Raw genomic sequence first — 114,711 nt, 5'->3', positions numbered from 1 at the left:
TGGCCGCGGTTGAAAATCCCGGTCTACGCGACGCCGTTCACCGCGGCGATGATCGCCGCGAAAAAGGCCGGCGAGCCGGGTGCGCCCGAGATTCCCGTCACCGTCATTCCGCTCGGCGGCCGTTTCAAGGCGGGTCCGTTCGACATCGAACTCGTGTCGATGACGCATTCGATCCCTGAGTCGAACGCGCTCATCATCCGCACGCCGCTCGGCAATGTGCTGCATACCGGCGACTGGAAGATCGACCCGACGCCGATCCTCAACGACCCGACCGACGAAAAGAAACTGCGCGCGCTGGGGCAGGAGGGCTGCCTCGCGCTCATCGCGGATTCGACCAATGCGGTGCGCGACGGCCGCTCGCCGTCCGAGGCCGACGTCGCCAAGACCATCACGCAGCTCATCAAGGATGCGCGCGGGCGCGTGGCGGTGACGACCTTCGCCTCCAATGTCGGACGGCTGAAGACGGTCGCGGAAGCCGCGCGCGCCGCCGACCGTGAGGTGGTGCTGGTCGGCCGCGCGATGGACCGCGTGACGCAGGTCGCGCGCGAGTGCGGCTATCTCGACGGCGTGCCGGCGTTCCGCAGCGCCGACGCTTACGGCTACCTGCCGCCCAACAAGGTGGTGGCGCTGTGCACCGGCAGCCAGGGCGAGCCGCGGGCGGCGCTGGCGCGCATCGCGTCGGACCAGCACCCCGACGTCACGCTCAATCGCGGCGACACCGTGATCTTTTCCGCGCGCGACATTCCCGGCAACGAGAAGGCGATCGGCCGCGTCATCAACGGCCTGATCGAGCAGGGCATCGAGGTCATCACCGACCGCACGCACCTCGTGCATGTTTCGGGCCATCCGCGCCGCGCCGAGGTCGAGGAACTGATCGGCTGGGTCAAGCCGCAGATCCTGGTGCCGGTTCATGGCGAGGCGCTGCATCTCGCCGAGCATGGCAAGATCGGCCGCAAGGCGGGCGTGAAGACCATCATCCAGTGCCGCAACGGCGACCTGATCCGGCTCGCGCCGAACCCCGAGATCATCGACGAACTGCCGGCCGGCCGGCTCTACAAGGACGGCCGGCTGCTGATCGACGCGCAGGCGCGTACGGTCGCGGATCGACGCCGGCTGTCTTTTGCCGGCATCATTTCGGTGGCGCTCGCCCTGACCGAGGCCGGTGAGCTGGCCGCCGATCCGGAGATCGACATGGTCGGTATTCCGGAGCGGGGACGGGACGGCGACGCGATGGCGGAGATCGTCCATGACGCCGCGCTTCAGACGTTCGAATCCCTGCCGCGCGCCCGGCGGCGCGACCCGGATTCGGTGGCGGAATCCGTGCGGCGCGGCGTGCGCAGCGCGGTGGCCGAGCAGTGGGGCAAGAAACCGATGTGCCATGTCCACGTCCTGGCGGTATAAGAGCCGCAGTCTGAACGGAGCGCAGAGATGATCGGCCGCCTCAATCACGTTGCCATTGCGGTCAGGGACATCGCCAAGGCGAGCGAGGTCTACAAGGGCACGCTGGGCGCCGAGGTTTCGGCCAAGGTGCCGCAGCCGGACCACGGCGTCAGCACCGTTTTCATCACGCTGCCGAACACCAAGATCGAATTGCTGGAGCCGCTCGGCGACGGCTCGCCGATCGCCAAGTTCCTCGAGCGCAATCCGGACGGCGGCATCCATCACATCTGCTATGAGGTGGACGATATTCGCGCTGCGCGCGACCAGCTGAAGGCGAACGGCGCGCGCGTGCTCGGCGATGGCGAGCCGAAGATCGGCGCGCATGGCAAGCCGGTGCTGTTCCTGCACCCGAAGGACTTCTGCGGCACACTGGTTGAACTCGAGCAGGCTTAGCGCATGATCCCGAAAAGTGGGAACCGGTTTTCGGACAAGATCATGCGCAAACTAAGAGAAATGTCATGGCGTGGACCACGGCGGTCGCCATATACTTCCTGATCTGGTGGATCACGCTGTTCGCCGTGCTGCCGTTCGGCGTGCGCAGCCAGCATGAGGGAGAGGCCTTCGAACAGGGGACCGATCCCGGCGCTCCCATCGCGGCGCGGATCTGGGCCAAGCTGATATGGACGACGATCGTCACGTCGGTGATTTTCGCGGCGCTGGCGGCGGTCTATCACTACCGGCTGGTGACGATGGACGATCTGTTCCGACTGTTCGGCGCCGACCGGCTGATGCGCTAGCGGGGCGCTCGCGGACAATCGCCGCCGATACCGCCGAAAACCGGACTTTGAAGAAAAAAGAGCAGGGCGTTAGCCCTGCTCCTGAAATCAGTCGCCTTGTCCATTAGCCCGCGATACGCAGCCCGTTACCGGGCGTTTCGGGGCGGCAGCGGTTCGACGCGCCGAGGACTTCCTCCCAAGACTTGGACCGCACGCTGCGGGGCCGGTTCTGGTTGCCGACATTCCGCCGTCACGGGTGGCAAACTCTAGCCACTCGATGCCTGCTTGTCACCCCTGATTTGCTCCCGCGAGCGGCGCGAATGGCAGAAAGTTCCCTGCCGTGGGATTAAATTCCGCCGCGGCGGGGCTTGCCGCCTTGTCTTTTGCCGGGGGTTCCGCTTTCACTCGCGGTGACCCGACCTCAGACGATTCCGGACCCCGACATGCGCCTGTCCCGTTATTTCCTGCCGATCCTCCGCGACAATCCCAAGGAAGCGGAAATCGTCTCGCACCGGCTGATGCTGCGGGCCGGCATGATGCGACAGGAGGCGGCCGGCATCTACGCCTTTCTGCCGCTCGGCCTGCGGGTGTTGCGGAAGATCGAGCAGATCGTGCGCGAGGAGCAGAACCGTTCCGGCGCAATCGAACTCCTGATGCCGACGCTGCAATCGGCGGACCTGTGGCGGGAGAGCGGACGCTACGACGCCTATGGCAAGGAGATGCTGCGCATCAAGGATCGCCACGAGCGCGAGATGCTCTATGGACCCACAAACGAGGAGATGATCACCGACATCTTCCGCGCCTATGTGAAATCCTACAAGGACGTGCCGCTCAACCTCTATCACATTCAGTGGAAGTTCCGTGACGAGGTGCGGCCGCGTTTCGGTTTGATGCGCGGGCGCGAGTTCCTGATGAAGGATGCTTACTCGTTCGATCTCGACCAGGCCGGTGCACGGCACTCCTACAACAAGATGTTCGTCGCCTATCTGCGCACCTTCGCGCGGCTCGGGCTGCAGTCGATTCCGATGCGCGCCGACACCGGACCGATCGGCGGCGATCTGTCCCACGAGTTCATCATCCTCGCCTCGACCGGCGAATCCGAGGTGTTCTGCCACAAGGACTACCTCGACATGGCGGTGCCCGCATCCGATGTGAATTTCGACGACGTCGCGGGTTTACAGAGTATCGTTGACCAGTGGACCTCGCACTATGCCGCGACCTCCGAGATGCATGACGCGGCCGCCTTCGCCAAGGTGCCGGGTGATGCGCAGGTCTCCGCGCGCGGCATCGAGGTTGGCCATATTTTCTATTTCGGCACGAAATATTCCGCGCCGATGAAGGCGGTGGTGCAGACCGCCGACGGCAAGGAGGTGCCCGTTCACATGGGCTCCTACGGAATCGGTCCGTCGCGGCTGGTCGCGGCCATCATCGAAGCCTCGCACGACGATGCCGGCATCATCTGGCCGGAGGCGGTGGCGCCGTACCGCGTCGCGCTGCTCAATCTGAAGCAGGGCGCCGCCGACACCGACGCGGCCTGCGAGAAGCTCTATGCGGGCCTCACTGCCAAGGGCGTCGAAGTGCTCTATCACGACCTCGACGAGCGGCCCGGGGCGAAATTCGCGACCGCCGACCTGATCGGCATCCCGTTCCAGGTGATGGTGGGGCCGCGCGGGCTCGCGGAAGGCAAGGTCGAGGTCAAGACGCGCGCGGGCGGCAGTCGCGAACTGATGTCGCCGGAAGCCGCGCTCGACCTCCTGTCGCGCGCTCCGTCGGCGTGAAAACTGCGGCCATGAACCTGTGCGTGGCGGGGTTTATTCATCCCCGGCGATGGCACGAATCCGCCAGAATCGTGTGAAAACTCCGACTCGGAGACCTTATGACCGAGCCAAGCGGCACCCGGCCGTTTTCCCCTTTTGAATGGATGCTGTCGCTGCGCTACCTGCGGGCGCGGCGCAAGGAAGGCTTTATCTCGGTGATTGCCGGGTTTTCCTTCCTTGGCATCGTGCTGGGGGTTGCGACCCTCATCATCGTCATGGCGGTCATGAACGGCTTCCGCAAGGAGCTGCTCGACAAGATTCTCGGCCTCAACGGCCACCTGCTGATCCAGCCGCTCGAGAAGCCGCTGTCGGACTGGGAGGAGGTCGCCGCTCGCATCAACAAGGTGAAGGGCATCCGGCTTGCCTCGCCGATTGTCGAGGGACAGGCGCTTGCATCCTCGCCATTCAATGCCGGCGGCGTGCTCGTGCGCGGCATCCGGCTGATGGATCTGCAAAAGCTTCCCTCGATTTCCAAGAACATCAAGCAGGGCACGCTTGAGGGCTTTGACGAGGGGCAGGGCGTCGCCATCGGGCGGCGGCTCGCCGATCAACTGTCGCTGCGCGCAGGCGATAACATCTCGCTGGTCGCGCCACGCGGCGCGGTGACGCCGATGGGCACGACGCCGCGCATCAAGGTCTACAAGGTCGCGGCGGTGTTCGAGATCGGCATGTCGGAATATGACGGCGCCATCGTCTTCATGCCGCTGAAGGAAGCGCAGGCCTACTTCAATCGCGCCGGAGATGTCACCGCCATCGAGGTCTATACCGACGATCCCGATCATATCGACCACTACCGCAAGCTCGTTACCGAGGCGGCGCAACGCCCGATCTTCATGATCGACTGGCGGCAGCGCAACGCGACGTTCTTCAACGCGCTGCAGGTCGAGCGCAACGTGATGTTTCTGATCCTGACGCTGATCGTGCTGGTCGCCGCGCTCAACATCGTCTCGGGTCTCATCATGCTGGTGAAGGACAAGGGGCAGGACATCGCGATTCTGCGGACCATGGGCGCGACGCAAGGGTCGATCATGCGTGTGTTCCTGATCACCGGCGCTTCGATCGGCGTGGTCGGCACCATCGTCGGTTTCCTGCTCGGCGTGGTGGTGTGCCTGAACATCGAGTCGATCCGGCAGTTCCTGTCCTGGCTGACCAACACCGAACTGTTCTCGCCGGAGCTTTATTTCCTGTCCAAGCTGCCAGCCGACATGGATACCGGCGAAACCGCCGCCGTCGTGGTCATGGCGCTGACGCTGTCGCTGCTCGCGACGCTCTATCCGTCGTACCGCGCGGCCCGGCTCGATCCGGTCGAGGCGCTGCGTTATGAGTGAGGTCGCCGACCACACGGCGACGCAAGCCTCCGCGCCGTCCGAGGATGTGCCGCTGATCTTCCTGCATCAGGTCGAGCGGCATTACCGGCAGGGCGAAGACACGCTGCACATTCTCAAGGGCGCCGAACTTGCGGTATGGCCGGGTGAATCGGTCGCGCTGGTCGCGCCGTCGGGCGCCGGCAAGTCGACGCTCTTGCACATCGCGGGCCTGCTGGAGCATCCCGACCGCGGCGACGTCTATATCGACAGCCGCTCGACCGCGCTCTTGTCGGACGCCGAACGCACCGCGATCCGCCGCAGCGATATCGGTTTCGTCTATCAGTCGCACCGGCTGTTGCCGGAGTTCTCCGCGCTGGAGAATGTCATGCTGCCGCAGATGATCCGCGGCCTGTCTCGGAACGAGGCCAAGGCGAGGGCGTCCGAACTGCTCGGCTATCTGGGCTTGGCCGAGCGCGTCACCCATCGGCCGGCGGAACTGTCCGGTGGCGAGCAGCAGCGGGTGGCGATTGCCCGGGCGGTCGCCAACGCGCCGCGCGTGCTGCTTGCCGACGAGCCGACCGGAAACCTCGATCCGGGAACCGCCGACCGGGTGTTCAACGCGCTGACCCAGTTGGTGCGGGCCTCTGGCCTCGCCACCATCATCGCCACTCACAACATGGACCTGGCGGCCCGGATGGACCGGCGCGTGACCTTGCGCAACGGCATCATCGAGGAAATGCCCTAACTCATTGAATTTGAAGGGGATAGCGCCTCCCACAGACTCCGGTTGACATGAGAACAAACAACGAACTATGTTCTCTCTCCGTTCTAGTCGAGTCCATACAGTCCGTATCGATGGGGAGGTCGTTATGTTCCGTGCACTGGTTCAGGAAGCCGCCGCGCTTGCCTCGCTGACGCTGTTTCTGGGCATGATTGCGATCTGGTCGCAGGTTCTGACGACCATCTAGGTTGCGCCCGGCGGGCTTGCCGGATGGCCGGGCCCGCCACGCTGGGGATATCCGGCAAAGTCCGGCTTAGGCTGGCCGCCGCGGTGGATAGGCGGTGGACAGTGCGGCCCCGAGGCCGCACGGTCTCAGGCAGCGGGAATCGCTCCCCGTCTGATCTTGCCGGACATCCCTGAGGTTTTTCGTGGCCAAATCTGAGGTCAGCAGCCCCGATTTCGTGCATCTGCACGTCCATTCGTCCTATTCGCTGCTCGAGGGCGCGCTGACCATCGGCCGGCTCGCCGAGCTTGCCAAGGCGGACCGGCAGCCGGCGCTGGCGCTGACCGACACCGACAACATGTTCGGTGTGCTGGAATTCTCCGAAAAGATGGCGGGCTCCGGCATCCAGCCGATCGTCGGCTGCGCGCTGGCGGTCGACTTCGGCGACTTCGACAAGAACGGCCACAACGGTGGACGCAACGGCGCGCCGACCCATGCGCCGGACCACGGCCGCATCGTCCTGCTGGCGGCGCGCGAGGCCGGTTACCGCAGCCTGATGCGGCTCAACTCGCGCGCCTTCCTCGAAACGCCGTCCAACGAGCGGCCGCACATCAAGCTCGTCTGGCTCGACGGCGAAAGCGACGGGCTGATTGCGCTGACCGGAGGCTTAAGCGGCCCGCTCAACGCCGCCATCGCCGCCGGCCAGCCGCAGCTTGCCGCGCAACGCCTCGCGGCGTTGCAGGCGCTGTTCGGCGATCGGCTTTATGTCGAGTTGCAGCGCCACAACATGGAGGCCGAGCGCGCCGCGGAAGCTGCGTTGATCGAACTCGCCTACGCCAACGGCATTCCGCTCGTCGCCACCAACGAGCCGTTCTTCGCCAAGCAGAGCGATTACGAGGCGCATGACGCGCTGATCTGCATCGCGCAGGGGCGCATGGTCGCAGAAACCGACCGGCGTCAGCTCACGCCGGAATACCGTTTCAAGACCCGTGCGGAGATGGTCGCGCTGTTCGCGGATCTGCCGGAAGCGATCGAGTCGACGGTCGAGATCGCGCGGCGCTGCGCGTTCCGTCCGAAGACGCACAAGCCGATCCTGCCGCGATTTGCGACCGGCGAGGGGGATGCCGCCGACGAGGCGTCCGAGTTGCGCAAGCGCGCCGAGGACGGCCTTGCAAAGCGCATCGCGGCGCACGGGCTTGCGCCGGGGGAGACCGAGCAGAGTTACCGCGAGCGGCTCGACTTCGAGATCGCCGTCATCGAGCGGATGAAATATCCCGGCTACTTCCTGATCGTCGCCGACTTCATCCAGTGGGCGAAAGCGCAAGGCATTCCGGTCGGGCCGGGCCGTGGCTCGGGCGCCGGCTCGCTCGTCGCCTATGCGCTCACCATCACCGATCTCGATCCAATCCGCTTCGGTCTGCTGTTCGAGCGCTTCCTCAATCCCGAGCGCGTCTCGATGCCGGACTTCGACGTCGACTTCTGCCAGGACCGCCGCGACGAGGTGATCCGCTACGTGCAGGAGCGTTACGGGCGCGATCAGGTCGCGCAGATCATTACCTTCGGCACGCTGCAGGCGCGTGGCGTGCTGCGCGACGTCGGCCGCGTGCTGCAGATGCCCTACGGGCAGGTCGACAAGCTCTGCAAGCTGGTGCCGCAGAACCCGGCAGCGCCGATCTCGCTCAAGCAGGCGATCGAGAGCGAGCCGAAGCTGCAGGCCGAGCGCGACGCCGAGCCGGTGGTGAAGCGCGCCTTCGACATCGCGACCAAGCTCGAGGGCTTGAACCGCCACGCCTCGACGCATGCCGCCGGCATCGTCATCGCCGACCGGCCACTGGCCGAGCTTGTGCCGCTCTATCGCGATCCGAAGTCGGACATGCCGGTCACCCAGTTCAACATGAAGTGGGTCGAGCAGGCGGGACTGGTGAAGTTCGACTTCCTCGGCCTCAAGACACTCACTGTCCTGCAAACGGCGGTGAAACTCGTCAAGCGTCGCGGCATCGACATCGATCTCGCCGCCATCCCGCTCGATGACGCGAAGACCTACGAGTTGCTGGCCAAGGCCGAAGCGGTCGGCGTGTTCCAGCTGGAAAGCGCGGGTATGCGCCGCGCGTTGCTCGACATGCGGCCGGACCGTTTCGAGGACATCATCGCGCTCGTCGCGCTCTACCGGCCGGGTCCGATGGCGAACATTCCGACCTATTGCGCACGCAAGCATAATCTCGAAAAGCCGGATTACATCCACCCGAAACTGGAAACGGTGCTGCGCGAGACCTTCGGCGTCATCGTCTATCAGGAACAGGTGATGCAGGCCGCGCAAATCCTTGCCGGCTATTCGCTCGGACAGGCGGACCTGCTTCGCCGCGCGATGGGCAAGAAGATCCGCTCCGAGATGCAGGCGCAGCGCAAGGATTTCGTCGAGGGTTGCGTTGCGCGCAGCATCGACCGCTCGCAGGCCGACGCGATTTTCGATCTGCTCGAGCGCTTCGCCGAATACGGCTTCAACAAGAGCCACGCCGCAGCCTACGCGCTGGTCGCCTATCAGACCGCCTATATGAAGGCGAATTATCCGGTCGAGTTCATCGCGGCGTCGATGACGCTCGACATGGGCAACACCGACAAACTGTCCGAATTCCGTGCAGAAGCGGAACGGCTCGGCATTACGGTCGCCCCGCCCTCGGTCAACCGCTCCGACGTGACGTTCGAGGTCGAGGGCAACACGATCATCTATGCGCTCGCGGCGCTCAAGGGCGTCGGCACGCAGGCCGTCGAGGCGGTCGTCGCCGCGCGGCAACAGGGACCGTTCAAGGATCTCGCCGACTTTGTGTCGCGCATCAATCCGCGCGCGGTGAACAAGCGCGTGCTGGAAAGTCTCGCGGCGGCGGGCGCGTTCGATACGCTCGAGGACAACCGCGCGCGTGTCTTCGGCGCCGTCGACATGCTGCTGTCGCGGGCGCAGCGCGCGCACGAGACGGCGGCGGTCGGACAGAGCGAATTGTTCGGCGGCAGCGGAGGGGCCAGCGAAGGCTTGCCGCTCCCCTCGGTCGAGCCGTGGCTGCCGGCGGAGCGTCTGCGCCGTGAATACGAAGCGATCGGCTTCTTCCTCTCCGGCCACCCGCTCGATGACTATGTCGAAGTGCTTAAGCGCATGCGCGTGCAATCCTGGGCAGAGTTCTCCAAGGCCGTGAAGGCCGGCGCGACCGCGGGCCGCGTCGCCGCCACGGTCGTCTCGCGCGTGGAGCGGCGCACGCGGATGGGCACCAAGATGGGCATCATCGGCCTGTCGGACCCGACCGGCCATTTCGAGGCAGTGGTGTTTTCCGAAGGCCTCGCCGAATACCGCGAGCGGCTGGAGCCGGGTTCGGCGGTGCTGCTGTTCCTGTCGGCGGAAGTGCAGGGCGACGAGGTGCGCGCCCGCATCCAGTCGGTCGAGCCGCTCGATGCGGCGGCCGCCAACATCCAGAAGAGCCTGCGGGTCTTCCTGAAGGACGAGAAACCGCTCGACGCGGTGGCCAAGCGCCTCGAGCCGGCGCGCAACGGCCGCGCGGCGGCCAACGGCGACGGCGAAGTCACCATGATCCTGATGATCGACCAGATGACCGAGGTCGAGGTGCGCCTGCCAGGCCGCTTCAAGGTCTCGCCGCAGATCGCCGGCGCGATCAAGGCGGTGCCGGGCGTCGTTCAGGTCGAGGCGGTTTGACATCGCGCCGTCGTAACGGTTCGCTTGTCACCGGAGCCGTTCGCTTTGCGGACGGCCGTCCCATGCAGGCAAAGGAAGACGAAGGCGCGTGACCGAGATCATGGCAAACCACTGGCTTGACCGGCCGGTCGATTCCGAGCGCGATCACACGCTCGGCGTTGCCAATGCGCCGATCACGCTGGTCGAATACGGCAGCTATGCTTGTCCCTATTGCCGGGCCGCCAACGCGCGCATCGAGCAGGTGCGCGACGATCTCGGCGACCGGCTGCGCTATGTCTTTCGCCACCGCCCGATTACCGGCAGCGAGCTGGCGCGCCGCGCCGCCGAGCTCGTCGAGCGCACCGACAATGCCGAGCAGTTCTGGACCGCGCATATCACGCTGATGACACGCTCGGAGACGCTGACCGAGGACGACCTCATCGTCGCCGCGCGCGAGGCCGGGCTTCCGCTGACGACGGACAGCGACGTTGCGGAACGCGCCGCCGCGCGTGTCGATGCCGACATCAAAAGTTCACGGGCAAGCGGTGTGGCCATCACGCCGACTTTCTTCATCAACAGCCGTCGTTATGACGGCCCGTGGGACGAGGCGTCGTTCTCCGATGCGATCCTCGGCACGCTCGGCCATCGCGTGCGCGCGGCGGCGCTCGATTTCGCGACCTGGGCGCCGTCGGCCGGCGTCCTGCTGATGGTCACTACGCTCCTGGCGATTGCGCTGATGAATTCGCCGATGGCGGCAGGGTTCGAGGAGTTCTGGAAACAGTATCTCGGTATCAGCGTCGGCGATGCCGCGTTCCGCCTGTCGCTGCTTCACTGGATCAATGACGGGTTGCTGACGATTTTCTTTCTTGTCGTCGGCCTCGAGATCAAACGCGAATTCACGGTCGGTCATCTTGCCGGCCTGCGCCCGGCGGCGTTGCCGATCGCAGCGGCGATCGGCGGCATGGTCGTGCCGGCTGCGCTTTATATCCAACTGATCCCGGCCGGCGTCTGGTCGCACGGCTGGGGTATTCCGATGGCGACCGATACGGCCTTCGCTATCGCGCTGATCGCGATGCTGGGCCGCCGCGTACCCGTGGGACTGCGCATCTTTTTAACTGCCGCGGCGATTGTCGACGATATCGGGGCGATCGGCGTGGTCGCGGTGTTCTATTCGGGCGAATTGCACCTCGGCTATCTCGGCGGTGCGGCCCTCTGCCTCGTCCTGCTCGCATCGCTCAACCGGGGACGGGTCTACAACGTCACGCCCTATATCCTGGTCGGCGTCATGCTGTGGGCTTGTGTCCACGCCAGCGGTCTGCACGCAACGCTCGCGGGTGTTCTGCTGGCCTTGTTCATTCCGACGCGGCCGCCCGCCAATCTCGACGCGCTGATGATCCAGGCGAACACCATCGTCGCGGCGGAGGCCAAACGCGCCGGTGAGGTGCTGCGCAGCGGTCCCTCGACGCCGGCGCTGCGCGCGCTCGATGCGATCCACGATCGTATCGAATCTCCCGCCGCGCGGCTGCTGCGCCATGCCGGCGCCCGTTCGAGCTACCTGGTGCTGCCGTTGTTCGCCTTCGCCAATGCCGGTGTGTCGATCCGCACCGACGTCATGGCGGGACACGAGCCGTTGATGCTTGCCATCATCGCCGGTCTCCTGGTCGGCAAGCCGGTCGGCTTCATCTGCTTCTCCGCACTGGCGGTGTGGCTGCGGCTTGCGACCAAACCGGAGGATTATTCGTGGTGGCAGCTTGCCGGGGCGGGCGCGCTCGCCGGCATCGGCTTTACGATGTCGCTGTTCATCGCAGGGCAGGCGTTCCCGACGGCGGCGGACTTCGCCTCGGCCAAGATCGCGGTCTTTGCCGCCTCGATCCTGTCGGCGATCCTCGGCTGTGTGATCCTCTGGAAGGCCGGGGCGCCGGCCGATTCCCCGGCGGAAGCCGCCGCGAGGCCGGCCTGACGAGCCTTAAGCTCCTCGGATTCCTTAAAAAATCCTCCCGGCCTGCGCCTTGCGCCGGCCGGGTCCGCCCTCTATAAGACCGCCCATCACTCACGCGGGTTTTGGCTGCCGCCCCGACAATGGGCGATCCAGCCGTCCGGTGGCCTCTTCATCCCGAACAGGCCCACAGACCCGCGGCGGACCAACCGGAGAAGACGAATGGCGCTTCCTGACTACTCGATGCGTCAGCTTTTGGAAGCTGGCGTGCACTTTGGCCATCAGGCCCACCGCTGGAACCCGAAGATGGGCGATTACATCTTTGGCGTCCGCAACAACATTCACATCATCGACCTCGCGCAGACCGTGCCGATGCTGCATCAGGCGCTGCAGGCCGTGAGCGACACCGTCGCCAAGGGCGGCCGCATCCTGTTCGTCGGCACCAAGCGCCAGGCGCAGGACGTCGTCGCCGATGCCGCCAAGCGCTGTGCGCAGTATTACGTCAACTCGCGCTGGCTCGGCGGCACGCTGACCAACTGGAAGACGATCTCCGGTTCGATCGCACGGCTGCGTAAGCTCGAGGAAATGCTCGGCTCGAACGAAGCCGGCGGCTACACCAAGAAAGAGCGCCTGACCATGCAGCGCGAGCGCGACAAGCTCGACCGCGCGCTCGGCGGCATCAAGGACATGGGCGGCGTTCCCGATCTCCTGTTCGTGATCGACACCAATAAGGAAGACATCGCGATCAAGGAGGCCAAGCGCCTCAACATCCCGGTTGCCGCGATCGTCGACACCAATTGCGATCCGGCCAACATCAACTTTATCGTTCCGGGCAATGACGACGCGAGCCGTGCGCTCGCGCTCTATTGCGATCTGATCGCCAAGGCGGCGATCGACGGCATCTCGCGCGCTCAGGGCGAAGCCGGCGTCGATCTCGGCGCGGCCGAAAAGCCGGTCGAGGAAGCCGTTCCTGCCAAGAGCGAGGACGCCGCCGGCTACGAGCCGCTGCCGGGTCCGCGCGGTGTGGCCGACGATCTCAAGAAGCTGCCGGGCGTTTCGCCGGCGGTCGAGAAGAAGCTCAACGACCTCGGCATCTTCCACTTCACGCAGGTCGCCGAGTTCAACGATACCGCGAAGCATTATGTCGGCGAGCAGGTCGGCTTGCCCGGTCGTGTCGATGGCTGGGTCAACAAGGCGAAAGAGCTGACCGCGGAGTGATCCGCGGCCGACGCACTCGAGTTTGAGGAAAGACTGATGGCCAATATCACCGCTCAGATGGTCAAGGATCTGCGTGATTCCACCGGCGCCGGCATGATGGACTGCAAGGCGGCGCTGACCGAGACCAATGGCGACATGGAGGCGGCGCAGGACTGGCTGCGCAAGAAGGGGCTGTCGAAGGCCGCGAAGAAGGCCGGCCGCGTCGCGGCCGAGGGCCTGATCGGCATTTCGGTGCGCGGACCCAAGGGCACGATGGTGGAGGTGAACTCCGAAACCGACTTCGTGTCGCGCAACGACATGTTCCAGGGTCTCGTCAAGATGATCGCCGACGTCGCGCAGTCGGCCGGCACCGATGTCGAGACAATCAGGCAGGCGAAAGCCGGCAGCGTCACCGTCGAGACGGCGATTGCCGATTCGATCGCCAAGATCGGCGAGAACATGACGTTGCGCCGCGCCGCCGAGCTATCGGTGAGCAAGGGTGCGATCGGCTCCTATGTTCACAACTCGGTCTCGGACGGCCTCGGCAAGATCGGCGTGATGGTCGGTCTGGAATCGACCGGCGATGCCGGCGAGCTGACCGCGCTCGGCCGCATGATCGCGATGCACATCGCCGCGGCGAACCCGCAGGCGCTCGACGCCTCCGGGCTCGATCCGGCGGTGGTCGCGCGCGAGAAGGACGTGCTGGCCGACAAGTTCCGCCAGCAGGGCAAGCCGGCCAACGTGATCGAGAAGATCGTCGAGTCGGGCCTCAAGACCTTCTACAAGGAGGTCACGCTGATCGAGCAGGCTTTCGTGCACGATCCGGGCAAGACGGTCGCCCAGGCCGTGAAAGAAGCGGAGGGCAAGGTCGGCGCCCCGGTCAAAATCACCGGCTTTGTGCGCTATGCTCTCGGCGAGGGAATCGAGAAGCAGCAGAGCGATTTCGCCGCCGAAGTCGCGGCCGCGGCGGGGCAGGGCTAAGGCTTTCCGGGCCGGACACTCACGCTCCGCGCGGCGGGTTTGCCCGCCGCGACGCAGCCGAACGCGAGCGGCAATGCCGTTGGCCGGGAGGGCCGCACGCGATGACAGGTTCGGGGACCAAGAGCCCGCTATACCGGCGCGCCATCGTCAAGATTTCCGGCGAGGCGCTCAGTGCCAACGGCGTCAGCATCGATCAGCCGACCGTCGATCGTATCGCCAGGGATCTGGTGGCCGCGACCAAGACCGGCGTCGAGATCGGCGTCGTGGTCGGCGGCGGCAATATTTTTCGGGGCGTCGAGGTTTCTGCGCGCGGCGTGTCGCGTCCTGTCGGCGACACCATGGGCATGCTCGCCACCGTGATGAACTGCCTCGCGCTGGAAGCTGCGATCGAGAAGGCCGGCTGCGAAGCGCGCACGCTGTCGGCGCTCGCGATGACGGCGGTATGCGAAACCTACAATCGCAAGCGCGCGATCAAGAATCTGAGCAAGGGCCGCGTCGTTCTGCTCGCCGCCGGCACGGGCAATCCCTATTTCACCACCGACACCACTGCCGTCCTGCGCGCGGCGGAACTCGACGCCGACGTCGTTCTCAAGGCCACCAATGTCGATGGCGTCTACACCGCGGACCCCAAAAAAGACGCGAAAGCCACCCGCTACGATCGGATCAGCCATCAGGAGGCTTTGGAGAAGGGCCTGCGGGTCATGGATGCCACGGCCTTCGCGCTTGCTCGCGAAAACGGGACGCCTATCATCGTGTTTTCCATCGGTGAGGTGGGTGCGATCGAGGCGGTTTTGCGCGGGAAGGGGCGAGCGACCACCGTCAGCTAGCGCACGAGACTGGATACCACACGGGCTCCGCGTTGCCCGACGCCGCCAAGCCGCAGGCTTGCAACACGGGTTGCACGCGATTTCGGAGAAAAGACATGGCCAACGCCACCCATAATCTTGAGGACATCAAGCGCCGCATGCAGGGCGCTATTGCATCGCTGAAGACGGAACTGTCGGGTCTTCGCACCGGGCGCGCCTCGCCGCACATGCTCGATCCGGTGCAGGTCGATGCCTACGGTTCGCCGATGCCGCTCAATCAGGTGTCGACGGTGACGGTTCCGGAACCTCGCATGATGGCGGTCAATGTGTGGGACAAATCGCTGGTGCATGCGGTCGAGAAGGCGATCGTCGCCGCCAATCTCGGCCTCACCCCGGCGACCGAGGGGCAGGTGATCCGCTTGCGCATTCCCGAATTGAACGAGGAACGGCGCAAGGAGCTTGTGAAGCTCGCGCATAAATACGCCGAAGCCGCGCGCGTCGCGGTCCGGCACGTCCGGCGCGACGGCATGGACGTCGTCAAGAAGCTGGAAAAGGATCACGCCATCGGCAAGGACGAGCACGACAAGTTCTCGGCCGACATCCAGAAGGCGACGGACCAGATGATCGCGGAAGTCGATACCGTCCTCGCCGGCAAAGAGAAGGAGATCCTCACGGTTTGAGGATCACGCCGATGCCTGACGCCGGTGCACCGCAGCTCTCCACGCCGAAAGGTCCGGCGCCGCGTCACGTCGCCATCATCATGGACGGCAACGGCCGTTGGGCGGCCGCGCGCGGACTGCCGCGGGCGGAAGGCCATCGCCGCGGCGTCGAGGCGATCCGGCGCGCGGTGCGCGCGGCGGGCGAACTCGGCATTCGATATCTCACCGTTTTTTCCTTCAGTTCGGAGAACTGGACTCGGCCCGCCGCGGAGATCAGCGAATTGATGGGGCTGCTTCGCCGTTTCGTGCGCAACGATCTCGCCGATCTTCATGCCAACAATGTGCGCGTTCGCATCGTCGGCGAGCGCGAAGGCTTGACGGCCGACATCGCGCGCCTGCTGGTCGAGGCCGAGGATCTGACGCGCGGCAACACCGGCCTGACGCTGGTGGTTGCCTTCAACTACGGCGCCCGCCAGGAAATCGTGCGTGCCGCGCAGCGTGCCGCGCAGGCCGTCGCGCGTGGTGAAATGGCGGCGGAAGACATCGATCTTGAGTCCTTCGCCGCGCTGCTCGACATGCCCGATCTGCCGGACCCCGATCTCATCATCCGCACCAGTGGCGAACAACGGCTGTCGAATTTTCTGTTGTGGCAATCGGCCTACAGCGAGTTGGTGTTCATTCCGACCTACTGGCCGGATTTCGATCGCGCCGCGCTTGAGCAGGCAATCGATGAGTTTCACCGTCGCGAGCGCCGCTTCGGCGGCCTCGTCGCGCAGACCGGCTCCTGAGCCCGTGGGACCGTCCGATCCCGCATCGAATGCCGGGGCATCGGGTTTGCCGCGCGCGGGCCGGCGCTCCAATCTTATTCTGCGTATCTTATCCGCTGCCGTGCTGGCGCCGATTGCGCTGGCTGCCGCTTATTTCGGCGGCTGGCCGTTTGCGGCGTTCTGGTTTGCCGCCGCAGCACTCGTGCTGTGGGAGTGGTTGTCGCTCACCGACGCGCGGTCGAGCAAGTTTTTGTTTCCATCCGTGGCGGCGGGCCTCGCAGTCGCCGCCGTGATCGCGGAGTGGCACCGGCCGATCACCGCGAGTCTCGTCGTCTTGCTCGGCGTCTTCGCCGTGGCGGTCTTCGCGCCGTCCGCGCGCCGGCGTTGGATGATGGCGGGCGTTGCCTATGCCGGTGCGCTGCTGGTTGCGCCGATCATGTTACGCAGCGATCCGGCGCTTGGAGTGTTCGCGATTGCTTTTCTGTTCGGTGTTGTTTGGGCGACCGACATTCTGGGTTATTTTGCCGGCCGTGCTATCGGCGGGCCGAAGCTCGCGCCGGCGATCAGTCCGGGCAAGACCTGGGCCGGCGCCTTCGGGGGCACCTGCGGCGCGGTCGTGGTTGCCTATGTCGGCAGCCGCTACGCGGGCATCGATACCGATCCCGGCGCGCTGATGATGGTGGCGATTGTGCTCTCCGTCATCGCGCAGGGCGGCGATCTGCTGGAATCGTGGATCAAGCGGCAGTTCGACGCGAAGGATGCAGGGACCACCATTCCCGGTCATGGCGGCGTGATGGATCGCCTCGACGGCTTCTGGGCCGCCGCTCTCGTCGCGATGCTGATCGGAATTCTTCGCGGCGGCATCGACGCGCCGGCACAGGGGCTCCTGCTGTGGTGAGATCGGGAGCGCATCGATCATGAATGTCGCGAATCTTGCGCGCGCAAAAAGTGAGCCGGCGAAGGGGACACGGTCGATCACCATTCTCGGCGCCACCGGATCGATCGGCGCCAGCACCGTCGATCTGTTGCGAGCCAACCGCGAACGCTTCCGGGTCGAAGCCGTCAGCGCAGGCCGCAACGCGGCGCAGCTCGCCCGGCTGGCGCGCGATCTCGGCGCCCGCTTTGCGGCGATCGCGGAGCCGGCGCTTTACAAGGAGCTGAAGGACGAACTCGGCGCATCCGGCATCGAGGCCGCCGCCGGCGCCGATGCGCAGGTTGAGGCCGCGCAGCGCCCGGCGGACTGGGTGATGGCGGCGATCAGCGGCGCGATGGGCTTGCGCCCGACGCTCGCGGCGATCGAGCGCGGCGCGACGGTTGCCCTGGCCAACAAGGAGTCGCTCGTTTGTGCCGGCGGCCTGTTCATGCGGCGCGCGCAGGCAACGCGCGCGACGGTGCTTCCGGTCGATTCCGAGCACAATGCGATTTTTCAGTCGCTGTCCTCCGGCACGCATGCGGAGGTGAGGCGCATCGTCCTCACCGCGTCGGGCGGGCCGTTTCGCGGCTGGACCGCGGAGGCCATTCGCGCGGCGACGCCTGAACAGGCGCTCCAGCACCCCAACTGGTCGATGGGCCCGAAAGTGACGATCGATTCCGCGAGCCTGATGAACAAAGGTCTCGAACTGATCGAGGCGCATCACCTGTTCGGCCTGCCGTCCGCGAAGATCGACGTGCTGGTGCATCCGCAGTCGGCGGTGCACGGGCTTGTGGAATTTCAGGACGGCTCGGTGGTCGCACAGCTGGGCGCGCCCGATATGCGCATTCCGATCGCCCATTGCCTGTCCTGGCCGCAGCGCATGGAGACATCGGCGCCGCGGCTCGATCTTGCGCAGCTCGGCGCGTTAACCTTCGAAGCACCTGATCTCGCGCGCTTTCCGGCGCTCGCTCTGGCGCGCGGCGCGCTCGAGGCCGGCGGCGGCGCGCCGACGGTGCTGAATGCGGCCGATGAGGTTGCCGTTGCGGCGTTTCTTGACCGCCGGATTGGTTTTCCCGGTATTTCCGCGCTGGTCGGCGCCGTTCTTGAGGCCGCAGCCCGGAAAGGGGCAATGGCAGAACCCGACAGCGTCGAGGCCGCTATCGCCGTTGACCATAATGCAAGATTAATGGCCGCCGACCTCTTGCCCGAAATCGCCGCAAAGGCATCCTAGTGGTATTAACGGTTTGGAAACCACGCGGCGGCGGGCGGGAGTAGTGTCATGAGTATCGATCTGTTGGGCGGCATTTCCGCCCTTGGGGGTGGAATCGTGAGCTACATCGTTCCGTTCCTGTTTGTCCTGACGATTGTCGTCTTTTTCCATGAGCTGGGTCATTTCCTGGTCGCGCGCTGGTGCGGGATCAAGGTGCTGGCTTTCTCGATCGGCTTCGGACCGGAGCTGATCGGCTTCAACGACCGTCACGGCACCCGCTGGAAGATCGCCGCCATTCCGCTCGGCGGCTATGTGAAGTTCCTCGGCGATGACAACGCGGCGAGCGCGCCGGATCAGGAAGCGCTGGCGACGATGTCGGAGCAGGACCGCAAGGTAAGCTTTGCCGCCCAGCCGGTCGCCTCGCGCGCGGCGGTCGTCGCGGCAGGTCCGATCGCGAATTTCCTGCTGGCGATTGCGATTTTCGGCGGCGTTTTCATGGTGTTCGGCAAGCAGACGACGACCGCGCGGGTCGACACCGTTGTGGCCGGCAGCGCGGCGGAGACGGCCGGGTTCAAGCCGGGCGACCTCGTCGTCTCGATCAACGGCAGCAAGATCGACAGCTTCAACGACATGCAGCGGATCGTCAGCGTCAGCGCCGGTGAGTCTCTGAACATCGGCATCGAGCGGGACGGCGCGCTGACCACGTTGAAGGCGACCCCGGCGCTCAAGGAAATGAAAGACAGCTTCGGCAACGTCCACCGTCTGGGCGTGCTCGGCATCAGCCGGTCGATGGCTCCGGGCGATATCCGCACCGAATCGGTCGGTCCGATCCGTGCGCTGGGCCTCGGGGTCAGCGAAACCTGGTTCGTGATCGACCGCACCATGACCTACATCGCCGGGATTTTCGCCGGCCGGGAGGCGGCCGATCAGCTCGGCGGCCCGATTCGCATTGCTCAGGTCTCAGGGCAGGTTGCGACCGCCGGCTTCGGGGCGCTGATCCATCTGGCTGCGGTTCTGTCGGTCTCGATCGGTCTTCTGAACCTGTTCCCGATTCCCTTGCTCGATGGTGGGCACCTTTTGTTCTACGGAATCGAGGCTGCGCGCGGCCGCCCGCTGTCCGAACGGGCCCAGGAAATGGGCTTTCGCATCGGTCTGGCCGTGGTCGTGATGTTGATGATTTTTGCAACCTTTAATGACATCGTTCATCTGGCGACGTCTTGAGCGCTGGCTTGAACGGCGTTCGGAGCGTTGCCGAACGGACACTTTGAAGGGGGAAACTCAGTTTTCCCCGACGAAAAGTTGCCGTTATGGCGGGAAGATCGGTTGCACTGCCTTGAAAACGCTGTAAAAAGTGTCGAAAGCTTGCCCAGAATTCAGCAGAATCCGCGGCAGGGGTCGGCGGCCGTAAGGGTCAATAGGGCGCGTTTCGCATGGGACTTCTAGTGCGGGTGGTACGAGGGCTGGCCATTTTCTGCGTGGTCCTCGGGGGGCTTCTTGTCGGTCTCGTCAGCATTGGCGTGACCGCATCCGGCGAAGCCGCCGCCCAGACTCCGAGCTCGATCGTCGTAGTGGGGAATCGGCGCGTCGAAGCCGAGACCATCCGCTCGTATTTTCATGCCGGCCCGGATGGCCGGCTCAGCGCCGTTGAGATCGACGAAGGCCTCAAAGGTCTGGTCGCGACCGGCCTGTTCCAGGACGTGCGCATCGATCGTTCGAGCGGCCTGAAGGTGGTTGTCACCGAAAATCCGGTCATCAACCGCATCGCCTTTGAAGGCAACAAGAAGGCCAAGGACGACCAGCTCAAGACGGAAGTCCAGTCGAAGCCGCGCGGGACGCTGTCGCGTCCGATGGTGCAGGCCGACGTGCAACGCATCGTCGAGGTCTATCACCGCAGCGGCCGCTACGACGTCAAGGTCGTGCCGAAGGTCATCGAGCTGCCGAACAACCGCGTCGATCTCGTGTTCGAGATCAACGAGGGCGACAAGACCACGGTTCAGGAAATCCGCTTCGTCGGCAACAAGTATTACAGCTCCTACCGGCTCAAGGACGTCATCAAGACGGCCCAGTCGAACTGGCTGAGCTTCCTGCAGACCACCAATATCTACGATCCCGATCGCCTCGAGGCCGATCGCGACGCGCTGCGCCGCTTCTACCTGAAGCACGGCTTCGCGGACGTCCGGATCATCTCGGCGGTCGGCGAGTACGATCCCTCCAAGAAGGGCTTCGTCATCACCTTCACGATCGACGAGGGCGGCCGTTATCACGTGTCCAGCGTCGACGTCGTGTCGAACGTTCGCGCCATCGATCCCAAGTCGTTGCGCTCGCAGCTGCGTCTCGACAAGGGCGACATCTATAACGCCGAGGCGGTCGAGAAGACCGTCGAGAACATGACCATCGAAGCGTCGAAGCGCGGCTATGCCTTCGCGACGGTGCGTCCGAGCGGCGATCGCAACTTCGACAAGAAGACGATCAACCTCGTCTTCGTGATCGACGAAGGCCCGCGGGTCTACATCGAGCGCATCAATATCCGCGGCAACACCCGCACGCGCGACTACGTCATCCGCCGCGAATTCGACGTTGGCGAGGGCGATGCCTACAACCGCGCGCTGATCGATCGCGCCGAGCGGCGTCTCAAGAACCTGAACTTCTTCAAGTCGGTGAAGATCACCAACGAGCCGGGCTCGGCGCCGGACCGTGTGATCATCAACGTGCAGGTCGAGGAGCAGTCGACCGGTCAATTCACGGTCGGCGGCGGCTATTCGACGACCGACGGCTGGCTCGCCGAAGTCGGCGTGTCGGAGCGCAACCTGCTTGGCCGCGGCCAGCTGGCGCGCGCCAGCGTGCAGTACGGCCAGCACACGCGCGGCTTCGAGCTGGGCTTCGTCGAGCCGTACTTCCTCGGCTATCGCCTCGGCGCCGGCGTCGACGTGTTCGTCAAGAACACCACGGCCTCGTCCTACGTGTCCTATGACACCAAGAGCTACGGCGCCAATTTCAAGCTCGGCTTCGCGCTGACCGAAGAAGTCACGCTGCAGCCGCGCTACTCGATCTACCAGCGCGAGCTGGGGCTGCCAGAATACCTGAACAATTGTAAAAATCCGACGACAGCCCCGGCTTCGATGTTTGTTGGCGGTACGCCCGCTGGCTACGTTCCGCACCAAATTCCCGTGGTCCGCGGTTTGAATCCTGATGAGTGTTACGCCGACAACGAAGCGAGCCTTGCGGTCCGCAAGGAGCTTTCGCAGGGCGCGGTCCTGACCTCGCTGCTCGGCTACACCCTCAGCTACAACACGCTCGACAACAACAAGAACCCGACCAGCGGCACCTTCATGTCGTTGAGCCAGGATTTCGCCGGCGTCGGTGGCGACGTGAACTTCATCCGCACCCAGGCGGACCTCCGCAACTACCGCGAGATCATGCCCGACGTGATCGGTTTCGTCCGGTTGCGCGGCGGTCATATCGCGAGCTGGGGCGGCAAAGATCTGCGCATGCTCGACCACTTCCAGATGGGCCCGAACCTGGTCCGCGGCTTCGAACCGTCCGGATTTGGTCCGCGCGACACCTCGCAGCCAAACAGCAGCCAACAGGATTCGCTGGGCGGCAGCATGTACTGGGGCGCGACCGCAGAAGTTCAGGTGCCGGTGTTCTGGTTCCCGAAGGAGATCGGCATCAAGCTCGCCGGCTTCGTCGATGCCGGTTCGCTGTGGAACTACAAGGGACCGACCTCCTGGGATGTGACCGGCGAAACCCTGAGCGTGGCCGACTCCTCGTCGATCCGCGCTTCGGCGGGTGTCGGTCTGCTCTGGGACTCGCCGCTCGGCCCGCTCCGGTTCGATCTCGCCTTCCCCTTCATGAAGGAGAGCTACGACAAGACGCAGGTCTTCCGGTTCAGCGGCGGCACGACGTTCTGATCGCAGCTTCCGGCCGGCTCGCGCGGCCGTACAACGCATGACCGCTTGTGTCTTCTTCAGGCGAGGCCCGGGCCTCTCGGTTGCCGATATCGCCGCGCTGACGGGAGCCGAGCCGCGCGGCGCGGTGGCCTTGGAGGACCGCATCGACGGCATCGCGCCGCTCGAAACCGCCGGTCCTCGCGATCTCGCCTTCATCGACCAGCCGAAATTCGAGCGGCATCTGGCGTCGACACAGGCCGGCGTTTGTCTTGCGACCGAACGCTTCGCCGGCGGGGTGCCGGCCGGCGTCAATGTGCTGGTCGCGAAGAATCCCTATTCCGGTTTCGTCGCCGTCGCGCATGCGCTGTTTCCGCAGGCCTTGCGCCCGTCCTCGCTGTTCGAGGCGGAGGGCATTGCGAGCGATGCGACGATCCATCCGACCGCGCGGCTCGAAAGCGGCGTCACCGTCGAGGCCGGTGCCGTCATCGGCCCGCGTGTCGAGATCGGGGCCGGCAGCATTGTCGGTCCGCTCGCCGTCATCGGGCCGGACAGCCGGATCGGCCGGGATTGCACGGTCGGCGCCGGGGCGGTGATCACCCATGCGCTGATCGGCGACCGGGTCATCCTTCATTCGGGCTGCCGGATCGGCCAGGACGGTTACGGCTATCATCCCGGCCCGAAGGGACTCCAGAAAGTTCCACAGGTCGGCCGCGTCATCGTTCAGGACGATGTCGAGATCGGCGCGAATTCCACAGTGGACCGCGGCAGCATGCGCGACACCGTGATCGGCGAGGGCACCAAGATCGACAATCTGGTGCAGATCGCCCATAACGTCGTGATCGGTCGCCACTGCATCATCGTTTCGCAGACCGGAGTTTCCGGCAGCGTGACGGTCGGCGACCGGGCCATGTTGGGGGGGCAGGTCGGTCTTGCCGACAATCTGACCATTGGCGAAGGCGCGCAAATCGCCGCCAAGGCCGGCGTCATGACCGACGTGCCCGACGGCGGCCGCTGGGGCGGTGCGCCGGCGCAGCCGCTGCGGGAATTCTTCCGCCTTCAGGTGGCGCTGCAGAAGCTGATCGAGAAGAAACCCGCCGCGCGCGACAAGGACAAGGCCGAATGAGCGATACGATCGACGCCGTTGGAATTCAGGGCATTCTCAAGGCGCTGCCGCATCGTTATCCGTTCCTGATGGTCGACAAGGTCATCAACATCAACGGCGAGCAGAGCGCGATTGGGATCAAGAACTGCACCTACAACGAGCCGCATTTTCAGGGGCACTTTCCGGACAATCCGATCATGCCGGGCGTGCTGCTGCTGGAAGGCATGGCGCAGACGGCGGGCGTGCTTTGCGTGCTCGCCTCGCAGCACCAGAACTTCAAATACGTGTTCTTCATGACGATCGATCAGGCGAAGTTCCGCCGGCCGGTCGTCCCCGGCGATGTCGTCGAATTCCACATGGACATGCAGAAGAAGCGCAAGAACATGTGGTGGTATCGCGGCGAAGCCCGGGTTGGCGGCGAAGTCGCGGCCGAGGCGATCCTCGGCGCGATGATGCGCGAAGGTTGATGCCGTCATGACAACGATCGATCCGACCGCGCGGGTCGCCTCCGGTGCGGTGATCGGCAAGGACGTTTCGATCGGTCCCTATGCGATCGTCGGACCGAATGTGGTCATCGGAGACGGCTGCGAAATTCACGGCCATGTCAATCTCGCCGGCCACACCGAGCTTGGACCGCGCAACCAGGTGTTTTCCTTCGCGTCGATCGGCAGCCCGCCGCAGTCGGTGCACCACAAGGGTGAGCCGACCCGGCTGATCGTCGGCTCGGACGGCGTGTTTCGTGAAGGCGTGACGATCAATACCGGCACCGCCGGCGGCAAGGGCATCACCGTCATCGGCAACAACTGCTTCATGATGACGGGTGCGCACGTCGCGCATGATTGCGTGGTGGGCGATCACGTCACGTTTGCCAACAATGCGACGCTCGGCGGCTTTGCCGAAATCGGCGACAATGTGTTTCTCGGCGGGCTCTGCGCCGTGCATCAGTTCACCCGCGTCGGCGAACTGGCGATGATCGGCGGGCTGGTCGGCGTCACCTCCGACATCATTCCCTATGCGATCGTCATCGGCCACCGCAGCAATCTTGCCGGTATCAATCGCGTCGGCTTGCGCCGCCGCGGCCTCTCCGGCGAGGCGATCCGCAATGTCTATCGCGGCTACCGCGCGATCTTCGAGGGCACGGGTCCGCTGAAACAGCGCACCGACAAGGTCGCGGCCGACTTCGCCGGCGATGCCTATGTCATGCGCATGGTCGAGTTCATCCGCGCCGGCAACGCGCGCCGGATCGCCGGGCCGCGCAGCGCCGGCGCGTCGGACGAAGACTGACGCGGCCATGCCCGCCTCCGCGCCCATCGCCGCTTCGGCCGCCCGGACGCAGGCGCTTGGGACGCCGGAGATCGGCCCGCTCGGCATCATCTGCGGCGGCGGCGTTGCCCCGGCGGCGGTCGCCGATGTCGTGGTCAAGAGCGGCCGGCCGGTGATGCTGTTTCCGTTCCGGGGCTTCGCCAGCGCGGCGGACGTCGAACGGTTTCCTCACGAGTGGATCGCGCTCGGCCAGTTCGGCCGTTTCAAGCGGCTCGCCCGGCGCCACGGTTGCCGCGATTTCATCTGGATCGGCGGCCTGACGCGGCCACGGATCGGTCAGCTCCGCTTCGATCTCGGCACGATGCTGATGCTGCCGGACATTATTCGGGCGTTTCGCGGCGGCGACAATCATATGCTGACGACGCTCGGCGCGTTTTTCGAGCGCCACGGCTTTCGTATTCTCGCCGTTGCGGACGTCGCGCCGGAGATGTTGGCGCCGGAAGGTGTGATGACCGCGCGCGCACCGACGCCCGAAGACCGGGCGGACATCGAGAAAGGGCTCGATCTGATTGCAACCATCAGCCGGTTCGACGTCGGCCAGGGCGCGATTGTCGCGCGCAATCATGTGCTCGCCATCGAGGGCATTGAAGGCACCGATGGCATGCTTCGCCACGCTGCCGCGCTCCGGGATGCCGGCCGCATTCGCAGCGGCGAGCGCACCGGCGTGCTGGTGAAGATGCCGAAACGAGGGCAGGACCTGCGTTTCGATCTGCCGGCCGTCGGACCGGACACCGTCGCGGGCGTCGCCGCCGCCGGATTCGGCGGCATTGCTGTCGCTGCCGGACGAACCATTGTGGTCGATATCGCCCGCGTCGTCGCCGATGCGGATCGCGCCGGTCTGTTCGTGATCGGGGTCAAGGCGCGGGAGGCTTGAGCGTGCCGCGTCCGCTGAGGGTCTTTCTCGTCGCGGCCGAGGAATCCGGCGACCGGCTCGGCGCGCCGCTGATGCGGGCGCTGCGCAGCATGCGGCCGGAGGTCGAATTTACCGGCGTCGGCGGCGCGCAAATGACGGCGCAGGGCATTACGCCGCCGTTCCCGATCGACGAATTGTCGATCATGGGCTTCACGTCGATCCCCGCAAAACTCCCGAACATTCTGCGCCGCATCCGGCAGACCGCGGCAGCGGTCGCCGCCGCAAAGCCGGACGTGCTGGTCATCATCGACAGTCCCGATTTCACCCACCGTGTCGCGCGCCGCGTCCGCACGGCGATGCCGGACCTGCCGATTGTCGATTACGTCTCGCCGAGCGTGTGGGCCTGGCGGCCCGGTCGCGCCAAAGCGATGCGCGCTTATGTTGACCATGTGCTGGCGCTTCTGCCATTCGAGCCGGAGGCGCATCGGCGGCTTGGCGGACCGGCCTGCACTTATGTCGGCCATCCGATGATCGAGCGGATCGCTGAACTGCGGCCGAACACGGACGAAGCCCGCCGACGCGAGGCCTCACCGCCGGTGCTGCTGGTGATGCCCGGCAGCCGTCGCGGCGAGTTGAAATACATGCTGCCGATCTTCGAGCAGACGGTCGCGCAAGTCGCGGCGACAGTGGGGCCTCTTGAGGTTGTGATCGCGGCGGTGCCGCGTCTTGCCGCCGGCATCGAAAGCGTCGTTGCATCGTGGCGTGTGCGTCCGCGCCTCGCGGTGACGCAGGAGGATCGGGACGCCGCATTTCGCGCCGCCCGCGCAGCGCTGGTCAAATCCGGGACCGGCACGCTGGAACTGGCGCTCGCCGGGGTGCCGATGGTGGCGTCCTACAAAGGCTCGGCGATCGAGGCGTTTATCGCGCGGCGCCTGGTCAAGGTTCCGACCGTGATCCTCGCCAATCTGGTGCTGGGCGAGAAGGTCGTGCCGGAATTCCTGCAGGAGGATGCCGAGCCGGGACGAATGGCGGCGGCGCTTGCGCCTCTGCTTGGCGACACTGCGGAACGCACCCGGCAGGTCGAAGCTTTCAACCGTCTCGACGCGATCATGGAAATTGGAACGGCGCGGCCCAGTGACCGCGCCGCTGAAATCGTTCTCAAAGCCGCAGAGGGCTGATTACTTCCGCCGCGAGATCGGCACGTAATCGCGCTGCGTCGCGCCGGTATAGAGCTGGCGCGGCCGGCCGATCTTCTGGCGCGGATCCTCGATCATCTCTTTCCACTGCGCGATCCAGCCGACGGTGCGGGCGAGCGCGAACAGCACGGTGAACATCGAGGTCGGGAAGCCCATCGCTTTCAGTGTGATGCCCGAATAGAAGTCGATGTTCGGGTAGAGTTTCTTCTCGATGAAATACTCGTCGTGCAGCGCGACCTTTTCCAGTTCCATCGCGACGTCGAGCATCGGATCGTCCTTGATGCCGAGCTCGGTCAGGACCTCGTGGCAGGTCTTCTGCATGATCTTGGCGCGCGGATCGTAGTTCTTGTAGACCCGGTGGCCGAAGCCCATCAGGCGGAAGCTGTCGTTCTTGTCCTTCGCGCGCTTGACGAATTCCGGGATGCGGTCCGGCGTCCCGATCTCGGCCAGCATGTTGAGCGCGGCTTCGTTCGCGCCGCCATGCGCCGGGCCCCAGAGGCAGGCGCAGCCGGCGGCGATGCAGGCGAACGGATTGGCGCCCGACGAGCCGGCGAGCCGCACCGTCGAGGTCGAGGCGTTCTGCTCGTGGTCGGCGTGCAGGATGAAGATGCGGTCCATCGCGCGCGCCAGCACCGGGTTCGGCTTGTAGTCCTCGGCCGGTACGGCAAACGACATGCGCAGGAAGTTCGACGCGTAGTCGAGATCGTTGCGCGGATAAACGAACGGCTGACCGACCGAATATTTGTAGGCCATGGCCGCGAGCGTCGGGATCTTCGCGATCATGCGGATCGAGGCGATCATGCGCTGATGCGGGTCGGAGATGTCGGTCGAGTCGTGATAGAAGGCCGACAGCGCGCCGACCGAGCCGACCAGCACCGCCATCGGGTGCGCGTCACGGCGGAAGCCTTGGAAGAACCGGCTCATCTGCTCGTGCACCATGGTGTGGCGCGAGACGCGATAGTCGAAGTCGGCCTTCTGCGACGGCGTCGGCAGTTCGCCGTAAAGCAGGAGATAGCAGGTCTCGAGGAAATCGCCGTGCTCGGCGAGCTGCTCGATCGGATAGCCGCGGTAGAGCAGGATGCCTTCGTCACCGTCGATGTAGGTGATCTTGGACTCGCAGCTTGCCGTCGAGGTGAAGCCGGGATCGTAAGTGAACATCCCGCTGTCGCCGTAGAGCTTGGAGATGTCCACGACGGAGGGGCCGATCGACCCGTGATAGAGCGGAAAATCCCAGTTGCTGTTGCCGACGGTCAGCTTGCCGGAATCCGAGGTTTTGTTCGTTTTTGCGTCCATGATCGGGCCCTCGAAGGCGGGTGGAACCGGCCCGCCCGGTTGTGCACCGGTGGGCAAGCGGATCGGCGGTTCGTCGCCATCCGCGAAGCGTGTCGTCTGCCTAACTCATAGGAATGTGCACTGCAAGATAGCGCAATGCAGGGCTTTCCGCCATGCGAGGCGGAGCTTCCCGGCGTTTCTGCGGGGTGAAACCGGGGGACAAGAGGGCGCCGGGCCGCCGCCCCGGTCAGGAAATCTGGTCCTGCAGCCGCGCGAGCGTCTCCTCGCGGCCGAGCAGGTTCAGCACTTCGAAAATCGGCGGCGAGGTGGTGCGTCCGGTCAGCGCCGCGCGCAGCGGCTGGGCGACGGCGCCGAGCTTCAGCCCGGCCTGTTCGGCAAAGGCGCGGACCCGCGCCTCGGTCGCGGCCGCGCTCCAGTCGTCGCCGTCGGCCAGCTGTCGGGTCAGCCCGGACAAGATGGTCCTGGCCTCGGCCGTCAGCAGGCTGCGGGCCTGCTCGTCCGGCTCGATCGGCCGGCTTGCCCAGAGAAAGCGCGAACCGGCGAACAGCTCGACCAGCGTCTTGGCGCGCTCCTTCAGGCTCGGCATCGCAGCGATCAGCGAGGCGCGCAGCGCCGGAGTCATCTTGGCGATCAGTTCTTCGCCGCCGGCGATGTGCGGTAACAGGCCTTCCAGCGCCGCGACCAGATCGGCATCCGGCGTCGCGCGCATATAGTGGCCGTTGAGGCTCTCGAGCTTTGCGAAGTCGAACCGCGCCGGCGAACGGCCGATACTCTGGAGGTTGAAGGCCGCCACCATCTCCCCGGTCGAAAAGATCTCCTGGTCGCCGTGGCTCCAGCCGAGACGGACCAGATAGTTCCGCATCGCTTCTGGGAGGTAGCCCATGGCGCGGTAGGCATCGACGCCGAGCGCGCCGTGGCGTTTCGACAGCTTCGAGCCGTCGGGGCCGTGGATCAGCGGAATATGCGCCATCACCGGCACCTGCCAGCCGAGTGCGTCGTAGATGTGCTTTTGCCGCGCGCCGTTGGTCAGATGGTCGTCGCCGCGGATGATGTGGGTGACGCCCATGTCGTGATCGTCGACCACCACCGCGAGCATATAGGTCGGGCTGCCGTCCGAGCGCAGCAGGACGAGGTCGTCGAGATCGGCGTTCTGCCAGACGACGCGGCCCTGCACCTGGTCCTCGATGACCGTCTCGCCGGTCTGCGGCGCCTTGAGGCGGATCACCGGCTTGACGCCGGGGGGCGCCTCGGAAGGGTCGCGGTCGCGCCAGCGGCCGTCATAAAGCCGGGCGCGGCCCTCGCGGCGGGCCGCCTCGCGCATCGCGGTCAGTTCCTCGGGGCTCGCGTAGCAGCGGTAGGCCATGCCGGCGGCGAGCAACTGCTCGACCACTTCGCGGTGACGGGCGGCGCGGCCGTGCTGGAAGACGATGTCGCCGTCCCAGGACAGGCCGAGCCAGGTTAGCCCCTCGATGATCGCGTTGATGGCGGCGGTGGTCGAGCGCTCGCGGTCGGTGTCCTCGATCCGCAGCAGCATCGTGCCGCCACGGGCGCGGGCGAACAGCCAGTTGAACAGGGCCGTTCGTCCGCCGCCGATATGGAGGAAGCCGGTCGGGGACGGCGCAAATCGGGTGACGACAGGGTCGCTCATCGCGGGCGCGATGTACCACAATTGGGCCAACCGTCCACGCTATTTAAGGCTTGGGTCACTTAACGGTCCGGCGACCCTGAGGGGCGACAAGCCTTTCCCTGCGGCGGCAGATTTGGCAGATAGGCCGGGCAAAAGCGCGTTGACGCGCGTCTTCAACGCGCCAGGCGAGCGGTTTGCGCCGCAGGGCGAATTCTGGGATTCAAGCACGATGGCGAAGGACGATTCGGCGGCCGGCACCACGACGGCCGGAGAGGCACCAGTCCGCGATTTCATCCGCGATATCGTCGCGGGCGATCTCGCCGCCAAGCGCCATGCCGGGGTCGTCACCCGCTTTCCGCCCGAGCCGAACGGCTACCTGCATATCGGCCACGCCAAGTCGATCTGCCTGAATTTCGGCCTCGCCGAGGAGTTCGGCGGACGCTGCCACCTGCGCTTCGACGACACCAACCCGGCCAAGGAAGAGCAGGAATATATCGACGCGATCATTCGCGACGTCCACTGGCTCGGTTTCGACTGGGGCAAGCACCTCCACTACGCCTCGGACTATTTCGAGACGCTCTACGCCTGGGCGGAGGGCCTGATCCGCGCCGGCAAGGCCTATGTCGACGACCAGAGCCACGAGGAGATGCGCGTCAATCGCGGTACGCTCACCGAGCCCGGCAAGAACAGCCCGTTCCGAAACCGCAGCGCCGAGGAAAACCTCGACCTGTTCCGCCGCATGCGCGCCGGCGAATATCCGAACGGCGCGCGCGTGCTGCGCGCCAAGATCGACATGGCGTCGGGCAACATCAACCTGCGCGATCCGGTGCTGTATCGCATCCTGCACGCGAAGCATCCGCGCACCGGCGACAAGTGGTGCATCTATCCGAGCTACGATTATGCGCACGGTCAGTCGGACGCGATCGAAGGCATCACGCATTCGATCTGCACGCTGGAATTCGAGGATCACCGTCCGCTCTATGAGTGGCTGCTCGACAATCTTCCGGTGCCGTCGAACCCGCGGCAGTACGAATTCGCGCGTCTCAATCTCGGCTACACGGTGCTGTCGAAGCGCGTGCTCACCATGCTGGTGCGCGACGGCCATGTGAAGGGCTGGGACGATCCGCGCATGCCGACGCTCGCCGGCTTGCGCCGCCGTGGCGTGCCGCCGGAGGCGATCCGCGATTTCATCAAGCGCATCGGCGTCGCGAAAGCGAACAGCGTCGTCGATGTCGGCATGCTCGAGTTCTCGATCCGCGAGGCGTTGAAGTCGGCGCCGCGCCGCATCGGCGTGCTGCGTCCGTTGAAGCTCGTGATCGAGAATTATCCGGAAGGACAGACCGAGCAGTTGCCGGCCGCCAACCACCCGGACGACCCCGCAGCCGGCACGCGCATGGTCACCTTCGGCCGCGAGCTTTGGATCGAGCGCGACGACTTCATGGAAAATCCGCCGAAGAAATTCTTCCGTCTCGCGCCGGGCGCGGAGGTGCGGCTGCGCTACGCTTACTTCGTCACCTGCCGCGAGGTCGTCAAGAACGCGGCGGGCGAGGTGATCGAACTGCGCTGCACCTACGACCCCGCGACCAAGGGCGGCGACGCGCCGGATGGCCGCAAGGTGAAGGGCACCATTCACTGGCTGTCGGCGAAGGACGCCGTGCAGGCGGAGGTGCGGCTCTACAATCCGCTGTTCAAGTCGCCGGACCCGCCGGGCGGCGAGAACTTCGCCGCCGACCTCAATCCGGAGTCGCTCGAGATTGTCGCGGACGCTCGCGTCGAACCGGCGCTCGCGACCGCGAACAACACCGCGCCGGTGCAGTTCGAGCGGCTCGGCTATTTCTGCCGCGACGTCGATGCGACCCGCGAGAAGCCGGTGTTCAACCGCACCATCGGCCTGCGCGACAGTTGGGCCAAAGAGCGCACAACGTAACGCGCGGCTTTCCTCCGTCGTCATGCTCCGCGAAGGCGGGGCATCCAGTAATCACCGTAGACGGTTGTATTTACTGGATCGCCCGGTCAAGCCGGGCGATGACAGGTGAGGATGCCCATGTAAACTGTCCCCCGGACCGGCCCAAGTTTTGGGTTGCCTGGGGACTGGGATGGCGCCGGGGGACAGGGTGCGCGACGGCGCGCGCGCGAAAGCACGCGCGCTCGCCGCAGGCGTGGACGCCGCACGACGGCGTGCCGGCGGCGCTTTGCCTGCCGGGCTTCTGCTTGCGTTGCAGCGATGGCGCGAAGTGCTGGCGCAGTATCTCGCGGCGGAATTCGCGCCGGGCCGCCTGGTGCCGTGGATGCCGGTCGCCTTCGGCATCGGCATCATCGGCTATTTTACCGCGCCGCGTGAGCCGCTGTGGCCGGCAACCGCGGCTCTCGCTGTCGTGCTCGCCTTCGCTGCGTTCCTCGTGCGTCGGCGGTTCATCGCGTTTGCGGGCGCGCTGACGGCGGCTGCGATCGCCACCGGGTTTGCCGTTGCGACAATCAAGACCGCGCTGATCGCGCATCCGGTGCTCGACTATCCTGTCTTCGGCGCTGCGGTCACCGGCTTCGTCGAAATCCGCGAGGAGCGGGCGCGCAGCGATCGTATCGTCGTGCGCGTCGCGTCGATGAGCGGTGAGCGGCTGCGCGTCAAGCCGGAGCGCGTGCGCGTTGCAGTCCGCAAGGGTCATGCGCCGGCGGTTGGCGATTACGTGAGCTTCAAGGCGCGTCTCACGCCGCCGTTGCAGCCATTGCGTCCCGGCGGCTACGACTTCGCGCGCGACATGTATTTCCAGCGCATCGGCGCTTCGGGTTATGTGCTGGGGGCCATCGCGACACAGCCGGCACCGGGCGCGCGCGGTTTCTGGCTGTCCTATCGCAGCGCGATCGAAATGATGCGCGAGACGATCGACGATCGCATTCGCGCCGTGCTGCCCGGCGACACCGGCTCGATTGCCTCGGCGCTCATTACCGGCAAACGCGACGCGATCACGCAACCCGTCAACGACGCGATGTATGTGTCGAGCCTCGCGCATGTTCTGTCGATCTCCGGCTACCACATGGCGGTGGTCGCCGGCATCGTGTTCTTCGTGATCCGTGCCGGCTTTGCACTGAGCGCTGCCGCCGCGACCCGCCATCCAATCAAGAAATGGGCGGCGGCCGCCGCGCTGGTTGCCGCGACGTTCTATCTGCTGCTGTCGGGCGCGGAGGTCGCGACGCAGCGCTCCTACATCATGGTCGCGATCGTGCTGATCGGCGTGATGGCCGACCGGCCGGCGCTGACGTTCCGCACGCTCGCGGTCGCCGCCTGTGCGGTGATGCTGCTGACGCCCGAGGCCGTGGTGCATCCGAGCTTCCAGATGTCGTTTGCCGCGACGCTCGCGCTCATCGCCGCTTACCGCAATGGGCTGCCGTGGCGTGCCGACGCCGACACGTCGGCCGGCGCGCGCCTCGCGCTGTGGGGCGGACGCGAGATTGCCGGGCTGGTGATCGCCTCGCTGGTGGCGGGCCTCGCCACCACGCCTTACGCGGCGTTCCATTTCCATCGCCTCGCGCCCTATGGCGTGCTGGCGAACCTCGCCGCCATGCCGGTCGTCTCGGCCTGGGTGATGCCGATGGGTATCCTCGGCACGCTGGCGATGCCGTTCGGCTTCGACGGCCTGTTCTGGCCGCTGATGGGTGCCGGCATCGACTGGATGGTGACGGTCGCCCTGTGGGTCGCGGCGTTGCCGGGCGCGGTGGGGCACATCCACGCCTTCGGCATCGGGCCGTTGCTGCTGGCGACCGCCGGGCTGCTGCTGATCGCCATGCTGCGGACACCGCTGCGCTGGAGCGGGGCGGGACTCGCGCTTCTGGCCTGCCTCTGGGTTTACGTCACGCCGAAACCGGATCTGCTGGTGTCGGCCGACGGGCAAACGGCGGCACTCCGGCAGGCCGACGGCCGGCTCGCCGTTCTCCACGCCGGCCGTGACAATTTCGCCTTGCGCGACTGGCTCGCCGCCGACGGCGATAGCCGGACCGTCAAGGACGACACCCTGAAGGCGGGTGTCCGCTGCGATCCTGTCGGCTGCACCGGTCCTTTCGCGAACGGCAGGGTCGCCGCATTCAGCGAGACAATCGAGGCGCTTGCGGAGGATTGTTCACGTGCCGCAGTGATCGTGACGCCGCGCGAGGCTCCTGCGACATGCAAGGGCATGCTGATCGACCGTGGTGTCTGGCGAGCCCACGGCGCCAGTGCGTTGCGCTGGACCTCCGCTGGCAAGGGGAGCGCCGCCATCGTCGAATGGGCGCGCCCGGCGGGCGAGGCGCGGCCCTGGAGCGGCCTGCGGGTGCAGGCGACCGCAACTGCGCCGTCGCCGGCGAAGCGGCGGCCGGCGCAGCGCGATGCCACGCCGCCGGACGGCGCGCGCGAGGCCGACGATTAGGCTGGAACGGTCTCAGTAGCGCCGGAACAGGCCGACAAGCCGGCCCTGAATGCGGACCCGGTTCGGCGGCAGGATACGCACCTCATAGGCGCTGTTGGCCGGCTCGAGTGCGATGGAGGCGCCGCGGCGGCGGAACCGCTTGAGGGTGGCTTCCTCGTCGTCGATCAGCGCCACCACGATGTCGCCGGTGTCGGCGGCGTCGCTGCGGCGGATCAGGGCGATATCGCCGTCGAGAATGCCGGCCTCGATCATCGAGTCGCCGCGCACTTCGAGGGCGAAATGCTCGCCGGTCGAGAGGAGGTCCGGCGGCACGTTGATGGTGTGGCTGCGGGTCTGGATCGCCTCGATCGGCGTGCCGGCGGCGATGCGGCCCATGACGGGCACGGCAATCGGGTGCCCGGCGCTGCCGCCGTCATCGTCGGCGGCCACCGCACGGACGCGGCCGAGGTCGCCCTCGATGACACTCGGCGTGAAGCCGCGGCTGCGCCCGGAGCCAAGCCCATGGGCGACCGAATCGGGCAGCTTGATCACTTCGATGGCGCGGGCGCGGTTGGGCAGGCGGCGGATGAAGCCGCGCTCCTCCAGCGCCGTAATCAGCCGGTGGATGCCGGATTTCGACCGCAGATCGAGCGCGTCCTTCATCTCGTCGAACGAGGGGGGGACGCCGGTTTCCGTCAGCCTCTCGTGCAGGAAACGCAGAAGCTCGAACTGTTTGCGGGTCAGCATGGATTTCCTCGGATTTCCCCAGTTCCGGCCCCGCGCATCCCACGCATCGGCCAGAAACAAATCATGAACGGACACTATCCGTTCCAGTTGTGTTCCGCAACCGATTAATTTGAAGTGAACAATGCGAACGGCCGCTAAAGGCCGAACTTAAGGATGACGCAGGGCGAGCCGGCCTTCGCCGCCGGCGCACGCACCTCGCGAATCAACAGGCAGTCCGCCACGGCCAGTGGCGCCATCAGCGAGCTGTCCTGGTTCGCCAGCGGCGTCGCGACCGGGACGCCATCCGGGCCTTCGCTCAGCGTCGCGCGCAGGTAGTCGGCGCGTTCGTCGTTCTCCGGCATGTCGCGGCCGAGCACCGCCGCTTGCGGGGCATGGATGACGTCGCGGCGGCCGGCGAGGCGGCGCATCAGCGGCACCAGGAACAGGAACGAGCACACGTAGGACGACACCGGATTGCCCGGCACGCCGAGCACCTGCATGGGGCCGAGCTTGCCGTGCATCATCGGGCGGCCGGGGCGCAGTGCGACGCGCCAGAACGACAGGTCCATGCCCTCGGCGGTCAGCGCCTTCTGGACGAGGTCGTGCTCGCCGACCGATGCGCCGCCGGAGGTGAGCAGGATATCGGCGCCGGCGTCGCGGGCGCGACGGATCGCGGCGCCGATGGCGTCGAGGCTGTCCCGCGCGATGCCGAGTTCGATTGCCTCGCAGCCTTCGGAGCGCACCAGCGCGGCGAGCGCAAAGCCATTCGAATAGACGATCTCGCCGGGCTTCGGCGCCTGGCCGGGCGGCACCAGTTCGTCGCCAGTGCCGAGCACGGCGACCTTCGGCCGGCGCACCACCTTCACCGCCGGATAGTTCATCGCGGCGGCGAGCATCAGGTCGCGGTCGGTGAGGCGGCGGCCCTTGGCGAGCAGGACGTCACCTTCGCGGAAGTCGATCGCGGCAGGGCGGACATGGCGGCCGGTCTTGATGGCGAGCTTGATCAGAACCTTGTCGCCGTCGCGGCCGGTGTCTTCCTGAATGACGACGGTATTGCTGCCCGCCGGCATCACGCCGCCGGTGAAGATGCGCGCGGCTTGGCCCGGACCGACGTGGCCTGCGAACGGGTGGCCGGCGGCGACTTCGCCAATCACGTCAAGCGTGACCGGCGCCTGCGCGATATCCGCGCCGCGCACGGCATAGCCGTCCATCGCGGAAAGCGCCGCCGGCGGCTGGGTTCGTTTGGCGACGAGATCCTGCGCCAGTACGCAGCCGAGCGCATCCGACAGCGGAACGTCATGCGCGGGCAGCGGCGCGGCGTCCGCGAGAACCTGTTTCAGCGCCTCTGCGACCGGCATCAGCGCCATCGTTTAGCCCTTCGCGCGGTAATGGCCGGACTTGTAGTGTCCAGACTTGCCGCCGAGCTTTTCGATCAGGCGGATGCCCTCGATCCGCATGCCGCGCTCGACCGCCTTGACCATGTCGTAGATCGTCAGACACGCGACCGACACCGCGGTCAGTGCCTCCATCTCGACGCCGGTCGGGCCTTTCACCTTCACGGTCGCACGCACGGTCAGGCCGGTGAATCTGCGGTCCGGCGCGATCTCGACGGTGACCTTGGACAGCGCCAGCGGGTGGCAAAGCGGGATCAGCTCATGCGTCCGCTTGGCCGCCATGATGCCGGCAAGCCGCGCCGCGCCGAGCACGTCGCCTTTCTTGGCGTTGCCCTTGAGCACCAGCGAGAGCGTCGGCTTCGCCATCGTGACGCGGCCTTCCGCGACCGCGACGCGCTCGGTCGGCGATTTGGCGGAGACGTCGACCATGTGGGCTTCGCCGGTCGCGCCGATATGGGTCAGGCGCTGTCGCGCCGGGCGCTTCGAGGTTTTCCTGGTCGCCCGCTTTGCCACCGGCATCGGCCTCACGGTGCCGCGCGGGTGAGGATGGCGCGGATCGCCGCCGTCACGTCCGGCTGGCGCATCAGGCTTTCGCCGATCAGGAAAGTCGACATGCCGACCCTGGCGAGCCGGGCGAGGTCGGCCGGGGTGTTGATGCCGCTTTCGCCGACGGCGATGCGGTCGCGCGGGATTTTCGGCGCCAGCCGCTCGCTGGTTTCGAGCGCCGTGACGAAAGTCCGCAGATTGCGGTTGTTGACGCCGATCAGCGGCGATTTCAGGCGCATGGCCCGCTCAAGTTCAACTTCATCATGAACTTCAATAAGCGCGTCCATGCCATATTCGAACGCTGTGCTTTCGATCTCGGCAGCCGCGGCGTCATCGAGCGAGGCCATGATGATCAGGATGCAATCCGCCCCCAGCGCCCGGGATTCGACCACCTGATAGGGCTCGTAGATGAAATCCTTGCGCAGCGCCGGCAGCGCTGTGGCGTTGCGCGCCGCGCCGAGGAATTCAGGCTTGCCCTGGAATGACGGCGCGTCCGTCAGCACCGAGAGACAGGTCGCGCCGCCGGCCTCGTAAGCCTTCGCGAGCGTCGGCGGATCGAAATCGGCCCGGATCAGGCCTTTGGAGGGGCTTGCCTTCTTGATCTCCGCGATCAGCGCATAGTCGCCGGCCGAAACCTTCTTCTCGATCGCCTTGGCGAAACCGCGCGGCGGTGCGGCGGTTTTGGCGTCACGCTCGAGAGCGCCGAGCGGGCGAACGCGCTTGGCCGCCGCGATTTCCTCGCGCTTGTAAGCTTCGATCTTGGTGAGAATGTCCGACATCAGGCGTCCTGCACCGGCTCTTTGGCGTTCGAAACCGCGATCAGGCGGTCGAGCCGGCCTTCGGCTTCGCCTGAATCGACCGCCTTTGCGGCAAGCACCATGCCGTCATTCAAATCCTTCGCCTTGCCGGCAATGATCAGCGCCGCGGCGGCATTGAACAGCGCGATGTCGCGCAGCGCGGTCTTCTTGCCCTTGAGCACGTCGAACAGCGCGCGGGCATTGGTGTCGGCGTCCGCGCCGCGCAGCTTGTCGGCGGTGACGCGGGGCAGGCCGACGTCCTCCGGCGCAATCTCGAAGCTGCGGATCTTGCCGTTCTCGAGCGCGCAGACGCTGGTCGTTCCGGTCGTGGTGATCTCGTCGAGCCCGTCGGACCCATGCACGACCCAGACCGCTTCCGAGCCGAGGTTCTTCAGCACCTGCGCCATCGGCTCGATCCACTGTTTGGAGAATGCGCCGGTCATCTGCCGCTTGACGCTTGCCGGGTTCGACAGCGGTCCGAGCAGGTTGAAGATGGTGCGGGTGGCCAGTTCGACGCGGGTGGGGCCGACATTCTTCATCGCCGGGTGATGCGCCGGCGCGAACATGAACCCGATGCCGGCATCGCGAATGCAGCGCGCGACCGCTTCGCCGGCGAGATCGACATTGACGCCGAGCGCGGCCAGCACGTCGGCCGAGCCCGATTTCGACGACAGCGCACGATTGCCGTGCTTGGCGACCGGTACGCCGGCGCCGGCGACGATGAAAGCCGCGCAGGTCGAAACATTAAAGGAGCCGGAGGCGTCTCCGCCGGTGCCGACCACGTCGATCGCGTCGGGCGGCGCTGCGACACGCACCATCTTGGCGCGCATGGTGGTGACCGCGCCGGTGATCTCGTCGACCGTCTCGCCGCGCACACGCAGGCCCATCAGCAGGCCGCCCATCTGCGAGGGCGTCGCTTCGCCCGACATCATGCGGTCGAATACGAAGGTCGCTTCGTCGCGGGTCAGCGCCGCGCCGGTCGCCACCTTGCCGATCAGCGCGCGGAATTGATCGCTCTCGTTCATGGACAGCGCTCTCAGGCCGTTGCGCGCGCGGGCGCGGCGTTCGTTGACGAGGTGCGGCGGCCGTGCGCGGTGTTCCACGCCGTGGCGATGTCGAGGAAGTTCTTCAGGATCAGGTGGCCATGCTCGGAGGCGATGCTTTCGGGATGGAACTGCACGCCGTGCAGCGGCCGGGATTTATGCGCCACGCCCATCGTCACCTTGTCTTCGGTCTCGGCGTTGACGGCGAGGTCCGCCGGCATGGTGGCGCGGTCGACGATCAGCGAGTGATAGCGGGTCGCCTGAAACGGCGCATTGATGCCGCGAAACACGCCGGTGCCGTCGGTGCGGATCGCCGAGGTCTTGCCATGCACCTGCTCGGGCGCGCGCACTACCTTGCCGCCGAGTGCCTGACCGATCGCCTGATGGCCGAGGCAAACGCCGAGGACCGGGATCGTCGCCGACGCTTTGGCGACGAGATCGAGACAGATGCCGGCTTCGTTCGGCGTGCAGGGGCCGGGCGACAGCACGATCGCTTCGGGCGCCGAGGCGATCACGTCCTCGCTCGTCACCTTGTCGTTGCGGCGCACGACGACCTCCGCTCCAAGCCCGCCCAGGTAATGGACGAGGTTGAAGGTGAAACTGTCGTAGTTGTCGATCAGGACGATCATCGCCGCTTCGGTCGCATCTTTGTCTGCCCGCTCAAGGGTTTAGACGGCCCGGCGGCGCAGGGTCAAGGCGGCAGGAACGGGGCTTACTGGCCGCGCCTGGCGGCGCTGGCAAAACGGCGGGCCTCCTCGGCCGCGCGGAACAGGGCCTTGGCCTTGTTGACACATTCCTGCTGCTCGAAATCGGGATTGCTGTCGGCGACCACGCCGGCGCCGGCCTGCACGTACATCCTGCCGTCCTTCACCAGCGCGGTGCGCAGCACGATGCAGGTGTCCATTGTGCCGGCGGCGGAGAAATAGCCGACGCAGCCGGCGTAAAGGCCACGCTTCTCCGTCTCCAGCTCGTCGATGATCTCCATCGCCCGCACCTTGGGCGCGCCGGACACCGTGCCGGCCGGGAAGCCCGCGGCGAGTGCGGTCAGCGCATCCTGTCCGGCGGCGAGCCTGCCGACCACGTTCGAGACGATGTGCATGACGTGGCTGTAGCGCTCGATGAAGAAGCGGTCGGTGACGTTCACCGTACCGATCTCCGCGACCCGGCCGACATCGTTGCGGCCGAGATCGAGCAGCATCAGATGTTCGGCGCGTTCCTTCGGGTCGGCCAGCAACTCGTCCTCGAGCGCCTTGTCTTCGTGCGGTGTCGCGCCGCGCGGCCGCGTGCCGGCGATGGGACGGATCGTCACCGTGCCGTCCGCGACCTTGACCAGAATTTCCGGGCTCGATCCGGCGACCGCATAGGAGCCGTAATCGAGATAATAGAGATAGGGCGACGGGTTGGTTCGCCGCAGTGCGCGATAGAGCGAGAAGGCCGGAAGTTTGAACTCGGCCTCGAACCGTTGCGAGAGCACCACCTGGAAGATATCGCCGGCCGCGATGTAGTCCTTGGCCTTGAAAACCATCGCCTTGAACTCGTCCGGCGTCGTATTCGAGGCGATGGCTGCGTCGATTGCGCCTGCATCGGTGTCGGCCAGCGACTTGTCGAGCGGCCGGTCGAGGCTGTCGACCACGCTCGAAAGCCGCTCCACCGCGCGGGCGAGCGCGGCCTTCGCGCCGACGCCGCCTTCCGGCCGCACCGGCGTGACGACCGTGATCGAGTCCTTCACCGCGTCGAACACCACCACGAGCGTTGGGCGGATCATCACCGCTTCGGGAATGCCGATGGCGTCCGGATTGGGCGCGGGCAGCTCTTCCATCTGCCGCACCATGTCGTAGCCGAGATAGCCGAACACGCCGGCGGAGGGCGGTGGCAAACCGTCGGGCAGCGCGATGCGGCTTTCCGCAATGAACGCGCGCAGCGCGTCGAGCGGCGGTTGCGGGCAGGGCGTGAAGGCGTCGGAGTTGTTACGCGCATCGCGGTTGATCTCGGCCTTGCCGTCCCGCGCGCGCCAGACGACATCCGGATCGAGGCCGATGATCGAATGGCGACCGCGCACCGCGCCGCCTTCGACGGACTCCAGCAGAAAACTCATCGGCCGGCCGCTGGCGATCTTGAGGAATGCCGAGACCGGCGTTTCAAGGTCGGCGACCAGCGTCGTCCACACGACCTGCGCTTCGCCGCGCGCGTAACGTTCGGCGAAAACCGTTTCGGACGGCTCGATCTGCATGGCTATCGCGGGCGGACCACCTAGTTGGTGGCTGCGCCGGTCACCTGATTGAGCGCCTGCTCGTTGATGCGCACGCCGAGGTCTTTCTCGAGCTGGCTGACATACTGATTGACGAGGTCTTCGCTGTAGGCGCCGGCCAGCGCGGTGTCGATCGGCTTGATCTGCGCCACGTCGGCCTCCGGCACCGACACGTCGGTGACGGTGAAGACGATCCGCGTATCGGGCTTGTCGCCTTCGCTCGAGCCGGCGCCGCCCTTGGCGGTCTTGAAGGCCGCGTCGGCGACCTTGGCCGGCACGCCTTCGGCCTGCTTGCCGCGCTGCAAATCCTTGACAGTCGTCACGGTGACGCCGGCCTCGCTGGCGAGTTGGGAGAGCGGCGTGCCGCTCTTGAGCTTCGTCACCATCTCTTCGGCCCTGGCCTTGAGCTTTTCGGCGATCTCGTTTTCGCGCCAGCGTGTCTCGACCTGGCCCTTGACCTCGTCGAGCGTGCGGTCGCGCGAGGGCGTCACACCGGCGACGTCGTACCAGAGATAGCCGCCGTTCGGCAGCTGTATCGGATCGTTCTCGACGCCGATATCGCTCGCGAAGATGGCGCGGACCAGCTCCGCGCCGCGCGGTAAATCCTTGATCGGCTCGCCCTTGGCGTCGCGGCCCGAGCGGTCGATCGCCTCGATCGATGTCGCCTTGAGGTTGAGCTTGCGGGCGGCTTCTTCGAGCGTCGAGCCGGCGGCGCGCTCGTCCTCGATCTTGTCGCGCAGGTTGCCGATTTCGCCGCGCGCTTTTTCTTCGGCGATCTTGCGCTTGATGCTGTCGGCGACGCTTTCATAAGGCTGTTGCACGGCGGGCTCGATCTTCACCGCCTGCACCAGCACGGTGCCGAAACGGCCCTGAACCGGAGCGCTGACCTCATCGGCCTTGAGTGTGAAGGCGGCGTCCGCGACCGCGGGATCGATCACATCCTTCTTGGCGACCAGTCCAATTTCGGTGTCGGCGTCCTTCAGGCCGCGCTCCTTGACGATGTCGGCGAAGCTCGTACCCGCCTTGATGCGGTCATAGGCCGCTTGGGCGTCTTCCTTGTTCGGAAACACGATCTGGCGAAGCTGGCGACGTTCCGGTGTGCCGTATTCGTCCTTGCGGGCGTCGTAATATTTGCGCGCATCGGCGTCCGGCACCGTTTCCCAGCGGGCGACCTCGGCCGGCGTCAGCGAGAGCAGGGTGACCTTGCGCGTCTCCGGCGCACGGAACAGGATTTTGCGGTCCTCGAAATATTTCTTCAGCGTTTCGTCGTCGGGCTTTGCGATCTCGCCGGCCTGCGCCGCACCGAGCGTGATCATGTCGGCGCTGCGCTTCTCGTTCTGGAAACGGAAGATCGCTTTCGCGGCGGTGTCCGGCGGCTTGACGTCACCGCTCACCGACAGCGCGATCTGCCGGCGAATGGTGAGCTTGCGCTGCTCGTTGACGTAGGTGGTTTCGTTGTAGCCCGCGTTGCGGATCATCTGTTCGAAGCGGTTGCGGTCGAACTTTCCGTCCAGGCCGCGGAAGTTCGGGTCGGCGGTGATGCGGTTGGCGATCTGTGCATCGGAAATACCGAGGCCGAGTGCGCGGGCGCGCTCGTCGAGCGCGGTCTCGGCGACGTACTGGCCGACGATCTGGCGGTCGAGACCGAGCGCACGCGCCTGCGCGGGCGTCACCGGCCGGCCAAGCTGACGGCCGAGCTGCGTCATGCGCTCGCTGTAGTAGTTGCGGAATTGCTCGATCGACACCTCGGTGCTGCCGATGGTCGCCAGCGTCGACTGACCGAAGCCGCGGAAAATGTCGCCGATGCCCCACACCGCGAAGCTGATGACGAGCAGCCCCATGACGACGGTGAGGACGGCCTTGCCGAGCCAGTTGCTGGAGGCCTTCTGAATACCGCGAAGCATGAGCGACCGTCGTTCCGTGTTTGATGGAGGAAAGTGCAATCCGGTCGTGACCGACCGAGGCGGCCGCATCATAGGGACGCGGGAAGCGCCTTGCAACTCGCGGGGCTTAACTAAGATATTGCAATTGAAGGCGGATTGCCGCTGCCCGCGGGGCTGGCGCGGCTCCGGGCGGTCTGCTAGTCGCGAGGATCAATCGAGGGGGAACGGCTTATGACGGGATCGGTGCGTCCGCTGGTAGCGGGCAATTGGAAAATGAACGGCCTGCGTGGGTCGGCCGCGGTGCTTGAGAAGATCGTCGCGGGGGCCGCCGGCGTCGCGGCAAAGACCGATCTGATGATCTGCCCGCCCGCGACGCTTGTGGCGGCCTTTGCACAGATCACCGCATCATCGGCGGTCGCAATCGGCGGCCAGGATTGCCATGCCGACGCCTCGGGCGCCTTCACCGGCGATATTTCCGCCGAGATGTTGAAGGACGCCGGCGCCACCGCCGTCATCGTCGGCCATTCGGAGCGCCGCACCTTGCACAAGGAGACTGACGCCGAGGTTGCCGCCAAGGCGCGGGCCGCCTGGCGCGCAGGGCTCACCGCGATTGTCTGCGTCGGCGAAACCCGGCAGGAGCGCGAAGCGGGCCGGGCGCTCGCCGTGGTTGGAGGGCAGTTGAGGGGCTCGCTGCCGGACGGCTGCACGGCGGAAAATCTGGTCGTCGCCTATGAGCCGGTCTGGGCGATCGGGACCGGGCTGACGCCGACCGCGGCTGACGTCGCCGAGATCCATGCCGCGATCCGGCAGGCGCTTGCCGCGCGCTTTGCCGCGGCGGGCGCAGGGATCCGCATCCTCTATGGCGGCTCGGTGAAGCCGGCGAATGCGCGCGAACTTCTGTCGGTAGCCGATGTCAACGGCGCGCTGGTCGGCGGGGCGAGCCTCAAGGCCGATGATTTTCTCGGTATCGCCGCAGCCTACGTCTGAGGTTTAGCCCGTAACCCGCGCAACGTATCGGCATTCGGGCAGTAGCTTTCCCAGATCGTGTTGGCCGGATCGCGTCGCAAATCGCTGCGGCAATGTCGCCGGGAGTCGCACAGGGCGCATACCCGTTCGAGGTCTTGCATGACGGCTGGATGGCGGTACGCGATCTCGGCGGGATCGAGACGCAATATCTCCATGCGTTTGAGTAACTGCGCGGACCCGTCGGCCCCCTTGGCCGAGACAGCGCGCAGATCGTGGACCGAAACTCCGAGATCCTGGGCGATCACGCTCAGTTCCTGCGGGGGAAGCTGCGCAAATTCCCGCTCGGCCGCGCAGGCGTCGTCGGAACGCCTGACCCAGTCGGCGAGTGCATCCAGCGCGGTCCGCAGCCGCGGATAGGCTTGTGCGGTGGCATTGGCCGTTTTGGGCATGAGACCCTCCAATCCGTTGATTTTTGAGGAAAATAGAGGGGTTCGGGGGTACGGTCTTTGTCCGCGATCAATGAAACCGCATATGGTGGAAATCGTCGGGCAGATCGTGTAGAGACCGCCGCGAATTCCTATATGTCGGAGAGCCGCCGCCCGGCCTGAGGGCCGGACCCGGCGATTTGGCCGACACGGAAGAAAAGCGCATGCAGCAGGTTTTGATCGTTGTCCATTTGATGATTGTCCTGGCGCTGATCGGCGCCGTGCTGCTGCAGCGATCCGAAGGCGGTGGGCTCGGCATCGGCGGCGGCGGCGGATTCATGACGAACCGCGGTACCGCGAACATGCTGACGCGCGCGACCGCCGTTCTGGCAGGCGTCTTCTTTGCGACGAGCCTCCTGCTGTCGATCCTCGCCGGCATGGACCGCAAGGCGACGTCGATCATCCCGGGGGGGCAGCCGGCCCAGCAGGCGCCGACCGGACCGGTCGCCCCGCTCGGCGGCGGAAGCGGCGGCGGTGTGCTCGATCAGCTCAGGCAGCAGAGTGCGCCGGCGGCGCCCTCCGGACAGCCGGCGCCGTCCGGCCCGCAAGTGCCGCAATCGCAGTAACAGGTTTCAACGAAGGGCCGGGGTTCCGGCCCTTTGGCATTTTGGCGTCACGCATTGCGCGTGAGTGGAGTGAAAAACATCGTGGGAAAAAATCGCGCGTCGGTAAAAAGGATTGAAAGCGATGCATCCATGCGCGATGCGTGTGGACAGGCGATCTGCCCTGCGTTTTTCACGCTCGTCGAATCGAACCCGGAAGGCTAAAGCTCGAATCCCATGGCGCGGTATATTTTCATCACCGGCGGCGTGGTCTCCTCACTCGGCAAGGGTCTTGCGTCGGCGGCGCTCGGCGCTTTGTTGCAGGCGCGCGGCTACAAGGTGCGGCTGCGCAAGCTCGATCCCTATCTCAACGTCGATCCGGGCACGATGTCGCCGTATCAGCACGGCGAGGTGTTCGTCACCGATGACGGCGCGGAAACCGATCTCGATCTCGGTCATTACGAGCGTTTCACCGGCCGTCCGGCGACGAGAGCCGACAACATCACCACCGGCCGCATCTATCTCGATATTCTGACCAAGGAGCGGCGCGGCGACTATCTCGGCGCCACCATTCAGGTCATCCCGCACGTCACCAACGCCATCAAGGAGTTCGTTCGCGACGGCAATGACGGCTACGACTTCGTTCTGGTCGAAGTCGGCGGCACCGTCGGCGACATCGAAGGCCTTCCTTACTTCGAGGCGATCCGCCAGCTCGGCAACGACCTGCCGCGGCATCACGCGATCTACATTCACCTCACGTTGCTGCCGTTCATCCCGAGCGCGGGCGAGCTGAAAACCAAACCGACCCAGCACTCGGTGAAGGAGCTGCGCTCGATCGGCATTCAACCGGACATTCTTCTCTGCCGCACCGACCGTCCGATCCCCGAGGGAGAGCGGCGCAAGCTCGGCCTGTTCTGCAACGTCCGTGAAAGCGCGGTGATCGAGGCGCGCGACGTCGACAACATCTACGCGGTGCCCGAAGCCTATTCCGCCGCCGGTCTCGACAAGGAAGTGCTGGCGGCGTTCGGCCTCGACGCCGGCATGCCGCCGGACATGGCGCGCTGGAAACTGATCGACGATCGCGTCCGCAACCCGGAAGGGCAGGTCACGATCGCCATTGTCGGCAAATATACCGGCATGAAGGACGCCTATAAGTCACTGATCGAGGCGCTCTCGCACGGCGGCATCGCCAACAAGGTGAAGGTCAATCTCGACTGGATCGAATCCGAAGTGTTCGAGAACGAAGACCCGGCGCCGTTCCTCGAGCATGTCGACGGCATTCTGGTGCCCGGCGGTTTCGGCCAGCGTGGCGCCGAAGGAAAGATCCGCGCCGCGCAATTCGCGCGCGAGCGCCACGTTCCTTATTTCGGCATCTGCTTCGGCATGCAGATGGCGGTGGTCGAGGCCGCGCGAAACCTGTGCGGCATCGAGCAGGCGAACTCCACGGAATTCGGCGCGACCAGCGAGCCGGTCGTCGGTCTGATGACGGAATGGATCAAGGGCAACGAACTCGAAAAGCGCGCCGCCGGCGGCGATCTCGGCGGCACCATGCGGCTCGGCGCGTTTCCCGCGCGGCTGACGCGCGGCAGCCGCGTCGCCGGAATTTACGGCGCGACCGATATTTCCGAACGTCACCGGCACCGTTACGAAGTCAACACCGCCTACAAGGGACGGCTCGAGCAACGCGGCATGCGGTTCTCAGGGATGTCGCCGGACGGAATTCTGCCGGAGATCGTCGAGTACGAAGATCATCCGTGGTTCATCGGCGTGCAATTCCATCCCGAACTGAAATCGCGCCCGTTCGAACCGCATCCGCTGTTTGCATCGTTCATTGAAGCGGCTGTTGTGCAGAGCCGGCTGGTCTGACGCGCGGCTACCGGCCGTATCCTCGTTCTCTCCATTTCAATGCAAATGTTGTCGAAAGTTACGCCGCGGTGATTGTCGCGGCCTTTACTGTTTCGACAATTGATTTGCCTCGCTCTTAACTTGAATCGGCATGGCGTTGGCGGCCCGATAGCTGCGTGCAATCTGCACGCAAACTCATGGGGATACCAATGCGTCAAGTTCTGCTTGCCGGCGCCGCGTTCGCGGTGGCCGGTTTCGTCGCGGTCGCTCCCGCGCATGCGGCCGGCATGGCCTACGAGATGGGCGGGCCTGTCAAAAACGGAAAGATGTGCCAGGTGACGACCGGCGGCGACGGATATTACGGCTACTGGCGTGCCTGTCCGGCTCCCGCCAAGGTCGCGCACATGAAGAAGAAAAAGGCAAAATCCTGAACGATCGCGCGCGCCGGAAGTCTTGCCGGCTTTGCAATCATGAATGAAGGCCGCAGGTCGGGTGCTTTTGGCGCCTTCTGCGGCCTTTTCTGCCCGAGGGTCGTAGCGATTGAACATCGCCGTGCTGTGCCCTAACAATCGCGGATGGCACGACATCCGGCACGCGGCCTCGATCATATCGTCCATGCCGTTCGCGATCTCGACGCGGCGGCCGAGTTGTACCGCCGGATGGGGTTCACCGTCGGCGCGCGCAACAAGCATCCCTGGGGCACGCACAATTACATCGTGCAGATGCCCAACTTCTTTATCGAAGTGCTGACGCTCGGCGAACCGGACAAGCTCGGCGATGACGGGTTCTCGCGACTCTTCGGCGCGTTCCATCGCGATTTTCTCGCGCGCGGCGAGGGCTTCTCGCTGCTCGTTCTGGAATCGGCGGACGCCAAGGCCGACGAAGCTGCGTTTCGCGAAGCCGGCATTGCGCAATCCGAAGCGATGCGGTTCGAGCGCGAGGGCAAGCGGCCGGACGGCTCGGCGGTGAAGGTCGCGTTCTCGCTCGTCTTCGCCGCCGACCGCTACGCGCCGGACAATCACTTCTGCGTCTGCCAGCAGCACTATCCGGAGAACTTCTGGAATCCGGCATTTCAGACTCATGCCAACGGCGTGACCGGCGTCGCCGGTGTCGTGTTGAGTGCCGAGCGCCCCGGCGATCATGCGCGTTTCCTGTCGGCCTATGCCGGCGTCGCGGAACTCAAAGGCGAAGGCGCGACCGTCGCCGCCGACACGCCGCGCGGCAGCATCGCTGTCATGACCCCGTCAGATTACCGCGACGAATTCGGCGTGGCGGCGCCTCCGGTCAAGCAGGGCGGGCGTCTCGCCGCGCTGCGGCTTGCAGTCGACGACCTCGCCAGGACACGCGCCACGGTGGCGGCCGGCGGCGTCGGCTTTACGACGACGGCGGACCGCGTCGTCGTCACCCCCGAATCCGCGCTGGGCGCGACGATCGTTTTCGAGCAGGCCTGACAGGAAGCCGCGTAATATCGGCCATCCCGGATCGGACGTTGACCGCGCGCGTGTCCGGCAGCATGGTCCAAAGGATGGGCTTTCCCGTGAACGCTGCCGCCAAGATGCCAAATCCGGTTGTCGCCGTTGGGCCGGTGAAGTTCGGCAACGGCTTACCGCTCGCCGTCATCGCCGGACCGTGCCAGCTCGAAAGCCGGGTGCATGCGCTGGAGATGGCGAGTGCGCTCAAGGAGATCGCGGGCCGCCTCAAGGTCGGCCTCGTCTTCAAGACCTCGTTCGACAAGGCGAACCGCACCAGTGCGTCGAGTGCACGCGGGATCGGGATTGACGCCGCGCTGCCGATCTTCGCCGAGATTCGCGACAGCCTCGGGCTTCCGGTGCTGACCGATGTGCACGAGGCTGAACAGTGCGCGCGCGCCGCGCAGGCGGTCGATGTGCTGCAGATCCCGGCCTTCCTGTGCCGGCAGACCGATCTCCTGGTCGCGGCGGCGAAAACCGGCCGCGTGGTCAACGTCAAGAAGGGTCAGTTCCTCGCGCCGTGGGACATGACAAACGTCGCTGCCAAGATCGTCGGCGCTGGAAATAACAATGTATTGGTGACGGAGCGCGGCGTCTCGTTCGGCTACAACACGCTGGTGTCGGACATGCGTGCGCTGCCGATCCTCGCGCGCTCGACCGGAGCGCCGGTGATTTTCGACGCGACACATTCCGTGCAGCAGCCGGGCGGCAAGGGCACCTCGTCGGGCGGCGAGCGCGAGTTCGTGCCGGTGCTGGCGCGCGCCGCGGTCGCGGTCGGCGTCGCCGGCGTCTTCATCGAGACTCATCAGGACCCCGACAAGGCGCCGTCCGACGGTCCCAATATGTTGCCGCTGAAGGACATGGAGCCGCTGCTGCAGCGGCTGATCGCATTCGACCGGCTGGCGAAAGCCTGACTTTCGTCGCTGCTAACCGAAACGTCCCATGAACCGCAATCGCGTTCTGACGATTCTCGCCTTCGTGTCGCTGTGCGGCTCGATGTTCATGCGGTCGTTCGACCCGATCATCCCCGACATCGCCGAAGGCCTCCATGTGTTGCCCTCCACGGCGGCGCTGTTGTCGACCGCCTTCGCGCTGCCTTTCGCGTTGGTCCAGCCGGTGCTCGGCGCGCTGGCCGACATGTTCAGCAAGCCGTTGCTGATGCTGATCTGCCTCGGCTTGCTGTCGGTCGCGACCCTGGCCGGCTCGCTGGTCGACAATTTCGAGTTGCTGCTCATCACCCGCATGATCGCTGGCATCGGCTCGGGCGGCCTGGTGCCGATCGCGTTCGCCTTTGTCGGCGATCTCGTTCCGGTGCAGGACCGTCAGGTCGCGATGGGCCGGCTGCTGTTTGCGATCATGACCGGCAATCTGCTCGGCGCGACCGGCGCGGGTGTCGTCGCCGACCTGTTCGGCTGGCGTGAGGTGTTCACCGCGATGTCGGTGCTCGGCTTCGTTATTCTCGTCGTGGCGTTCTTCGGCTTTCGCGGCCTCGGCAGCAAGGGCGGCGGATTCGATCTGTCGCAAACCTTGCCGAACTACCGCGCGATCTTCCGCAATCCGCTGGCGAAATTCTGCTTCATCACGGTCGTGGTCGAGGCGATGTTCATGTACGGGCTGTTCCCGCATCTCGCCTCGCTGCTGCAGAACGTGGGCGAAGCGCGAGCCTCGATCGCCGGCATCATCATCGCCGGTTTTGGACTTGGCGGGGCGATCTACAGCCTGCGCGTCGCCTGGCTGCTCAAGCGTCTCGGCGAGCGCTGGATGATGCGTCTCGGCGGCATCGTCATGGGAGCCTGCATCGCCTTCGTTGCGGTCCGGCCGCTATGGCCGGTGCAGGTCGTCGACTTCATGGCGCTCGGCCTTGCCTTCTACATGCTGCACGCGGTGGTCCAGATCTACGCGAGCGAGCTGGCGCCTGCCGCGCGCGGTTCGGCGATGGCGCTGCATTCGTTCTTCTTCTTCATGGGGCAGGCGGTCGGGCCGGTGTTTTACAAATACGGCTTCGCTCATGTCGGCATCGCGCCGGTCCTGTGCTTTGCCGGCGTCATGCTGGCGCTGACCGGCCTGATGTGCGGCCACTATCTTCGGCGTGGCGCCACGTAGAGCGTTAGCCGCGGCCGCGATAGGGCGCGACACCCTGATCGGGCAGCCAGACGCCGGCCGGGGCCTTGCCGGTTTGCCAGAACACATCGATCGGCATGCCGCCGCGCGGATACCAGTAGCCGCCGATGCGCAGCCATTTCGGCTTGAGGAGAGCGGCGAGCGTCTTGCCGATCTTGACCGTGCAGTCCTCGTGGAACGCGCCGTGGTTGCGGAAACTCGCGAGATAGAGCTTCAACGACTTCGACTCGACCAGCCACTGGGTCGGCACATAGTCGATGACGAGATGCGCGAAATCCGGCTGGCCGGTGATCGGGCAGAGCGTGGTGAATTCCGGCGCGGTGAAGCGGACGAGATAATTCGTGCCGCGATGCGGGTTCGCCACGCGATCGAGCCGCGCTGCGGCGGGCGAGGCGGGCACCGGCGCCGGCCTGCCGAGTTGCAGCGGCTTGCCGGCGGGCTTTCGGGTGGACTTGCTGGTCGTGCGTTTGGCCATGATGGCGCAGACCATAGCCGAAGAATCCGGCGTCGTCAGGCTCGCCCCGGCATCCCCTTTGCCTGACCGGCGCGATCCTGTAGAAGCGCCGCATCCAACCGCCTCCGGAACGCCTCCACAGGATCAGACATGACCGCCATCGCCGACATCATGGGCCGTGAAATCCTCGACAGCCGCGGCAACCCCACCGTCGAAGTCGACGTGCTGCTGGAAGACGGCTCGCTCGGCCGCGCGGCGGTGCCGTCCGGCGCTTCGACCGGTGCGCATGAGGCGGTGGAGCTGCGCGACGGCGACAAGACGCGCTATCTCGGCAAGGGCGTCACCAAGGCGGTCGGCGCGGTCAATGGCGAGATCTTCGACGCCATCGGCGGCATGGACGCCGAGGCGCAGGCGCAGATCGACCGCACCATGATCGCGCTCGACGGCACCCCGAACAAGGCGCGGCTCGGCGCCAACGCCATCCTCGGCGTGTCGCTCGCGGTCGCCAAGGCGGCGGCGATCTCGCGCGGGTTGCCGCTCTATCGCTATGTCGGCGGCACCGCGGCGCGGCTGCTGCCGGTGCCGATGATGAACATCGTCAATGGCGGCGCGCATGCCGACAATCCGATCGACTTCCAGGAATTCATGATCATGCCGGTCGGCGCGGACAGCTTCCGCGAAGGTCTGCGCATGGGCGTCGAGGTGTTCCAGACGCTGAAGAAGGCGCTGCACGACGCCGGCCACAACACCAATGTCGGCGACGAAGGCGGCTTTGCGCCGAACCTGAAGTCCGCCGAGGAGGCGCTCGACTTCGTGATGAAGGCGATCGAGAAGGCGGGCTACAAGCCGGGCGACGACGTTGCGATTGCGCTCGATCCGGCCTCGACCGAATTTTTCAAGAAGGGTGCTTACGTCTACGAAGGCGAGAACAAGACCCGCTCGATCAAGGAGCAGGCGCAGTATCTCGGCGAACTCGTCGGCCGTTACCCGATCGTCTCGATCGAGGATGGCATGGCGGAGGACGACTTCGACGGCTGGAAGCAGGCGACCGACCTGATCGGCAACAAATGTCAGCTCGTCGGCGACGACCTGTTCGTGACCAACGTCAAGCGGCTGTCGGACGGCATCAAGCGCGGGCTCGGCAATTCGATCCTGATCAAGGTCAACCAGATCGGCACGCTGACCGAAACACTCGCCGCCGTCGAGATGGCGCACAAGGCGGGCTACACCGCTGTGATGTCCCACCGCTCCGGCGAGACGGAGGATTCGACCATCGCCGACCTCGCCGTTGCGACCAATTGCGGGCAGATCAAGACCGGTTCGCTCGCGCGCTCGGATCGCACCGCGAAATACAACCAGCTCCTTCGGATCGAGGAGGAACTGGGCGACGACGCGCAGTATGGCGGCAAGGCGGCGCTGCGTGCGTTCCGCTGACGCGGTCTATTCATTAAACCGAATTTAACGGCCCTGCGGCATGGTGGCCGCATGGTCACACACCGCCGGCGGCGAACCATCCTGACTGCGCTCGCGCTTTACACGCTGGCGGCGCTGCTGATCGGCTATTTCGGTGTCAACGCCTTCACCGGCAAGCGCGGCTTGCGGGCGCAGCACCTTCTCGAGCAGCAGACCGACACCATGACCGCGGAACTCGGCCGCCTGAAGGCCGAGCGGCAATACTGGCAGAAGCGGGTGGCGCTCCTGCGCTCCAGCCAGATCGACCCCGACATGCTCGACGAACGGGCCCGCGCGATGCTCGACTTCACCGACCCGCGTGACGTCGTGATGTGGCGGCGCTGACCCCGTGCCTGCCGGGCCGGCGCCTGCCGGTCCCACCACCGAAGCGACATTTTCGAACAATAAAAAACGCTGGCCCGACAAATTGTTGCGCCGGGTCTTGCGTCAATGTGGATGGCATCCATGCGGCCGTTTGAACTATCTTGAGCGACCGAACTGGGTTATGGGATTCTCCATCTGGTTACGTCTGTCGTTTCAGTCTAGGGAGCGTCATGGCCACGCCCAAAAACAAAGCCGGTGAAAAGCCGGCCGGGCCGGGAGGAAATTCGGGGACTGTTCCGGATTTCACCAAGGAACAGGATCTGGCCGCTTATCGCGACATGCTCGTCATCCGGCGCTTCGAGGAGAAGGCCGGGCAGATGTACGGCATGGGGCTGATCGGCGGCTTCTGCCATCTTTATATCGGCCAGGAAGCCGTCGTCGTCGGCATGCAGCTCGCGCTGAAGGACGGCGATCAGGTGATCACCGGCTATCGCGACCACGGCCACATGCTCGCCTGCGGCATGGACGCCAAGGGCGTGATGGCGGAACTGACCGGACGCCGCGGCGGCTATTCGCGCGGCAAGGGCGGCTCCATGCATATGTTCTCCGTCGAAAAGGGTTTCTTCGGCGGACATGGCATCGTCGGCGCGCAGGTGCCGATCGGCACCGGTCTCGCCTTCGCGAGCAAATATCGCGACAAGGACAATGTCAGCGTCACCTATTTCGGTGACGGTGCGGCGAACCAGGGCCAGGTCTATGAGAGCTTCAACATGGCCGAGCTGTGGAAACTGCCGGTCATCTATGTGATCGAAAACAACCGCTACGCGATGGGCACGTCGCTCAATCGCGCCTCGGCGCAGACCGACCTGTCGAAGCGCGGCCTGTCGTTCAACATTCCCGGCGAGCAGGTCGACGGCATGGACGTGCGCGCGGTGAAGGCCGCCGCCGACAAGGCGGTCGCCTGGTGCCGCGCCGGCAAGGGTCCCTATATTCTCGAGATGCTGACCTACCGCTATCGCGGTCACTCGATGTCGGATCCGGCGAAGTACCGCACGCGCGAGGAGGTCGAGGAGGTGCGCTCGCACCACGATCCGATCGACATGGTCCGTCAGCGTATCCTCGAAAAGAAATGGATGAGCGAGGAGCAGTTGAAGAAGGTCGACGCCGAGGTGCGCGATCTCGTCAACGCGGCGTCGGAATTCGCCACCAACGATCCCGAGCCCGACGTGTCCGAACTCTACACCGACGTTTATCGCTAGGCGCGCAGTCCCATGCCAACAGAAGTTCTCATGCCGGCGCTGTCGCCCACGATGGAAAAGGGCAACCTCGCCAAGTGGCATAAAAAGGAAGGCGACGCGGTGAAATCCGGCGACGTGATCGCCGAGATCGAGACCGACAAGGCCACGATGGAGTTCGAGGCGACCGAGGAAGGCACGCTCGGCAAGATCCTCATTCCGGAAGGCACCGCCGACGTCGCCGTCAACACGCCGATTGCGGTCATTCTCGCCGACGGCGAGAGCAAAGACGCGATTGTCGCAGCGCCCGTAGCCGCGAAAGCCGCCGCCGCTGCAAAGCCCGCTGAAAAACCCCAAGCTGACAAAGCTGCCGCCGCAAAACCGGCGGCTTCTGCGTCTTCGGCGGCGCCCGCTGCGCCGGCAACACAGGCTCCGAACGATCCCGACGTGCCGGAAGGCACCGAGATGGTCACCATGACCATGCGCGAGGCGCTCCGTGACGCGATGGCCGAGGAGATGCGCCGCGACAAGGACGTCTTCGTGATGGGCGAAGAGGTCGCCGAATATCAGGGCGCCTACAAGGTCACGCAGGGTCTGTTGCAGGAATTTGGCGACAAGCGCGTGATCGACACGCCGATCACCGAGCACGGCTTTGCAGGTTTGGGTGTCGGCGCGGCACTGGCGGGCCTCAAGCCCGTCGTCGAATTCATGACCTTCAACTTCGCCATGCAGGCGATCGACCAGATCATCAATTCGGCGGCGAAGACACTCTATATGTCGGGCGGTCAGATGGGCTGCTCGATCGTGTTCCGCGGCCCGAACGGCGCGGCCGCGCGCGTCGCCGCCCAGCACAGCCAGGATTACTCGGCGTGGTACTCCCACGTTCCGGGCCTCAAGGTGGTCGCGCCATCGAACCCGGCCGACGCCAAGGGCCTGCTCAAGGCCGCGATCCGCGATCCCAATCCGGTCGTGTTCCTCGAAAACGAGATTCTCTACGGCCAGTCCGGCCCGGTGCCGAAGCTTGACGATCACGTTCTGCCGATCGGCAAGGCGCGCATCGCGCGCGCCGGTTCGCACGTCACCATCGTCGCATGGTCGATGGGCATGAGCTACGCGCTCAAGGCCGCCGAGCAACTGGCGGGCGAGGGCATCGAGGCCGAGGTGATCGATCTGCGCACGCTGCGTCCGCTCGACAGCGCGACGGTGATCGAGTCGGTGAAGAAGACGGGCCGCTGCGTCACCGTGGAAGAAGGCTGGAAGCAGTCGGGCGTCGGCGCCGAGATCGCCGCCCGCGTGATGGAAGAGGCGTTCGATTATCTCGATGCGCCGGTCGCACGCGTCGCCGGCAAGGACGTGCCGATGCCTTATGCCGCCAATCTCGAGAAGCTGGCGTTGCCGTCGGTGGACGATGTCGTCGAGGCGGCCAAGGCCGTCAGCTACCGGTAACGCGCCATGGCCACCAAGATCCTCATGCCAGCGCTGTCGCCCACCATGGAAAAGGGCAACGTCGCGCGCTGGCTGAAGAAGGAAGGCGACGCGGTCAAGTCCGGCGACGTGATCGCCGAGATCGAGACCGACAAGGCAACGATGGAGTTCGAGGCCGTCGACGAGGGCGTGCTGGCGAAGATCGTCGTGCCGGAGGGCACCCAGGACGTTGCCGTCAATTCCGTGATCGCGGTTCTCGCCACTGACGGCGAGGACGTGAAGGCCGCCGCGGCGAGCGCGGGGTCCGCTTCCGCTGCGCCGAAGGCGGAAGCGCCCAAATCCGAAGCTCCGAAATCAGAACCGCCGAAGCCGCAGACTGCCGCGCCGGGGAAACCCGCTGCTACACAAGCAGCGCCCGCACCGATAAAGCCCGCCGCAGCGCCGGCACATGCAGCCTCAGGTGGCCGCGTGTTTGCCTCGCCGCTCGCGCGGCGGATTGCGAAGGATGCCGGGATCGACGTGTCGCGCGTGCAGGGCAGTGGCCCGCATGGCCGCGTCATCGCCCGCGACATCGAGGATGCGAAGTCCGGCAAGGGGCTGCGCGCCGCGCCGGCCGGCGCACCGGCGACTGGCGGAGCGTCGATTGCACCGGCGATGTCCGACAAGCAGGTGCTCGCGCTCTACGATCAGGATGCTTACGAACTGGTGCCGCATGCCGGCATGCGTCGCACCATCGCGCAGCGGCTCACGGCTTCGACGCAAACCATCCCGCATTTCTACCTGACCATCGACTGCGACATCGGCAAGCTCCTGACCGCGCGCGAGGAGATCAACGCCGTCGCGCCGAAGACACAAGACGGCAAGCCGGCCTACAAGCTCTCGGTCAACGATTTCGTCATCAAGGCGCTGGCGCTCGCGTTGCAGCGCATTCCGGACGCCAATGTGAGCTGGACCGACAGCGGCATGCTCCGCCACAAGCACTCCGACGTCAGCGTCGCGGTGGCGCTGCCGGGTGGCCTGATCACGCCGATCATCCGCAAGGCGGAGACCAAATCGCTGTCCGCCATCTCCAACGAGATGAAGGACCTCGCCGCCCGCGCGCGCGCCGGCAAGCTGAAGCCCGCCGAATATCAGGGCGGCACCACCTCGGTGTCGAACCTTGGCATGTACGGCATCAAGGATTTCACCGCCGTCATCAACCCGCCGCAGGCGACCATTCTCGCGGCCGGTGTGGGCGAGGAGCGTCCTGTGGTGCGCAACGGCAAGATCGAGATTGCCCACATCATGAGCGTCACGATGTCCTGCGATCACCGGGCGGTCGACGGCGCCCTGGGCGCGGAGTTAATCGGCGCATTCAAACGGTTCATCGAGAATCCGGTGATGATGGTGGTATAAGGTCCGCGACATCCGGTCCTGACATTCTGCGCCGCCGGCGCAAGGCGGAGACTTCACTTGGCTGACACGTCCTTCGACATTCTCATCATCGGCTCCGGTCCCGGCGGCTATGTCACCGCGATCCGCGCCGCGCAGCTCGGCTTCAAAACCGCGATCGTCGAGCGCGATCATCTCGGCGGCATTTGCCTCAACTGGGGCTGCATCCCGACCAAAGCGCTCTTACGCTCGGCCGAGATCTACCACTACATGCAGCACGCCAAGGATTACGGCCTCTCCGCCGAGAAGGTCGGCTTCGACGCCAAGGCGGTGGTGCAGCGCTCGCGCGGCGTCTCAAAGCGGCTGAACGACGGCGTCGGCTTCCTGATGAAGAAGAACAAGGTGCAGGTGATCTGGGGCGAGGCGGCCATCGACGCGCCCGGCAAGGTCACCGTGAAGGCCTCCAAGACCGAGGCGCCGAAGGGCACGCTCGGCCCGGGCCAGTATCAGGCCAAACACATCATCGTCGCCACCGGCGCACGGCCGCGCGTGCTGCCGGGCCTCGAGCCGGATAAGAAGCTGGTCTGGACCTATTTCGAGGCGATGGTGCCGCCGAGCATTCCGAAATCGCTGCTCGTGGTCGGCTCCGGCGCGATCGGCGTTGAGTTCGCCTCGTTCTTCCGTACCATGGGTGCGGAGGTGACCATCGTCGAGGTGTTGCCGCAGATTCTCCCGGTCGAGGACCACGACATCCAGACCTTCGCCCGCAAGAGCTTCGAGAAGCAGGGTATCAAGATTCATACCGGCGCCAAGGTGACCAAGCTCGACAAGAAAACGGACAGCGTCACCGCGACCATCGAGATCGGCGGCAAGTCGGAACAGATCACCGTCGAGCGCGTTATCAGCGCCGTGGGCGTCGTCGGCAATATCGAGAACCTCGGTCTCGAGAAACTCGGTGTGAAGACGGAGCGTGGCTGCATCGTGATCGACGGCCTCGGCAAGACCAACGTGCCGGGCATCTACGCGATCGGCGACGTCGCTGGCCCGCCGATGCTCGCGCACAAGGCCGAGCATGAGGGTGTGATCTGTGTCGAGGCCATCAAGGGCCTGCATCCGCACCCGATGAACAAGCAGATGATCCCCGGCTGCACCTATTGCCATCCGCAGATCGCCTCGGTCGGCCTCACCGAGCAGGCGGCCAAGGACAAGAAGCTCGACATCCGCGTCGGCCGCTTTCCCTTCGTCGGCAACGGCAAGGCGATCGCGCTCGGCGAGGATCAGGGCCTTGTCAAAGTGATCTTCGACAAGAAGACCGGGCAGCTCCTCGGCGCGCACATGGTCGGTGCGGAAGTGACCGAGCTGATCCAGGGCTATGTCGTGGCGATGAATCTCGAGACCACCGAGGAAGAGCTGATGCACACCGTATTCCCGCATCCGACTCTGTCGGAAATGATGAAGGAAGCGGTGCTGGACGCTTACGGCCGCGCGGTCAATATGTAATGCGGCATTCGCCGCGCGGGGACGGGCAATGCTCCGCGGCGGGCCTGATATGACGGGCCTTCACGGCTGCCGCCTTGCGGGCGGGTCAAGGGAACCGTAAGTAGAGCTTCATGGCCGTCGTTCTCGACCTCATCAACAACCCGCGCCCGCGCCACCCGGAAAAGGCGCATCGGCCGGATTCCGCCGTGCTGAAGAAGCCGGACTGGATCCGCGTCAAGGCGCCGGTGTCGCCGGGCTACAACGCGACGCGAGACATTGTGCGCGCCAACAAGCTCGTCACCGTCTGCGAAGAGGCCGGCTGCCCGAACATCGGCGAGTGCTGGGACAAGAAGCACGCCACCTTCATGATCATGGGCGACACCTGTACGCGCGCCTGTGCCTTCTGCAACGTCAAGACCGGCTTGCCGGCCGCGCTCGACGCCGACGAGCCGCGCCACGTCGCGGAAGCGACCGCGAAGCTCGGCCTGAAACACATCGTCGTCACCTCGGTCGATCGCGACGATCTCGCGGACGGCGGCGCGCAGCATTTCGCCGAGACGATCCGCGCCATTCGCGCGGCCTGTCCGACCACCACCATCGAAGTTCTGACGCCGGACTTCCTGCGCAAGGACGGCGCGCTCGAGATCGTCGTCGCGGCGCGGCCGGACGTGTTCAACCACAATCTGGAAACCGTGCCGTCGCGCTATCTCACGGTGCGGCCCGGCGCGCGCTATTTCCATTCGCTGCGGCTGCTGCAGCGGGTCAAGGAGATCGACCCGCGCATGTTCACCAAGTCCGGCATCATGGTGGGGCTCGGCGAGGAGCGCAACGAAGTGCTCCAGCTGATGGACGATCTGCGCTCGGCCAATGTCGACTTTCTCACCATCGGCCAGTATCTGCAGCCGACCCGCAAGCATCACGAGGTGAAGAGCTTCGTCACGCCCGAGGAATTCAAGTCCTACGAGACGGTCGCCTACGCCAAGGGCTTCCTGATGGTATCCGCGTCGCCGCTGACGCGCTCCTCGCATCACGCCGGCGACGACTTCGCCAAGCTCAAGGCCGCGCGCGAAGCGCGGCGTTAATCCTCCACTTATGCCGTCCTTCTCGACACGCCGCCGCGTCAAGCACGCCGCGACCGATATGTTCGATCTGGTCGCCGACGTCGAGACATACCCGGAGTTCGTGCCGCTCTGCTCGGCGCTGAAGGTGCGCAGCCGCACGCCCAAGGAGGACGGCGTCGAGGTTCTCGTCGCCGACATGACGGTCGCCTACAAGATGGTGCGCGAGACCTTCACCAGCCGCGTCACGCTCGATCGGCCGAACCTCACGATCCTTGTCGAATATCTCAACGGTCCGTTCAGCCGGCTGCAGAATCGCTGGACGTTCAGGCCGGCCGGCGAGGCCGCCTGCGACATCGAATTCTTTATCGACTACGAATTCAAGAGCCGCGTGCTCGCGATGCTGATGGGCGCGATGTTCGACACCGCGTTCCGTAAGTTCGCCACCGCCTTCGAGCAGCGCGCCGATAAAATCCACGGAATCAGCTAGACGGACTCGCGCGGCGGGTTGGCGGGCTCGGCTTCGGCCATGTCGTGAAGCATGCGGAAGGCCTGCAGCACCGACTGTTTTCGCACATCTGTACGGCCGATATCGCCATAGCGTTTTTCGGCATGGACGAGCCGGCCGGATCGCGACGCGGCGGCGAAATGCACCAGACCGACGGGCTTTTCCGCGCTGCCGCCGTCGGGACCCGCGATGCCCGTCACCGAAACCGCGAGATGAACCCGCGAATGGCCGAGTACGCCCCGCGCCATGGCCTCCGCGGTTTCCCGACTTACCGCGCCATGCGCGCGCAGGATGTCGCGCGAGACACCGAGCATCTCGTGTTTGGCCTCGTTCGAATAGGTGACATAGCCCCGGTCGAGAATGCTGGAGACGCCCGGGATTTCCGTCAGCGTGCCGGCGACCAGGCCGGCCGTGCAGGATTCCGCCGTCGCGATCAGCAAGTTCTTCCGGCGGCAAATATCGAGCAGGTTTCTCGCCGCTGCGGTGATGTCGTGATCGATCATGGCGCGCTCCCTGCGGCGCTCCACGGCAGCCTGATCGTCACCGTCGCATAGGCGATCATGCCCTCGCTGCGGCCAATGAAGCCCATCTTCTCGCTGGTGGTGGCCTTGATGCCGACGCGCGAGACATCGATGCCGGCAAGTTTCGCGATCGTCGTCCGCATGGCGTCGCGATGCGGCCCGATGCGCGGCGCTTCGCAAACCACATTGACGTCGATATGGGCAAGGATGCCGCCGCGCGCCTTCAGCCGCTCCATCGCGAAGGCGACAAAACGATCCGACGATGCGCCGCGCCATTGCGGATCGCTCGGCGGGAAGTGCACGCCGATGTCCCCGTCCGCCAGCGCGCCGAGAATGGCGTCGACGATGGCGTGCAGGATCACGTCGGCGTCGGAGTGGCCGGAGAGTGCGTGGCTGTGCGGGATGCGCACGCCGCCGAGCGTGACATGATCGCCTGGCGCAAAAGCGTGAACGTCGACGCCGGTGCCGATCCGCACGTCGCCGAGCGCGGACATCCGCATCGCCTCGGCGCGAACGAAATCGTCGTCATTGGTGATTTTCATGTTGGCGATGTCGCCTTCGAAAGTCGTGATGGCGTGGCCGGCCCATTCCATCAGGGCCGCGTCGTCGGAAAAATCGTCGCGCCCGGCGTCCGCCGCGCGGCGATGTGCAGCGAGCAGCGTGTCGAAGGCGAATGCCTGTGGCGTCTGCACCGTGCGCAGCGCGTCGCGGTCGCGCGTGCCGATGACCCGTCCGCCGGCGTCGACCTCCTTGACGGTGTCGTTGATCCTGAGCGAGGGGATCGCCGCGCCGGACCGGGCGCCGGCCTCGACCGCGCTTGCGATCAGCGCCGCCGAGGCGAACGGCCGCGCCGCATCGTGAATGAGAACGAGCGCAGGTTTGTCGTTCGCCAGGGCCGCGAGTCCGGCCCGGACCGAGGCCTGCCGCGTTGCGCCGCCATGCACCGGCGGCAGCAGCGGCAGATCCGCAGCGAGGGCGTCGAACAAGGCGCCATCGTCGCGGTGGATGACCGGCAAAACTGCGCCAATCTCAGGGTGACGTAGAAAGGCCTCAAGGCAGGTCCGCAAGGCCGGCTGCCCGGCGATCGGGCGGTATTGCTTGGGGACGCCGCCTCCGGCCCGGGTGCCCCGGCCGGCGGCGACGATGATGGCGGCAGTCTGCGGCACGGCCTTGCTCCTCGTCGGCCCGATGTAGCGTGTTTTCGGGGCTTGCCGGTACGCTTTCTCCGCCGCATGGCTACTCTTCGAGTACTTTTTGCACCGCAGCACTTGCGCTGAGATCGTTTTTGGCTAGGATATAGGCAATTGTAAAGCTCGCTTATTAATTGGGCAACATCGGGCAGCGATGGAAGTCATTGGGCGATCACGAGAAATCGGGCGGAAACCGCTGTCGATTGGGGCAATCGAGATTCCCAATCGCGCGATCCTTGCCCCGATGACCGGCATTTCCGATGCGCCGTTCCGCCGCCAGGTGGCGCGGCTCGGAGCCGGCATGGTCGTGTCGGAAATGACCGCCAGCGCCTGCCTCGTTGAAGGCCGCACCCAGGCGCGCCGGCGCGCGGAAGGCCGCGGCGTCGCCATCAATGTCGTTCAGCTCGCCGGCTGCGAGCCGCATTGGATGGCGGAGGGCGCCCGCGTCGCGGAAGCCGAAGGCGCGAACATCGTCGATATCAACATGGGCTGCCCGGCGCGGCTGGTGACCAAAAAGGCGGCGGGCTCCGCTCTGATGCGCGATCTCGACCACGCCATGACGCTGGTCGAAGCGACGGTCGGCGCGGTCAGCGTGCCCGTCACGCTCAAGATGCGGCTCGGCTGGGACGTCGAGCAGATCAACGCGCCGGAGCTTGCGCGCCGCGCGGAGGCAGCCGGCGTCAAACTCGTCACCGTGCACGGTCGCACCCGCTGCCAGTTCTATGACGGGCAGGCGGACTGGGCGGCGGTTCGCGCCGTCAAGGATGCCGTTTCGATCCCCGTCATCGTCAATGGCGACATTGCCTCGCTCGATGACGCGCGCGCGGCGCTGGCCGCCTCGGGTGCGGACGCGGTGATGATCGGCCGCGGCGCGCAGGGCAGGCCGTGGCTGCCCGGCCAGATCGGGCGCGCGCTCGATGGCCATGCGCATGAAGCCGAGCCGCCGGTCGCAGCGCAGCACGAATGGGTTGCCGAGCTCTACGACGAGATGTTGATGCATTACGGCGTATCCATTGGCCGCCGTCATGCGCGCAAGCATCTCGGCTGGTCGCTCGACACCGCGAGCGCGGCTGCGGGCCTTGATGACGACGCGCGCAAGTTGCTGCGCAACCACGTCCTGACGGCGGAGGAGCCGAGGGAGGTGGTGTCGCGGCTCGCCGAAGCCTTCGATACCTGCGCGGAGAAACTCGCGGCATGACGACGGCATCGGCCATCGCAAGCATCGACACCGCTTCGGACGCGATGATGAACGCGCTGCCGCATCCGGTCATCATGGTGGCGGGCGACGGCAAGATCTCCGATGCCAATGTCGCCGCCGAGCAGTTCTTCGAAGCGTCGATCCCGATGCTGCGCCGCCATCAGTTGCGCGAGCTGGTCCCGTTCGGCTCGCCGCTGTTGGCGCTCGTCGAGCAGGTGCGGCGCACCGGCACCACCGTCAATGAATACAAGGTCGATCTTGCGACGCCGCGCAATCCCGGCGAACGGCTGGTGGACCTGTATGTCGCGCCGCTGGCCGAGTTTCCCGGCCAGGTGATCGTCATGCTGCAGGAGCGCACCATCGCCGAGAAGATGGACCGCCAGCTCACGCATCGCAGCGCCGCGCGTTCGATCATCGCGCTTGCAGCCATGCTCGCGCACGAAATCAAGAATCCGCTGTCCGGCATCCGCGGCGCGGCGCAGCTGCTCGAGCAGTCCGCCGCCGACGAGGATCGCTCGCTGACGCGCCTCATCTGCGACGAGACCGACCGCATCGTGCGGCTGGTTGATCGCATGGAGGTGTTTGCCGACGAGCGCCCGGTCGAGCGCGAGCCGGTGAATATTCACGTCGTGCTCGACCGCGTGAAGAAGCTCGCGGAATCCGGCTTCGCGCGCCACATCACCTTCGTCGAGGAATACGACCCCTCGCTGCCGCCGGTCTACGGCAACCACGATCATCTCATTCAGGTATTCCTCAATCTCGTGAAGAACGCCGCCGAGGCGATCGGCGAAGGCGCAACCGACGGCGAAATCTGCCTGTCGACCGCATTTCGCTCCGGCGTTCGCCTCCAGGTGCCGGGCAGCAAGACCCGTGTGTCGCTGCCGCTCGAGGTCTGCGTCCGCGACAACGGCCCCGGCGTTCCAGAAGATTTGATGCCGCATCTGTTCGATCCGTTCGTGACGACCAAGCCGTCTGGAAGCGGCCTCGGTCTGTCGTTGACCTCGAAGATCATCAACGACCACGGCGGCATCATCGAATGTGAATCGCAGCCGAGGCGAACCACGTTCCGCGTTCTCATGCCGGTTTACAGCGACGATGGCGATCGCCCGGGCGATCCGCCGCCGTCCAGCAGTTGAGGCTGCCGATGCCGACAGGAAGCATTCTCGTTGCCGACGACGACTCCGCGATCCGGACCGTGCTGAACCAGGCGTTGTCGCGCGCGGGTTACGAGGTCCGCTCAACCGGAAACGCCGCGACGCTGTGGCGCTGGGTCAGCCAGGGCGAAGGCGACCTTGTGATTACCGACGTCGTGATGCCGGACGAAAACGCCTTTGACCTCGTGCCGCGCATCAAGAAGGCACGGCCCGATCTTCCGGTCATCATCATGAGCGCGCAGAACACCTTCATGACCGCGATCCGCGCCTCCGAGCGCGGCGCCTATGAATACCTGCCCAAGCCCTTCGACCTGAAGGAATTGATCGCGATTGTCGGCCGTGCGTTGTCCGAACCGCGGCAGCCGAAGGCTGCGAGCGCGCGCGCCGAGGAATTCGACAACATTCCGCTGGTGGGCCGTTCGCCGGCGATGCAGGAAATCTACCGTGTGCTGGCGCGACTGATGCAGACGGACCTGACGGTGATGATCACCGGCGAGTCCGGCACCGGCAAGGAACTGGTGGCGCGGGCGCTGCACGATTACGGCAAGCGCCGCGCCGGCGCTTTCGTCGCCGTCAATATGGCGGCGATCCCGCGCGACTTGATCGAGTCGGAACTGTTCGGCCACGAGAAAGGCGCGTTCACCGGCGCCAACACGCGCTCGTCCGGCCGCTTCGAGCAGGCCGAGGGCGGCACGCTGTTCCTCGACGAGATCGGCGACATGCCGATGGAGGCGCAGACACGGTTGCTACGCGTGCTGCAGCAGGGCGAATACACCACGGTCGGAGGCCGCACCCCGATCAAATCGGACGTGCGGATCATCGCGGCGACCAACAAGGACCTGCGCACGCTGATCCAGCAGGGCCTGTTCCGCGAGGATCTGTTCTTCCGCCTCAACGTTGTGCCGCTGCGGTTGCCGCCGCTGCGCGAGCGGGTCGAGGACATTCCCGATCTCGTCCGGCACTTTCTCGCGCAGGCGCAGCGCGAGGGCTTGCCGCTCAAGCAGATCGATCAGGCCGGCCTCGACCGTCTGAAACGGCATCGCTGGCCGGGCAATGTGCGAGAACTGGAGAACCTGGCGCGCCGCCTTGCCGCGCTCTATCCGCAGGAGACGATCGCCGCCGCTGTCATCGACGGGGAGCTTTCGCAGCAGGCCCCGCCACCAGTCGATGAGGATGTCCGGCCGAGCGAAAATCTTGGCGCTGCGGTCGAGCGGCACCTGACGTCCTATTTCGCCGGCTTTGACGACAATCTCCCACCGGCCGGGCTCTATCACCGCATCCTGCGCGAGATCGAATATCCGCTGTTGTCGGCGGCGCTCGCCGCGACGCGCGGCAACCAGATCAGGGCGGCCGATCTGCTCGGGCTCAACCGCAACACGCTGCGCAAGAAGATCCGCGACCTCGACATCCGCGTCTTCCGCGGCAGCAACTGACCTCTGGCGGACCGTCGCGCGGGGCCGTCCGCCGCAGAATTCAGCGGATACCGCCGCTGAATTGTCGTAATTCGGCAACATTGTTGTATAAATGCCGCATCTGATGCGGTGCCGCGGCGGATTCGCAAGGCGAGTGCCGTGCAGCATGACTTCGGGGTTTCATGAGCGCCGAACAGGCCGTCAGCGCCACGCCTGCGATGATCGAGGCGCCGCCAAGGAAGCGTTGGCGGCGCTTTGCTGCGCCTATCGTGGTCGGCATCGCGCTGCTGTCGGCCCTGATCACCTTCCTGGTGCTCGCCGGGCTGACGCCGATCCTGCCAACCCATTATGTGGTCGTCTCGCTGCTTCTGGTGAACGCGGCGGCGGTGCTGCTGCTGCTCACGATCATTGCCACCGAGACCTGGCAGATCCTCCGCGCCCGCCGCGTCGGGACCGCGGGCGCGCGTCTGCACATCCGCATCGTCGGACTGTTTTCGGTGATCGCGGCGGCGCCGGCGATCCTTGTCGCGATCGTCGCCAGCATCACGCTCGACCGCGGCCTCGATCGCCTGTTTTCGAGCCGTACCCGTGAGGCGATCGAGAATTCCGTCATCATCGCGGACGCCTATTTGCGCGACCATGCCCAGACCGCACGCTCCGACATCGTGGCGATGGCGCTCGACATCGGCCGCAACAAGGCTGAGATCGATCAGGAGCCGGCGCGGCTCGACCAGTATCTGACATTCCAGGCGACGCTGCGCGGCCTCGGCGCGGCCATTGTGCTCGACGGCGAGTTGAACATCATCGCGCGCGCAAGCATCCCGGCTAACCGGCATGTCTTTGCGTTACCGCCGCGAGAGGCGCTGCCGAAGGTCAGCGACAGCCAGCCGCAGATCGCCTTGCTGCCGGACACCGACTACGTTGCCGCCATCATCCGCGTCCGGAACTATACCGACCGCTACCTCTACATCGCGCGATTGCTCGATCCGCGCGTGCTCGCCCAGTTGCGCGCGACGCAGGCGAGCGTGGTCGAATACGCCGCCATTCAATCGCGCCGCTATGGCGTGCAGGTCGCGTTCGGCCTGATGTACACCGTCATCGCGCTGATCGTCCTGCTGTCGGCGGTCTGGATCGGACTCGATTTCGCCAACCGCCTTGTGGCGCCGATCCGTCGCCTGATCGGCGCGGCCAATGTGGTGTCGACCGGCAATCTTTACGTTCGCGTGCCGGTGCGCGCCTCGGAAGGCGATCTCGCCAATCTCGGCGAGACCTTCAACCGCATGACGCAGGAACTGCGCACCCAGCGCGACGATCTGGTGCGTGCCCGCGACACCATCGACAGCCGCCGCATGTTCACCGAAGCCGTGCTGTCCGGGGCGAGCGCCGGCGTGATCGGCGTCGATGCCGAAGGCGGCGTCAGCATCCTCAACCGCTCGGCCGAACGGCTGATCGGCCGTGCCGAGGCCGATATTCTGGGACATGCGGTTACCGACGTGTTGCCGGAGCTTGCCGAGATTTTGGCCGAAGCGCAGTCCGGCGTGCAGCGGCTGACGCAGGGGCAGGTCACCATCGCCTGCGGCGGGCGCGATCGTATGCTGTCGGTGCGCATCGCCAGCGAGGAGACGGTCGAGGCGCATCATGGCTACGTGATTACGCTCGACGACATTACCGAACTGGTCCACGCCCAGCGCACCTCGGCCTGGGCGGATGTCGCACGGCGTATCGCGCATGAAATCAAGAATCCGCTGACCCCGATCCAGTTGTCCGCGGAGCGGCTGCGCCGCAAATACGCAAAGCAGGTCGCCGACGATCCGGCCGTGTTCGAACAATGCACCGATACGATCATCCGCCAGGTCGACGACATCAAGCGCATGGTGGACGAGTTCTCGCGGTTCGCCCGGATGCCGAAGCCCGTCATCGAAGCGGACGATGTGGCGGATGTGGTCCGCCAGACGGCGTTCCTGATGCGGGTCGGCAATGCCGATATCGAGATCGAGACCGACATTGCGGATGAGAAGATGCCGGCGAAGTTCGACCGGCGGCTGATCTCGCAGGCGCTGACCAACGTGATCAAAAACGCGACCGAGGCGATCGCCGCGGTGCCGCCGCAGGACCTCGGCAAGGGCAGGATCGTCGTCCGCCTGTCGCGCGACGACTCAATGATCGTGATCGACGTCGTCGACAACGGCATCGGCCTGCCGAAGGAAAACCGCAGTCGGCTGCTGGAGCCCTATGTGACGACGCGCGAGAAGGGCACCGGCCTCGGTCTTGCCATTGTCGGCCGTATCTTGGAGGAGCATGGCGGCGGAATCGAATTGCGTGACGCCGCGGATTTCATAGCCGGTCAGCGCGGCTGCTGGGTGCGCATCCAGTTCGCCGACCATGCCGCGCCGGAGCGGGCGGATAACGATCAGTCTCAATCAGCAGGTGCGAAGTAACGATGGCGTCCGAAATTCTCATCGTCGATGACGAAGCCGATATCCGGGATCTCGTCGCCGGGATTCTGGAAGACGAGGGCTATGTCACACGCACGGCGCGCAACAGCGACGAGGCGCTCTCTGCGATCGTCTCGCACCGCCCGAATATGGTGTTCCTCGACATTTGGCTGCAGGGCAGCCGGCTCGACGGCCTGCAGCTTCTCGATGCCGTCAAGCAGGAGCATGCCGAACTTCCCGTGGTGATGATCTCCGGCCACGGCAATATCGAAACGGCGGTCGCGGCCATCAAGCGCGGCGCTTACGACTTCATTGAAAAGCCGTTCAAGGCCGACCGGCTGGTGCTGGTCGCCGACCGCGCGCTCGAAACCTCGCGTCTCAAGCGCGAGGTCAAGCAGTTGCGGCAGATGGCGCCGTCGGCCTTCGAGGTGGTCGGACGCTCGGCCGCCGCCAACCAGTTGCGCCAGACGGTCGGCAAGGTCGCGCCGACCAACAGCCGCATCCTGATCGTCGGTCCTTCCGGCAGCGGCAAGGAACTGGCGGCGCGGATGATCCATCAGGCCTCGACGCGCGCCAACGGACCTTTCATCGTCATCAACGCGGCGGCGATTACCCCGGAGCGGATGGAGCCGGAACTGTTCGGCGTCGATCCTTCGAACGGGTCGGATCAGCGCAAGCCCGGCGCACTCGAAGAGGCGCATGGCGGCACCTTGTTCATCGACGACATCGCCGACCTGCCGCGCGAGACGCAGAACAAGATCCTCCGCGTGCTGGTGGATCAGACCTTCCAGCGGGTCGGCGGCAGCGCCAAGATCGCCGTCGATGCCCGTATCATCTCCTCGACCTCGCGCAATCTCGAGGCCGAGATCGCCGCGGGAAAATTCCGTGAGGATCTCTTCCACCGCCTGTCGGTGGTGCCGATCCGGGTGCCGCCGCTGGCCGAACGGCGCGAGGACATTCCCGACCTCGTCAATTTCTTCATGGATCAGATTTCGCAGGCGACCGGCCTGCCGCGCCGCAAGATCGGCGACGACGCGATGGCCGTGCTGCAGTCCCACGACTGGCCGGGCAACGTGCGCCAGCTCCGCAACAATATCGAACGCCTGATGATCCTTGCCGGCGGCGAGGCCGAGGCGGTGGTCGACGCCAGCATGCTGCCGCCGGATGTCGGCTCGATGGTGCCGGCGATGCCGAACGGCAACGGCGGCGAGCAGTTGATGGGGTTGCCGTTACGCGAGGCGAGGGAGGTGTTCGAGCGCGAATATCTCGTCGCGCAGATCAATCGTTTCGGCGGCAACATCTCACGCACCGCCGAATTCGTCGGCATGGAGCGCTCGGCGCTGCACCGCAAGCTCAAGGCGCTGGGGATCGGCTGATCCATGTCCAGAATTGCCTATGTGAACGGCCGCTACGTCGCGCACAGACACGCCACGGTTCATATCGAGGACCGTGGCTATCAGTTTTCCGACGGCGTCTACGAGGTCTGCGAGGTCAAGGACGGCCGCCTGATCGACGAGCGACGTCACGTCGCGCGGCTTGCGCGCTCCTTGAGCGAACTTGCCATCGCCATGCCGATGCCGGCCCATGCGCTCGGCGTGGTGCTGCGCGAAACCGTCCGGCGCAACCGCGTGCGCGACGGCATCGTCTATATCCAGGTGACGCGCGGCGTCGCCCCGCGCGATCACGCCTTTCCGGCCCTGACGCCGCGGCCGGCGCTGGTCGTCACCGCGCGCGGCATCGATCCGCTCAAGATGGAAAAGCTGGCCGACGAGGGCATTTCGATCGTCACCATGCCCGACCAGCGTTGGGCGCGCGTCGACATCAAGTCGGTGTCACTGCTGCCGAACGTGCTCGCCAAGCAGGCCGCGCGCGAGCAGGGCGCCCGCGAGGCATGGCTGGTCGATCGTGACGGCTTCGTCACCGAAGGGTCGTCGTCGAACGCCTGGATTGTCAGCAAGGACGGCCGGCTCGTCACCCGGCCGATCGGCCACGATATCCTGCGTGGCATCACCCGCACGGTGCTGCTCGACGTCATCCGGGAGCAGGGCCTCGAACTCGACGAACGGCCCTTCACGGTCGAGGAGGCTTACGCGGCGCGCGAAGCTTTCGTCACTTCCGCGACGCAAACCGTGATGCCGGTGGTGCGGATCGACGGCCGCCCGATCGGCAACGGTGCGCCGGGCCTGATCGCGAGCGCATTGCGGCGGGCCTACCACGCTCACGCCGAAAGCAGCTGACCTCGCACCTTGAAAAGACGATGATAATCAATAGCTTGTGTTATCGGTCGGCAAGTTCCGCTTGCGCCGTCCGGCAAGGTGCCATCTAATATCCGAGCACCCGAATGGCTCGACCGAACAATCGAGGGGCGGTCGGCCAGGATCCGGACAACGACATCGTCCCGCGCGTCAAGACGCGGGCAGAAAAATGGAACAAGGCGATGGCCGCCGATCGCGCACAGAATTTACAAGACACATTTCTCAATCACGTCCGTAAAGCCAAAATTCCGCTGACCATTTTTCTGGTCAACGGCGTGAAATTGCAGGGCGTCGTAACCTGGTTTGACAATTTCTGCGTGCTGTTGCGCCGCGACGGACACTCGCAGCTCGTCTACAAGCACGCGATCTCGACGATCATGCCCGGTCATCCGGTGCAATTGTTCGAAGGCGGCGAAGAAGGCGCTGCAGGAGACAAAGCCTAGTTGGAACCACGTCTGCGCGACGCGCGCTCGATCGGAGCAGATCCCGGGCCGTCCGGGTTCGAGACCGGCCGTGCCGTCGTCATCGAACCTATCGTGAAGCGCGACGCGGAACGCGCCGGCGCTGCCGCGCGCTCGGGCGAGGAGCGTCTCGACGAGGCGGTCGGCCTTGCCGCCGCGATCGACCTCAACGTCGTTCACGCCGGACTGGTGATGCTGAACGACATCCGCCCGGCGACCTATATCGGCAAGGGAAAGGTCGACGAGATCGCCGGCATCGTCAAAAGCCTCGGCGCTGGCGTCGTGATCATGGATTGCCCGGTGTCGCCGGTGCAGCAGCGCAATCTGGAGAAGGCGTGGAACGCCAAGGTGCTCGACCGCACCGGGCTGATCCTCGAAATCTTCGGCCGGCGCGCGCGCACCAAGGAAGGCTCGCTGCAGGTCGAGCTTGCCCATCTGAATTACCAGAAGGGGCGGCTGGTGCGGTCCTGGACGCATCTGGAGCGTCAGCGCGGCGGCTTCGGCTTCCTCGGCGGTCCCGGCGAGACGCAGATCGAGTCCGATCGCCGCGTCATCGAAGACCGCATCGACCGCATCGAGGCCGATCTGGAAAAGGTCAAGCGCACCCGCAAGCTGCATCGCGACAGCCGCAAGCGCGTGCCTTATCCGGTCGTGGCGCTGGTGGGCTACACCAATGCCGGAAAATCGACGCTGTTCAATCGCATGACGCGGGCGCAGGTGCTCTCGGCCGACATGCTGTTTGCGACGCTCGATCCGACGTTGCGCTCGATCGACTTGCCGCACGGCACCCGCGTCATACTTTCCGACACCGTCGGCTTTATCTCGGACCTGCCGACCATGCTGGTCGCGGCGTTCCGCGCCACGCTTGAGGAAGTGATCGAGGCCGACATCATCCTCCACGTCCGCGACATGTCGCATGAGGCGGCCGATGCACAGTCGGCCGATGTCGCCAAGGTTCTGGCGGAACTCGGCATCGATCCCAAGCGCGAGCGGCGGATGATCGAGGTCTGGAACAAGATCGACCGGCTCAGCGCCGAAGGGCGCGCGAGCCTCGCCAATCTCGCCGCGCGGCAGCCCGACAACGAGCAGCCCGTGCTGGTGTCGGCGGTCACCGGCGAGGGGATCGACGGGCTGATCGCGGCGGTCGAGGCGCGGCTTGCCGAGCGGCGGCAGACGCTCGCGCTGACGCTTGACGCGGCGGACGGCGCGGGCCTGAGCTGGCTGCACCGCAATTCCGAGGTGCTGTCGCGGGAGCTGCGCGACGACGGCCGCATGGCGGTCACCGTGCGCGCCGATCCCGATCACGCCGGGCAAATCCGCGCGAAATTTCCGGACGCAGTGACGGGCTAATCTGCTCCGCTCACCCCCGCGAAAGCGGGGGTCCAGCAGTGGAATAACCGGCGTTTCGGTATGGCTCTGGATTCCCGCTTTCGCGGGAATGAGCGGAGTGCGGTTTGATCGGACTGTGCCCTAATCCCGCGCTTTTTCCACCCGCTTGGCCTCGTTCCACAACGCATCCATCTCGTCGAGCGTCGACCGGGCTGGCGTCGCGCCGCGCGCGGCGAGGGCCCGTTCGATATGGCCGAAGCGGCGCTCGAACTTGCTGTTGGTCGCGCGCAGCGCCGATTCCGGGTCGGCATCGACATGGCGGGCGAGGTTGACCGCGGCAAACAGCAGGTCGCCGACTTCGCCGGCGATGGCGGCATCGTCGCCGGCGTCGAGCGCGGCTTCGATCTCGTCGGCTTCTTCGCGGATCTTGGCGAGCACGGCGCGGGGGTCGTTCCAATCGAAACCGACCTTTCCGGCCTTCTGCTGCAGCTTGAGGGCGCGGGTCAGCGCCGGCAACGCGAGCGGAACACCGGCAAGGGCACCCGCGGGCTCCGTCTTGCCGCGCGCGGCCTTCGCGGCCTTTTCCTGGGCCTTGATGTCGTCCCAGAGGCCTTTGACGGCCTCGGCCGTCTTGCCGCTGGCATCGGCAAAGACGTGCGGGTGACGGCGGATCAGCTTTTCGGTGATGGCCTGAACGACGTCGGGGAAGGCGAAGGCGCCTTGCTCCTGCGCCATGCGGGCGTGAAACACGACCTGCAGCAGCAGGTCGCCCAACTCATCGCGCAGGTCGTCGAGGTCGCCGCGCGCAATGGCGTCGGCCACCTCATAGGCTTCCTCGAGCGTATAGGGCGCGATGCTCGCGAAATCCTGCTCCAAGTCCCACGGGCAGCCGCTGCCGGGCGTGCGCAGCGCGGCCATGATCTCGATCAGACGGGAAATGTCACGGGATGGGGTCATCGGCTTAAACTCGTCCGGCTGGGGCGGCAGCAGGTTTATGGAGGCGCGGACCGTATCACAGGGCCCGTGGCCGAATGGCCGACGCTCAAACCCAATCCGCGGCGAACTCAAGGCTCATTCCACGATTCGCATAAGACATATTATGGAACTAAAATGCTCGTGCCGGTCGGCCCTGACAACATGAAGATATTCTCATAATATGTTGATATCATTTGAAATAACGAGATTTCTCAGAATTTGCTTTAGCTGATTTCGACGGACAACCCGTCATAGGCCGGCTCGACGCCGGCCGGGAGCCTGCCGCGCAATTCCTCGTAGTCGAGGTCGCAATGCAGGTTGATCAGCACCGCCCGGGCGGGCTTCAGACGCGCGATCAAGGCCAGCGCCTCATCGACGCTCAGGTGGCTCGAATGGACGGCGTAGCGCAGCGCATCGACCATCCAGACGTCGAGCCCCTCAAGCGCCGCCGCCGTCTCGTTCGGGATCGCCTTGAGGTCCGCCGAATAGGCCACGCGGCCGAACCGGTAGCCGACCGTCTCGATGTCGCCGTGGAACTGGCGGACCGGCAGCGCCGTGATCGGGCCGCCGGGACCGTCGATGACGATCTCCTGCCCGACCGTCAGCCGGCGCTCGCGGGCGATCGGCGGGTAATCGCTGCCGGGCGGCGATTCAAGGCAATAGCCGAACCGCTGGCGCACCGCGGCGCCGGTCGTCTCATCCATGTAGATATCGACCCGGCGGCGGCTGCGCACAAACAGGCCGCGCAGATCGTCGATGCCGTGGACGTGGTCGGCATGGGCATGCGTCATCAGCACGCCGTCGAGATGCTCGACGCCGGCCTCGATCAGCTGCATGCGCAGGTCCGGCGAGCAATCGACCAGCACGCGGGTTACGCCGCCGTCGGCTCCGGTCCGCTCGACCAGCAGCGAGGAGCGCCGGCGGGCGTTTTTTGGGTTGTTGGGATCGCAGGCGCCCCAGCCGAGCCCGACGCGCGGCACGCCCATCGAGGAGCCGCAGCCCAAAATCGTGAACCGCATGCTCACGCCGGCGTTCCGCGCGGCACTTTGGCGAACAGCCGGAAGAAATTCTCGGTGGTCTGCCTCGCCATATCGTCAAAGGCGGCTTTGCGGGTCTCGGCCAGCACCTTGGCGGTCTCGACGACATAGGACGGCTCGTTGCGTTTCCCCCGGAACTTGCCGGGCGCAAGGAACGGCGCGTCGGTCTCGACCAGGATGCGGTCGGCCGGCAGATCGGCGGCGACCGCGCGCAGGTCTTCGGACTTCTTGAAGGTCAGGATGCCGGAAAACGACACATAGTGACCGAGCGCCACTGCGCGCATCGCGAGGTCGCGACCGCCGGTGAAGCAATGCAGCACGGCCGGGAAGGCGCCCTTCCCGGTTTCTTCTTCGAGAATCCGCGCCATGTCGTCGTCGGCGTCGCGCGAATGGATGACGAGCGGCAGGCCGCTTCGGCGCGCAGCGTCGATATGTGCGCGCAGACCCTGTTCCTGCGCGTCGCGCGGCGCGTTGTCGTAGTGATAGTCGAGGCCGGCTTCGCCGATCGCGACGACGCGCGGGTTCTCCGCGATGCGCAGCAACTCGTCGGCGCCGATGTCGAGTTCCTCATGGGCGTTATGAGGGTGTGTGCCGACCGAGCAGAACACATCGGGGAAACGCTCGGCGATGGCGAGCACCTGCGCGTGGCGCTTCACCCGCGTCGAGATCGTCACCATGCGGCCCAAGCCAGCCTCGCGGGCGCGCGTCACCACCGCGTCGAGCTCCGGCTGGAACTCCGGAAAATCGAGGTGGCAATGGCTGTCGACCAGCATCACTACGCGGTTTCCTATTTGGCTTCCGGTTTGGCGTCCGGCTCGACGTAGCGCGGGAAAACCGGCTGCGGCGCCGGCAGCTTCGTGCCCGGCGTCAGGCGTTGCTTGCCGTCGAGCTGCGCGAATGTCCGCTCGCTCTCGGGCACGGCGAGCAGATCGAGCAGCTTGCCCGCGCTCGCGGGAATGAAAGGCTGGGCAAGGATCGCGACCTGCCGGATCACTTCCGCCGTAACATAGAGCACGGTGCCCTGCTTGGCCGGATCGGTCTTGGCCAGCGCCCACGGCGCCTCGCCGGCGAAATAGCGGTTTGCATCCGCCACCACCGCCCAGACGGCGTTCAACACCTGATGCAACGCCTGCGTCTGCATCGCGTCGCGCGCCTTGCCGATCATGCCGTCGGCGGCGGCAAGGATCGTCTTGTCGGCGTCCGAGAACGCGGCCGGCGCCGGCATCACGCCGCCGAGCTGCTTTCCGATCATCGACAGAGAGCGCTGCGCCAGGTTGCCGAGATCGTTGGCGAGATCGGCATTGGTGCGGTTGATGATCGCTTCGTGGCTGTAATTGCCGTCCTGCCCGAACGGCACTTCGCGCAGGAAGAAAAAGCGGAACTGATCGACGCCATAGGTGTCGGCCAGTTCGAACGGGTCGATGACGTTGCCGACCGACTTCGACATTTTCTCGCCGCGGTTGAACAGGAAGCCGTGGCTGAAGATGCGCTTCTGGACAGCGACGTCGGCTGACATCAGGAAGGCGGGCCAGTACACCGCGTGGAAACGTACGATGTCCTTGCCGATCACATGCAGATCGGCCGGCCAGAATTTTTTGAACTTCTCGGTGTCATCGGGGAAATCGACCGCGGTCAGATAGTTCGTCAGCGCGTCGACCCAGACATACATGACGTGCTTGGGGTCGCCCGGCACCGGGACGCCCCAATTGAAGGTCGTGCGCGAGATCGACAGATCTTGCAGCCCGCCGCGCACGAAGCTCGCTACCTCGTTCAGCCGCTCGCGCGGCAGCACGAAGTCCGGCACCTTTTCGTAGAGGTCGAGCAGCTTCTGCTGATAGGCCGACAGCTTGAAGAAATAGCTCTCCTCCTCCACCCACTCGACCGGCGTGCTGGTCTTGGTGGCGATGCGCACCTTGTGCTCGTTGAGCTGCGTCTCGTCCTCGGCGTAATAGGCTTCGTCGCGGACCGAGTACCAGCCGGCATATTTCGAGAGATAGATGTCGCCGTTCTTCGCCATCCGCTCCCAGATAGCGGCGGAGGCGCGATAGTGCCGCTCCTCGGTGGTGCGGATGAAGTCGTCGTTCGAGCAGTTGAGCTTCTTGGCCATCGCTTGGAAGCGCGGCACATGACGCTCCAGCAGGTCGCGCGGGCCAAGCCCCTCTTTCGCGGCCGTTTGCTGGATCTTCTGGCCGTGCTCGTCGGTGCCGGTCAGGAAAAAGACGTCATAGCCGTCGAGCCGCTTGAAGCGGGCGATGGCGTCGGTGGCGATCACTTCGTAGGCGTGGCCGATATGCGGCGGGCCGTTCGGATAGGAGATCGCGGTGGTGATGTAATAAGGCGTTTTGGCCATGAGGCCGGTTACCTATCAACCGCGCGCCGCCTCGGCAAGCAAGCCGAAGACCGAGAAAACCAGCGGTTTGCGCTCGAGGTTGTAGGCCTGCGCGTCGCGGGCGGCGCGGTTGACGTCGTCCCACGTTTCGGCCACCCGGCCGGCCTGGCGGGTTTCACGGGCAACGGCCGCGAGCCGCGTGGACAGCCAGTCGTTGACGACGTCCATGACGGTCGTGAGGTTGCGCGCGTCGCCGCCGGCCAGCGCATCGCCCAGCGCGTGCAGCGCGCGCGGATCGGGATTGGGCAGTTGCGCCAGCAGGCCCAGGGTCTTCTCCCGCAGCGCCAGCGCGCCGCCGTCCATCAGTTCGATGGCGCGGGCGACGCTGCCGTCGGCCGCTTCCGCCGCCGCCATGATATCGGGGTCGGTCGGCGAGCGGCCGAGCGCCTTGCCGGCCGCAAGACAGACGTCGTTGGCCGGCAATGGGCGCAGATCGAGCCGCCGGCAGCGCGAGCGGATCGTGGGCAGCGCGCGGCCCGGCGCGTGGCTGACCAGCAGCAGCAAGGTGCGCTCCGGCGGCTCTTCGAGCACCTTCAGGATCGCATTGGCGCCGGAACGGTTGAGTTCGTCGATCGCGTCCACGATGGCGATGCGCCAGCCGCCCTCGCTCGCCGTCGAACCGAAAAACGGCACCATGCGCCGCACGTCATCGACCGCAATGTCCTGCGACAGCCTGCCCTTGTCGTTCAGGCGGCGTTCGAGCGCGAGCAGACCGCCATGCGCCTCGTTGGCGATGCGCCTCGCGGCGGGATGATCGTCCAGCACTGCGAGCGACGTGGCCTTTTGCACATCGGGCGCCGAGGGATCGGGGTGCGCGAGCACGAAGCGCGCGAAACGATGGGCAAGCGTCGCCTTGCCGATGCCGCGCGACCCGCCGATCAGCCAGGCATGCGGCATGCGCCCGCCGCGATAGCTATCGAGCAAGGCGCGCTCGGCCTCCGCGTGGCCGTACAGCGCAAGCGTTTCGCGCGGGTGCCGCGCCCCGTCATCCGGCGGCTTGTCGTCGCGATCATCGCTCACGACGCTGCGCCTTCCACGACACGCGCCACGCCGCCGACGCCGAGGCGGCTGCGCACCGCGGTCCAGATCTGGTCGAAGACGGCGGGCTTCGGCTTGCCGGCGTCGATCAGCACGCAACGATCGGAGTCCTGCTTGGCCAGAATACGGAACGCCTCGCGCAGCATCTCATGGAATTCCGGCGCTTCCGCCTCGAAGCGGTCGGCTTGCGAGTTGCCGCGGCGGCGCTGCGCGCGGGCAAGACCGGTGTCGGCCGGCAAATCCATGATGAAGGTGAGATCGGGCACGTACTCGCCGACGACGATGCGCTCGAGCGCGCGGGTCAGCCGCGGATTCGTCTTGCCGGCGATGCCCTGATAAATGCGCGTCGAATCCATGAAGCGGTCGCAGATCACCCATTGCCCAGCCGCGAGCGCCGGCGCGATGGTGTTGCGGATGTGATCGTCGCGCGCGGCGGCGAACAGCAACAGCTCGGCGTCGCCGCCGAGATGCTTGGCCGCGCCGGACAGAATGATGTGGCGCATGATTTCCGCGCCGGGCGAGCCGCCGGGCTCGCGCGTCTGGATGACGTCGATGCCCTGCTGTTTCAGTTGCTGCGCCAGCAGCGTGGCATGGGTTGACTTGCCGCTGCCCTCGCCGCCCTCGAATGTGATGAAGCGGCCGCGCGTCACAGACGTTGCGCTCCGGAGCGGAACAGGTTGATCACCGTTTCGGCTACCGCATCGATCGCCCGTTGCGACATGCTGCCTTTCTCGACGCTGTCGGCCGCCTTCAGCGGCATCTGCAGGACGACATTGTCGCCGCGCCAGACCTTGAGCGTGCCGATCGGCGTGCCGGCCGCGACCGGCGCCGCCACCGGCCCTTGATAAATGATGCGCGCGATCAGCCGTTCGCTGCCGTTCTTCGGCACCATGATCTTGACGAGGCTCGGCGCGACCAGCGGCACGCGCCCGCTCGCGCCGCCGAAGACCTTGGCCTCGCCGATGGTCTGGCCTTCGGCGAACAGCACGCGCTGCTCGAACGAGCGGAAACCCCACTCGAGCAATCGCTTGGCGTCGTCCGCGCGATCCTTGGCCGATTTCGTGCCGTTGACCACGACGATCAGGCGCAACCCGTTCTGCACCGCGGAGCCGACAAGGCCGTAGCCCGCTTCAGAGGTGAAGCCGGTCTTCAGGCCGTCGGCGCCATCGACGACGCCGAGCAGCGGATCGCGGTTGAACTGGCGGATCTTGTTCCAGGTGAACTCGCGCTCGCCGAAGATCGGATAGAGGTCCGGATAGGTCAGGATGATCTGCCGGGCGAGCTTGCCGAGCTCGCGCGTCGTCACCTTGGTGCCGGGATTGGGCAGGCCGTTTGAATTGGCGAAGGTCGAGCGCTCGAGGCCGATCTCGCGGGCGCGCTTGGTGAGCTTTGCGGCGAATTCGGCCTCGTTGCCCGCCATGCCTTCGGCGAGCACGATGCAGGCGTCGTTGCCGGACTGGATGATCATGCCGCGGATCAGATCCGCGACTGGGATCAGGCTGTGAATGGCCGCGAACATGGTCGAGCCGCCCGACGGCGCGCCGCCCTTGCGCCAGGCATTCTCGCTGACCCGGAATTCATCGGTGAGTTTGAGGCGGCCTTCCTTCAACTCGTGGAAGACGTATTCCGCGGTCATCAGCTTGGCGAGGCTCGCCGGGAAAATCAGTTCGTCCGGCGACTTCTCGTAGAGGACGCCGCCGTTCTCGGCGTCGATCAGGATGGCGTGCGGTGCCGAAATGTTCGGCTCATCCTTCTTCGGCGCCTGCTGGGCCTTGCCCTCGCCCATTCCCCCAAGCGCGAGCGCGGCGATAAGGCCGGCGGCCGTCAGATAATGGTGGAACCGGAAAAAACGGAATGGGTTCAAAGCGACGCCTCGCGAGTCCGGATACAGGCCGGGCAACTCAGGCCGAACGATGACGCTTTGCGCGAAAAAAGCGGCTCAGTAAAGGCCGCGGCCGCTCACGAAGCCCGCGGAACCATCATAGCGCACAGGCGCATAGGCCGAAACCGGCGAGGTCGCGGGCGCGCGGTAGGCCGGGGGCGAGAGCCGCGCCACCACCGGCGCCTCCTGCGGCTCAGGCGCCGGCAGAGGCTCCGCCTCGACCGCCGAACGCTGCGGGGCGGCCTCGCTTTCGCCCAGCGCATAAGGCCGCTCGCGCGGTTCCGGTACGTTGCCGATTCGGTTCATCGGCCGCGCATCGAAGAATTCGGGCGCATAGGGCTTCATCGAGGCGACCTGAATGCCGGCACGGCGCGGCTCGTCGCGCTGCTGCTGCGCCGGCGGTGCGTCGTTGCGGGCGTAGGCGCGCTCGTCGCCGACGCCCTGCTTTGCCGGATGGCCGTCGATGCGCAGCGTCGCCATCAGCTTGAGGTCGTCGGAACCGGCGAGCGGCGCGCGCCCGACATATTCGACGCGGACCGGCGCGAGGCCGTGACCGGAGAAGCCGAGGAGCTTCGCGCTGCGCGACGACAGATCGATCAGCCGGTTATGCGCGTAAGGGCCGCGATCGTTGACCCGCACGATCAGCGAGCGCTTGTTGCGCAGGTTGGTGACCCGCACATAAGACGGCAGCGGCAGTGTCGGATGCGCGGCCGTGATCGAGTTCATGTCGAAGATTTCGCCGTTCGCCGTGTAACGGCCGTGGAAATCGTCGCCGTACCAGGAGGCCATGCCTTCGGCGCGGTAGTTGACGTTCTCCTGCGGAACATAGGTCCGCCCGGCGATGGTATAGGGCTTGCCGACGCGATAGACGCCGCCACCCTTGGGCACCGGCTGGCCTGGCTCGACCACGCGCGCGCTGGCCGATACGCCGAGCTTGGGATCGATGGTCTGGTTGCAGTTGGCGAGCGTCAGTCCGGCGACGGCGAGCACCGCGACACGTAGGACGGATGGACGCAAGAAGGCCGGACGCGCGGCAAGCTGGCGTCCGATCAGGCCTGCGCCTGCTGATCCCCCCGCTCCCTGCATTCCGTACCGGTCCCCGAGACTGTGCAGTTAACATTACCCGGCGGGCGAAGGTCGCGAAAGCACGCCGCGTCGCTGTGGTAAATGATTGGTTCCACGCGCGTTTCGGCTTCCGGCCCCGGCGCGCGTAACCCCGCATTAAGCGAATTGCTTCGCACTTGCAATAGATTGTCGCTTCGCCCATTGGAGGCGGCGTGGAAGGGTGGCCGAGTGGTTTAAGGCACCGGTCTTGAAAACCGGCGTGCCCGCAAGGGTACCGTGAGTTCGAATCTCACCCCTTCCGCCATATTTGCGCCGGCCGTCAGCGCCAGAGGCCGTAATCCGGCCACCGGCTTTCCGGAATGATCTTGCCGATCTTGTAGCTGAACGACAGCACGCGCATGTGGTCGTCGGAGCCTTTGCAGACGAATGACAGGCTGAACCACTGTCCTTTGCTCCGGAACGCAGCGCCCGGCGCCCGCAAGACATTTCCCTTGTGGATCGGATGAGCGCTCACATCGCTCTTTGCCCGGTCCGGAGCAAATTGCGGTGAGTCCCGTCGAATACGCGACATGGCTTCGACGTCGCAGATTTGTTCCAGGCGGAGATCCGGATCCAGTCGCGCCAGGCTCGCGAGGTAACGAGCGCTGGCTGCGAAGAGCGGCTCAGTTGTCGCGCATGCCAATGCGATGAGGGCAAGAAAGCATTTCGCCGTTGTCATTACCTGCTTGTCGCTCAAATCAAATCGTCGCGCCTGCCCGGGTGATACAAACCGAGACGTAGGGTGGCAAGACCGGATGACGCGCGTGTGGATGATCGAGTCCCTTGCAGTTAGCCGGACAAAATCCGGGCAACCTGCGGGCCGGTGTCACCGTCGGTGCTTCAGTCTACCAATCGATCGGGAGGAACGGCCCCGCCCCGCTGCGGCATTCGCGCTGGCAGGATCGGTCGCAGGAGTCCGTCCGCGCGACGCAATCGGCTTGCGGTGCTGCGTCCGGGGTGGACGGCGGCATTGCGGCGCGCTTGAGGCAGGCCGCCTCCTCCGCCGTGCAGACGGTCTGGCAGGCGCTCCAGCAGGCCCGCGCATCCCAGACCCGGGAGGCCCGCTCACCGCGCGGAAACGGCAGGAAAGTCCCCGCTTCGGTCGCCGGACGCATGGCTGCGGGGCGAGAAACATCGGCGGCGGCTGCCGGCAATGCGCTGCCTGCAACCGAGAACACCGTAAAAAGCATGAAAACGAGGATGCGCATCGATGGACCTTGGCTGTGCCGGACGATATCAATGCCCTCGAACGGTGCCAAATCGTGCGGTGGGAACCGGTATTTTGCCAATATTGGCAGGTTCCTTGGCCGGCGATCAGCAACGGAACGCAACCCGGACATTCGTGTGACAAACGCCGTCGACATGCCCCCGGTCGCGACCGCCAGCAAGCCTGCCGGCCAGACATTCGGCACCGCCGGCATCAAGCCGATGGTGCGGCCGCGGCTCACGACGCGCATCCTGATGGGCATCGTCGCCCAGGTCGAGAAGCTCAATCTCCACTGCAGCAAGGTCGGCAATCCCGCCTTCTACGACACAGCGGTGTTCCCCTGGGCGCGCGAGATCGAGAAGGAGTGGCCGGCGATCCGCGCCGAGCTTGAAAAGGTGCTTGTCCGCAAGGACGACCTGCCCGGCTTCCACGAAATTTCCTCGGACGTCGCGACCATCAGTACCGATGCCGGCTGGAAAACCTTTCTGCTCGCGGGTTACGGCTTCAAGTCCGAGAACAATATCCGGCAATGCCCCGCGACCTGGGCGGCGTGCCAGAAAATCCCCGGCCTCATCACGGCGATGTTCTCGATCCTCGAGCCCGGCAAGCATCTGCCGCCGCATCGCGGTCCCTATAACGGGGTGCTGCGGCTGCATCTCGGCCTGATCGTGCCGGAGCCGCGCGAGCAACTCGGCATCCGCGTCGCCGATACCGAATATCGCTGGCGCGAGGGCGAAGCGGTGATCTTCGACGACGCCTACGAGCATGAAGCGTGGAACAACACGCCGCACACCCGCGTCGTGCTGTTCGTCGATTTCGTCAAGCCGCTGCGCTTCCCCGGCCGTTTCCTGAACTGGCTGCTGCTGCACATTGCCGTGTTCACGCCCTTCATCCGCGAAGGTCTCGACAATCAGAAGGCTTGGGAAAAGCGCTTTTACGCCGAAGCCGAAGCGTTGCGGAACAACTAGGTCAACGATGAACGAAAACGCCGCGCCGAAAGTGAGCTTCGTCTCGCTCGGCTGCCCCAAAGCCCTTGTCGACAGCGAGCGCATCATCACGAAGCTGCGCGCGGAAGGCTATGAGCTGACGCGCGAGCATGCGGGCTCCGATCTCGTCATCGTCAACACCTGCGGGTTCCTCGACAGCGCCAAGGAAGAGTCGCTCGCCGCGATCGGCACCGCGCTCAACGAGAACGGCAAGGTGATCGTCACCGGCTGCATGGGGGCGGAACCGGAGAACATCACCGCCGCCTATCCCAACGTGCTGGCGATCACCGGCCCGCAGCAATACGAAAGCGTGCTCGAGGCCGTGCATCGCGCGGTGCCGCCGAAGCACGATCCCTTCATCGACCTCGTGCCGCCGGAAGGCGTCAAGCTCACACCGCGCCACTACGCTTACTTGAAGATTTCCGAGGGCTGCAACAACCGCTGCTCGTTCTGCATCATCCCGAAGCTGCGCGGCGATCTCGTCTCGCGGCCGGCCGCCGATGTGTTGCGCGAGGCGGAACGCCTCGTCGCCGCCGGCGTCAAGGAGCTGCTCGTCATCTCGCAGGACACCTCTGCCTACGGCGTCGATGTGAAATACGCCGCGAGCAAATGGAAGAGCCGCGACGGCGCCGAGCGCGAGGTGCGCGCCAAATTCCTCGATCTTGCCTCGGCGCTCGGGGAGCTCGGCGTCTGGACGCGGCTGCATTACGTCTACCCCTACCCGCATGTCGACGAAGTCATGCCGCTGATGGCGGACCGGAAAGTGCTGCCCTATCTCGACATCCCGTTCCAGCACGCGAGCCCCGACGTGCTCAAGCGCATGAAGCGGCCCGCCGCGCAGGAAAAGACGCTCGACCGCATCCGCAAGTGGCGCGAGATGTGCCCGGATCTGACGCTCCGTTCGACCTTCATCGTCGGCTTTCCCGGCGAGACCGATGCGGATTTCGAGTTCCTGCTCGACTGGCTCGATGAAGCCTCGCTCGACCGCGTCGGCTGTTTCAAATACGAGCCGGTGCGCGGCGCCCCGGCCAACGATCTCGGCGATGCCGTCCCCGATGATGTGAAGGAGGACCGCTGGCATCGTTTCATGCAGCGTCAGCAGAGGATTTCCGCGCAGCGATTGAAGCGCAAGGTGGGTTCGCGCCAGCAGGTTATCATCGACGAGGCTGGTCCTACCGTTGCCAAGGGCCGTTCGATGGCCGACGCGCCGGAGATCGACGGCGCCGTGTATGTGGCGAGCAGAAGGCCGCTTCGTGTCGGCGAGATTGCGACCGTCAAGATCGACCGCGCCGACGACTACGATCTGCACGGAACCGCCGTCGGTTTCTGATCGTTCCGCGATATTTCGACGGAACTCGACGTGATAGTGCCGCCGCTTGCGCCATTAAATGGCCGAAGACGGAGGCAATCTTTCTCTTCCGCGAACGACGCTCACGTTCCGATTCACGGAAGGAGGAGTTGCGTCATGACCATTTCGAAGACTTCACCTAGAACTTTCGCGACGCTGCTGCTTGCGACAACCGCCGCTGCGCTGACGCTGCCGACATCGGCGTCCGCCGACATCGTCGCCTCGGCCGTCACGCCGCTGAACATCCGCTCGGGGCCAGGCCCTGAACACGCGGTCGTCGGCTATATCCCGCAGAATGCACAGATCGCGGTCGCGGGCTGCATTCAAGGCAGCCTGTGGTGCCGCGTCAGCTATCAGGGCCATTCCGGCTGGGCCTATTCGCAATACCTGACCGGAAACGTCGCCGGCCGCTCGGTCGTCGTGTCGCAGGCGATCACGCAGGTGCCGACCGTGACCTATCAGGTGCCGGTCGAAGCCAGCACCGCGATGGCGGCCGCGCCGCCGGAAATCACCGGCACCATCGTGCAGCGTCCGGTCGAGGCGCAGCCGCTCAACATCGCGCCGCCGCCGACAACGGTGCGCCAGTATGTCGTCGCGAACCCGGTCCAGCCGGTCTACCTCAACGGCGAAGTCGTCGTCGGCGCCGGCCTGCCGGAAGACGTGACGCTGACGCCGGTGCCGGACTATCAGTATCAATACGCTTATGTGAACGGGCAGCAGGTGCTGGTCGAGCCGCGCACGCGCAGGGTGACCTACATCTATCGCTGATGCGCCGCGCCTAAAGCGCGCGCACGATCGCCGCGACGGCGTTCGTCAGTCGCGCCAGATCGTCCGCGCCGATGGTGAAGGCCGGCGTCAGATAGATCGCGTTGCCGAGCGGACGGACGAATACGCCGCGTTCGATGAATCGCGCGCGGAGCGTTTCAAGATCGTCGATGCGGTCGAGTTCGACGACGCCGATCGCGCCCATCGCCCGCACCTCCTTCACGCGCGGCAGCCCGGCGCATGGCGCAAGCCCGTCGCGCAACGCCGCCGTGATCGCAGCGATCTGCGCGATTCGCGGCTCGCGGTCGAACAGGTCGAGCGACGCATTGGCCGCCGCACAGCCGAGCGCATTCGCCATGAAGGTCGGGCCGTGCATCAGCGCCTTGGCGGGATCGTCCGACCAGAACGCCTCGAATACTTTCTGCGTTGCGACGGTCGCGGCGAGCGGCAGCGTGCCGCCGGTCAGCGCCTTCGACAGCGTGAGGATGTCCGGCGTCACGCCGGCCTGCTCGCAGGCGAACATGGTGCCGGTGCGGCCAAATCCGGTAAATATCTCGTCGAAGATCAGCAGCACGTCGTGCTTGTCCGCGAGTGCGCGCAGGCACTTAAGCACATCGGGCTTGTGAAACTTCATGCCGCCCGCGCCCTGCACCAGTGGCTCGACGACGATACCGGCGATGGACTCGTCGTGTTTTGCCAGCAACGCGTCCAGCGCGCCGGTCGTCGCGTCATCCTCCGGCAGATCGACAATATGATGCTGCGGCAGCAAACCCGCGAACAGCGCATGCATGCCCTCGTCGGGGTCGCATACCGCCATCGCGCCGGTGGTGTCGCCATGATAGCCGTTGCGGAACGCGACGAAACGCTTGCGTCCCGTTTCGCCGCGGTTGATCCAGAACTGCACCGCCATCTTCATCGCGATCTCAACCGCGACCGAACCTGAATCCGAAAAGAACACCCGCGTCAGATCGCCGGGCAGCAGCTCCGCGAGGCGTTGCGCGAGCCGCGCCGCCTGTTCGTGAACGAGGCCGCCGAACATCACATGCGGCATCTCCGCCAACTGCCGCTCCACGGCGGCGCGGATATGCGGATGGTTGTAGCCGTGGCACGCGGTCCACCACGACGCGATGCCGTCGATCAGTTCGCGGCCGTCCGCCAGCACGATTCGTGCGCCCTCGGTGCGCGCCACCGGCATCGGCAGGGGCGCGGTCTTCATCTGCGTATAGGGCAGCCAGAGGTGGCTCATGCCCTCGTCGCGCCAGTCGGGAACGCCGGCACTCATCGTCCGCCCTGTGATTTTGCCGCCGTCACCATGCATTTCGGCCGGTCCCGGCGGCCGGGAAGGATTTTGCCCGGCCGGAGGCCGGTGCTAGATGATACCTGATGCGTTCTCTGGACGATTTTGCCAAGTCGAAACTCGCCGCGCTGAAAAGCCGGAACCTGCTGCGCGGCCTGACCGAGACCCGCCGCGAGGACGGGGTCTGGATCGAGCGCGAGGGCCGCAGGCTCCTGTCGTTCTGCTGCAACGACTACCTCAATCTCAGCCATCATCCGAGAGTCAAGGCCGCCGCCGTCGCGGCAATCGAACAATACGGCACCGGCTCCGGCGCGTCGCGCCTCATCACCGGGAATCATCCCCTGCTCGGCGAGTTGGAGACGCGGCTCGCGCGCCTGAAAGGCACCGAAGCGGCCTGTGTGTTCGGCTCGGGCTATCTGGCCAATTCCGGCATCATTCCCGCGCTTGTCGGCGCGGAAGGTCTCGTGCTGGTCGACGAACTGGCGCATGCCTGTATCTGGGCCGGCGCGCAGCTCTCGCGCGGCCGCGTCGTCACCTTCCGCCACAACGATCTCGATCATGTCGCCGAACTGCTCGCCGCTCATCGTGACGCGCACGACCGCGCGCTCATCGTGACGGACGGCATTTTCTCGATGGACGGCGACATGGCGCCGGTTGCCGAACTCGGCGCCGTTGCGCAGCGCCACGACGCCTGGCTGATGACCGACGACGCGCATGGTCTCGGCATCGTCGGCGGCGGCCGCGGCTCGACCGTCGAGACGAAGGCCGACGTGCCGCTGCAGATGGGTACGCTGTCGAAGGCGATCGGCGGCTATGGCGGCTATCTCTGCGCGTCGAAGCCGGTGATCGAGCTGATGCACAACCGCGCCCGCACGCTGATCTATTCGACCGGCCTGCCGCCCGCTGTGGTCGCCGCCGCCATCGCCGCGCTCGACGTCATCGAGACGGAGCCGGCTTATGCAGCCCTGCCGCTCGCCAAGGCGCGCGCCTTCACGCGCATGACCAATCTGCCGGATGCGGAAAGTCCGATCGTGCCGGTGGTGATCGGTGCGGAAGACGACACGCTGGCCGCCTCGCGGCTGCTCGCCGACAACGGCTTCTTCGTCGCGGCGATTCGCCCGCCGACCGTGCCGCCGGGCACTGCGCGGCTGCGCCTCACCTTCACCGCCCAGCACGCGGACGCCGACATCGAGCGATTGGCCGGTCTCGTGCGTTCGCATTTCCTCGCGCACTGAGCCGGCGTCGCGTCCATGTCAGCCGTCTTCGTCACCTCGACCGGAACCGATATCGGCAAGACCTTCATCACGGCCGGATTGGTCCGCCTGATGCGTGAACAGGGTGCATCCGTCGATGCGCTGAAACCCGTGGTCAGCGGCTACGATTCCTCAACCGCGGCAACCAGCGATCCTGCGGTGCTGCTCGCCGCGCTCGGCCGCCCCGTCACCGCGGAGACGATCGGACAGATCTCGCCGTGGCGATACCGCGCGCCGCTCTCGCCGGATGTCGCCGCCGCGCGCGAGGGCGGCCACATCGACGTGCCGGCCGTCATCGACCTGTCGCGCAAGGCGATCGCCCGCGCCGGCGGCACGCTGCTCATCGAAGGCGTCGGCGGCGTCATGGTGCCGCTCGACGGCAAGCTCACCGTACTCGACTGGATCGAGGCGCTCGAAATTCCCGCGCTGCTGGTGGTCGGCAGCTATCTCGGCTCGATCAGCCACACGCTGACGACGCTGCAGGTGCTGGCCGACCGCAAGGTGCCGGTCGCAGCGATCGTCATCAGCGAAAGCGAACGGAGCGCGGTGCCGCTTGACGACACCGCGGACAGCATCGCCCGCTTCGCGGGCGATACGCCGGTCATCGCGATGCCGCGGCTGCCGAAAGGCGTGCGTTTCCACGCCGCCTTTCACCAGATCGCGCGCCTCCTGTAAGGTGCCGCCCGTTACGGCACCAAAATCGAGGAGCCGGTGGTGCCGCGGCCTTCGAGATCGCGATGCGCCTTCTGCGCATCCTTCAGCGCGTATTTCTGATTGACCGGGATCTTCACCGCGCCGGAGCCGACCACCTTGAACAGGTCGTTCGCGGTCATCACCAGGTCTTCGCGCTTCGCCGTGTAATGGTTGAGCGTCGGACGCGACGCGAACAGCGAGCCCTTGGTCTGCAGGATGTTGATGTTGAACGCCTCGATCTGGCCGGACGCGCTGCCGAAACTCACGAAGTAGCCGAGCGGACGCAGGCAGTCGAGCGAAGCCGGGAACGTATCCTTGCCGATGCCGTCATAGACGACGTCGCACATGCGGCCGCTGGTGATTTCCTTCACCTTCGCAACGAAGTCCTCGCTGCGATAAAGAATCGTGTGGTGGCAGCCGTTGGCCTTGGCGAGTTCCGCCTTCTCCTTGGAGCCGACGGTGCCGATCACCGTCGCGCCGAGGTGGTTCGCCCACTGGCAGGCGATCAAGCCGACGCCGCCCGCCGCCGCGTGGATCAGCGCCACCGTGCCCTGCCCGACCTTGAAGGTGCGGTTCAGGAGATACTGCACCGTCATGCCCTTGAGCATCATGCCGGCGGCCTGCTCGTAGGAAATGTTGTCGGGCAATTTCACGGCACGCTCGGCCGGCAGGATGCGCTCCGCCGAATAGCCGCCGAGGGGCGCAACGTAAGCAACGCGGTCGCCGACCTTGACGTCGCTGACGCCGGGGCCGACCGCGGTGACTTCGCCGGCGCCTTCATTGCCGGCAACGAACGGCATGCCGACCGGCGACGGATACGCGCCCATCCGGAAATAGGTGTCGATGAAATTGACGCCGCAGGCGTGCTGCTTGATGCGGATCTGGCCCTGGCCGGGCGCCGGAACCTCGATGTCCTCGAAGGTCAGAACCTCCGGGCCGCCGTGTTTATGAACGCGCACTGCCGCTACCATGTCGATTTCCCCTTATGAAAAGCACTCGTCGCTTGTGGCGGGATCATAGGCAGCGTTCCGCCGAACACAAGGCGTCCGCAGCGCGGGACCTAGCGTCCGCCGGCGACGCGCAGGTTGGCGCCGGTGACATAGGACGCCTTGTCCGAGAGCAGGAACAGGATGGTCTCGGCGGCTTCCTCCACCCGTCCCGGTCTGCCCATCGGCAGCAAGGGACCGGCCCGCTCGAGCCGTCCCGGCGGCTGGATCTCGGTATCGATCATGCCGGGCGACACGGCATTGACGCGGATGCCGTCTTTCGCGACCTCCCGTGCAAGACCGATGACGACGGAGTCGATCGCGCCCTTCGAGGCGGCGTACCAGATGTACTCGTCGGCGCCGCCGAGCGTCGAAGCCATCGACGACAGCAGCACGATCGCGCCGCCCTTGCCGCCCTGTTTGGTCGACATGCGCTTCACGCAGGCGCGTAAACACAGCAACGCACCGAAAGTGTTGACGTCGAGCGCCTCGCGGATCGTCTTCGTCTCGGCCTGATCGAGCCGCGAGAACGGGCCGATCACGCCGGAGGAATGCACGAAGGCGGTGATGGCGCCGAGCTTGCCCTGCGTCTCGTCGAACACGCGCTCGATGTCGGCTTCCTTCGCCATGTCGCCCTGCAGCGCGATGCCACGGCCGCCTGCCTTCTCGACAGCGGCGACGACGCCGTTCGCAGCTTTGGCGTTGCTGACATAGTTCACCGCGACGTCGTAGCCGCGTACCGCGGCTATCGCGGCCGTCGCCGCTCCGATGCCGCGGCTGCCGCCGGCGATCAGCAGGACCGGTCGCGTCATGATCGTCACTCCACCTGTCAGTGTTTGCGTCTGCGCCGCCGGCTTGCCAGCACATTGAAGAATTCCACCATGCCGGCGAAGGCCATCGCGAAGTAGATGTAGCCGCGCGGAATGTGGAACTGGAAGCCGTCCGCCACCAGCGCGACGCCGATCAGCAGCAGGAAGGCGAGCGCCAGCATTTTCGTGGTCGGATGGTTCTTGATGAATTCGCCGACCGGGTTGGCGGCGATGAACATCACGATCATGGCGATGACGACCGCCGCCACCATCACCTCGAGATCGTCGGCAAGGCCCACCGCCGTGATGATCGAGTCGAGCGAGAACACGAGGTCGATCACCACGAGCTGCGCGATGATGGCCGACATCGAGCGGCTCTTCCCGTTCCCGCCGTCGTCATGCCCGTTGGCGTCGACCTCGTTATGGATTTCATGGGTCGCCTTGCCCATCAGGAACAGGCCGCCGGCGATCAGGATGATGTCGCGCCAGGAGAACGCCTGTTCCCAGACGACGAAAACCGGCGCGGTGAGGCCGATGATCCAGGACAGCGTCGCCAGCAGCGCGATGCGGAAGATGAAGGCGAGCGACAGGCCGATGGCCCGCGCCTTGCGCGCGCGGGCCTCGTCGAGCCGCGACGTCAGGATCGAGATAAAGACGAGATTGTCGATGCCGAGGACGATTTCCAGCACGCTCAGCGTGACGAGCGCGGCCCAGGCATTTGGATTGAACAGGATGTCAGGCATCGGACGTGAACGTTAGCCACCTCGCGGTGCGGCGCGCAATCCCGCGAGCAGGAAATATCCACCCGTGATCAGCAATCCTGCGGACAGCCACGCATCCGGCGCGAGACGGGATCGCACCGTCAGCGCCGCCAAAATCGCCCAGACGACCAGCAGAGCGATGTTGAATGTGCGGCCGCGCCGCACGCGCAGCGGATGCACGAAACAAACTGGCGCGAAGGTCAGGATCGCGAGTAACAAAATGACGCCGGCGCAGATCCAGCCGTCTGGCTTCAACGCCAGCAGATAGAATGCCACCACGTTCCACACCGCAGGAAAGCCCTTGAAGCGGTTGTCGTCGGTCTTCATGTCGCGGTCGGCGAAATAGAGCGCGCCGCTGACCGCGATGGCGAGGCCGCAGACGATACCGAGCCAATCCGGCATCAGTCCACCGATCACGATCGCGAAGGCCGGCACGAACACATAGGTCGTGTAATCGACCACGAAATCGAGCGTATCGCCGGACCAGCGCGGCAGCGCTCCGGCAACGTTCCAGCGCCGCGCCAGCGGCCCGTCCACGCCGTCGACGATCAGCGCGGCGCCGAGCACGAGAAACATCGCGGTGAAATGCCGCTCCGCCGCCAGCAACAGAGCGAGAAGCGACAGCCCCGCCCCCGACGCCGTCAGCAGGTGAACGCAGAAGGCGCGCAGCGTTGCGATGACGTCCCCCTGTTCGTTGACGGCGTCAGTTGCCCCAGTCGAGCTGGCAGATTTCCGCCGAACGGCCGGCGAGATTCCAGTTGCGGCCGAAACCGCGGAACCGCGACTTGTCGGCGCGCGCCACGATCACATCCGGCGCGATCCAGTACTGGCTGTTGCGGATGACGACGTTCTGGCCGCCCTCCTTGCCTTTGACCGGCGAGATTGCGCCATCGACATAATCCTTGATCTTGATGATGCGCGTCTCGCCCTGCGTCTCGTAGCTGATCGGCACCTGACGAACGCCGAGGAATTGCCCGACCAGGATCGACAGGAGATGCGTGGTACCGCCGACGCGGCCGGAGAAGATGCGCGTCAGCGATTTCACCGCCTGCGCGGAGGCCGCATCATCGACGAACAGCGCGGCCGTCCAGTTGCCGCGCGACATGATGCCCGGCAGATCCATCATCAGCCCGCACTTGACGCCCGAGAGATCGACCGTGTCGAACTGCCCCTCGTCGATGCGGATGCCCGCCCAGGTCTGGCAGCGGTCCTCGGTCGGCGGGTGCTCGCCAAGCGACAGCACGCAGGGACAGAACACCGTGCAACTGCACGACAGCGTCATTTCGCCTTTCAGGTTCCACTTCTCGCTCACGATGCTTGGTCCCCTGCTTCCTGTGCCTGTCAGAGCGGCCAGCCCGGCGCGACGGCGCGCACGGCCAGCGCGATGCCGATCGCGATCATCGCAACGCCGGTCAGTTTCGTAAAGCGCGGCGTCGCCGACACCTTCTCGACGGTCATGACGACGCCGAGGCCGGCCATCCAGACGACGTTCATGGCGCCGACTGCGAACATCAGCAGCATCATCGCCCAGCAGCAGCCGAGGCAATAGAGCCCCTGCATCAGCCCGAGCCGGAACACGCCGCCCGCCTGCGTCTGCCAGTTCTTGAAGAAAAACGGGAACGGCCGCTGGCATTGCGTCAGGCAGGCATGCTTCAGCGCCGAAAACTGATAAAGGCCGGCGAGGACGAACAGCCCGCCGGCGAGATGAGGGCCTGCACCTGCAAGGGCCGGATCGAGCGCCCCGCTCCGTGTCAGCGTCCACTGCAACGCGGTCGCCGCCGCGGCAAAACCGATCCACACCACGGCATAACCGCCAGCGATCACAAGCGGCGAGACGATCGGCTCCCGCTTGCGCGCCGCGGCCTCCGCGATCTCGGCATAAGTGTAGATCATCGGCGCTGCGCTCGGCAGCATCATCGCCAGCACCATCGCGCACCACATCATCAGGACAAGTCCGGCATCCGCGAGCGACCATGCCCCGAACGGCATGCCGGGATGCGCGCGTGAGGGATTGCAGAGCGCGTCAATGACGCGCGGCAGCAGGTCGAGCGCGCCGCTTCCCGATCCCAGCGCCGTGCCCGGCGTTCCCGCCACCAGAAACGCAAGCGCCGCCCAGCCGAGCGCGCAGAGCGCGATGACACAGGCGGCGGCAATCGCCTTCGGCCGCGCGAACAGCCGAACCGCGCCGGGCATCCTGGCCGCCTGAGGATCGTCGCTGGCTATCCGGCTCATTCCGGCTCTATCGCATACCGGGCGGCCTCGCCCAAATTCGCTGGTCATGATAGCGAGATTTGAGCGAAACCCGGGTGGCGGAGCGATGCAGCAGGATGCCGATCATGTGCGGACGGACGCGGTCGTGGCCGGCGGCGGCCCCGCCGGGCTGACCGCCGCCATCGCGCTTGCGTCGTCCGGCATTGCGACGGTGCTGATCGCCCCGCCGCACAGCCGGACCGACAACCGCACCACCGCGCTGATGGCAGGCTCGGTCAACGCCCTGCGGGCGCTCGATGCCTGGGATATGGCGCAGGGCAACGCCGCGCCGCTTCGTGTCATGCGCATCGTCGACGACACCGGGCGGCTGTGGCGCGCGCCGGAGGTCGCCTTCGACTGCGGTGAAATCGGCCTCGAGGCCTTCGGCCACAACATCGAAAACGCAAAGCTTGTCGCGGCGCTGGAACGGCGGGCGCGCGACGTGCCCTCCCTGACGGTCATCGAGGACACCGTCGCCGCACTCGATTGCGGTCCCGATCAGGTTGCGATCGTCACCGGCGGCGGACGTCGCTATTCGGCCGCGCTCGTGGTCGGCGCGGACGGGCGTAAATCGGTCTGCCGCGAGGCGGCCGGCATCGGCGTCGATACGCGCGACTATCCGCAGGCGGCGCTCACCGTCACCTTCACGCATACGCGCCCGCACCGCGACACCTCGACCGAGTTTCATACCCGCTCCGGACCGTTCACCCTGGTTCCGCTGCCGGGCAACCGGTCGAGCCTCGTCTGGGTCCTCGACCCGCGCGAGGCAAATGACATCGCGGCGCTCGACGACGCGCAACTCTCCGCCGAGATCGAGCGCCGCGCGCATTCGATCCTCGGCAAGGTCACGCTCGATCCCGGCCGGAGCATGTTTCCGTTGTCGGTTTCGACCGCACGGCGGTTCGGCGCAAAGCGCATCTCATTGGTCGGCGAAGCCGCCCATGTCGTGCCGCCGATCGGCGCGCAGGGGCTGAACCTCGGCCTGCGCGATGCCGCCACCATCGGCGAGCTTGCCGCCGATGCCCATCGCACCGGCGACGACATCGGCGGCGAGGACGTGCTGGCGCGCTATCACGAACGGCGCAGCGCCGATGTCGGCAGCCGCACGCTCGCCATCGACCTGCTCAATCGTTCGCTGCTGAGCGACTTGCTGCCCGCGCAGGGCGCGCGCGGCCTCGGTCTCTATCTCATGGACCGGATCGGGCCGCTGCGCCGCGCCATGATGCGCGAAGGCGTGATGCCGTCGGCCTCGCAGCCGCGGTTGATGCGCGGCGAAGCAATCTAGTCGTCTTTTCCGGGCGCGCGCTTTACCGTCGCGCGTCCGTCGCGAAACTGTTCGGCGATGGGCACCGGCAGCGCGGAAATCCGGCGGCTGGCCTCGTTCTCGAGCTTGTGGTCGAACAATCCGCGTTCGACGAAATGCGGATCGCGCATCGCTTCTTCGAGCGAGGCGATCACGCTGGCGCAGCAGTCCGCCTTGGCGAAAACCGGCCGCCATTCCTCGGAAGTCTTCGCCGCGATCAGACGCGCGACGCCGGCGCGGGTCGCTGCCGGATCGCGACGGTCGTCGGCAAGCTCAGGCGGCAATCCAATCGCGCGTGTGAAAGCATTCCAGAATTTCTGCTCCAGCGCGCCGCAGGCAATGAGCCGGCGGTCCTTCGCCGGATAGATCTGGTAGCGCGGCGAGCCGCCGGCGAGCGCGAGTTCGCCGGGACCGGGAAAGCGCCCGGCCGCGAGCCCGAGCGCCATCGCGTACCATCCGAACGTGAACATCGCATCGGTCATCGCGATGTCGATGCGGCAGCCCTTGCCGCTCCGGTCGCGGGTGCGCAGCGCCAACAAAATATTGATCACCGCCGGAAAACTGCCGCCAGCGATATCGGCGGCGAGCATCGGTGGCACCACGGGATGCTCCGCTGCCTGCAAAGCCAGCATGCCGGTCGCGCCGATGTAGTTGATGTCGTGCCCGGCCTCCTGCGCGCGCGGCCCGGCCGCGCCATAGCCACTGATCGAGCAGTAGATCAGTTTCGGGTTGAGCCCGTGGACGGCGTCGAAGCCCAGCCCAAGCCGCTCCATCACGCCGGGCCGGAACTGTTCGATCAGAATGTCTGCGCGTTTGATGAGCGGTTCGAGCCGCGCTCGGTCCGCTTCGCTCTTGAGGTCGAGCGTCAGCCGCGTCTTGCCGCGATTGAGCATCGCGTAGACCGCGCTCTCGCCGTCCCACAGCGGCGGGAAGCTGCGCATGTCCTCGCCGCCCGGCCGTTCGATCTTGATGACCTCGGCGCCCGCTTCCGCCAGCATCAGCGCGGCAAGCGGCCCCGGCAGCAGGGTCGAGAAGTCGAGAACCGTCAGACCTGCGAGCGGCTGCATCGGAAAGCCCTCAGGGCATGATCCCGAAAAGTGGAAGCCGGTTTTCGGACAAGATCATGCCCTCATAAGAAACAAGCGACGGGTCTGATTCAACGGAGTTGAATCAGACCCTAGCGGAACAGCAGTTGCGGCAGGTTATTGGTTTTCACCATCCACATCACGCTCGTCAGCGTGACGACCGAGACCAGCGTGCCGACCAGCACGGCGCTCGAGGCTTCCTCGACCCAGGTGTCGTATTGCCGCGCGAACACGAACACATTGAGCGCCGGCGGCAGCGCCGCCATCAGGATCGCGGTTGCGACCCACAGCGGGTCGAAGGTCCCCATCAGCGACAGCAGCAGAAACAGAATGACCGGGTGAACGATGAGCTTGAGGCCAACCAGCGTCGGCACTTCCCACGGCGTCTTTTGCAACGGCCTCAGCGCTACCGTCACGCCGAGCGTGAACAGCGCGCAGGGTGCGGCCGAATTCTGCAGGAACTGCATCAGCCGTTCGAGCGCGATCGGCGGCTGGAAATGCAGCGCAGCGGACAACGCCCCGAGCGCCGAGGCGATCACCAGCGGATTGGTGACGATCCGCGTCAGCGCGGTCCGCGCGATGGAGAAGAAGCCGGCCTGCCGCTGTCCGGACAGCGTCATCAGGAACGGCACCAGCGTGAACAGCAAGAGCGTGTCGAAACAGAAGATCAGCGCGACGGGCGCAGCGGCCTGCGGGCCGAGCGTCGACAGCGCGAGGCCCGGGCCCATATAACCGATATTGCCGTAGCTGCCGGCGAGCGCGCCGATCGTCGCCTGCCCGATATGGCCGCGCCGCACCAGCATCACGACGCCGAAGGAAAAGGCAAAAGCCCAGCCGGTCGCCAGCGTGGTAGCGAAGATGAAGTCGATCTGGGCGAGCTGTTCCAACGGGGTCTGCGCCAGGATCCGGTAGAACAGCGCCGGCAGCGACACATAGATGATGTAGAAATTCATCCAGCCGAGCGCGGTGTCGGGAATCTGCTTCAGCCGGCCGCAGGCGAAGCCGATGAAGATCAGCCCGAAAAACGGCAGCGCGAGATTGATGACGTCGAGCATCGGTCGGTCCGGTGCGCCTTTATTTGAAGCCGTCGGCGGTCGAAACGGACACCCCAAAGGGGTAATTGAACCGCCCTTGGCGTCCGGCCGGCATTCCTCTAAACGGCTGCTTGACCAATTGAAAGCTCCCGGCCAATTGAAGGAACGGTTTTTCCAGGGGACGCTCCAGCGATGAAACTGCCGCGCCAGTTCTTCCAGCCGCTCGCCATCGGCGCGCCTAGCCCCTTGCGCGACTTGCCGGTCCGGCTCGAGCGCATGATCCATTTCCTGCCGCCGCATGTCGAGAAGCTGCGCGCCAAGGCCGGCGAGCTGGCGAAACAGGTCGATGTGGTGCTCGGCAATCTGGAGGACGCGATCCCGATCGACGCCAAGGAGGCGGCGCGCCGCGGCTTCATCGAGATGGCGAAGGCGACCGATTTCGGCGCGACCGGGCTTTGGGTGCGCATGAACGCGCTCAACTCCCCTTGGGCGCTCGATGACGTCATCGAGATCGTCGGCGCGGTCGGCGACAAGCTCGATGTCGTCATGCTGCCGAAGGTCGACGGTCCCTGGGACGTCCACTATCTCGATCAGTTGCTGGCGCAGCTTGAGGCGCGTCACGCGGTCAAGAAGCCGATCCTCATCCACGCCATTCTGGAAACCGCGCAGGGCGTCAACAACGTGGAAGCGATCGCCACCGCTTCGCCGCGCATGCACGGCATGAGCCTCGGCCCGGCCGACCTCGCCGCGTCGCGCGCGATGAAGACCACGCGGGTCGGCGGCGGCCATCCCGATTATCGCGTGCTCGCCGACGCGGGCGCGGACGGCGGCAGCCGCCCGTCGGCGCAACAGGACCTGTGGCACTACACGATTGCAAAAATGGTGGACGCCTGCGCGGCGGCCGGCATCAAGCCGTTCTACGGCCCATTCGGCGACTTCGCCGACCCCGCCGCCTGCGAGGCGCAGTTCCGCAACGCCTTCCTGATGGGTTGCGTCGGCGCGTGGTCGCTGCATCCCAGCCAGATCGACATCGCCAAGCGCGTCTACTCGCCCGACGAGAACGAGGTCGCCTTCGCCCGCCGGATCGTCGAGGCGATGCCGGACGGCGCCGGCGCGGTGATGATCGACGGCAAGATGCAGGACGACGCCACCTGGAAACAGGCCAAGGTGCTGCTCGATCTTGCCCGTCTGGTGGCGGCGAAAGACCCCGCGATGGGCAAGCGCTACGGGCTCTAAAAGAGTCCCTCTGGAATTTTCGGCCCGGCCGGACTATCTGACGTTGCCATGAACGACACGAACAAGATGCGGACGGCGAAATTCCAGATCGGCCAGGTGGTCAAGCACCGCCTGTACCCGTTCCGCGGCGTCATTTTCGATATCGACCCGGAATTCGCCAACACCGAGGAATGGTGGGAGTCGATCCCGGCCGAGTCCCGGCCGCGCAAGGATCAGCCCTATTATCACCTGTTCGCCGAGAACGCGGAAACCGAATACATCGCCTATGTGTCGGAGCAGAACCTGCTGCCGGACGATTCCGGCAAGCCGGTGCGCCATCCGGACATCGCGGACTTCTTCGAGAAGTCGAAAGACGGCGCGCTGCGCCCGCGCAACGCGACGTTGAATTAGCCACCGTCAGCTTGCGCGCGAACGCCGGGCTACTCCGGCAGTCCCGCATCCCGTAGCGCACCGCCAAGGGCCTCTGCGAGCGCCGGGCGCACAGTTCACCCCGGCGAATTGTCGGCTGTAACGAAAGGCCGGTTGAAGCTCGAGCACGCGAGCGGCAGCCGCCCTCGCTTCGTCCAGCCGTTCGAGCTTGGCCAGCGCTGCCGCCAATTGCACATAGGTGATGCTGTGTGCCGGGTTCGCCTGAACCGACTTGTAGGCGGCGCGGCACGCTTCCTCGTAACGGCCGCGCAGCAAATGGCTCATCGCTTGCGCATCGAATGCGGCCCAAGCCCATGAATCGAACGGGCTTAACCGAACTCCCCGTTCGCTCCATTCGATCGCGCGCTCCGCTTCACCGCCCCATCCGAGAATGACGCTACCAAGAATATAGGTCAGCGCTGATGACGGGCTGATGGCGAGGGCCGCTTCCAAGGCCGCAAATCCGGCCGCGCGGTCGTGCGCATGCATGCCGATGGAAAATCCGGCCCATGTCAGCGCGAGCGCATCGTCTTGCCCGTGAACGATGGCGGATCGCGCGTGGCGGATCGAAGCTGCGCGGTTGATCTCCTGCAAGCCGGACCGAAGGAACAGGCAATGATGACACATCGCGGCGTTGCCGTGCGCCAGCGCATAGGCGGGGTCGAGCGCGATCGCGCGTTCAAGCAGCACCAGCGCCCTCGTCACCTGCTCCGGCATTCCTGAATCGACATCGGGCTGTGCCCGCAGCACAAGATCGTAGGCATCGAGACTGTCAGGGCGTTTTCGCCTGACGCGCTCGATTTCCGCTTTCCGCACGCTCGGCGCGATTGCGCCGACCGCCGACTGCGCGATCTCGTCCTGAAGCGCGAAAATGTCTCCCGCGCTGCGGTCGAAGCGTTCGGCCCACACATGCGCTCCGCTCAGAGCATCGATCATCTGTCCGGTCACGCGCACGCTATCCCCGGCCTTGCGAACGCTGCCTTCGAGGACATATCGCACACCCAGTTCGCGGCCGACCTGCTTCACGTCCACGGCGCGACCCTTGTAGATGAGGGTCGAGTTTCGCGCGATGACGAAGAGCCAGTTTATTCGCGCAAGTCCGGTGATGATGTCGTCGACCATCCCGTCGGTGAAGTAGTCCCGCTCCGGATCGCCGCTCAGGTTCGAGAACGGCAGGACCGCGACGGAAGGCTTCTCGGGCAATGCCGGCGCCGACACGGCACGGGCGGCGGCCGAGGCATCGGACACATCGGTCGCCACGGTCGGTCCGATATAGCGATAGCCGCGGCGCGGCAGGGTTTCGATCCAGCTCTCGCCATTCGTGGTGTCGGCCAGCACCCGGCGCAGGGCCGCAATCTGAACCGTCAGGTTGTTATCGGCAACCGCCAGTCCGCCCCATCCCGCTTCAACCAGCGCGTCCTTGGAGACCGGCACGCCCGCGCTTTCAAGCAACCGGCGCAGCAGCGCGACGGCGCGCTGCCCGAGCATGGTCGGCTCAGCCCCCCGGTACAGAATGCCCGCCTCCGGGTCGAGGCGGAACGGGCCGAACTGATAAAGGTCGTCCCTTGCTGTCATGTGACGCTTTTAGCAGATTTTTGGGAACGGATTCACGACTTCCCGGCCCCGCCGGCCGATGTTGCGCAGGTGCTTGCTGAACAGCACTTGATCAACGGAGGATCACATGAGCGCAGAAGCCGTCATCCGCATGCCCGACGAGACGAAGGGAGTGATGCTGCGTGGCCACCCCATGACCTTCCTCGTCACCGGCGAGAACACCCGGCACACAAGCATGTTCGACTGGACGATCCCGGCCGGGTTCGTCACCGGACGGCATGTTCACCGAGTGCAGGAGGAAACCTTCTACGTGCTCGAGGGCGAGTGCGAGTGGCATGTCGGCGACAAGACGTTCCGCGCAACGCCCGGAACCTTCCTGTTCATCCCGCCCGGGGTGCCGCACAACATCACCAATGTCAGCGAGAAGCCGGCCCGCGTGCTGATGACCGTCTCGCCGCCCGGCCACGAGCATTATTTCGAGGAACTCGCCAGCCTCGCGGCGCAGGGGTCGCCGGATCCCAAAGCGCTCGCGGATCTGCGAAACCGCTACGACACCGATCAGCTCTCGACCCTGACGACGCGCGCGTAGGTGCCGGCCAGCGCGCAAATAAAAAGGCGCGGCTCGAAGCCGCGCCTTTTGGATTCTCGTTGCGTGTCGCGCGTTACTGCTTCGGCGCCTCGGCCGGCGGCTGCGCCTGGAGTTTCTTGCGGGCCTCTTCGGCCTTCTTCTGCAGTTCCTCTTGCAGTTTGCGCTGCTGCTCCTCGAACACCTTCGGATCGGTCGGCGGGCCGTCATGTGCCTTCGCGAAATCGACGAGCGGCAGCGGCAGGCTGATCGGCGTGCCGTGCATGTTGATCGCCTGCACGGTGAGCTGCTTGCCCTTCTTGAGCTTGGTGATCAGGTCGTTGCTCGCCTCGTAGTCGGCCATGCAGCCGTTGGGGAAGCACATGAAGTACGGCGCCTGCATCGGCTGTTCCTGATCGATGATCATGCGGGTGCCGTGCTGCAGCTGCATGCCGAGCGGAACGGTCACGCGGATCAGCTTCTTGTCGACGCCCTTCGGCTCGATCACCGCGACGGCGGCGACCGGCATGCCGTTCTCGAGGCGGCCGTCCTTGGCGGTGACGCAGACTTCCTTCGCGTTCGGATCCTGCTGGTTCTTGTTGCAGATCTTGATCCACGGCGAATACATCAGCTGCGGCTGCTGGTCGGCTCCGGCCGGTGGCGCAGCCTGCGCCTGGGGTTGCGCCTGCGCCGGCTTCTGGGCGGGCTTGGCGGCCGGCTTCTTGGTATCCGCCGGCTTGGTCTGCGCCATCACATCGGTCGGCGGGACCACGGTGGCCGTCAGCGCAAAGCCGAGCAAGACTGTCGCGGCAAGCGCCTTGCCCGCAGCGCGGACCGACGCGATCTCGTCAATCATCAATCTGTTCCTTTTGTCTGTCCGCGCCCCACCACCGCCCCGCAAGGAGGCCACCGGACTGCCGGCTCTGTCGGCGGCAAATACGGCAGCAGCGTGACGCGACGTGGCAGCCTGATAGCCGAAATCCCGCGCCCGATAAAGCCATCATATGCCGCTCCGTTCGCGCAAAACCCCGCGCAACGGGCCATATCCTCGCCCGGCCGGTGTCACGAATGTCTGTGATAGGTTGCGGCAAACCGGACCGAATCGTCATTTGCCCAAACCGCAGGCCGATAGCGCGTGCGCCGCGCCAGAGAGTACCGCACCGGCGGCAACCCGCAGGACCGTCCTGAAGGGTCTGGCCGCGACGGGGTTGTTCTCCGGCTTGCCCTTCGGCGGACCCGTCCGGGCCGCCGGGCGGCACGACGCCATCGCGATGCATGGGACGCCCGCCTGGGCGCCCGGTTTCAGCCACCCGACCTACGCCAATCCGCAGGCGCCCAAAGGCGGCCGACTGACGCAAGGCGTGCTCGGCACCTTCGACAGTCTCAATCCGCTGATCGTCAAGGGGCTGCCGGCTCAGAACATCCGCGGCTACATCATCGAGAGCCTGCTCGCCCGCGGCTACGACGAGCCCTTCACCCTTTACGGCCTGCTTGCCCGTTCGGTCGAGACCAATCCGACGCGCAGCTACGTCGCCTTCGAGCTCAACCCGGCGGCGCGGTTCTCGGACGGCCGCGCCGTCACCGCGCAGGACGTGATTTTTTCATGGCAACTGCTGCGCGATCGCGGCCGACCCAATCATCGCCTGTATTATTCCAAGGTGAAATCGGTGACCGCCGACGGCCGCATGGTGCGTTTCGATCTCACCGGCGCCGACGACCGTGAGCTGCCGCTGATCCTCGGCCTGATGCCGGTGCTCGCCCGCCACGCCATCGATTCGGAAAAATTCGAGGACACCAGTTTCGAGCCGCCGCTCGGCAGCGGTCCTTATACCGTCACCGAGGTGAAGCCCGGCGACAGTGTGACCTTCCGCCGCGATCCTGACTATTGGGGCCGCGATCTGCCGATCAATCGCGGGCTGTGGAACTTCGACGAGATCCGTTTCGACTATTACCGCGACGGCAATACCCATCTCGAGGCTTTCAAGAAAGGCCTCTACGACGTTCGCACCGAACTCGACCCCAACCGCTGGCAGGCTGCTTACGATTTTCCCGCCGCGCGTCAGGGCAAGGTCGTCAAGGAGACGTTCCCGTATGGATTACCCAAGGGCATGCTCGGCTATGTGTTCAACACGCGCCGGCCGTTGTTCGCCGACATCCGTGTGCGCGAGGCGCTGCTGACGCTGTTCGACTTCGAATGGATCAACCACAATTTCTTTTTCGATCTCTACCGGCGCACCGGCAGTTATTTCGACGGCTCCGAACTCTCGGCGCGCGGCGTCCCCGCGAGCGATGCCGAACGCAAGCTCCTCGCACCCTTCCCCGATGCAGTGCGCGCCGATGTGATGGAGGGCCGCTGGTCGCCAGCGAAAAGTGACGGTTCCGGCCGCGACCGCACATTGCGCCGCCGCGCGCTCGCATTGTTCGAGGAGGCCGGTTACGTCCTCAAGGGCACGCAGCTCGTCGCGCGCGACGGCGGCCAGCCGTTCCGCTTCGAATTCATGGCGATGACGCGCGAACAGGAGCGCGTTGCGCTCGCTTACGCCAACCAGCTCAAGCGTGTCGGCGTCACCATGCAGGTGCGCTCGATCGACGCGACGCAGTTCGAGCGCCGCCGTATCGCCTTCGATTTCGACATGATGGAGTACCGCTGGGAGCAGTCGCTATCGCCGGGCAACGAGCAGAGCTTCTACTGGGGCTCGGAAGCCGCGAGCCAGGACGGCAGCCGCAACTACATGGGCGTCAAGTCGAAAGCGATCGACGCCATGATTGGCGCGCTGCTGGCGGCGACCGAGCGCGAGGACTTCGTCGCTGCGGTGCGCGCGCTCGACCGCGTGCTGATGTCCGGTTTCTACGTCATCCCGCTCTACCACCTGCCCGGCCAATGGATTGCCCGGTGGACAGCGATCAGGCACCCCTCGCAAACCTCGCTGTTCGGCTATCTTCCGGAAACATGGTGGCGGGGCGATTCGAAATGACGGGGCGCGGGCCATGATTCTCGGTGACGGCAAGGCGGCCGGCGATGCGGCGCATCCGCGGGATACGCTCGACGGCCTGTTCCGCCGCGCCGGCGTTCGCCACGCCGACATCATCGCGCTGGCCGATCCGCCGGACCGCCATACCATCGACGGCGTCGAGGCGCGCTGGTTTACCTTCGCCGAGGCCGACCGCGCCGTGTCGGCCATTGCGAACACGCTGCGCCAGTTCGATCTGCCCGCCGACGCTGTCGTCGCTTACCAGCTTCCGAACACGGTCGAAAACGTTCTGACCTTCCTCGGCATCCTGCGCGCCGGGATGATCGCCGCGCCGTTGCCGCTGTTGTGGCGCAAGGCCGATATCGTTGCCGCGCTGACGCAGGTCGGCGCCAAGGTTCTGATCACCACGACCCGCGCCGAGGCCTATGTGGCGGCGGAAACCGCGATGCAGGCGGCGGCCGACCTGTTCCCGGTCCGCTTTGTGTGCGGCTTCGGCGAACGGCTGCCCGACGGCATCGTGTCGCTCGATCCGCTGCTGAGTGCGGTCAATGCTGTGACCGTGCCGGCGCTACCGCGCGACGGCGATGCCGCCCGTCACGTCGCGGCGATCACCTGGGAGATCACGGCGCGTGGCCCCGTGCCGGTCGCGCGCAGCCACGCCGAATTGCTCGCCGCAAAGCCGCCGCTCACGGCGGGTGATGCGCCGCCCTCATTATTGTCCGCGACGCCGCCGACTTCCTTCGCCGGCATCGCCCTGACGCTGCTGCCCTGGCTGACGCAAGGCGGCACCCTGCATCTGCATCACGGCTTCGATCCCGAAACCTTCATCATGCAGACCGGCGAACGCCATTGCGGCACCCTCGTCGTGCCGGGTCCATTGCTCGAGCCGCTGTCCGACGCCGGCTTCTTCTCGCTACCCGACATTCGCCAGGTCGTCGCGCTGTGGCGCGCGCCTGACATGCTGACGGGAGCCGCGCCGTGGCATGAAAGCCCGGCGCTGATCGACGCGGCCTGTTTTGGCGAGCTTGGCATTGTCTATACCGCACGGCGACGTGGCGAAGCGCCTTCGCCGCTGCAATCGAGCGCCGCTTTGCGGCTATCGCGAAACGATGACGGCGTTCTCGCGCTGAGCGGGGCGATGGTCGCGACCGCCGACCTTGCGCCGGGCGCGTCGGACGACGACCGCCCCCGCCTCGACCGCCGTTTCGGCGGCGTGGTCGCCACCGGCTACCGCTGCCGGTTCGAGCCGCGCGACGAAAGCGTCACCGTGACCGCGCCGCCATCGGACCTCGTCGGCATCGGCGGCTACCGCCTCGCCCGCAGTGAGATCGAGACCACTGCGAGCCTGTTCGGCGACGCCACCATTGCCGTCTTGCCGAACGCCCTGACCGGCCAGCGCCTCGCCGGCGCGGCGGAGGATGGCGAGACCGTCCGCGCGCTGCTCGCCGAACAGGGCAGCCACGCCCTGATAACCGGGGCCTTTGGGGCATAATCCCGAAAAGTGGACACCGGTTTTCGGACAAGATCATGCCCTTACAAGAAGATGGCGACGAGTCTGATTCAACGAGGTGAATCAGACTCTCGCCGCGCAAAACGGAGCGGACGCCGCCTGACCGCGGCAGTTGCGCCCTTTGCGTTAACGGGACGCTAATCGCCGGGACGTATTGTCGCGCCGTGTTTTGTAACCCGTGCGTAGCGTAACCAAGCGTACCCCCATGTCTTTACAAGGCCCGTTGATCGTCGTCGCCGAACAGCCGGCGGCTCATCTCGTCGAACTGTTACGAGAGGCCGGGGCCTTCCCGGTCGTCGAGACCAAATGGGCCGATGCGCCGACCGCGCTGGTCGCCGTCAAGCCGAACGCCGTCGTCGTCGCCGAACCGGGGACGCCGCCGAGCGAGACCGGCGCGCGCATGCTCTGCCTCCAGATCGCGACCTCGACCGGCGCCATCATTCCCGTTGTCGCGCTGACCGCCGGCGAAGACGACGCCGCGGTGCCGATCGCCATTCCCGTCGACATGAACGGCCCGGAAGACCGTCTGCTTGCGCGGCTGCGCCGCGCTCTGCGTGTTCGCGCGCTGCACCAGACCGTGTTGCGCCGGATCGAAACCTATGGCGCAAACTCCGGCCGGCTGCCGGCGCTGCCGGTCGGTGATGCGCTGGAAGAAGCGACCGTGATGATCATGGGACGCGGCCAGACCTATCCGGCGCTGAGCGTCGCCTGGGCGAACCGCGTCAAGATGATCGGGGCGCTCAGCGTCGAGGCCGCCGCGCAGAACCTCTCGGCCCACGACATCAACGGCGTCGTGATCGCCGAAGGCCTCAACCCGCGCATGGTCGAGGCGTTCCTCACCGTGCTCTCCGGCGAGCCGAAATACCGCGACATCCCGATCGCCGTGCTGGGCGACGAGCTGCCCGACATGGCGCATGACATGAGCAATGTCGATCTCGTCACCGGCGATCCGTCGCGCGTCGTGGCGCACATGGTGCCGCGCGTGCGGCTCAACGCGCTCGAAATCCGGCTCAACCGCATGCTCAAGGCGCTCGAGACCGAAGGCATGTTCGATCCCGAGACCGGCCTGATGGCGCAGAACGGCTTCTGGGCCGAACTCACCAAGGCGATGTCGGAGGCCAACAAGCAGAGCCAGGCGCTGTCGGTCGCGCGCTTTGCCTTCGACGCGCACGACCGTCGCACGCAGCTCGACGGCGCGCGGCTCGCGACCCGCCTGATCCGCAACATCGACTTCGCCGGACGCGACGACGACGGCGCGCTGCTGGTCGCCTTCACGCAGACCGATCTCTACGAGGCTCAGGTCGTCGCCCGTCGGCTGGCCGGCGCGCTGAAAAAAGGCATGGCCGGTCCCGGTCACCTTCCCGTGACCGCCAACGTCACGCTCGCAGCGATGAAGGCCAATGACAGCATCGACACGCTGATGGCCCGCATTGCCGGCGCGCAGACGGTTGCCGCCGAATAGCCGAGCGCCTAGGCTCACTCCGAACAAGGAGTGAGCCTCATGTCCGCCGCATCGTCCGCAAAGCCCGTTCGCATCGACGTCGTCTCCGATGTCGTCTGCCCGTGGTGCTTTATTGGCAAGCGCCGCCTCGAGAAGGCGCTAGCGCTGAAGCCGGAGATTCCGGTCGAGATTCACTGGCGCCCCTACTTCCTCAACGACTGGATTCCGCGCGAGGGCATGTCGCGCGAACAATATCTCACGACCAAGTTCGGATCGGTCGAGCGCTATCACGGCATCGCCCAGCGAGTCGGCATGGCGGCCAAGCAGGAAGGCCTCGTCTACGATTCGCAAAAACTCAGCAATCAGCCCAACACCACCGATTGCCACCGGCTGATCCGCTGGGCGGCCGAGCGCGGCAACGCCGCTCAGATGAAGCAGCGGTTGATGGAGATGTATTTCACGGAAGGCGCCGACCTGACGAAGCGCGACACGCTGGTGCAGGCAGCGGTCGATTGCGGCTTCGACGCCGCCCAGGTGCGCGCCGACCTCGAGAGCGACAAGGACGTCGAGGCCGTCACCCGCGAGGCGCAATCCGCCAAGGAAGCCGGCATCGAGGGCGTGCCCTGCTACATCTTCGGCGGCATGCTGGCGGTGTCCGGCGCGCAGGCGCCGGAATATCTCGCCGACGCGATCCAGCGTGTGTCGGACGAACAGAACAAAACGCAAGCCGCCGAGTAAGCCGTCCCCGTGCCGACCGACATCACCGCCGCGGTGGTCCGCGAACGCTCCGGCCCGTTCAACATCGAGCGGCTGCGGATCGAGGATCCGCGCCCCGATGAATTGCTGGTCGAGGTTGTCGCCTCGGGCATGTGCGCGACCGACTTGCATGGCCGCGACGGCTATTACGCAACGCCCTATCCGGCGGTGTTCGGCCACGAAGGCGCCGGTATCGTCCGCGCGACCGGGAGCAAGGTCACTAAATTCAAAGCCGGCGACCATGTCGTCATGTCCTATCCATCCTGCGGCGAGTGTCCGAACTGCCGCGCGCGCATGAACATGTATTGCCTCGACGCCTACAAACTGAAGATGAACGGCGTGCGGCGCGACGGCTCGACCATTCATTCGTCTCAAGACGGCAAGCCGGTCTATTCGGCGTTTTTCCAGCAATCCTCGTTCAGCAGTTTCAGCATCGCCAACGAGCAATATGCCGTGAAGGTGCGCAGCGACGCGCCGCTCGAACTGCTCGGACCGCTCGCCTGCGGCGGGCAGACCGGCGCAGGCGCGGTGCTCAACGTGATGAAGCCGAGCCCCGGCGACAGTTTCGTGGTGTTCGGCGTCGGCGCGGTGGGTCTGTCCGGCCTGCTGGCGGCGAAGATCGCCGGCTGCGATCCGATCATCGCCGTCGATGTGCACGAGCATCGGCTGGCGCTGGCGCGCGAATTCGGTGCGACGCACACCATCGACCATTCCGGCCGCGACGAAGTGGTGGCGGAGATCAAGCGCATCACCGGCGCGGGCGTTCGCTATTCGCTGGAGACATCCGCCGTGCCGGCCGTGTTCCGCGAAGCGATCGAGTGCCTGATGCCGTCCGCGACCTGCGTTTTGCTCGGCAGCGCGCGGCGCGGCACCGACGCCTCGTTCGACATGCAGTTCCTTCAGGAAGGCCGCGTCGTGCGCGGCGTGATGCAGGGCGACAGCATCCCGCAGACATTCATCCCGCACCTGGTCGAGCACATCATGGCCGGCCGCTTTCCGGTCGAGAAGATGGCGACGTTCTACGACCTCGCCGATATCAACCGCGCGGCGGCGGAGTCCGCCTCCGGGCAGACCATCAAGCCGATTATCAGGATGCCGCAGCTATAGCGGCCATTACAATCGCTGACTGTCATCATCCGCGAAGGCGGATGATCCAGTAAACGCAAGTGGTACGATTTCCGATGGCTTGAGACTACTGGATGCCCCGCCTGCGCGGGGCATGACACCGCAGCGCATCGAGCCTAAGCCGCCCTCGCCTGTTCCGCGATCGCCGCAAGCCGGCGCAAAATCTCCATCGTGCCCTTGAGCCGCTGGATCGGCCGCGGCCAGTCGTCGAGCAGCACGAGTTTCTGTCCCGACTTGTCGTTGCGGATTTTTGCCTCGGTGCCGCGCTCGCGGACATAGGCGATCAGCCCTTCCGGATTGGCGAAGCTGTTGTCGCGGAACGACAGCACGAGGCCCTTCGGCCCGGCGTCGATCTTGTCGACATTGGCGCGGCGGCACAGCGTCTTGATGGTCACCACCTGCAACAGGTGATCGACCTCCTCGGGCAGCGGACCGAAGCGGTCGGCAAGTTCGGCCGCGAAAGCGTCGATCTCGCGCTCGTCGTCGATATCGGACAGCCGGCGATAGAGCGACAGTCGCACCGACAGGTCCGCCACATACTCATCGGGGATCAGCACCGGCGTGCCGAGCGTGATCTGCGGCGACCAGCGGTCGGCGACCGGCGCGGTGATGCCGGCCTTCAGGCTCGTCACCGCCTCCTCCAGCATTTGCTGGTACAGTTCGAAGCCGACCTCCTTGATGTGGCCGGACTGTTCCTCGCCGAGCAGGTTGCCGGCGCCGCGAATGTCGAGATCGTGCGAGGCGAGCTGGAAGCCGGCGCCGAGCGTGTCGAGCGACTGCAGCACCTTCAGCCGGCGCTCCGCCTGCGGCGTGATCTTCTGCGCCGCCGGCAGCGTGAACAGCGCATAGGCGCGCAGCTTCGAGCGGCCGACCCGTCCACGCAACTGGTAGAGTTGCGCGAGGCCGAACATGTCGGCGCGATGTACCAGCAATGTGTTGGCGGTCGGGATATCGAGGCCGGACTCGATGATCGTGGTCGACAGCAGCACGTCGAACTTGCCGTCGTAAAAGGCGCTCATGATGTCGTCGAGCGCGGTCGGCGGCATCTGCCCGTGCGCGACCGCGACCTTCACCTCCGGCACGTTCTTGTCGAGGAAGTCCTTGACGCCGGCGAGATCCTCGATGCGCGGGCAGACATAGAACGACTGGCCGCCGCGATAACGCTCGCGCAACAGCGCCTCGCGCACCATCAACGGATCGAACGGCGCAACGAAGGTGCGCACCGCGAGACGGTCGACCGGCGGCGAGGCGATCAGCGACAGGTCGCGGACGCCGGTGAGCGCCAGCTGCAGCGTGCGCGGGATCGGCGTCGCCGTCAGCGTCAGAACATGGACTTCGGAGCGAAGCTGCTTCAGCCGTTCCTTGTGGTTGACGCCGAAATGCTGCTCCTCGTCGACGATGATCAGCGCGAGATCCTTGAACTTGATCGCCTTGCCCAAGAGCGCGTGGGTGCCGACGACGATATCGACCGTGCCGTCGGCGAGACCCTGTTTCGTTTTCGTTAGTTCGGCAGCCGGCACGAGGCGCGAGGCCTGCGCGACCTGCACGGGGAAGCCGCGGAACCGCTCCGAAAAAGTCTTGTAGTGCTGGCGCGCGAGCAGCGTGGTCGGCACTACCACCGCGACCTGCCGCCCGGCAATGGCGACGTCGAAGGCGGCCCGCAATGCCACTTCCGTCTTGCCGAAGCCGACGTCACCGCACACGAGGCGATCCATCGGCTTGCCGGCGGCGAGATCGGACAGCGCCGCGTCGATCGCCGCCTGCTGGTCCTCGGTCTCGTCGTAAGGAAAGCCGGCGGCGAATTCGTCATAGGCACCCTGCGCCGCCGTGAAGCGCGGCGCCTCGCGCAACTGCCGCTCCGCCGCGATCTTGATGAGCTCACCCGCGATCTCGCGGATGCGGCTCTTCATCCGCGCCTTGCGGGTCTGCCAGCCGGTGCCGCCGAGCCGGTCGAGTTCGACATTGGTCTGCTCGGAGCCGTAGCGCGACAGCAGTTCGATGTTCTCGACCGGCAGGAAGAGCTTCGCCTCCTCCGCGTAGTGGATTTCGAGGCAATCGTGCGGCGCGCCGGCGGCCTGAATGGTCTGCAAGCCGACGAAACGCCCGATGCCGTGATCGACGTGGACGACGAGGTCGCCGGTCGACAGGCTGGTCGCTTCGGCGATGAAATTCTCGGCCCGGCGCGAGGCGCGGCGCGGCCGCACCAGCCGGTCGCCGAGGATGTCCTGCTCGCTGATGACGGCGACGCCGTCAGTCTCGAAGCCGGTTTCGATGCCGAGCACGGCGAGGCCGACGCTCGTTTTCGGCAAAGCGAGCGCCTGCGCCCACGAGCCGACATTGGCGAGATTGTGGAGCTTGTGGTCGGCGAGCACATGGCTCATGCGGTCGCGCGCGCCCTCGCTCCACAGCGCGACGACGACACGCTTGCCGGCGGCCTGCTGATCGAAAATGTGCTTGGCGACGGCGGTGAACACATTGGCGTTCGGTTCGGCGCGCTCGGCGGCGAAATTGCGGCCCTGCTTGGCGCCGATGTCGATCACGTCGGCGGCGTCCGGCACCGCGAAGGACGAGAGCCGCGCCAGCGGCACGGCGTCGAGCCGTTCGTTCCACTCGGCTTCCGGCAGATAGAGCCGGTCCGGCGGCAGCGGCTTGTAAGGCGGGCTCGCGCTGTCGAGCGGCGCTTCGCGGCGCGCCTCGTAATAGTCGCTGATCTGGCCAAGCCGCTCGCGCGCGGCGTCGTCCGCCAGCGGCTCCAGCGCGACCGGCGTGCCGGGCACGTAGTCGTACAGCGTCCCCATCGCGGTATGGAACAGCGGCAGCCAGTGCTCCATGCCGGGATGGCGGCGGCCCTCGCTCACGGACTCGTACAGAATATCGCCGGGCGTTGCGGCGCCGAACTGCGCGACATAGCCGGTACGGAAACGCCGGATGGTTTCGGTAACGAGCTGGAATTCCGACACCGGCACGAGATCGAGCGCGCTCAACTGGCCTTCGCTGATCTGCGTCTGGGGATCGAAAGTGCGGATCGTCTCCAGCGCGTCGCCGAAGAAGTCGAGCCGCACCGGCCAGTCCATCCCCGGCGCGTAAAGGTCGAGGATGCCGCCGCGCACCGCGTAGTCGCCCGGCTCGCGCACCGTCGAGGCGCGCATGAAGCCGTTGAGTTCAAGCCACTCGATGATGCTCGCCATGCCGAGCACATGGCCGGGCGCAACCGAGAGCGCTTGCTTGGCAACATAATCCTTCGTCGGCACGCGCTGGAGCGCAGCGTTGACGGTGGTGAGCAGGATCGACGGCCGATCGCGGCCGGTGATGCGGGAGAGCCGCGACAGCGCGGTCATGCGCTGCGCGACGATCGCCGCATGCGGCGAGACGCGGTCGTAAGGCAGGCAATCCCAGGCCGGAAATTCGGCGAGCGCGATGTCCGGCGCGAAGAAGCCGAGCGCGCGCGAGAGCGCCTGCATGCGCTGGCCGTCGCGGCAGATCACCATCAGGCTGGTGGCCGGCGCGCCGGGTTTGGCGGCGATGGCGCGCGCCAGATCGGCGAGCGCCAGCCCCTCGGCGCCGTCCGCGACATGGGCGAGCGTCAGCGGGCGTCCGGCCTTCAAAAGCGCCGCGGGAGACGTCGCGCTCATTCCGCCTGCCCCTTCAGCGCATAGAACTCGCACAGCCGGCGGAACAGCGGCGTGTCGTCCTCCGGCGGTGGCGTAAATTCACCCATCACCCAGGAAACGATGTCGCGGGTCGGCGCTTCGAGCAGCCGGTCGAACTGCGCGAGTTCCATGTCGTCGAGCGTAGCCAGATGCGCGTCGGCAAAGCGGCCGAGGATCAGGTCGGCCTCGCGCAAGCCCCGATGCCAGGCGCGGAACAACATCTTGCGCCGCCGTTCGTCCAGACCCTCGCTCGACCGTGCCGTCACGTTTCGTTCGCTTTCCGCAAATGCCGATAGCCCGGGCATCAGGGCGTTCACGCCCGTCTTCGACGGGCTATGGCCGGGCGCGGGTTGTATAGAGGTTGATATTCCAAATGTCATGGCCGGGCCTGTCCCGGCCATCCACGTCTTTTCCGCTTCGAAGAAGGCGTGGATGCCCGGCACAAGGCCGGGCATGACGCCGAGAATTTTGCGACTATGAGCACCCATGCGCCCGCCCGCCCTCAACCCGTTGTTTGCCGCGCTGACGAGCCTGCCGGGTATCGGTCCGAAGATCGAAGCCCTGTTTCGGCGGCTGCTCGATACCGAAACACCCAAGGTCGTCGATCTGTTGTTTCATCTCCCGTCCGGCGCGGTCGACCGGCGCTCACGGCCAAAGCTGCGCGACGTCGAGCCGGGCAAGGTCGTCACCGTGGCCGTCACCATCGGCGCGCATCGCGCGCCGCCGTCGCACCGCTCGCGCGCGCCCTACCGCGTCTACGCCTCCGACGACACCGGCGACATCACGCTCACCTTCTTCAACGCCCGCCGCGATTATCTCGAGAAGCTGCTGCCGGAAGGATCGCTGCGCTACGTCTCAGGCACCTGCGAGCTTTACGACGGCATGCTGCAGATGGTGCATCCGGACCGCATCGTCGACGAGGACGGGCTTGCCAGAATGCCGCTGGTCGAGCCGGTCTATCCGCTCACCGAGGGTCTCGCGCACGGCAATGTCCGCCGCGCGATGGACGGCGCGCTCGCCCGCCTGCCCGACCTGCCGGAATGGCAGGACGAGGCCTGGCTGTCGCGCGAGCGCTTTCCCGCCTTCGCCGAGGCGCTGCGCACGCTGCACCGCCCGGCCGACCCTTCCGACCTTCAACCCGAAAGCCGCGCCTGGACGCGGCTTGCCTATGACGAACTGCTGGCCGGCCAGCTTGCGATCATGGCTGTGCGCGCGCATCTGCGCCGCCCCGCGGGGCGCGGCAGCGCGGCGGAAGGCCGCCTGCGCGGCAAGATCATCGGCGCGCTGCCCTATTCGCTTACCCGCTCGCAGCAGGCCGCGCTCGACGAAATTGTCGCCGATCTCGCCCAGCCGGTGCGGATGCTACGGCTGCTGCAAGGCGATGTCGGCGCCGGCAAGACGGTGGTGGCATTGTTGTCCGCGGCGACCGTGAACGAGGCCGGCCGGCAGGCCGCGATCATGGCGCCGACCGAAATCCTCGCGCGCCAGCACTTGAAAACCATCGCGCCGCTCGCCGAAGCCGCCGGGCTGCGTGTCGCGATCCTGACCGGACGCGAGCGCGGCCGCGAGCGCGAAACCATTCTGGACCGCCTCGCGCTCGGCGACATCGACATCCTGATCGGCACCCACGCGCTGTTTCAGGACGACGTCGCCTTTCACGATCTCGCGCTGGTGGTCGTCGACGAGCAGCACCGCTTCGGCGTGCACCAGCGGCTCGCGCTCACCGCCAAGGGCGAAGCGGTCGACGTGCTGGTGATGACGGCGACGCCGATTCCGCGCACATTGGTGCTCACCTATTACGGCGACATGGACGTGTCGGAACTGCGCGAGAAGCCGGCCGGACGCAAGCCGATCGACACCCGCGTCGTGTCGCTGGAGCGGCTTGGCGAAGTTGAGGATGCGGTCGGCCGCGCGCTCAAGGATGGCCGGCAGGTCTACTGGGTCTGCCCGCTGGTCGAAGAGTCCGAGAAGACCGATCTCGCCGCGGCGGACGCGCGTTACGCGGCGCTGCGCAAGCAGTTCGGCGGCAAGGTCGGCCTCGTCCACGGCCGCATGAAGGGCGCGGAGAAGGACGCCGCGATGGCGGCCTTCAGCGCCGGCGAGACCCGGCTCCTCGTCGCCACCACCGTGATCGAAGTCGGCGTCGATGTCCCGCAGGCCACCATCATGGTGATCGAGCAGGCCGAACGTTTCGGCCTTGCCCAGTTGCACCAGCTGCGCGGCCGGATCGGGCGCGGCTCGGGCGCCTCGACCTGCCTTCTGCTGCACGCCACGCCGCTCGGCGACAGCGCGAAAGCGCGGCTCGCCATCATGCGCGAGACGGAGGATGGCTTTCGCATTGCGGACGAGGACTTGCGGTTGCGGGGCGAAGGCGACCTGCTCGGCACGCGGCAGAGCGGCATGCCTGGCTATCGCCTCGTGCGCTTCGAAACGCACGGAAAATATCTTGGCGCGGCGCGCGACGACGCCGCGCTCGCCTTGCAGCGCGACGCCCGTCTCGACGACGAGCGCGGCCAGGCGCTGCGCCATCTGCTCTACCTGTTTGAGAAAGACGAAGCGATCCGGCTGCTGCAGGCCGGCTAGCGGGAAACCGGGGTTCAACCCACCGGGTCGATTGTCTTTGCGACGTTCGCCGCCTGTGTCGCGCGCGCCTGCGCGGCCATCGCCGCAAGCTTCTTCTGGCCGTCGCCGCCGTCCGGCTGCACCATGCCGGCGGAAATGACGAGCGACATCGCCGCCTCGACGCTGATGTCGAGTTCGATCAGATCCTTGCGCTGCACGAAGAAGAAAAATCCGGTGGTCGGGTTCGGCGTGCATGGCAGGAACACGGAGATGTAATCCTCGCCGCGCAGGTGCTGCGCGATCTCGGGGCTCGGCTGCGTCGAAATGAACACCAGCGACCACATCCCCGGCTGCGGGAACTGCACCAGCGCCACCTTGCGGAAGCTCGATCCGGACTTCGAAAACAGCGTCTCGAAAATCTGCTTGGTCGTCCGGTAGAGCGGCCGCACGATCGGCATGCGGTTCAGCAGCGCCTCGCCGAGCTCGACGAATTTGCGGCCGGCAAAATTGGCGGTCAGGAAGCCGAGGAGCGTCAGCGCCACCAGCGCGACGACAAGGCCGGTGCCTGGGATCGGCCACGGCAGGTAGCTTTCCGGCCGGTACATCGGCGGGATCAGCGGCGTCACCACATCGTCGAACCAGTTGACCACCGTCCAGATCAGCCACGCGGTGATCGCGAGCGGTCCGGCGACGACAAGTCCGGTCAGGAAATAAGTGCGCAGCCGCCCCATCAGGCCGGACCGTTCGGCCGGCTTGCCGGGATCGCCGCCTAGCGGATCGGGCGCCAGTGAACTCAGGTCGCTCATGCGGGCGATCCTATTCCACCGTGACCGATTTCGCGAGATTACGCGGCTGGTCGACGTCGGTGCCGAGTGCAATCGCCGTGTGATAGGCCATCAACTGCACCGGAATGGCATAAACGAGCGGCGTCACGGTGGAGGCCATCTCCGGCAGCGTCAGCGTCGAGACCGACTTGATGGCCGCCTCCTTCGCTCCCTGCGGGTCGGTCACCAGAATGATGTTGCCGCCGCGCGCGGCGACCTCCTGCATGTTCGACACCGTCTTCTCGAACACCCGGTCATAGGGCGCGATGACGATCACCGGCATTGTTTCGTCGATCAGCGCGATCGGCCCGTGCTTGAGTTCGCCCGCCGCATAGCCTTCGGCGTGGATGTAGGAGATTTCCTTCAGCTTCAGCGCGCCTTCGAGCGCGATCGGGAAGCTGGTGCCACGGCCGAGATAGAGCACATCGCGGCTCTTGGCGAGATCGCGGCAGAGGTTCTCGATCTGCGGTTCGAGCTTCAGCGCCTCAGCCATCAGGCGCGGCACCTCGACCAGCGCGCGCACCAGCTTGCGCTCGTCGGCTTCCGACAGC

Annotated in this window: 100 protein-coding genes, 1 tRNA gene and 1 pseudogene (2 of these 102 running past the window's edge); 63 read left to right on the top strand and 39 right to left on the bottom strand. The window is 65.8% G+C overall.

The features are described from left to right. The 22 genes from AB7F10_RS16555 to lpxB all read left to right on the top strand — a co-directional run. Positions 1 to 1,401, top strand: the 3' portion of a protein-coding gene (locus AB7F10_RS16555) for a ribonuclease J (protein WP_428562522.1). 267 nt of this gene lie to the left of the window's left edge; only the last 1,401 of its 1,668 coding nucleotides appear in the window; the start codon falls outside the window, past its left edge; the stop codon is at positions 1,399 to 1,401. 27 nt (positions 1,402 to 1,428) lie between these two features. After that, positions 1,429 to 1,833: a methylmalonyl-CoA epimerase gene (mce, locus tag AB7F10_RS16550; RefSeq protein WP_428562524.1), complete on the top strand. Its 405-nt coding sequence runs from the start codon at positions 1,429 to 1,431 to the stop codon at positions 1,831 to 1,833. 65 nt (positions 1,834 to 1,898) lie between these two features. Beyond that, entirely contained in the window at positions 1,899 to 2,177 is a 279-nt protein-coding gene (locus AB7F10_RS16545) for a DUF1467 family protein (RefSeq protein ID WP_428562526.1), read from the top strand. Between the two features lie 422 nt (positions 2,178 to 2,599). Next, positions 2,600 to 3,934 (top strand): proline--tRNA ligase, encoded by a 1,335-nt coding sequence (proS, locus tag AB7F10_RS16540; protein ID WP_428562528.1) that lies wholly within the window; start codon positions 2,600 to 2,602, stop codon positions 3,932 to 3,934. A 98-nt stretch (positions 3,935 to 4,032) separates the two neighbouring features. Further along, on the top strand, positions 4,033 to 5,301 hold the full coding sequence (locus AB7F10_RS16535) for a lipoprotein-releasing ABC transporter permease subunit (RefSeq protein ID WP_428562530.1): 1,269 nt from the start codon (positions 4,033 to 4,035) through the stop codon (positions 5,299 to 5,301). Then, positions 5,294 to 6,025 (top strand): ABC transporter ATP-binding protein, encoded by a 732-nt coding sequence (locus tag AB7F10_RS16530; RefSeq protein ID WP_428562532.1) that lies wholly within the window; start codon positions 5,294 to 5,296, stop codon positions 6,023 to 6,025. Before AB7F10_RS16535 ends, AB7F10_RS16530 begins: the two co-directional genes overlap by 8 nt. Before the next feature lie 404 nt (positions 6,026 to 6,429). Further along, entirely contained in the window at positions 6,430 to 9,921 is a 3,492-nt protein-coding gene (gene dnaE, locus AB7F10_RS16525) for a DNA polymerase III subunit alpha (RefSeq protein ID WP_428562534.1), read from the top strand. Positions 9,922 to 10,009: 88 nt separating this feature from the next. After that, positions 10,010 to 11,860, top strand: a complete 1,851-nt coding sequence (gene nhaA / locus AB7F10_RS16520; protein WP_428562536.1) for a Na+/H+ antiporter NhaA — start codon at positions 10,010 to 10,012, stop codon at positions 11,858 to 11,860. 198 nt (positions 11,861 to 12,058) lie between these two features. Beyond that, entirely contained in the window at positions 12,059 to 13,054 is a 996-nt protein-coding gene (locus AB7F10_RS16515; RefSeq protein WP_428562538.1) for a 30S ribosomal protein S2, read from the top strand. 36 nt (positions 13,055 to 13,090) lie between these two features. After that, positions 13,091 to 14,014: a translation elongation factor Ts gene (tsf, locus tag AB7F10_RS16510; protein ID WP_428562540.1), complete on the top strand. Its 924-nt coding sequence runs from the start codon at positions 13,091 to 13,093 to the stop codon at positions 14,012 to 14,014. 101 nt (positions 14,015 to 14,115) lie between these two features. After that, entirely contained in the window at positions 14,116 to 14,841 is a 726-nt protein-coding gene (gene pyrH, locus AB7F10_RS16505) for a UMP kinase (RefSeq protein WP_428562542.1), read from the top strand. Positions 14,842 to 14,936: 95 nt separating this feature from the next. Beyond that, positions 14,937 to 15,500, top strand: a complete 564-nt coding sequence (frr, locus tag AB7F10_RS16500; RefSeq protein ID WP_428562544.1) for a ribosome recycling factor — start codon at positions 14,937 to 14,939, stop codon at positions 15,498 to 15,500. Between the two features lie 11 nt (positions 15,501 to 15,511). Next, on the top strand, positions 15,512 to 16,267 hold the full coding sequence (locus AB7F10_RS16495; protein ID WP_428562546.1) for an isoprenyl transferase: 756 nt from the start codon (positions 15,512 to 15,514) through the stop codon (positions 16,265 to 16,267). Further along, positions 16,209 to 17,144 carry a phosphatidate cytidylyltransferase gene (locus AB7F10_RS16490; RefSeq protein WP_428562548.1) on the top strand — a complete coding sequence of 312 codons (936 nt, stop codon included), beginning with the start codon at positions 16,209 to 16,211 and terminating at the stop codon, positions 17,142 to 17,144. The genes AB7F10_RS16495 and AB7F10_RS16490 overlap by 59 nt, the downstream gene beginning before the upstream one ends. 19 nt (positions 17,145 to 17,163) lie before the next feature. Then, positions 17,164 to 18,390 carry a 1-deoxy-D-xylulose-5-phosphate reductoisomerase gene (gene dxr, locus AB7F10_RS16485; protein ID WP_428562550.1) on the top strand — a complete coding sequence of 409 codons (1,227 nt, stop codon included), beginning with the start codon at positions 17,164 to 17,166 and terminating at the stop codon, positions 18,388 to 18,390. A gap of 48 nt (positions 18,391 to 18,438) precedes the next feature. Further along, the gene (gene rseP / locus AB7F10_RS16480; protein ID WP_428562552.1) at positions 18,439 to 19,590 is read left to right on the top strand and encodes an RIP metalloprotease RseP; all 1,152 of its coding nucleotides are present in this window, start codon (positions 18,439 to 18,441) and stop codon (positions 19,588 to 19,590) included. A 209-nt stretch (positions 19,591 to 19,799) separates the two neighbouring features. Beyond that, complete coding sequence (gene bamA, locus AB7F10_RS16475; RefSeq protein ID WP_428562554.1) at positions 19,800 to 22,280, top strand: outer membrane protein assembly factor BamA; 2,481 nt, start codon at positions 19,800 to 19,802, stop codon at positions 22,278 to 22,280. Between the two features lie 37 nt (positions 22,281 to 22,317). Further along, on the top strand, positions 22,318 to 23,382 hold the full coding sequence (gene lpxD / locus AB7F10_RS16470) for a UDP-3-O-(3-hydroxymyristoyl)glucosamine N-acyltransferase (protein WP_428562556.1): 1,065 nt from the start codon (positions 22,318 to 22,320) through the stop codon (positions 23,380 to 23,382). Further along, the gene (gene fabZ / locus AB7F10_RS16465) at positions 23,379 to 23,828 is read left to right on the top strand and encodes a 3-hydroxyacyl-ACP dehydratase FabZ (RefSeq protein ID WP_428562558.1); all 450 of its coding nucleotides are present in this window, start codon (positions 23,379 to 23,381) and stop codon (positions 23,826 to 23,828) included. The genes lpxD and fabZ overlap by 4 nt, the downstream gene beginning before the upstream one ends. 7 nt (positions 23,829 to 23,835) lie before the next feature. After that, entirely contained in the window at positions 23,836 to 24,645 is an 810-nt protein-coding gene (gene lpxA, locus AB7F10_RS16460; protein ID WP_428562560.1) for an acyl-ACP--UDP-N-acetylglucosamine O-acyltransferase, read from the top strand. A gap of 7 nt (positions 24,646 to 24,652) precedes the next feature. Then, a complete protein-coding gene (locus AB7F10_RS16455) occupies positions 24,653 to 25,558 on the top strand; it encodes an LpxI family protein (protein ID WP_428562562.1) in 906 nt (301 codons plus the stop codon). Between the two features lie 2 nt (positions 25,559 to 25,560). After that, the gene (lpxB, locus tag AB7F10_RS16450) at positions 25,561 to 26,715 is read left to right on the top strand and encodes a lipid-A-disaccharide synthase (RefSeq protein ID WP_428562564.1); all 1,155 of its coding nucleotides are present in this window, start codon (positions 25,561 to 25,563) and stop codon (positions 26,713 to 26,715) included. Here lpxB and gltA read toward each other — a convergent pair whose 3' ends face one another. Together gltA and gltX are read right to left on the bottom strand one after the other, a co-directional pair. Beyond that, positions 26,716 to 28,026 carry a citrate synthase gene (gene gltA / locus AB7F10_RS16445; RefSeq protein WP_428562566.1) on the bottom strand — a complete coding sequence of 437 codons (1,311 nt, stop codon included), beginning with the start codon at positions 28,024 to 28,026 and terminating at the stop codon, positions 26,716 to 26,718. Between the two features lie 226 nt (positions 28,027 to 28,252). Next, positions 28,253 to 29,674 carry a glutamate--tRNA ligase gene (gene gltX, locus AB7F10_RS16440; protein WP_428562568.1) on the bottom strand — a complete coding sequence of 474 codons (1,422 nt, stop codon included), beginning with the start codon at positions 29,672 to 29,674 and terminating at the stop codon, positions 28,253 to 28,255. Positions 29,675 to 29,882: 208 nt separating this feature from the next. Here gltX and AB7F10_RS16435 point away from each other — a divergent pair, with 208 nt between their 5' ends. Together AB7F10_RS16435 and AB7F10_RS16430 are read left to right on the top strand one after the other, a co-directional pair. Then, positions 29,883 to 31,580, top strand: a complete 1,698-nt coding sequence (locus AB7F10_RS16435; RefSeq protein ID WP_428562968.1) for a glutamine--tRNA ligase/YqeY domain fusion protein — start codon at positions 29,883 to 29,885, stop codon at positions 31,578 to 31,580. A 169-nt stretch (positions 31,581 to 31,749) separates the two neighbouring features. Then, the gene (locus AB7F10_RS16430) at positions 31,750 to 34,050 is read left to right on the top strand and encodes a ComEC/Rec2 family competence protein (protein ID WP_428562570.1); all 2,301 of its coding nucleotides are present in this window, start codon (positions 31,750 to 31,752) and stop codon (positions 34,048 to 34,050) included. A 12-nt stretch (positions 34,051 to 34,062) separates the two neighbouring features. Here AB7F10_RS16430 and lexA read toward each other — a convergent pair whose 3' ends face one another. The 8 genes from lexA to AB7F10_RS16390 form a co-directional block, all read right to left on the bottom strand. Next, on the bottom strand, positions 34,063 to 34,776 hold the full coding sequence (gene lexA, locus AB7F10_RS16425; protein WP_428562572.1) for a transcriptional repressor LexA: 714 nt from the start codon (positions 34,774 to 34,776) through the stop codon (positions 34,063 to 34,065). Positions 34,777 to 34,910: 134 nt separating this feature from the next. Continuing rightward, entirely contained in the window at positions 34,911 to 36,122 is a 1,212-nt protein-coding gene (locus tag AB7F10_RS16420; protein ID WP_428562574.1) for a molybdopterin molybdotransferase MoeA, read from the bottom strand. A gap of 3 nt (positions 36,123 to 36,125) precedes the next feature. Further along, positions 36,126 to 36,668, bottom strand: a complete 543-nt coding sequence (gene moaC, locus AB7F10_RS16415; protein WP_428562576.1) for a cyclic pyranopterin monophosphate synthase MoaC — start codon at positions 36,666 to 36,668, stop codon at positions 36,126 to 36,128. A gap of 5 nt (positions 36,669 to 36,673) precedes the next feature. Next, entirely contained in the window at positions 36,674 to 37,474 is an 801-nt protein-coding gene (trpC, locus tag AB7F10_RS16410) for an indole-3-glycerol phosphate synthase TrpC (RefSeq protein WP_428562578.1), read from the bottom strand. After that, a complete protein-coding gene (gene trpD / locus AB7F10_RS16405; RefSeq protein ID WP_428562580.1) occupies positions 37,474 to 38,517 on the bottom strand; it encodes an anthranilate phosphoribosyltransferase in 1,044 nt (347 codons plus the stop codon). The genes trpC and trpD overlap by 1 nt, the downstream gene beginning before the upstream one ends. An 11-nt stretch (positions 38,518 to 38,528) precedes the next feature. Continuing rightward, a complete protein-coding gene (locus tag AB7F10_RS16400) occupies positions 38,529 to 39,164 on the bottom strand; it encodes an anthranilate synthase component II (RefSeq protein ID WP_428562582.1) in 636 nt (211 codons plus the stop codon). An 83-nt stretch (positions 39,165 to 39,247) separates the two neighbouring features. Then, positions 39,248 to 40,765, bottom strand: coding sequence for an anthranilate synthase component I (gene trpE, locus AB7F10_RS16395; protein ID WP_428562584.1), 1,518 nt, complete (start codon positions 40,763 to 40,765; stop codon positions 39,248 to 39,250). Between the two features lie 20 nt (positions 40,766 to 40,785). Then, positions 40,786 to 42,687, bottom strand: coding sequence for a SurA N-terminal domain-containing protein (locus AB7F10_RS16390; RefSeq protein ID WP_428562586.1), 1,902 nt, complete (start codon positions 42,685 to 42,687; stop codon positions 40,786 to 40,788). Between the two features lie 210 nt (positions 42,688 to 42,897). Here AB7F10_RS16390 and tpiA point away from each other — a divergent pair, with 210 nt between their 5' ends. Then, positions 42,898 to 43,653: a triose-phosphate isomerase gene (gene tpiA / locus AB7F10_RS16385; protein WP_428562588.1), complete on the top strand. Its 756-nt coding sequence runs from the start codon at positions 42,898 to 42,900 to the stop codon at positions 43,651 to 43,653. Here tpiA and AB7F10_RS16380 read toward each other — a convergent pair. Then, positions 43,644 to 44,081, bottom strand: a complete 438-nt coding sequence (locus AB7F10_RS16380) for a hypothetical protein (protein ID WP_428562590.1) — start codon at positions 44,079 to 44,081, stop codon at positions 43,644 to 43,646. The genes tpiA and AB7F10_RS16380 overlap by 10 nt on opposite strands. Before the next feature lie 200 nt (positions 44,082 to 44,281). On the opposite strand from AB7F10_RS16380, the gene secG reads away from it, so the two are divergent. The 6 genes from secG (at position 44,282) to AB7F10_RS16350 (ending at position 50,076) form a co-directional block, all read left to right on the top strand. After that, positions 44,282 to 44,683 carry a preprotein translocase subunit SecG gene (gene secG / locus AB7F10_RS16375; protein ID WP_428562592.1) on the top strand — a complete coding sequence of 134 codons (402 nt, stop codon included), beginning with the start codon at positions 44,282 to 44,284 and terminating at the stop codon, positions 44,681 to 44,683. A 213-nt stretch (positions 44,684 to 44,896) separates the two neighbouring features. Next, positions 44,897 to 46,525, top strand: coding sequence for a CTP synthase (locus tag AB7F10_RS16370; protein WP_428562594.1), 1,629 nt, complete (start codon positions 44,897 to 44,899; stop codon positions 46,523 to 46,525). 188 nt (positions 46,526 to 46,713) lie between these two features. Further along, complete coding sequence (locus tag AB7F10_RS16365; RefSeq protein ID WP_428562596.1) at positions 46,714 to 46,935, top strand: hypothetical protein; 222 nt, start codon at positions 46,714 to 46,716, stop codon at positions 46,933 to 46,935. Positions 46,936 to 47,079: 144 nt separating this feature from the next. Continuing rightward, positions 47,080 to 47,955, top strand: a complete 876-nt coding sequence (locus AB7F10_RS16360) for a VOC family protein (protein WP_428562598.1) — start codon at positions 47,080 to 47,082, stop codon at positions 47,953 to 47,955. Between the two features lie 74 nt (positions 47,956 to 48,029). Continuing rightward, positions 48,030 to 48,887 carry a 3-deoxy-8-phosphooctulonate synthase gene (kdsA, locus tag AB7F10_RS16355; protein WP_428562600.1) on the top strand — a complete coding sequence of 286 codons (858 nt, stop codon included), beginning with the start codon at positions 48,030 to 48,032 and terminating at the stop codon, positions 48,885 to 48,887. Between the two features lie 28 nt (positions 48,888 to 48,915). Further along, complete coding sequence (locus AB7F10_RS16350; RefSeq protein WP_428562602.1) at positions 48,916 to 50,076, top strand: MFS transporter; 1,161 nt, start codon at positions 48,916 to 48,918, stop codon at positions 50,074 to 50,076. Between the two features lie 4 nt (positions 50,077 to 50,080). Here the strand turns inward: AB7F10_RS16350 and queF are convergent, their stop codons facing one another. Beyond that, on the bottom strand, positions 50,081 to 50,569 hold the full coding sequence (queF, locus tag AB7F10_RS16345; protein WP_428562604.1) for a preQ(1) synthase: 489 nt from the start codon (positions 50,567 to 50,569) through the stop codon (positions 50,081 to 50,083). Between the two features lie 129 nt (positions 50,570 to 50,698). Between queF and eno the strand changes: the two genes are divergently transcribed. The 8 genes from eno (at position 50,699) to AB7F10_RS16305 (ending at position 59,382) form a co-directional block, all read left to right on the top strand. Then, positions 50,699 to 51,982, top strand: a complete 1,284-nt coding sequence (gene eno / locus AB7F10_RS16340) for a phosphopyruvate hydratase (RefSeq protein WP_428562606.1) — start codon at positions 50,699 to 50,701, stop codon at positions 51,980 to 51,982. A 51-nt stretch (positions 51,983 to 52,033) separates the two neighbouring features. Beyond that, positions 52,034 to 52,345, top strand: a complete 312-nt coding sequence (locus AB7F10_RS16335) for an FtsB family cell division protein (RefSeq protein ID WP_428562608.1) — start codon at positions 52,034 to 52,036, stop codon at positions 52,343 to 52,345. Between the two features lie 209 nt (positions 52,346 to 52,554). Continuing rightward, positions 52,555 to 53,583, top strand: a complete 1,029-nt coding sequence (gene pdhA / locus AB7F10_RS16330; protein ID WP_428562610.1) for a pyruvate dehydrogenase (acetyl-transferring) E1 component subunit alpha — start codon at positions 52,555 to 52,557, stop codon at positions 53,581 to 53,583. Between the two features lie 12 nt (positions 53,584 to 53,595). Then, positions 53,596 to 55,005 carry a pyruvate dehydrogenase complex E1 component subunit beta gene (locus AB7F10_RS16325; RefSeq protein WP_428562612.1) on the top strand — a complete coding sequence of 470 codons (1,410 nt, stop codon included), beginning with the start codon at positions 53,596 to 53,598 and terminating at the stop codon, positions 55,003 to 55,005. Between the two features lie 6 nt (positions 55,006 to 55,011). After that, positions 55,012 to 56,379, top strand: a complete 1,368-nt coding sequence (locus tag AB7F10_RS16320) for a pyruvate dehydrogenase complex dihydrolipoamide acetyltransferase (RefSeq protein ID WP_428562614.1) — start codon at positions 55,012 to 55,014, stop codon at positions 56,377 to 56,379. A gap of 57 nt (positions 56,380 to 56,436) precedes the next feature. After that, positions 56,437 to 57,855 (top strand): dihydrolipoyl dehydrogenase, encoded by a 1,419-nt coding sequence (lpdA, locus tag AB7F10_RS16315; protein ID WP_428562616.1) that lies wholly within the window; start codon positions 56,437 to 56,439, stop codon positions 57,853 to 57,855. A 110-nt stretch (positions 57,856 to 57,965) separates the two neighbouring features. Then, positions 57,966 to 58,916: a lipoyl synthase gene (gene lipA / locus AB7F10_RS16310; protein ID WP_428562618.1), complete on the top strand. Its 951-nt coding sequence runs from the start codon at positions 57,966 to 57,968 to the stop codon at positions 58,914 to 58,916. A 10-nt stretch (positions 58,917 to 58,926) separates the two neighbouring features. Continuing rightward, positions 58,927 to 59,382: a type II toxin-antitoxin system RatA family toxin gene (locus AB7F10_RS16305; protein ID WP_428562620.1), complete on the top strand. Its 456-nt coding sequence runs from the start codon at positions 58,927 to 58,929 to the stop codon at positions 59,380 to 59,382. Here the strand turns inward: AB7F10_RS16305 and AB7F10_RS16300 are convergent. Next, positions 59,379 to 59,903: a CinA family protein gene (locus tag AB7F10_RS16300; protein WP_428562622.1), complete on the bottom strand. Its 525-nt coding sequence runs from the start codon at positions 59,901 to 59,903 to the stop codon at positions 59,379 to 59,381. The genes AB7F10_RS16305 and AB7F10_RS16300 overlap by 4 nt on opposite strands. Then, positions 59,900 to 61,087: a bifunctional 2-C-methyl-D-erythritol 4-phosphate cytidylyltransferase/2-C-methyl-D-erythritol 2,4-cyclodiphosphate synthase gene (locus tag AB7F10_RS16295; protein ID WP_428562624.1), complete on the bottom strand. Its 1,188-nt coding sequence runs from the start codon at positions 61,085 to 61,087 to the stop codon at positions 59,900 to 59,902. Before AB7F10_RS16295 ends, AB7F10_RS16300 begins: the two co-directional genes overlap by 4 nt. A 220-nt stretch (positions 61,088 to 61,307) precedes the next feature. Between AB7F10_RS16295 and dusB the strand changes: the two genes are divergently transcribed. The 8 genes from dusB to hflX all read left to right on the top strand — a co-directional run bounded on the left by dusB (position 61,308) and on the right by hflX (position 71,376). Continuing rightward, positions 61,308 to 62,309, top strand: a complete 1,002-nt coding sequence (gene dusB, locus AB7F10_RS16290) for a tRNA dihydrouridine synthase DusB (RefSeq protein ID WP_428562970.1) — start codon at positions 61,308 to 61,310, stop codon at positions 62,307 to 62,309. Further along, positions 62,306 to 63,445 carry a two-component system sensor histidine kinase NtrB gene (locus AB7F10_RS16285; RefSeq protein WP_428562626.1) on the top strand — a complete coding sequence of 380 codons (1,140 nt, stop codon included), beginning with the start codon at positions 62,306 to 62,308 and terminating at the stop codon, positions 63,443 to 63,445. The genes dusB and AB7F10_RS16285 overlap by 4 nt, the downstream gene beginning before the upstream one ends. Positions 63,446 to 63,453: 8 nt before the next feature. Further along, positions 63,454 to 64,896: a nitrogen regulation protein NR(I) gene (gene ntrC / locus AB7F10_RS16280; protein WP_428562628.1), complete on the top strand. Its 1,443-nt coding sequence runs from the start codon at positions 63,454 to 63,456 to the stop codon at positions 64,894 to 64,896. A 161-nt stretch (positions 64,897 to 65,057) separates the two neighbouring features. Next, on the top strand, positions 65,058 to 67,313 hold the full coding sequence (locus AB7F10_RS16275; RefSeq protein ID WP_428562630.1) for an ATP-binding protein: 2,256 nt from the start codon (positions 65,058 to 65,060) through the stop codon (positions 67,311 to 67,313). Positions 67,314 to 67,315: 2 nt separating this feature from the next. After that, on the top strand, positions 67,316 to 68,686 hold the full coding sequence (locus AB7F10_RS16270) for a sigma-54-dependent transcriptional regulator (protein ID WP_428562632.1): 1,371 nt from the start codon (positions 67,316 to 67,318) through the stop codon (positions 68,684 to 68,686). Between the two features lie 3 nt (positions 68,687 to 68,689). Next, on the top strand, positions 68,690 to 69,547 hold the full coding sequence (locus tag AB7F10_RS16265; protein WP_428562634.1) for a D-amino-acid transaminase: 858 nt from the start codon (positions 68,690 to 68,692) through the stop codon (positions 69,545 to 69,547). A gap of 200 nt (positions 69,548 to 69,747) precedes the next feature. After that, positions 69,748 to 70,008: an RNA chaperone Hfq gene (gene hfq / locus AB7F10_RS16260; RefSeq protein WP_428562972.1), complete on the top strand. Its 261-nt coding sequence runs from the start codon at positions 69,748 to 69,750 to the stop codon at positions 70,006 to 70,008. After that, the gene (gene hflX / locus AB7F10_RS16255; RefSeq protein WP_428562636.1) at positions 70,009 to 71,376 is read left to right on the top strand and encodes a GTPase HflX; all 1,368 of its coding nucleotides are present in this window, start codon (positions 70,009 to 70,011) and stop codon (positions 71,374 to 71,376) included. Positions 71,377 to 71,496: 120 nt separating this feature from the next. Here the strand turns inward: hflX and mazG are convergent, their stop codons facing one another. From mazG to AB7F10_RS16215, 8 genes are all read right to left on the bottom strand, one after another. Beyond that, entirely contained in the window at positions 71,497 to 72,312 is an 816-nt protein-coding gene (mazG, locus tag AB7F10_RS16250) for a nucleoside triphosphate pyrophosphohydrolase (RefSeq protein ID WP_428562974.1), read from the bottom strand. 242 nt (positions 72,313 to 72,554) lie between these two features. Continuing rightward, positions 72,555 to 73,355 (bottom strand): MBL fold metallo-hydrolase, encoded by an 801-nt coding sequence (locus AB7F10_RS16245; RefSeq protein ID WP_428562638.1) that lies wholly within the window; start codon positions 73,353 to 73,355, stop codon positions 72,555 to 72,557. After that, complete coding sequence (locus tag AB7F10_RS16240; protein WP_428562640.1) at positions 73,352 to 74,140, bottom strand: TatD family hydrolase; 789 nt, start codon at positions 74,138 to 74,140, stop codon at positions 73,352 to 73,354. The genes AB7F10_RS16245 and AB7F10_RS16240 overlap by 4 nt, the downstream gene beginning before the upstream one ends. Before the next feature lie 14 nt (positions 74,141 to 74,154). Further along, entirely contained in the window at positions 74,155 to 75,717 is a 1,563-nt protein-coding gene (gene metG, locus AB7F10_RS16235; protein ID WP_428562642.1) for a methionine--tRNA ligase, read from the bottom strand. A 15-nt stretch (positions 75,718 to 75,732) separates the two neighbouring features. Next, positions 75,733 to 76,776 (bottom strand): DNA polymerase III subunit delta', encoded by a 1,044-nt coding sequence (locus tag AB7F10_RS16230; protein WP_428562644.1) that lies wholly within the window; start codon positions 76,774 to 76,776, stop codon positions 75,733 to 75,735. Then, complete coding sequence (tmk, locus tag AB7F10_RS16225; protein ID WP_428562646.1) at positions 76,773 to 77,444, bottom strand: dTMP kinase; 672 nt, start codon at positions 77,442 to 77,444, stop codon at positions 76,773 to 76,775. Before tmk ends, AB7F10_RS16230 begins: the two co-directional genes overlap by 4 nt. Then, positions 77,441 to 78,580, bottom strand: a complete 1,140-nt coding sequence (locus AB7F10_RS16220; protein WP_428562976.1) for a D-alanyl-D-alanine carboxypeptidase family protein — start codon at positions 78,578 to 78,580, stop codon at positions 77,441 to 77,443. Before AB7F10_RS16220 ends, tmk begins: the two co-directional genes overlap by 4 nt. A gap of 153 nt (positions 78,581 to 78,733) precedes the next feature. Further along, positions 78,734 to 79,666: a septal ring lytic transglycosylase RlpA family protein gene (locus tag AB7F10_RS16215; protein ID WP_428562648.1), complete on the bottom strand. Its 933-nt coding sequence runs from the start codon at positions 79,664 to 79,666 to the stop codon at positions 78,734 to 78,736. A gap of 289 nt (positions 79,667 to 79,955) precedes the next feature. Here AB7F10_RS16215 and AB7F10_RS16210 point away from each other — a divergent pair. After that, positions 79,956 to 80,045 (top strand) — tRNA-Ser (locus AB7F10_RS16210). 15 nt (positions 80,046 to 80,060) lie between these two features. Here the strand turns inward: AB7F10_RS16210 and AB7F10_RS16205 are convergent. Together AB7F10_RS16205 and AB7F10_RS16200 are read right to left on the bottom strand one after the other, a co-directional pair. After that, on the bottom strand, positions 80,061 to 80,477 hold the full coding sequence (locus AB7F10_RS16205; RefSeq protein WP_428562650.1) for a DUF930 domain-containing protein: 417 nt from the start codon (positions 80,475 to 80,477) through the stop codon (positions 80,061 to 80,063). Positions 80,478 to 80,625: 148 nt separating this feature from the next. Next, positions 80,626 to 81,144, bottom strand: a complete 519-nt coding sequence (locus tag AB7F10_RS16200; protein WP_428562652.1) for a hypothetical protein — start codon at positions 81,142 to 81,144, stop codon at positions 80,626 to 80,628. Between AB7F10_RS16200 and AB7F10_RS16195 the strand changes: the two genes are divergently transcribed. The 3 genes from AB7F10_RS16195 (at position 81,143) to AB7F10_RS16185 (ending at position 84,089) form a co-directional block, all read left to right on the top strand. Then, positions 81,143 to 81,955 carry an aspartyl/asparaginyl beta-hydroxylase domain-containing protein gene (locus AB7F10_RS16195; protein ID WP_428562978.1) on the top strand — a complete coding sequence of 271 codons (813 nt, stop codon included), beginning with the start codon at positions 81,143 to 81,145 and terminating at the stop codon, positions 81,953 to 81,955. The two genes, AB7F10_RS16200 and AB7F10_RS16195, sit on opposite strands and share 2 nt — an antisense overlap. Before the next feature lie 7 nt (positions 81,956 to 81,962). Continuing rightward, positions 81,963 to 83,303, top strand: coding sequence for a 30S ribosomal protein S12 methylthiotransferase RimO (gene rimO, locus AB7F10_RS16190; protein ID WP_428562654.1), 1,341 nt, complete (start codon positions 81,963 to 81,965; stop codon positions 83,301 to 83,303). A gap of 135 nt (positions 83,304 to 83,438) precedes the next feature. Next, positions 83,439 to 84,089: a DUF1236 domain-containing protein gene (locus tag AB7F10_RS16185; protein ID WP_428562656.1), complete on the top strand. Its 651-nt coding sequence runs from the start codon at positions 83,439 to 83,441 to the stop codon at positions 84,087 to 84,089. Positions 84,090 to 84,099: 10 nt separating this feature from the next. On the opposite strand, the gene AB7F10_RS16180 is transcribed toward AB7F10_RS16185, so the two are convergent. After that, positions 84,100 to 85,368, bottom strand: a complete 1,269-nt coding sequence (locus AB7F10_RS16180; RefSeq protein ID WP_428562658.1) for an adenosylmethionine--8-amino-7-oxononanoate transaminase — start codon at positions 85,366 to 85,368, stop codon at positions 84,100 to 84,102. Positions 85,369 to 85,469: 101 nt separating this feature from the next. Between AB7F10_RS16180 and bioF the strand changes: the two genes are divergently transcribed. Beyond that, the gene (gene bioF / locus AB7F10_RS16175; RefSeq protein ID WP_428562660.1) at positions 85,470 to 86,618 is read left to right on the top strand and encodes an 8-amino-7-oxononanoate synthase; all 1,149 of its coding nucleotides are present in this window, start codon (positions 85,470 to 85,472) and stop codon (positions 86,616 to 86,618) included. Between the two features lie 15 nt (positions 86,619 to 86,633). Beyond that, positions 86,634 to 87,311 (top strand): dethiobiotin synthase, encoded by a 678-nt coding sequence (gene bioD / locus AB7F10_RS16170; RefSeq protein ID WP_428562662.1) that lies wholly within the window; start codon positions 86,634 to 86,636, stop codon positions 87,309 to 87,311. 11 nt (positions 87,312 to 87,322) lie between these two features. On the opposite strand, the gene AB7F10_RS16165 is transcribed toward bioD, so the two are convergent. The 6 genes from AB7F10_RS16165 to AB7F10_RS16140 form a co-directional block, all read right to left on the bottom strand. Then, on the bottom strand, positions 87,323 to 88,300 hold the full coding sequence (locus AB7F10_RS16165; protein ID WP_428562664.1) for a quinone oxidoreductase family protein: 978 nt from the start codon (positions 88,298 to 88,300) through the stop codon (positions 87,323 to 87,325). A gap of 89 nt (positions 88,301 to 88,389) precedes the next feature. Continuing rightward, positions 88,390 to 89,127 carry an SDR family oxidoreductase gene (locus AB7F10_RS16160; RefSeq protein WP_428562666.1) on the bottom strand — a complete coding sequence of 246 codons (738 nt, stop codon included), beginning with the start codon at positions 89,125 to 89,127 and terminating at the stop codon, positions 88,390 to 88,392. Between the two features lie 17 nt (positions 89,128 to 89,144). Continuing rightward, positions 89,145 to 89,867 (bottom strand): TerC family protein, encoded by a 723-nt coding sequence (locus tag AB7F10_RS16155; RefSeq protein WP_428562668.1) that lies wholly within the window; start codon positions 89,865 to 89,867, stop codon positions 89,145 to 89,147. A gap of 12 nt (positions 89,868 to 89,879) precedes the next feature. After that, positions 89,880 to 90,554: a CDP-alcohol phosphatidyltransferase family protein gene (locus AB7F10_RS16150; RefSeq protein ID WP_428587188.1), complete on the bottom strand. Its 675-nt coding sequence runs from the start codon at positions 90,552 to 90,554 to the stop codon at positions 89,880 to 89,882. A 34-nt stretch (positions 90,555 to 90,588) separates the two neighbouring features. Then, positions 90,589 to 91,200 carry a DUF1326 domain-containing protein gene (locus tag AB7F10_RS16145; RefSeq protein ID WP_428562982.1) on the bottom strand — a complete coding sequence of 204 codons (612 nt, stop codon included), beginning with the start codon at positions 91,198 to 91,200 and terminating at the stop codon, positions 90,589 to 90,591. Positions 91,201 to 91,226: 26 nt separating this feature from the next. Next, the gene (locus AB7F10_RS16140; RefSeq protein WP_428562984.1) at positions 91,227 to 92,078 is read right to left on the bottom strand and encodes a DUF2182 domain-containing protein; all 852 of its coding nucleotides are present in this window, start codon (positions 92,076 to 92,078) and stop codon (positions 91,227 to 91,229) included. Positions 92,079 to 92,202: 124 nt separating this feature from the next. Here AB7F10_RS16140 and AB7F10_RS16135 point away from each other — a divergent pair, with 124 nt between their 5' ends. Beyond that, entirely contained in the window at positions 92,203 to 93,420 is a 1,218-nt protein-coding gene (locus AB7F10_RS16135; protein WP_428562670.1) for a UbiH/UbiF family hydroxylase, read from the top strand. Here AB7F10_RS16135 and AB7F10_RS16130 read toward each other — a convergent pair. Next, complete coding sequence (locus tag AB7F10_RS16130; RefSeq protein WP_428562672.1) at positions 93,417 to 94,505, bottom strand: CaiB/BaiF CoA transferase family protein; 1,089 nt, start codon at positions 94,503 to 94,505, stop codon at positions 93,417 to 93,419. The genes AB7F10_RS16135 and AB7F10_RS16130 overlap by 4 nt on opposite strands. A 110-nt stretch (positions 94,506 to 94,615) precedes the next feature. Next, positions 94,616 to 95,578, bottom strand: a complete 963-nt coding sequence (locus AB7F10_RS16125) for an AEC family transporter (RefSeq protein ID WP_428562674.1) — start codon at positions 95,576 to 95,578, stop codon at positions 94,616 to 94,618. A 171-nt stretch (positions 95,579 to 95,749) separates the two neighbouring features. On the opposite strand from AB7F10_RS16125, the gene AB7F10_RS16120 reads away from it, so the two are divergent. Both AB7F10_RS16120 and hspQ read left to right on the top strand, forming a co-directional pair. After that, entirely contained in the window at positions 95,750 to 96,793 is a 1,044-nt protein-coding gene (locus AB7F10_RS16120; RefSeq protein ID WP_428562676.1) for an HpcH/HpaI aldolase/citrate lyase family protein, read from the top strand. Positions 96,794 to 96,841: 48 nt separating this feature from the next. Beyond that, positions 96,842 to 97,183, top strand: a complete 342-nt coding sequence (hspQ, locus tag AB7F10_RS16115; RefSeq protein WP_428562678.1) for a heat shock protein HspQ — start codon at positions 96,842 to 96,844, stop codon at positions 97,181 to 97,183. Between the two features lie 29 nt (positions 97,184 to 97,212). Here the strand turns inward: hspQ and AB7F10_RS16110 are convergent. Continuing rightward, a pseudogene (locus AB7F10_RS16110) lies at positions 97,213 to 98,776 on the bottom strand (winged helix-turn-helix domain-containing tetratricopeptide repeat protein). 106 nt (positions 98,777 to 98,882) lie between these two features. Here AB7F10_RS16110 and AB7F10_RS16105 point away from each other — a divergent pair. Beyond that, a complete protein-coding gene (locus AB7F10_RS16105; RefSeq protein WP_428562680.1) occupies positions 98,883 to 99,344 on the top strand; it encodes a cupin domain-containing protein in 462 nt (153 codons plus the stop codon). Between the two features lie 73 nt (positions 99,345 to 99,417). On the opposite strand, the gene AB7F10_RS16100 is transcribed toward AB7F10_RS16105, so the two are convergent. Then, positions 99,418 to 100,176: an invasion associated locus B family protein gene (locus AB7F10_RS16100; protein WP_428562682.1), complete on the bottom strand. Its 759-nt coding sequence runs from the start codon at positions 100,174 to 100,176 to the stop codon at positions 99,418 to 99,420. A 415-nt stretch (positions 100,177 to 100,591) separates the two neighbouring features. Between AB7F10_RS16100 and AB7F10_RS16095 the strand changes: the two genes are divergently transcribed. The 5 genes from AB7F10_RS16095 (at position 100,592) to AB7F10_RS16075 (ending at position 107,106) form a co-directional block, all read left to right on the top strand. After that, positions 100,592 to 102,295, top strand: a complete 1,704-nt coding sequence (locus AB7F10_RS16095) for an extracellular solute-binding protein (RefSeq protein ID WP_428562684.1) — start codon at positions 100,592 to 100,594, stop codon at positions 102,293 to 102,295. Positions 102,296 to 102,308: 13 nt separating this feature from the next. Beyond that, on the top strand, positions 102,309 to 103,784 hold the full coding sequence (locus tag AB7F10_RS16090) for an AMP-binding protein (protein ID WP_428562686.1): 1,476 nt from the start codon (positions 102,309 to 102,311) through the stop codon (positions 103,782 to 103,784). 223 nt (positions 103,785 to 104,007) lie between these two features. Continuing rightward, positions 104,008 to 105,264, top strand: coding sequence for a GGDEF domain-containing protein (locus AB7F10_RS16085; RefSeq protein WP_428562688.1), 1,257 nt, complete (start codon positions 104,008 to 104,010; stop codon positions 105,262 to 105,264). A 39-nt stretch (positions 105,265 to 105,303) separates the two neighbouring features. Beyond that, the gene (locus tag AB7F10_RS16080) at positions 105,304 to 105,981 is read left to right on the top strand and encodes a DsbA family oxidoreductase (protein ID WP_428562690.1); all 678 of its coding nucleotides are present in this window, start codon (positions 105,304 to 105,306) and stop codon (positions 105,979 to 105,981) included. Positions 105,982 to 105,990: 9 nt separating this feature from the next. Next, entirely contained in the window at positions 105,991 to 107,106 is a 1,116-nt protein-coding gene (locus AB7F10_RS16075; RefSeq protein WP_428562692.1) for an NAD(P)-dependent alcohol dehydrogenase, read from the top strand. 134 nt (positions 107,107 to 107,240) lie between these two features. Here the strand turns inward: AB7F10_RS16075 and mfd are convergent, their stop codons facing one another. Both mfd and AB7F10_RS16065 read right to left on the bottom strand, forming a co-directional pair. After that, entirely contained in the window at positions 107,241 to 110,756 is a 3,516-nt protein-coding gene (mfd, locus tag AB7F10_RS16070; RefSeq protein WP_428562694.1) for a transcription-repair coupling factor, read from the bottom strand. Further along, positions 110,753 to 111,079, bottom strand: a complete 327-nt coding sequence (locus tag AB7F10_RS16065) for a succinate dehydrogenase assembly factor 2 (RefSeq protein WP_428562986.1) — start codon at positions 111,077 to 111,079, stop codon at positions 110,753 to 110,755. Before AB7F10_RS16065 ends, mfd begins: the two co-directional genes overlap by 4 nt. 181 nt (positions 111,080 to 111,260) lie before the next feature. On the opposite strand from AB7F10_RS16065, the gene recG reads away from it, so the two are divergent. After that, the gene (gene recG / locus AB7F10_RS16060) at positions 111,261 to 113,357 is read left to right on the top strand and encodes an ATP-dependent DNA helicase RecG (RefSeq protein WP_428562696.1); all 2,097 of its coding nucleotides are present in this window, start codon (positions 111,261 to 111,263) and stop codon (positions 113,355 to 113,357) included. Between the two features lie 14 nt (positions 113,358 to 113,371). On the opposite strand, the gene AB7F10_RS16055 is transcribed toward recG, so the two are convergent. Together AB7F10_RS16055 and glmS are read right to left on the bottom strand one after the other, a co-directional pair. After that, complete coding sequence (locus tag AB7F10_RS16055) at positions 113,372 to 114,142, bottom strand: DUF502 domain-containing protein (RefSeq protein WP_428562698.1); 771 nt, start codon at positions 114,140 to 114,142, stop codon at positions 113,372 to 113,374. Positions 114,143 to 114,152: 10 nt separating this feature from the next. Next, a protein-coding gene (gene glmS / locus AB7F10_RS16050) for a glutamine--fructose-6-phosphate transaminase (isomerizing) (RefSeq protein ID WP_428562700.1) crosses the window boundary here: on the bottom strand, positions 114,153 to 114,711 show its final stretch. It continues 1,268 nt past the right edge of the window; the window shows 559 of its 1,827 coding nt (coding positions 1,269-1,827); the start codon falls outside the window, past its right edge; the stop codon is at positions 114,153 to 114,155.

Origin of the sequence: Pseudolabrys sp., assembly GCF_050250095.1 — a bacterium.
GTDB lineage: Bacteria > Pseudomonadota > Alphaproteobacteria > Rhizobiales > Xanthobacteraceae > Pseudolabrys.
The sequence above is the reverse complement of the archived record's forward strand: the minus strand, read 5'-3'. Positions and strand labels throughout refer to the sequence as shown.

Bases quoted from the DNA above. Each gene is read 5' to 3' on its own strand.
- AB7F10_RS16180 (WP_428562658.1), bottom strand. From the start codon at position 85,368: ATGAGTGCCGGCGTTCCCGACTGGCGCGACGAGGGCATGAGCCACCTC.
- AB7F10_RS16495 (WP_428562546.1), top strand. From the start codon at position 15,512: ATGCCTGACGCCGGTGCACCGCAGCTCTCCACGCCGAAAGGTCCGGCG.
- recG (WP_428562696.1), top strand. From the start codon at position 111,261: ATGCGCCCGCCCGCCCTCAACCCGTTGTTTGCCGCGCTGACGAGCCTG.
- AB7F10_RS16220 (WP_428562976.1), bottom strand. From the start codon at position 78,580: ATGGGCGAGGGCAAGGCCCAGCAGGCGCCGAAGAAGGATGAGCCGAAC.
- AB7F10_RS16325 (WP_428562612.1), top strand. From the start codon at position 53,596: ATGCCAACAGAAGTTCTCATGCCGGCGCTGTCGCCCACGATGGAAAAG.
- gltX (WP_428562568.1), bottom strand. From the start codon at position 29,674: ATGAGCGACCCTGTCGTCACCCGATTTGCGCCGTCCCCGACCGGCTTC.
- AB7F10_RS16430 (WP_428562570.1), top strand. From the start codon at position 31,750: ATGGCGCCGGGGGACAGGGTGCGCGACGGCGCGCGCGCGAAAGCACGC.
- lipA (WP_428562618.1), top strand. From the start codon at position 57,966: ATGGCCGTCGTTCTCGACCTCATCAACAACCCGCGCCCGCGCCACCCG.
- AB7F10_RS16240 (WP_428562640.1), bottom strand. From the start codon at position 74,140: ATGCTGGTCGACAGCCATTGCCACCTCGATTTTCCGGAGTTCCAGCCG.
- AB7F10_RS16095 (WP_428562684.1), top strand. From the start codon at position 100,592: ATGCATGGGACGCCCGCCTGGGCGCCCGGTTTCAGCCACCCGACCTAC.
- AB7F10_RS16320 (WP_428562614.1), top strand. From the start codon at position 55,012: ATGGCCACCAAGATCCTCATGCCAGCGCTGTCGCCCACCATGGAAAAG.
- AB7F10_RS16490 (WP_428562548.1), top strand. From the start codon at position 16,209: ATGAGTTTCACCGTCGCGAGCGCCGCTTCGGCGGCCTCGTCGCGCAGA.
- AB7F10_RS16380 (WP_428562590.1), bottom strand. From the start codon at position 44,081: ATGCCCAAAACGGCCAATGCCACCGCACAAGCCTATCCGCGGCTGCGG.
- tsf (WP_428562540.1), top strand. From the start codon at position 13,091: ATGGCCAATATCACCGCTCAGATGGTCAAGGATCTGCGTGATTCCACC.
- trpC (WP_428562578.1), bottom strand. From the start codon at position 37,474: ATGTCGGACATTCTCACCAAGATCGAAGCTTACAAGCGCGAGGAAATC.
- queF (WP_428562604.1), bottom strand. From the start codon at position 50,569: ATGGCCAAACGCACGACCAGCAAGTCCACCCGAAAGCCCGCCGGCAAG.
- AB7F10_RS16300 (WP_428562622.1), bottom strand. From the start codon at position 59,903: ATGATCGATCACGACATCACCGCAGCGGCGAGAAACCTGCTCGATATT.
- AB7F10_RS16285 (WP_428562626.1), top strand. From the start codon at position 62,306: ATGACGACGGCATCGGCCATCGCAAGCATCGACACCGCTTCGGACGCG.
- AB7F10_RS16435 (WP_428562968.1), top strand. From the start codon at position 29,883: ATGGCGAAGGACGATTCGGCGGCCGGCACCACGACGGCCGGAGAGGCA.
- proS (WP_428562528.1), top strand. From the start codon at position 2,600: ATGCGCCTGTCCCGTTATTTCCTGCCGATCCTCCGCGACAATCCCAAG.
- tpiA (WP_428562588.1), top strand. From the start codon at position 42,898: ATGACGGGATCGGTGCGTCCGCTGGTAGCGGGCAATTGGAAAATGAAC.
- kdsA (WP_428562600.1), top strand. From the start codon at position 48,030: ATGGGCTTTCCCGTGAACGCTGCCGCCAAGATGCCAAATCCGGTTGTC.
- AB7F10_RS16265 (WP_428562634.1), top strand. From the start codon at position 68,690: ATGTCCAGAATTGCCTATGTGAACGGCCGCTACGTCGCGCACAGACAC.
- AB7F10_RS16515 (WP_428562538.1), top strand. From the start codon at position 12,059: ATGGCGCTTCCTGACTACTCGATGCGTCAGCTTTTGGAAGCTGGCGTG.
- pyrH (WP_428562542.1), top strand. From the start codon at position 14,116: ATGACAGGTTCGGGGACCAAGAGCCCGCTATACCGGCGCGCCATCGTC.
- AB7F10_RS16195 (WP_428562978.1), top strand. From the start codon at position 81,143: ATGCCCCCGGTCGCGACCGCCAGCAAGCCTGCCGGCCAGACATTCGGC.
- mfd (WP_428562694.1), bottom strand. From the start codon at position 110,756: ATGAGCGCGACGTCTCCCGCGGCGCTTTTGAAGGCCGGACGCCCGCTG.
- AB7F10_RS16185 (WP_428562656.1), top strand. From the start codon at position 83,439: ATGACCATTTCGAAGACTTCACCTAGAACTTTCGCGACGCTGCTGCTT.
- AB7F10_RS16270 (WP_428562632.1), top strand. From the start codon at position 67,316: ATGGCGTCCGAAATTCTCATCGTCGATGACGAAGCCGATATCCGGGAT.
- AB7F10_RS16370 (WP_428562594.1), top strand. From the start codon at position 44,897: ATGGCGCGGTATATTTTCATCACCGGCGGCGTGGTCTCCTCACTCGGC.
- AB7F10_RS16535 (WP_428562530.1), top strand. From the start codon at position 4,033: ATGACCGAGCCAAGCGGCACCCGGCCGTTTTCCCCTTTTGAATGGATG.
- lpxA (WP_428562560.1), top strand. From the start codon at position 23,836: ATGACAACGATCGATCCGACCGCGCGGGTCGCCTCCGGTGCGGTGATC.
- trpD (WP_428562580.1), bottom strand. From the start codon at position 38,517: ATGAACGAGAGCGATCAATTCCGCGCGCTGATCGGCAAGGTGGCGACC.
- AB7F10_RS16125 (WP_428562674.1), bottom strand. From the start codon at position 95,578: ATGCTCGACGTCATCAATCTCGCGCTGCCGTTTTTCGGGCTGATCTTC.
- fabZ (WP_428562558.1), top strand. From the start codon at position 23,379: ATGAGCGATACGATCGACGCCGTTGGAATTCAGGGCATTCTCAAGGCG.
- metG (WP_428562642.1), bottom strand. From the start codon at position 75,717: ATGGCCAAAACGCCTTATTACATCACCACCGCGATCTCCTATCCGAAC.
- lpxD (WP_428562556.1), top strand. From the start codon at position 22,318: ATGACCGCTTGTGTCTTCTTCAGGCGAGGCCCGGGCCTCTCGGTTGCC.
- AB7F10_RS16335 (WP_428562608.1), top strand. From the start codon at position 52,034: ATGGTCACACACCGCCGGCGGCGAACCATCCTGACTGCGCTCGCGCTT.
- AB7F10_RS16545 (WP_428562526.1), top strand. From the start codon at position 1,899: ATGGCGTGGACCACGGCGGTCGCCATATACTTCCTGATCTGGTGGATC.
- AB7F10_RS16155 (WP_428562668.1), bottom strand. From the start codon at position 89,867: ATGCCTGACATCCTGTTCAATCCAAATGCCTGGGCCGCGCTCGTCACG.
- lexA (WP_428562572.1), bottom strand. From the start codon at position 34,776: ATGCTGACCCGCAAACAGTTCGAGCTTCTGCGTTTCCTGCACGAGAGG.
- AB7F10_RS16135 (WP_428562670.1), top strand. From the start codon at position 92,203: ATGCAGCAGGATGCCGATCATGTGCGGACGGACGCGGTCGTGGCCGGC.
- AB7F10_RS16530 (WP_428562532.1), top strand. From the start codon at position 5,294: ATGAGTGAGGTCGCCGACCACACGGCGACGCAAGCCTCCGCGCCGTCC.
- bamA (WP_428562554.1), top strand. From the start codon at position 19,800: ATGGGACTTCTAGTGCGGGTGGTACGAGGGCTGGCCATTTTCTGCGTG.
- eno (WP_428562606.1), top strand. From the start codon at position 50,699: ATGACCGCCATCGCCGACATCATGGGCCGTGAAATCCTCGACAGCCGC.
- moaC (WP_428562576.1), bottom strand. From the start codon at position 36,668: ATGCCGGTGGCAAAGCGGGCGACCAGGAAAACCTCGAAGCGCCCGGCG.
- AB7F10_RS16390 (WP_428562586.1), bottom strand. From the start codon at position 42,687: ATGCTTCGCGGTATTCAGAAGGCCTCCAGCAACTGGCTCGGCAAGGCC.
- AB7F10_RS16100 (WP_428562682.1), bottom strand. From the start codon at position 100,176: ATGATTGACGAGATCGCGTCGGTCCGCGCTGCGGGCAAGGCGCTTGCC.
- frr (WP_428562544.1), top strand. From the start codon at position 14,937: ATGGCCAACGCCACCCATAATCTTGAGGACATCAAGCGCCGCATGCAG.
- AB7F10_RS16085 (WP_428562688.1), top strand. From the start codon at position 104,008: ATGTCTTTACAAGGCCCGTTGATCGTCGTCGCCGAACAGCCGGCGGCT.
- AB7F10_RS16120 (WP_428562676.1), top strand. From the start codon at position 95,750: ATGAAACTGCCGCGCCAGTTCTTCCAGCCGCTCGCCATCGGCGCGCCT.
- bioF (WP_428562660.1), top strand. From the start codon at position 85,470: ATGCGTTCTCTGGACGATTTTGCCAAGTCGAAACTCGCCGCGCTGAAA.
- mce (WP_428562524.1), top strand. From the start codon at position 1,429: ATGATCGGCCGCCTCAATCACGTTGCCATTGCGGTCAGGGACATCGCC.
- AB7F10_RS16140 (WP_428562984.1), bottom strand. From the start codon at position 92,078: ATGCCCGGCGCGGTTCGGCTGTTCGCGCGGCCGAAGGCGATTGCCGCC.
- AB7F10_RS16065 (WP_428562986.1), bottom strand. From the start codon at position 111,079: ATGCCCGGGCTATCGGCATTTGCGGAAAGCGAACGAAACGTGACGGCA.
- pdhA (WP_428562610.1), top strand. From the start codon at position 52,555: ATGGCCACGCCCAAAAACAAAGCCGGTGAAAAGCCGGCCGGGCCGGGA.
- AB7F10_RS16275 (WP_428562630.1), top strand. From the start codon at position 65,058: ATGAGCGCCGAACAGGCCGTCAGCGCCACGCCTGCGATGATCGAGGCG.
- AB7F10_RS16105 (WP_428562680.1), top strand. From the start codon at position 98,883: ATGAGCGCAGAAGCCGTCATCCGCATGCCCGACGAGACGAAGGGAGTG.
- AB7F10_RS16130 (WP_428562672.1), bottom strand. From the start codon at position 94,505: ATGCAGCCGCTCGCAGGTCTGACGGTTCTCGACTTCTCGACCCTGCTG.
- AB7F10_RS16420 (WP_428562574.1), bottom strand. From the start codon at position 36,122: ATGGCGCTGATGCCGGTCGCAGAGGCGCTGAAACAGGTTCTCGCGGAC.
- hfq (WP_428562972.1), top strand. From the start codon at position 69,748: ATGGCCGCCGATCGCGCACAGAATTTACAAGACACATTTCTCAATCAC.
- rseP (WP_428562552.1), top strand. From the start codon at position 18,439: ATGAGTATCGATCTGTTGGGCGGCATTTCCGCCCTTGGGGGTGGAATC.
- ntrC (WP_428562628.1), top strand. From the start codon at position 63,454: ATGCCGACAGGAAGCATTCTCGTTGCCGACGACGACTCCGCGATCCGG.
- AB7F10_RS16090 (WP_428562686.1), top strand. From the start codon at position 102,309: ATGATTCTCGGTGACGGCAAGGCGGCCGGCGATGCGGCGCATCCGCGG.
- AB7F10_RS16360 (WP_428562598.1), top strand. From the start codon at position 47,080: ATGGCACGACATCCGGCACGCGGCCTCGATCATATCGTCCATGCCGTT.
- AB7F10_RS16165 (WP_428562664.1), bottom strand. From the start codon at position 88,300: ATGGTAGCGGCAGTGCGCGTTCATAAACACGGCGGCCCGGAGGTTCTG.
- AB7F10_RS16365 (WP_428562596.1), top strand. From the start codon at position 46,714: ATGCGTCAAGTTCTGCTTGCCGGCGCCGCGTTCGCGGTGGCCGGTTTC.
- AB7F10_RS16055 (WP_428562698.1), bottom strand. From the start codon at position 114,142: ATGAGCGACCTGAGTTCACTGGCGCCCGATCCGCTAGGCGGCGATCCC.
- AB7F10_RS16200 (WP_428562652.1), bottom strand. From the start codon at position 81,144: ATGTCGACGGCGTTTGTCACACGAATGTCCGGGTTGCGTTCCGTTGCT.
- rimO (WP_428562654.1), top strand. From the start codon at position 81,963: ATGAACGAAAACGCCGCGCCGAAAGTGAGCTTCGTCTCGCTCGGCTGC.
- AB7F10_RS16305 (WP_428562620.1), top strand. From the start codon at position 58,927: ATGCCGTCCTTCTCGACACGCCGCCGCGTCAAGCACGCCGCGACCGAT.
- hspQ (WP_428562678.1), top strand. From the start codon at position 96,842: ATGAACGACACGAACAAGATGCGGACGGCGAAATTCCAGATCGGCCAG.
- trpE (WP_428562584.1), bottom strand. From the start codon at position 40,765: ATGCAGATCGAGCCGTCCGAAACGGTTTTCGCCGAACGTTACGCGCGC.
- AB7F10_RS16080 (WP_428562690.1), top strand. From the start codon at position 105,304: ATGTCCGCCGCATCGTCCGCAAAGCCCGTTCGCATCGACGTCGTCTCC.
- mazG (WP_428562974.1), bottom strand. From the start codon at position 72,312: ATGACCCCATCCCGTGACATTTCCCGTCTGATCGAGATCATGGCCGCG.
- gltA (WP_428562566.1), bottom strand. From the start codon at position 28,026: ATGGACGCAAAAACGAACAAAACCTCGGATTCCGGCAAGCTGACCGTC.
- bioD (WP_428562662.1), top strand. From the start codon at position 86,634: ATGTCAGCCGTCTTCGTCACCTCGACCGGAACCGATATCGGCAAGACC.
- AB7F10_RS16400 (WP_428562582.1), bottom strand. From the start codon at position 39,164: ATGATCGTCCTGATCGACAACTACGACAGTTTCACCTTCAACCTCGTC.
- AB7F10_RS16160 (WP_428562666.1), bottom strand. From the start codon at position 89,127: ATGACGCGACCGGTCCTGCTGATCGCCGGCGGCAGCCGCGGCATCGGA.
- dxr (WP_428562550.1), top strand. From the start codon at position 17,164: ATGAATGTCGCGAATCTTGCGCGCGCAAAAAGTGAGCCGGCGAAGGGG.
- AB7F10_RS16455 (WP_428562562.1), top strand. From the start codon at position 24,653: ATGCCCGCCTCCGCGCCCATCGCCGCTTCGGCCGCCCGGACGCAGGCG.
- AB7F10_RS16350 (WP_428562602.1), top strand. From the start codon at position 48,916: ATGAACCGCAATCGCGTTCTGACGATTCTCGCCTTCGTGTCGCTGTGC.
- secG (WP_428562592.1), top strand. From the start codon at position 44,282: ATGCAGCAGGTTTTGATCGTTGTCCATTTGATGATTGTCCTGGCGCTG.